At 49.1% G+C, this 115343-nt stretch carries 90 protein-coding genes and 1 tRNA gene (2 of these 91 only partly in view); 75 read left to right on the forward strand and 16 right to left on the reverse strand.

Annotated elements, in window-relative coordinates:
• The 37 genes from ACYP03_RS02440 to ACYP03_RS02620 all read left to right on the forward strand — a co-directional run.
• Nucleotides 1-14826, forward strand: the 3' portion of a protein-coding gene (locus ACYP03_RS02440) for an interleukin-like EMT inducer domain-containing protein (RefSeq protein ID WP_459778339.1). Its footprint begins 1644 nt before the window's first position; the window shows 14826 of its 16470 coding nt (coding positions 1645-16470); the start codon falls outside the window, past its left edge; the stop codon is at nucleotides 14824-14826.
• A 610-nt stretch (nucleotides 14827-15436) separates the two neighbouring features.
• Nucleotides 15437-16567 carry an SPASM domain-containing protein gene (locus ACYP03_RS02445; RefSeq protein WP_459778340.1) on the forward strand — a complete coding sequence of 377 codons (1131 nt, stop codon included), beginning with the start codon at nucleotides 15437-15439 and terminating at the stop codon, nucleotides 16565-16567.
• A 616-nt stretch (nucleotides 16568-17183) separates the two neighbouring features.
• Nucleotides 17184-18761 (forward strand): radical SAM protein, encoded by a 1578-nt coding sequence (locus tag ACYP03_RS02450; protein WP_459778341.1) that lies wholly within the window; start codon nucleotides 17184-17186, stop codon nucleotides 18759-18761.
• Between the two features lie 214 nt (nucleotides 18762-18975).
• Nucleotides 18976-19506 carry a tetratricopeptide repeat protein gene (locus tag ACYP03_RS02455; protein ID WP_248139650.1) on the forward strand — a complete coding sequence of 177 codons (531 nt, stop codon included), beginning with the start codon at nucleotides 18976-18978 and terminating at the stop codon, nucleotides 19504-19506.
• Between the two features lie 48 nt (nucleotides 19507-19554).
• On the forward strand, nucleotides 19555-20643 hold the full coding sequence (locus ACYP03_RS02460) for a tetratricopeptide repeat protein (RefSeq protein WP_459778342.1): 1089 nt from the start codon (nucleotides 19555-19557) through the stop codon (nucleotides 20641-20643).
• 1 nt (nucleotide 20644) lies between these two features.
• Nucleotides 20645-20908: a flagellar biosynthesis protein FliQ gene (fliQ, locus tag ACYP03_RS02465; protein ID WP_248139653.1), complete on the forward strand. Its 264-nt coding sequence runs from the start codon at nucleotides 20645-20647 to the stop codon at nucleotides 20906-20908.
• Complete coding sequence (locus ACYP03_RS02470; RefSeq protein ID WP_248139655.1) at nucleotides 20905-21687, forward strand: flagellar biosynthetic protein FliR; 783 nt, start codon at nucleotides 20905-20907, stop codon at nucleotides 21685-21687. The genes fliQ and ACYP03_RS02470 overlap by 4 nt, the downstream gene beginning before the upstream one ends.
• A 10-nt stretch (nucleotides 21688-21697) precedes the next feature.
• Nucleotides 21698-22747, forward strand: a complete 1050-nt coding sequence (gene flhB, locus ACYP03_RS02475) for a flagellar biosynthesis protein FlhB (RefSeq protein ID WP_459778343.1) — start codon at nucleotides 21698-21700, stop codon at nucleotides 22745-22747.
• 23 nt (nucleotides 22748-22770) lie between these two features.
• Entirely contained in the window at nucleotides 22771-24804 is a 2034-nt protein-coding gene (locus tag ACYP03_RS02480) for a flagellar biosynthesis protein FlhA (RefSeq protein WP_248139659.1), read from the forward strand.
• Nucleotides 24805-25485: a flagellar hook-basal body protein gene (locus ACYP03_RS02485; RefSeq protein ID WP_459778344.1), complete on the forward strand. Its 681-nt coding sequence runs from the start codon at nucleotides 24805-24807 to the stop codon at nucleotides 25483-25485.
• 1 nt (nucleotide 25486) lies between these two features.
• Nucleotides 25487-26251 carry a flagellar hook-basal body protein gene (locus tag ACYP03_RS02490; RefSeq protein WP_459778345.1) on the forward strand — a complete coding sequence of 255 codons (765 nt, stop codon included), beginning with the start codon at nucleotides 25487-25489 and terminating at the stop codon, nucleotides 26249-26251.
• Nucleotides 26252-26262: 11 nt separating this feature from the next.
• Entirely contained in the window at nucleotides 26263-26931 is a 669-nt protein-coding gene (gene flgA, locus ACYP03_RS02495) for a flagellar basal body P-ring formation chaperone FlgA (RefSeq protein ID WP_330959729.1), read from the forward strand.
• Nucleotides 26928-27506, forward strand: coding sequence for a flagellar basal body L-ring protein FlgH (locus ACYP03_RS02500; RefSeq protein WP_330959728.1), 579 nt, complete (start codon nucleotides 26928-26930; stop codon nucleotides 27504-27506). Before flgA ends, ACYP03_RS02500 begins: the two co-directional genes overlap by 4 nt.
• A 14-nt stretch (nucleotides 27507-27520) precedes the next feature.
• Nucleotides 27521-28639, forward strand: coding sequence for a flagellar basal body P-ring protein FlgI (flgI, locus tag ACYP03_RS02505; protein WP_459778346.1), 1119 nt, complete (start codon nucleotides 27521-27523; stop codon nucleotides 28637-28639).
• An 82-nt stretch (nucleotides 28640-28721) separates the two neighbouring features.
• Nucleotides 28722-29054, forward strand: coding sequence for a hypothetical protein (locus tag ACYP03_RS02510; RefSeq protein ID WP_459778347.1), 333 nt, complete (start codon nucleotides 28722-28724; stop codon nucleotides 29052-29054).
• The gene (locus tag ACYP03_RS02515) at nucleotides 29054-29467 is read left to right on the forward strand and encodes a hypothetical protein (protein WP_330959726.1); all 414 of its coding nucleotides are present in this window, start codon (nucleotides 29054-29056) and stop codon (nucleotides 29465-29467) included. Before ACYP03_RS02510 ends, ACYP03_RS02515 begins: the two co-directional genes overlap by 1 nt.
• A complete protein-coding gene (locus tag ACYP03_RS02520) occupies nucleotides 29467-29742 on the forward strand; it encodes a flagellar hook-basal body complex protein FliE (protein WP_459778348.1) in 276 nt (91 codons plus the stop codon). The genes ACYP03_RS02515 and ACYP03_RS02520 overlap by 1 nt, the downstream gene beginning before the upstream one ends.
• Before the next feature lie 3 nt (nucleotides 29743-29745).
• Nucleotides 29746-31122, forward strand: coding sequence for a flagellar M-ring protein FliF C-terminal domain-containing protein (locus ACYP03_RS02525; RefSeq protein ID WP_459778349.1), 1377 nt, complete (start codon nucleotides 29746-29748; stop codon nucleotides 31120-31122).
• A 76-nt stretch (nucleotides 31123-31198) separates the two neighbouring features.
• Entirely contained in the window at nucleotides 31199-31513 is a 315-nt protein-coding gene (locus tag ACYP03_RS02530) for a hypothetical protein (protein ID WP_459778350.1), read from the forward strand.
• Entirely contained in the window at nucleotides 31506-32168 is a 663-nt protein-coding gene (locus ACYP03_RS02535) for a FliH/SctL family protein (protein WP_459778351.1), read from the forward strand. Before ACYP03_RS02530 ends, ACYP03_RS02535 begins: the two co-directional genes overlap by 8 nt.
• A complete protein-coding gene (locus ACYP03_RS02540) occupies nucleotides 32155-33474 on the forward strand; it encodes a FliI/YscN family ATPase (protein WP_459778352.1) in 1320 nt (439 codons plus the stop codon). Before ACYP03_RS02535 ends, ACYP03_RS02540 begins: the two co-directional genes overlap by 14 nt.
• Nucleotide 33475: 1 nt before the next feature.
• Nucleotides 33476-33898 carry a hypothetical protein gene (locus ACYP03_RS02545; protein WP_459778353.1) on the forward strand — a complete coding sequence of 141 codons (423 nt, stop codon included), beginning with the start codon at nucleotides 33476-33478 and terminating at the stop codon, nucleotides 33896-33898.
• The gene (locus ACYP03_RS02550; protein ID WP_459778354.1) at nucleotides 33879-34835 is read left to right on the forward strand and encodes a hypothetical protein; all 957 of its coding nucleotides are present in this window, start codon (nucleotides 33879-33881) and stop codon (nucleotides 34833-34835) included. The genes ACYP03_RS02545 and ACYP03_RS02550 overlap by 20 nt, the downstream gene beginning before the upstream one ends.
• Nucleotides 34813-35244 carry a flagellar hook assembly protein FlgD gene (locus tag ACYP03_RS02555; RefSeq protein ID WP_248139687.1) on the forward strand — a complete coding sequence of 144 codons (432 nt, stop codon included), beginning with the start codon at nucleotides 34813-34815 and terminating at the stop codon, nucleotides 35242-35244. Before ACYP03_RS02550 ends, ACYP03_RS02555 begins: the two co-directional genes overlap by 23 nt.
• Before the next feature lie 16 nt (nucleotides 35245-35260).
• Nucleotides 35261-36403, forward strand: a complete 1143-nt coding sequence (locus tag ACYP03_RS02560; RefSeq protein ID WP_459778355.1) for a flagellar hook-basal body complex protein — start codon at nucleotides 35261-35263, stop codon at nucleotides 36401-36403.
• A complete protein-coding gene (locus tag ACYP03_RS02565; protein WP_459778356.1) occupies nucleotides 36403-37119 on the forward strand; it encodes a FliM/FliN family flagellar motor switch protein in 717 nt (238 codons plus the stop codon). The genes ACYP03_RS02560 and ACYP03_RS02565 overlap by 1 nt, the downstream gene beginning before the upstream one ends.
• Nucleotides 37109-37384: a FliM/FliN family flagellar motor switch protein gene (locus ACYP03_RS02570; RefSeq protein WP_459778357.1), complete on the forward strand. Its 276-nt coding sequence runs from the start codon at nucleotides 37109-37111 to the stop codon at nucleotides 37382-37384. Before ACYP03_RS02565 ends, ACYP03_RS02570 begins: the two co-directional genes overlap by 11 nt.
• A gap of 20 nt (nucleotides 37385-37404) precedes the next feature.
• Nucleotides 37405-37644, forward strand: a complete 240-nt coding sequence (locus ACYP03_RS02575) for a hypothetical protein (RefSeq protein WP_459778359.1) — start codon at nucleotides 37405-37407, stop codon at nucleotides 37642-37644.
• A 29-nt stretch (nucleotides 37645-37673) separates the two neighbouring features.
• Nucleotides 37674-38306 carry a flagellar type III secretion system pore protein FliP gene (gene fliP, locus ACYP03_RS02580; protein WP_330959716.1) on the forward strand — a complete coding sequence of 211 codons (633 nt, stop codon included), beginning with the start codon at nucleotides 37674-37676 and terminating at the stop codon, nucleotides 38304-38306.
• Nucleotides 38307-38312: 6 nt separating this feature from the next.
• Nucleotides 38313-38933 carry a sigma-70 family RNA polymerase sigma factor gene (locus ACYP03_RS02585; protein WP_459778361.1) on the forward strand — a complete coding sequence of 207 codons (621 nt, stop codon included), beginning with the start codon at nucleotides 38313-38315 and terminating at the stop codon, nucleotides 38931-38933.
• 8 nt (nucleotides 38934-38941) lie between these two features.
• Nucleotides 38942-39580 carry a tetratricopeptide repeat protein gene (locus ACYP03_RS02590; protein ID WP_459778362.1) on the forward strand — a complete coding sequence of 213 codons (639 nt, stop codon included), beginning with the start codon at nucleotides 38942-38944 and terminating at the stop codon, nucleotides 39578-39580.
• Between the two features lie 23 nt (nucleotides 39581-39603).
• Nucleotides 39604-40938, forward strand: coding sequence for a hypothetical protein (locus ACYP03_RS02595; RefSeq protein ID WP_248139700.1), 1335 nt, complete (start codon nucleotides 39604-39606; stop codon nucleotides 40936-40938).
• Nucleotides 40939-40996: 58 nt separating this feature from the next.
• Complete coding sequence (locus ACYP03_RS02600; RefSeq protein ID WP_459778363.1) at nucleotides 40997-42175, forward strand: glycosyltransferase family 2 protein; 1179 nt, start codon at nucleotides 40997-40999, stop codon at nucleotides 42173-42175.
• 474 nt (nucleotides 42176-42649) lie between these two features.
• Nucleotides 42650-43417: a DUF1266 domain-containing protein gene (locus ACYP03_RS02605; RefSeq protein ID WP_459778364.1), complete on the forward strand. Its 768-nt coding sequence runs from the start codon at nucleotides 42650-42652 to the stop codon at nucleotides 43415-43417.
• Between the two features lie 2 nt (nucleotides 43418-43419).
• Entirely contained in the window at nucleotides 43420-46278 is a 2859-nt protein-coding gene (locus tag ACYP03_RS02610) for a J domain-containing protein (RefSeq protein ID WP_459778366.1), read from the forward strand.
• Between the two features lie 331 nt (nucleotides 46279-46609).
• Nucleotides 46610-47308 (forward strand): hypothetical protein, encoded by a 699-nt coding sequence (locus ACYP03_RS02615; protein WP_459778367.1) that lies wholly within the window; start codon nucleotides 46610-46612, stop codon nucleotides 47306-47308.
• A gap of 17 nt (nucleotides 47309-47325) precedes the next feature.
• A complete protein-coding gene (locus ACYP03_RS02620) occupies nucleotides 47326-48192 on the forward strand; it encodes a hypothetical protein (RefSeq protein ID WP_459778368.1) in 867 nt (288 codons plus the stop codon).
• A 56-nt stretch (nucleotides 48193-48248) separates the two neighbouring features.
• Here the strand turns inward: ACYP03_RS02620 and ACYP03_RS02625 are convergent, their stop codons facing one another.
• Entirely contained in the window at nucleotides 48249-49928 is a 1680-nt protein-coding gene (locus ACYP03_RS02625; protein WP_459778369.1) for an Hsp70 family protein, read from the reverse strand.
• Nucleotides 49929-50201: 273 nt separating this feature from the next.
• On the opposite strand from ACYP03_RS02625, the gene ACYP03_RS02630 reads away from it, so the two are divergent.
• From ACYP03_RS02630 to ACYP03_RS02655, 6 genes are all read left to right on the forward strand, one after another.
• Nucleotides 50202-50684, forward strand: a complete 483-nt coding sequence (locus ACYP03_RS02630; RefSeq protein ID WP_248141603.1) for a MarR family transcriptional regulator — start codon at nucleotides 50202-50204, stop codon at nucleotides 50682-50684.
• Between the two features lie 6 nt (nucleotides 50685-50690).
• Nucleotides 50691-51749 carry an HlyD family secretion protein gene (locus ACYP03_RS02635; protein WP_459778370.1) on the forward strand — a complete coding sequence of 353 codons (1059 nt, stop codon included), beginning with the start codon at nucleotides 50691-50693 and terminating at the stop codon, nucleotides 51747-51749.
• An 11-nt stretch (nucleotides 51750-51760) separates the two neighbouring features.
• A complete protein-coding gene (locus tag ACYP03_RS02640) occupies nucleotides 51761-52798 on the forward strand; it encodes a DUF2955 domain-containing protein (protein WP_459778371.1) in 1038 nt (345 codons plus the stop codon).
• A 142-nt stretch (nucleotides 52799-52940) separates the two neighbouring features.
• Nucleotides 52941-53636, forward strand: a complete 696-nt coding sequence (locus ACYP03_RS02645) for a DUF4336 domain-containing protein (RefSeq protein WP_248139715.1) — start codon at nucleotides 52941-52943, stop codon at nucleotides 53634-53636.
• A gap of 25 nt (nucleotides 53637-53661) precedes the next feature.
• Complete coding sequence (locus ACYP03_RS02650) at nucleotides 53662-54231, forward strand: pyridoxamine 5'-phosphate oxidase family protein (protein WP_248139717.1); 570 nt, start codon at nucleotides 53662-53664, stop codon at nucleotides 54229-54231.
• 159 nt (nucleotides 54232-54390) lie between these two features.
• A complete protein-coding gene (locus tag ACYP03_RS02655; RefSeq protein WP_248139719.1) occupies nucleotides 54391-56007 on the forward strand; it encodes a methyl-accepting chemotaxis protein in 1617 nt (538 codons plus the stop codon).
• Between the two features lie 39 nt (nucleotides 56008-56046).
• Here the strand turns inward: ACYP03_RS02655 and ACYP03_RS02660 are convergent, their stop codons facing one another.
• Complete coding sequence (locus ACYP03_RS02660) at nucleotides 56047-57621, reverse strand: EAL domain-containing protein (protein WP_459778373.1); 1575 nt, start codon at nucleotides 57619-57621, stop codon at nucleotides 56047-56049.
• 276 nt (nucleotides 57622-57897) lie between these two features.
• Here ACYP03_RS02660 and ACYP03_RS02665 point away from each other — a divergent pair, with 276 nt between their 5' ends.
• The 4 genes from ACYP03_RS02665 (at nucleotide 57898) to ACYP03_RS02680 (ending at nucleotide 61869) form a co-directional block, all read left to right on the forward strand.
• A complete protein-coding gene (locus tag ACYP03_RS02665) occupies nucleotides 57898-59928 on the forward strand; it encodes an alpha-amylase family glycosyl hydrolase (RefSeq protein ID WP_459778374.1) in 2031 nt (676 codons plus the stop codon).
• Between the two features lie 242 nt (nucleotides 59929-60170).
• Nucleotides 60171-60677: a GNAT family N-acetyltransferase gene (locus tag ACYP03_RS02670; protein WP_330959704.1), complete on the forward strand. Its 507-nt coding sequence runs from the start codon at nucleotides 60171-60173 to the stop codon at nucleotides 60675-60677.
• 55 nt (nucleotides 60678-60732) lie between these two features.
• Nucleotides 60733-61287, forward strand: coding sequence for a GNAT family N-acetyltransferase (locus ACYP03_RS02675; RefSeq protein ID WP_459778375.1), 555 nt, complete (start codon nucleotides 60733-60735; stop codon nucleotides 61285-61287).
• 99 nt (nucleotides 61288-61386) lie between these two features.
• The gene (locus ACYP03_RS02680) at nucleotides 61387-61869 is read left to right on the forward strand and encodes an SRPBCC family protein (protein WP_459778376.1); all 483 of its coding nucleotides are present in this window, start codon (nucleotides 61387-61389) and stop codon (nucleotides 61867-61869) included.
• A gap of 74 nt (nucleotides 61870-61943) precedes the next feature.
• On the opposite strand, the gene ACYP03_RS02685 is transcribed toward ACYP03_RS02680, so the two are convergent.
• Nucleotides 61944-62960, reverse strand: a complete 1017-nt coding sequence (locus tag ACYP03_RS02685; protein ID WP_459778377.1) for an NADH:flavin oxidoreductase — start codon at nucleotides 62958-62960, stop codon at nucleotides 61944-61946.
• A 117-nt stretch (nucleotides 62961-63077) separates the two neighbouring features.
• On the opposite strand from ACYP03_RS02685, the gene ACYP03_RS02690 reads away from it, so the two are divergent.
• The 3 genes from ACYP03_RS02690 (at nucleotide 63078) to ACYP03_RS02700 (ending at nucleotide 66957) form a co-directional block, all read left to right on the forward strand.
• On the forward strand, nucleotides 63078-63953 hold the full coding sequence (locus ACYP03_RS02690; protein WP_459778378.1) for a LysR family transcriptional regulator: 876 nt from the start codon (nucleotides 63078-63080) through the stop codon (nucleotides 63951-63953).
• A 193-nt stretch (nucleotides 63954-64146) separates the two neighbouring features.
• On the forward strand, nucleotides 64147-66483 hold the full coding sequence (locus ACYP03_RS02695; protein ID WP_459778379.1) for a membrane-bound PQQ-dependent dehydrogenase, glucose/quinate/shikimate family: 2337 nt from the start codon (nucleotides 64147-64149) through the stop codon (nucleotides 66481-66483).
• Between the two features lie 6 nt (nucleotides 66484-66489).
• The gene (locus ACYP03_RS02700) at nucleotides 66490-66957 is read left to right on the forward strand and encodes a DUF1772 domain-containing protein (protein ID WP_248139732.1); all 468 of its coding nucleotides are present in this window, start codon (nucleotides 66490-66492) and stop codon (nucleotides 66955-66957) included.
• A 55-nt stretch (nucleotides 66958-67012) separates the two neighbouring features.
• Here ACYP03_RS02700 and ACYP03_RS02705 read toward each other — a convergent pair whose 3' ends face one another.
• Complete coding sequence (locus ACYP03_RS02705; RefSeq protein WP_459778380.1) at nucleotides 67013-67735, reverse strand: hypothetical protein; 723 nt, start codon at nucleotides 67733-67735, stop codon at nucleotides 67013-67015.
• Nucleotides 67736-68193: 458 nt separating this feature from the next.
• Here ACYP03_RS02705 and ACYP03_RS02710 point away from each other — a divergent pair, with 458 nt between their 5' ends.
• From ACYP03_RS02710 to ACYP03_RS02730, 5 genes are all read left to right on the forward strand, one after another.
• Nucleotides 68194-69294 carry a sensor domain-containing diguanylate cyclase gene (locus ACYP03_RS02710; protein ID WP_459778381.1) on the forward strand — a complete coding sequence of 367 codons (1101 nt, stop codon included), beginning with the start codon at nucleotides 68194-68196 and terminating at the stop codon, nucleotides 69292-69294.
• An 85-nt stretch (nucleotides 69295-69379) separates the two neighbouring features.
• Entirely contained in the window at nucleotides 69380-70321 is a 942-nt protein-coding gene (locus tag ACYP03_RS02715) for an alpha/beta hydrolase (RefSeq protein WP_459778382.1), read from the forward strand.
• Nucleotides 70322-70344: 23 nt separating this feature from the next.
• Nucleotides 70345-70779 carry a DUF2214 family protein gene (locus ACYP03_RS02720; RefSeq protein WP_248139740.1) on the forward strand — a complete coding sequence of 145 codons (435 nt, stop codon included), beginning with the start codon at nucleotides 70345-70347 and terminating at the stop codon, nucleotides 70777-70779.
• An 87-nt stretch (nucleotides 70780-70866) separates the two neighbouring features.
• Nucleotides 70867-72300, forward strand: coding sequence for an NAD-dependent succinate-semialdehyde dehydrogenase (locus ACYP03_RS02725; RefSeq protein ID WP_459778383.1), 1434 nt, complete (start codon nucleotides 70867-70869; stop codon nucleotides 72298-72300).
• A gap of 157 nt (nucleotides 72301-72457) precedes the next feature.
• Nucleotides 72458-73825 (forward strand): glutamine synthetase family protein, encoded by a 1368-nt coding sequence (locus tag ACYP03_RS02730; protein WP_459778384.1) that lies wholly within the window; start codon nucleotides 72458-72460, stop codon nucleotides 73823-73825.
• Nucleotides 73826-73889: 64 nt separating this feature from the next.
• Here the strand turns inward: ACYP03_RS02730 and ACYP03_RS02735 are convergent, their stop codons facing one another.
• Nucleotides 73890-75092 (reverse strand): MFS transporter, encoded by a 1203-nt coding sequence (locus tag ACYP03_RS02735; protein WP_459778385.1) that lies wholly within the window; start codon nucleotides 75090-75092, stop codon nucleotides 73890-73892.
• A gap of 137 nt (nucleotides 75093-75229) precedes the next feature.
• On the opposite strand from ACYP03_RS02735, the gene ACYP03_RS02740 reads away from it, so the two are divergent.
• Both ACYP03_RS02740 and ACYP03_RS02745 read left to right on the forward strand, forming a co-directional pair.
• Complete coding sequence (locus tag ACYP03_RS02740) at nucleotides 75230-75823, forward strand: TetR/AcrR family transcriptional regulator (RefSeq protein ID WP_459778386.1); 594 nt, start codon at nucleotides 75230-75232, stop codon at nucleotides 75821-75823.
• A 261-nt stretch (nucleotides 75824-76084) separates the two neighbouring features.
• Entirely contained in the window at nucleotides 76085-76696 is a 612-nt protein-coding gene (locus ACYP03_RS02745) for a TetR/AcrR family transcriptional regulator (protein WP_248139749.1), read from the forward strand.
• Between the two features lie 113 nt (nucleotides 76697-76809).
• On the opposite strand, the gene ACYP03_RS02750 is transcribed toward ACYP03_RS02745, so the two are convergent.
• The 4 genes from ACYP03_RS02750 to uraH form a co-directional block, all read right to left on the reverse strand.
• Nucleotides 76810-78180 carry an 8-oxoguanine deaminase gene (locus ACYP03_RS02750; RefSeq protein WP_459778387.1) on the reverse strand — a complete coding sequence of 457 codons (1371 nt, stop codon included), beginning with the start codon at nucleotides 78178-78180 and terminating at the stop codon, nucleotides 76810-76812.
• Between the two features lie 108 nt (nucleotides 78181-78288).
• On the reverse strand, nucleotides 78289-79683 hold the full coding sequence (locus ACYP03_RS02755) for a nucleobase:cation symporter-2 family protein (protein WP_459778389.1): 1395 nt from the start codon (nucleotides 79681-79683) through the stop codon (nucleotides 78289-78291).
• Nucleotides 79684-79834: 151 nt separating this feature from the next.
• Nucleotides 79835-81181, reverse strand: a complete 1347-nt coding sequence (locus ACYP03_RS02760) for an NCS2 family permease (RefSeq protein ID WP_248139756.1) — start codon at nucleotides 81179-81181, stop codon at nucleotides 79835-79837.
• 276 nt (nucleotides 81182-81457) lie between these two features.
• The gene (gene uraH / locus ACYP03_RS02765) at nucleotides 81458-81811 is read right to left on the reverse strand and encodes a hydroxyisourate hydrolase (protein ID WP_248139758.1); all 354 of its coding nucleotides are present in this window, start codon (nucleotides 81809-81811) and stop codon (nucleotides 81458-81460) included.
• A gap of 394 nt (nucleotides 81812-82205) precedes the next feature.
• Here uraH and puuE point away from each other — a divergent pair, with 394 nt between their 5' ends.
• The 5 genes from puuE to ACYP03_RS02790 all read left to right on the forward strand — a co-directional run bounded on the left by puuE (nucleotide 82206) and on the right by ACYP03_RS02790 (nucleotide 86952).
• A complete protein-coding gene (gene puuE / locus ACYP03_RS02770; protein ID WP_459778390.1) occupies nucleotides 82206-83129 on the forward strand; it encodes an allantoinase PuuE in 924 nt (307 codons plus the stop codon).
• Between the two features lie 2 nt (nucleotides 83130-83131).
• On the forward strand, nucleotides 83132-83647 hold the full coding sequence (uraD, locus tag ACYP03_RS02775) for a 2-oxo-4-hydroxy-4-carboxy-5-ureidoimidazoline decarboxylase (protein WP_330959862.1): 516 nt from the start codon (nucleotides 83132-83134) through the stop codon (nucleotides 83645-83647).
• A gap of 20 nt (nucleotides 83648-83667) precedes the next feature.
• Entirely contained in the window at nucleotides 83668-84213 is a 546-nt protein-coding gene (locus ACYP03_RS02780) for an ureidoglycolate lyase (RefSeq protein ID WP_459778391.1), read from the forward strand.
• Nucleotides 84214-84259: 46 nt separating this feature from the next.
• On the forward strand, nucleotides 84260-85513 hold the full coding sequence (locus ACYP03_RS02785) for a urate hydroxylase PuuD (protein WP_459778392.1): 1254 nt from the start codon (nucleotides 84260-84262) through the stop codon (nucleotides 85511-85513).
• 341 nt (nucleotides 85514-85854) lie between these two features.
• A complete protein-coding gene (locus ACYP03_RS02790) occupies nucleotides 85855-86952 on the forward strand; it encodes a type I restriction endonuclease (RefSeq protein ID WP_248139766.1) in 1098 nt (365 codons plus the stop codon).
• A gap of 48 nt (nucleotides 86953-87000) precedes the next feature.
• Here ACYP03_RS02790 and nsrR read toward each other — a convergent pair whose 3' ends face one another.
• Nucleotides 87001-87432, reverse strand: coding sequence for a nitric oxide-sensing transcriptional repressor NsrR (gene nsrR / locus ACYP03_RS02795; protein WP_459778393.1), 432 nt, complete (start codon nucleotides 87430-87432; stop codon nucleotides 87001-87003).
• Nucleotides 87433-87546: 114 nt separating this feature from the next.
• On the opposite strand from nsrR, the gene hmpA reads away from it, so the two are divergent.
• Nucleotides 87547-88719: an NO-inducible flavohemoprotein gene (hmpA, locus tag ACYP03_RS02800; RefSeq protein WP_459778394.1), complete on the forward strand. Its 1173-nt coding sequence runs from the start codon at nucleotides 87547-87549 to the stop codon at nucleotides 88717-88719.
• A 98-nt stretch (nucleotides 88720-88817) separates the two neighbouring features.
• Here hmpA and guaD read toward each other — a convergent pair whose 3' ends face one another.
• From guaD to xdhA, 4 genes are read right to left on the reverse strand one after another with little or no spacing between them, the layout of a single operon-like run.
• Nucleotides 88818-90167, reverse strand: a complete 1350-nt coding sequence (guaD, locus tag ACYP03_RS02805) for a guanine deaminase (RefSeq protein ID WP_459778395.1) — start codon at nucleotides 90165-90167, stop codon at nucleotides 88818-88820.
• A gap of 24 nt (nucleotides 90168-90191) precedes the next feature.
• Nucleotides 90192-91046 carry a xanthine dehydrogenase accessory protein XdhC gene (xdhC, locus tag ACYP03_RS02810; protein WP_459778416.1) on the reverse strand — a complete coding sequence of 285 codons (855 nt, stop codon included), beginning with the start codon at nucleotides 91044-91046 and terminating at the stop codon, nucleotides 90192-90194.
• Between the two features lie 59 nt (nucleotides 91047-91105).
• A complete protein-coding gene (xdhB, locus tag ACYP03_RS02815) occupies nucleotides 91106-93526 on the reverse strand; it encodes a xanthine dehydrogenase molybdopterin binding subunit (protein WP_459778396.1) in 2421 nt (806 codons plus the stop codon).
• The gene (gene xdhA, locus ACYP03_RS02820) at nucleotides 93519-94967 is read right to left on the reverse strand and encodes a xanthine dehydrogenase small subunit (RefSeq protein WP_459778397.1); all 1449 of its coding nucleotides are present in this window, start codon (nucleotides 94965-94967) and stop codon (nucleotides 93519-93521) included. The genes xdhB and xdhA overlap by 8 nt, the downstream gene beginning before the upstream one ends.
• Nucleotides 94968-95884: 917 nt before the next feature.
• Between xdhA and uvrY the strand changes: the two genes are divergently transcribed.
• From uvrY to ACYP03_RS02855, 7 genes are all read left to right on the forward strand, one after another.
• Nucleotides 95885-96529 (forward strand): UvrY/SirA/GacA family response regulator transcription factor, encoded by a 645-nt coding sequence (gene uvrY / locus ACYP03_RS02825; RefSeq protein ID WP_036750689.1) that lies wholly within the window; start codon nucleotides 95885-95887, stop codon nucleotides 96527-96529.
• A complete protein-coding gene (gene uvrC, locus ACYP03_RS02830; RefSeq protein ID WP_459778398.1) occupies nucleotides 96529-98364 on the forward strand; it encodes an excinuclease ABC subunit UvrC in 1836 nt (611 codons plus the stop codon). The genes uvrY and uvrC overlap by 1 nt, the downstream gene beginning before the upstream one ends.
• Nucleotides 98365-98450: 86 nt before the next feature.
• Entirely contained in the window at nucleotides 98451-99008 is a 558-nt protein-coding gene (gene pgsA, locus ACYP03_RS02835) for a CDP-diacylglycerol--glycerol-3-phosphate 3-phosphatidyltransferase (protein WP_248139773.1), read from the forward strand.
• A 550-nt stretch (nucleotides 99009-99558) separates the two neighbouring features.
• A complete protein-coding gene (locus ACYP03_RS02840; RefSeq protein ID WP_459778399.1) occupies nucleotides 99559-102444 on the forward strand; it encodes a diaminobutyrate--2-oxoglutarate transaminase family protein in 2886 nt (961 codons plus the stop codon).
• Between the two features lie 69 nt (nucleotides 102445-102513).
• On the forward strand, nucleotides 102514-103758 hold the full coding sequence (locus ACYP03_RS02845; protein ID WP_459778400.1) for a carboxynorspermidine synthase: 1245 nt from the start codon (nucleotides 102514-102516) through the stop codon (nucleotides 103756-103758).
• Between the two features lie 80 nt (nucleotides 103759-103838).
• Nucleotides 103839-104972, forward strand: a complete 1134-nt coding sequence (gene nspC / locus ACYP03_RS02850) for a carboxynorspermidine decarboxylase (protein WP_459778401.1) — start codon at nucleotides 103839-103841, stop codon at nucleotides 104970-104972.
• 199 nt (nucleotides 104973-105171) lie between these two features.
• Nucleotides 105172-105245 (forward strand) — tRNA-Cys (locus ACYP03_RS02855).
• 85 nt (nucleotides 105246-105330) lie between these two features.
• Here ACYP03_RS02855 and ACYP03_RS02860 read toward each other — a convergent pair.
• Nucleotides 105331-105948, reverse strand: a complete 618-nt coding sequence (locus ACYP03_RS02860) for a DsbA family protein (RefSeq protein ID WP_459778402.1) — start codon at nucleotides 105946-105948, stop codon at nucleotides 105331-105333.
• A 5-nt stretch (nucleotides 105949-105953) separates the two neighbouring features.
• On the reverse strand, nucleotides 105954-106820 hold the full coding sequence (locus ACYP03_RS02865) for an MBL fold metallo-hydrolase (protein ID WP_330959676.1): 867 nt from the start codon (nucleotides 106818-106820) through the stop codon (nucleotides 105954-105956).
• Nucleotides 106821-106928: 108 nt separating this feature from the next.
• On the opposite strand from ACYP03_RS02865, the gene ACYP03_RS02870 reads away from it, so the two are divergent.
• The 5 genes from ACYP03_RS02870 to ACYP03_RS02890 all read left to right on the forward strand — a co-directional run.
• The gene (locus tag ACYP03_RS02870; RefSeq protein WP_459778403.1) at nucleotides 106929-107816 is read left to right on the forward strand and encodes a LysR family transcriptional regulator; all 888 of its coding nucleotides are present in this window, start codon (nucleotides 106929-106931) and stop codon (nucleotides 107814-107816) included.
• A gap of 273 nt (nucleotides 107817-108089) precedes the next feature.
• Nucleotides 108090-109784: a bifunctional diguanylate cyclase/phosphodiesterase gene (locus ACYP03_RS02875; protein ID WP_459778404.1), complete on the forward strand. Its 1695-nt coding sequence runs from the start codon at nucleotides 108090-108092 to the stop codon at nucleotides 109782-109784.
• Nucleotides 109785-110214: 430 nt separating this feature from the next.
• Entirely contained in the window at nucleotides 110215-110550 is a 336-nt protein-coding gene (locus ACYP03_RS02880; protein WP_330959673.1) for a hypothetical protein, read from the forward strand.
• A complete protein-coding gene (locus ACYP03_RS02885; protein WP_459778405.1) occupies nucleotides 110550-112715 on the forward strand; it encodes a SpvB/TcaC N-terminal domain-containing protein in 2166 nt (721 codons plus the stop codon). The genes ACYP03_RS02880 and ACYP03_RS02885 overlap by 1 nt, the downstream gene beginning before the upstream one ends.
• Before the next feature lie 682 nt (nucleotides 112716-113397).
• Nucleotides 113398-115343: part of an RHS repeat domain-containing protein coding region (locus ACYP03_RS02890; protein ID WP_459778406.1), annotated on the forward strand (this coding region is incomplete at its 3' end). 1736 nt of the annotated region lie beyond the right edge of the window; the window shows 1946 of its 3682 annotated nt.

Here is a 115343-nt window from a genome sequence, read left to right on the forward strand (position 1 = left end):
GTTGTCGATGCCAGTAACAAGCTGATCTCGACCAAAACCTTCGATACCTATGGCAAGGATGATGCCTCGGCACAGCTTGTGGCACATCTGAAAACGCTGAAAGCGACCACTGCCGGTCTTCAGATCATTGTCACTTCCTCTGATGAATGGACAAACCGTCTCAATCAGGACGCAAAAAATGCGCTGAGTGGTCTGGGGATCAATGCGCAGACCCTGAAGCATGCAGAAACCCGCAGTGCTTTCCTGGCGATTGCTGAAGCGAAAGACGGCAAGTGGGTGACCACGCATCAGGATTACCGCCCGCGTTTCCCTGAATCCACTGTGAATTATACCCTGTCCAATGCCGAGCATGTGCGGACGACCTATGATGCTTTCGGCAATCTGATTGGCACCCAAACGCTGACCGGTGATATCAAATCGGGCCGGCTGGATGTGAAGTCAACCACTACTCAGGTTTTTGACGGATTAAATCGCATTACCAGTACCACCGATGCCGCCGGGAACACTGTGGTGACTCAGTATCTGGATGCGAACCGGCAGGTGTTGGTGACCACCGAAAATGGGGTCACGACAAGAAGAACTTTCAGCCAGCGAGGCGAACTGATCTCTGAAACCGTGAGTGCTGCCGGAGAGACGAGCCGTGAGCGTCATTACATCTACAACAAAAGCGGCCAGCTTGTGGCGACACAGGAAGCCAACGGCAGTCTCAGCGCTGTGTTTTATGATGATGCGGGACGTCAGTGGATCACGGTGTCTGCTTCAGGGCAAATCACGGAATATCAGAGGGACAGTGAAGGCCGGATTATCCGTGAAATTCAGTACGACAGCAGTGTGAACACACAAAGCTGGTTGTCAGGCGGCCAGCTGACCGTGAGTGGGAAAGAAGTTCTTGGCCTGATTGATGCCACGCGGGCGCACCGGGTGATCCGCAGTGAGTTTGATGCACTGGGCCGCCTTTCCCGCACAATTGATGCTGAGCAGCAGGTGACAGAATACATCTACGATGATCTGGACCGGCAAATTCAGGTGCGTCATTACACCGAAGGTTATGCAAGCGCTGCCCGGGTGCTGAGCAGCCAGTATGACAATTCAGGACGGCTGACGGAGCAGAAAGACGCCGACGGTTTCGTGAAACGCTTCAGTTACGATGCCTCCGGCAAGCTGATTGAAACCCGTCTTTACAAACCCCGCGGCGAGACGGTTTATCAGAACGGTCATGAAGTCGATTTAGGCAAATGGCAGGTGTACGCCAACTCTCCGGCGGGGGCGACCATGACCCCGAGATACGACGCTGCCTACGGCGGCGAAGTGATCGATCTCCGTGGTTCAGGGATGTCAAACGGCTATCGCTTGGCAAATAACAATGCGAACGAAAGCTGGAAAAATACCGATATGCGTCTGTTGAGCTGGGATATGAATTACTCCCAGGACATGACGGTTTACATCAGCCTGCAAACGGAGAAAGGACATCGTTACATCCAGTACCATACGGGGACGGGTAGCAGCAGTATCAAGAACGGCTACGCGCACCATTACATCGGCAGCATCAACAACGGGCAGTGGAATACCGTCACCCGTGATCTGGAAGCCGATCTGGCTGCGGTTGAACCGGGCAATAAAATTCTGCATGTAAACGCGTTTTTAATCCGCGGCACAGGCAGTATTGGTAAGGTTGCGCTTTCAGAAAAGGCGGCAGAAACGAGCGGGTCGGACAGTTATGATAGTTCGAATGTTTTCTATGACAGCCGCGGCCGTCAGCAGTACCTTCTGGATGAACAGGGCTTCCTGACCGAAACGCGCTATCTGGATGGCGGCAAGGAAAAGGTCACCTACCGCTACACGAATGCAGTGACCAACCGACAGGGCGGAATCGAGAGTATTCTGCAGCAGGCCGGCAGTGCGCAGCAAATTTCCCGGGACAAGTTTGATGCAGCCGGCAGACTTATTGCCAGCGTCAATCAGCATGGCATTGAGACACGCTATCAGTACGATGAAGTGACGGGTCTGCTTCGTCAGCAAATCAGCGGCGCGAATACCAAAGATAGCCGCTCTGTCTATATGGACTATAACAAGTTCGGTGAGCTGACCGGACGTGTTGCTGTCGCGGGCAGTCAGGACTGGAAAACTGCCAATGTTTCCGCGCTGATTACGGCCCGGGGCAGTCAGTCGGTTTATAACACCATGGGCTGGAAAGTCAGCGACTATCATCCATCCACCGGTAAAACGAGCTATGCATATGACAAGTCCGGGCGGCTGATTCAGCAAACCGATGCGCTGGGCAATACAAAGAGCACGGTTTACACCGCATTCGGGCAAGTGAAACAACAACTGGTGGCTGGCATTGTCAAATCTGAATTTGCCTATGATAAAGCGGGCCGGGTGCTGCGAACTGTGGATGGCGAGAAAGCCGTCACCAGTTACCTGTATAACAGGCAGGGCAAGCTGGGTTATCTGGTGAAGCAACACGTCAGTGATGCTTATTCCTCGTTTTTGTCCGGCTCGGGCAATCATATTTCCCGTGAAATCACGCAATACCGGTACGATGCGCGCGGGAATGTGGTCGAGCAGCGCGTCGCCAAAGATTATCGTGCAGGCAGCCGGATTTCCGGCGGGGATGAACTGTCGGATGTTCGTCAGCCGACAGTGCGTTATCAGGCGCAGTGGTCCCGGAAATATGATCACATGGGCCGTGTGGTGAGCGAACTGGATGGTGCAGGTCGCGAGAAAATTGTGGATTACCTCCACGGTGGTCGCGTGAAAACGGTCAAGCTTTCCGGTGCATTGCAGGAGCGCATTGAACTGGATGCGCTGGGCCGGACGTTGTCACTGGCCAATGGCAAGGGCGAGACGACGCGCTATGAGTATGACGATACCAGAAATCAGGTGACGGTAGTCTCGCCGGGCGGCATTCGTACCGTGACTGAAAAGAATGCCCATGGTGAAACAACATCGATCACCGATGCTCTGGGTCATCGCCGTCTGTTCCATTACGACCATCAGGGTCAACTGCTCCGTTCAGAGTTTATTGCCGCCGGCAGTACCACGCCTGAAATCCTCTCCCGCAAAGAATACGATGCCACCACTGGGTTGCTGAAATTCGACATCAATGCCGAAGGCACACGCACCGAGTACCGCTATAACGCGATTGGTCAGCAGTGGAAAGTGATCCGAGACGCGGACGGTGAAAAACTGTCAACGGAATACGGTTACGACAAGCAGGGTCAGCGGGTCTGGGAAAATACCGAAGATCAGCGGACCTATATCCGCTATGACAACAACGGCAGAAAAGTCCGGGTCGAGCAGGGGGGTGTGGCAACCCTCTTTACCTATGACGCCAATGGTCAGGTGCTGAAAACGGTTGAAGGGGCAGTCTCAGCCAGTGACCGGGTGCTTGAAGAGCGGGTCACCGAGTTCAGCTACGATGCAAACGGCAATCTGACCGGGAAACGAATCAAATCAGGGGCCGACTGGTCGGGTTCGGCAAGCAGCCAGACGACGTTGTATCGTTACGACGGCTCCGGGAAAGTGCTGGAAAAGGCGACCGGTATCGGTGCCACGACGCGGTATGTCTATGATGCGCTGGGCCGGGTCAGATATGAAATTAACGCGCTGAACTATGTCACCCAGTTTGACTACGACGCTGCGAACCGGGTGGTGAAAACAACGCGGTTCAGCAAAGCGGTTGCACCTCAGTCGTCCTGGACGGAAGCGAGCCTGAAAGCAGCCATTGCTGCCGATCCGGCAAAAGACAGAAGCACCGAAACCCGTTATGACAATGAAGGCCGGCTTGCCTTCGAGATCGATGAAAAAGGGTATGCGACGGGCTATTTGTATAATGCGAACGGCCAGGTAATTACGACCACTCAGTACCAGAAAACGGTGAAAGAGGCGAACTGGAACACGGCTGCTTCAGGCAACCGGATCAGTCAGTCGGTTTACGACGCCCATGGTCGTCTTCAGTATGCGATCGATGCGCAGGGGCGTATCAGTGAACGCGGTTACGATAAAGAAGGCCGTATTACCCATACCATCCGCTACAACACGGATTTCCAGCTGGCAGACCGTTCAGCCACGTCCGTAAATGCGCTGAAAACGCATTTGTCTCAGGAAGTTGAGGCGGGCCGGGTCAGCGCTGAGCTCAGTGTATATGACCAGCTGGGACGCCTCCGGTTCGCGATGGATGGCGATGGCTTCCTGGTGGAATATCAGTACAACCGCCAGTCTCAGAAGAGCCGGAAGAAAGAATATGTCGACAACTCGGCTGTCCGGAACGCGCTGAATGACATTCGAAAAGGCAGTGCGACGGCCTCCGAATATGCCGTATTCCTGCAACTTACAGAGAACCTGCAAAGCCTGGACAACGCTTCTGCGGAACTGAAAGCGAAGTTATCGGAGCTGAATCATCAGCAGGGACGGATCAGCGGCCTGATTCAGGAACTGAATACGCTTGAAGGGCAGATTGCGGCCACGAATAACGCCAACCATGACCTGGGGATCAGCATCGAGGATGCGAACCATCGGTTATCCGGCTTGCAGAACGAAGTGAAAACTGAGCTGGTACGTCATGCGAAACTGCAGGAAAAGATCGATGCGTTAGAAAGTGAAATTGCAACACATGAAGCCCGTTTAAAAGGCCAGAATGCAGCGGAAGTTGAAGCCGCGAAGAAAGCGGTCACGAATGCAGACAAGGCATTCACTGAGGCCAGCAGCCACAAAGCGCAAACTGCAGCAGCCGTACAGGCACTTGTGAAAGCCAGTGTGCTCACCACGCTTCATCCGGAATGGAAAGCCGATTACACAACCACGGGCGGCAAAATTCATGCGTCGGTTCAGAGTGATGCTGCTGGAAATTCCGCGCTGTCTCTGATTTCAGGTCACCGAAATACCCTGGACAGTGAAAAGACCTCGCTGCAGAAGCAGTATCAGGCAGCGTTAAACAGCCAGGATGCAGCAAAAGCTACACAGGCGAAAGATAAGCTGAATCAGGTCATTTCTGCGATTGAATTTCTGGATAAGCTATCGGCAGATATTCAGGCAGATATGACCGCCCGTTCAGGGGTACAGCATGCAGAACATGCAGTGAAGGCAGCGAAGCAAACCCTGTCCGAAGCGATCAAGAAACAAAACGAGACCAATGCTGCGATAAATAGCAATCCGAAGGTACCGGCCGACAACACCGGGACGGCACCTTCTCTGCCGCAAACGCCGACCGATGATGTTGTGCTTCCGCCAGCGGGCAACAGTACCACTGAAACACTCGATAAAATTGATGCGCTGAAGTCGAAGCTCCAGATCTTAACGGCGGAGATTGATGCACAGAAATCAAAAGTTGAGCTGGCGGCAGTGTCTCTGGCACAACGTGAGAAAGAATACGCTGTTGCCCGGGAGGCCTATAACAAAGCTCAGGCTGAACGTCAGGCGGCGATTAACGCAGCGAAAAAAGCAGTTGGAGACGCTCAGAAAGTCCGGGATATCGCATGGGCAGAATATCAGGCTGCCATCAAGCACCGGGATGCGAGCCTCGCCAGCCAGAATCAGAAACAACTCGCCTTTAACACGGCGAAAGCGAACTATGACAAAGCGCTTGCTGCGAAAAACTCAGCGCAATCTGCCGCGAACAGTGCCAATAGTGCGCTAACTTCTGCGAACACAAATCTTTCAGGAAAGCAGTCTGCATTGAATAAAGCGCAGTCTGATTTTAACTATCACCATGGTGAATGGTCGAAAGCAGATACGCATTATCAAAATACGGTGAAAAACCGTGATGCAGCCTCGCGTGAGCGGGAAGCTGCCCGGAAAGATTATGAACGCGCGGCTGCGGATTACACCGCCTACAGTAAGCGCAGCTGGTATACCGAAGAAAACCCGAGCGGTAAAACCAGCGCCGGACTGAACAGTCGCCGGGCGACACGCGATGCAAAATTGCGAACCTATCAGAGCAAAATCAACTCACATAATTCCTGGGTTGATCAAGCCAACAAAGCCTACAGTGCCCGTCAAGCGAAGTGGGATACCCGGGCCGGGTATCTGAACACGCTGAATGCAGCGAAGAATAACTTCAGTACTGCGACCACACAGAAAAATACTGCACAGGCCAATGCAGACAAAGCGAATGCGGCACTGGCCAATGCGTCAAAAGCACTTGATGCAGCAAAAACGCCGTTTGATAACGCCACAACGGCCCTGAATACGGCTAAAAGTACGCTTTCTGCAGCCAATACACGTTACAGCAAGGCAACTCAGACATGGAAAGCTGCGGAGGCCACGTTAACCGCGAGAAAGAAAACGCTTGAGGAAAAGATTGCAACGCCGCAGGAGCAGGTCGACCTTGCACAGGCTGCCTACGATTCAGCGATCGCAGAAAAAGCTGCTGCAACTCAGGCGCTGAAAACTGCCACAGCGTTACGTGAACAGCTTGCCGCACAGCGGACGAAGCTTGTCAGTGAGCAGGCGAAGGCGCAAGCCGGGTTTGATTCGATTCTGAGCAGTTATCAGAAGGGGCTCAGCGAACAGACGGCTGCGGAGAAAAAGCTCAATGAGGCTGAGGCGAATAAACGAAACAGAGTCTCTGAGTTAACCGCAGCTCAGAACAATCTGGCGAGTATTAACCAGGATCTGAAAGCGGCCGAAGGCCGGTATAACAAAGCCGTGCCGGAAGTCAATGCCGCGAAATCACGACTGGACAGTGCACGTCAGCATTTAAGCAATACCGATGCGGCCTACAAAAAAGCGGTTGCCGGACGTCATACCAATGAAGAAGGTCACTCATGGGGAACCTCTCTCTCGGAAATTAACAGCAAACGAGCGGCACGGGACAGTGCAGCCACTGCGGTCAAAGCCAGAGAAAATGAGTATAACGCCTGGGTCTCTCAGCGAAATGCGGCGTCGAATGACATCAGTCAGCTGAAAGTGGCAAAAGCGACAGCAGCCACTGCGATTGATACCGCGACCAGGAATTACAATGCTGTACTCGTGACAGTGAGCACTGCGCGCGATGCGCTGAACAAAGTCTCGAGCCAGTTTGAAGGAATTTCGGCGCAATATCATGCTGCGAAATCGAAACTCGATAGTGCGACTCAGTCTTACCAGCAGGCCGAAGCACAGTTTGCTCAGGCTGGCGTGCAAATTGAGGAAGCGCAGACGCGGCTGGCTGGGTCAGAAAATGCGATTGCCTCTGCCAAGCAAACGCTTGAGTTACTGTCATCCAATGCCGCCGGCGATGCGACGGTCGTTCAGTATGAAAAAGAAACGCGTTTAGCGCTGCAGGCTGCGCAGAAAGAACATACAGATGCAGTCAGCAAGCTGAATCAATTACAGACGGAAAGGGACAAAGCACTTGAGGAACAATCAGCGTTGCTCAAAACCCTCTCTGATGGCGGGAAGAACAGTGATTCGCTGATTCATGCAACGGTCGACAGCCTGGACAGTGCGAATGCAGTGAAAGCGCAGGCTGAACGGGACATGCTGGTGAACCAGCAGAAAGTGATTGATCTCAAAGGTCAGCTTGCGGCGCTGGGGGATCGGATCGAGCAGCAACGCAACGCATTAGAAAAGCAAAAACGTAACTATGATGAGAAACTGGCTGCCCATCAGCAAAGTCGCGATAAGGCCGAGCAGATTGCCAGTGATCTGAATGCAAAAAACAACCAGCGGTTCACCACAGAGCTGGAGATTATTTCCTGGGAAGAAGCGAAACGGACCGGGGCTGAAACGATCCGCGCTTCAGAGCTGAACCTGAATAGCAAAACGCAGGCTCAGTCCGGTGCATCACACGCCTATCACAGTGCGAACAGCGTCCTGAGCAGCAATCAGGCCGTGCTCAAACAGCGTCAGGCGGATCGGGATGCAACCCGGAAAGCACTGGCGAATGCGGAAGCTGAACTGAAAAAAGCGCAGACCCATAAATCGAATACAGCGACGGCAGTAAAAACGTTCCGTTCCTGGGGAGATGCGGTTTGGGTGGTAGAAGAAAACTTCCGCGATATGGATGCGATTTATCAGCATCGCTTAAACAACAAATACAGAAAGCTCTCCGAAGAACAGGGCGGTGGCAGCGTCGGTTATACGCAGGCTCAGATTGACGCTGCGTTCAGAGACCGCAAGGCCGCAGCTGACCTGATGAACGGCTTTAAGCAGCAGTTTACGTCAAATTCAGGGGCGATTTACAAAGGGCCGGACAGTAAAGCGCTCTCTGATACCGCGGTGAAGCAGCAGAGCTATTACCAGAGTCAGGTGAAGTCTCTGGCAGATAAGTTCTATGCCCAGTACAAGCACTCTCTGACGGCAAAAAACACCAATGAAGAAGGGGTTTCTTCCAACGCCTATACACAGGCGCAAATCAATGCATTTAAAGCCGAATCTGATCGCGCTGCACGCGGGCTGAAGTATGTCTCTGACGTTCGTACCAAACTGAATGATGATATTGCTGCCCGGACCCGAGTGGAAAAAGCGCAGAGTGAAGTCAACCGGCTGAAAGGAAACCTGACGACCACAGAAAGTGCGCTGGCCGCAGCAACCACCAAAGTTGATCAGGCACAAGCCGATGTGAATGCCGCATCCAGCGCGTTGAATTCTGCGAATCAAGCACTGACGGCAGCGAAGCAGAAAGTGGCCGATGCCCATCAGACAATGGATCAGGCCGAAATTCATCTCGCAAAAGCCCGGGAAAAAATGGATGGGGTTGAGAACGCCATCGTCACGATTCGCCAGCTGCTGGATGTTGCCAAATCTGATGAAGCGAAAGCGCTGGCTGCTGTCGTTGCTGCCCGAAAAGAACTGAACGTTGCACAAGGTGATCTGAACACAGCCAAAGGTGAGCTGAATACCACCGTCAGTTATCTGAACAAGGTGTATACCGACCTGGATGCTGCAACGACGCTGCATCGTAAAGTGAGTGCTTACCTGGAGCGCGCGACAACCTATAAAGACCGGGCCGGAGCGACACTTTCCGAAGCCCAGCAACTGGTTTATCTGTCGAAACAGGCTGTGGCCCGGGAGATCAATGCGGGAACGGTCAGCCATGATACGGACTACCGGTACGACGCGCGCGGGCAGCTGATTTCTGAACTGTCTGCAACTGTCAGTTATGCCGATGTGACGGCTGACGGCAAAGTGATTCAGCATATCGGGCGGCTTGAAACCCAGTATCAGTATGACAGTCTGGGCAATGTGATTGCCAGCACCACGGCTGCCGGAACCAGCATGGCCAATAGCAAGCGTTTTGTATTCAACGTCATGGGGAATCAGACGCAGGCGAAAGGTCTGGCGGGCAATGCGGTGATTTACAACGAACAGAACCTGGCATCAGTCAACATCAATGCTGAAAACGGTCGCCGGGATAAAGTCTACGACCAGTTAGGTCAGTTGCGTTTTGATGTCGATGAGCTGGGCTTTGTGACGGAATACCGCTACGACAGCTACGGCCAGAAAACAGCCCAGATCCGATACAGTAACGCATTCAGTGCGAAACGTCCTGAGGGCTCGGCCATTGCATTGTCTGAGCTGGAGAAGTTTGTTGCCGGTGGCGGCACCAGCCGTGCCATCAGCTGGAACTACGATCAGCGCGGACAGGAAATTTCGGCGACACAAAGCAGCAGCGTGAACAGCGATACTATTCGGGATGACGTGGTTTATAACGCATTCGGCGAAAAAGTTTCCACCACGCGCAGTGCGAAAAACGTATCAGTCACAACCGGACAGCACCTGTACTCGTTAACGGGTCAGCTGCTGGCGACCCGGAATGCTGAAGGGTATGTCACTGCTTATGGCTATAACGGCCTGGGGCAGCTGGTTGAACAACGTGAATTCACCAACCGCTATACCGGTGAGTGGAGCCTGAAGGCGCTTGAAGCTTGGCAGAAACAGCAGGGAAATGCACAACGGTTTGAGAGCTACGGCTATGATCACCGCGGGAACCGGACGCAGACCACGCGGCATCATGTGGTTTACCACGCCCATAACGGCAATACGGTTACTGAGAAAACCGGCAATCTGATCACAACAACGTACCACGATTATGCCGGCCGGATGTATATGACGGTGCAGGAGACAAATTCGGTTGATGCTGCCAATCATGCGACTGCGGCTAACCGTGTGCTGCATGAGTTTGATGCATTGGGCCGTCTGGTCACGACCTGGGGCAAGAAACGGGACTACGTGGTATCAAGTGTGGCGCTTGCCGTAGCTGGCGGCAGTCAGCCTGAACGTCTGTCAGCGCATCAGCGGACCGATTATCTCTACGACGCCCAGGGAAATCAGGTCAGCACGATGACTGAGGGTCGCTCGACGTTCCAGTATTTCAATCAGCAAGGCCAGCTCACCGGCCGGAAAGATGCGGAGGGGAACTACACCCAGATCCAGACCGATGCGATGAACCGTGTTGTTCAGGAAACAGTGAAGGTCTCTTCGACGGGAGGGCTCAGTTACAGTTTCGATAAAGTGACCCGTTTCAGTTATGACAAAACCGGACGTCAGACGGCGACAACCGTGAACGCCTCATCCGGCAATATTACTGAATCGGCACGGTATAACGCCTTTGGTGAAGTGACTGAAAAACGCTTCAATAACGAGGTGCAGGAAAGTTATCAATATGATGGCTTCGGTCAGGTCACCGCGGCAGAGCGCAAAGGCATCAAGACCAATTATCAATATAACTGGCTGGGGAAAGTCATTCGTGAAACGACTGGCGGCAGCCGGGTGGTAGTTCGCGATTACGACAAAATGGGCAACCTGACCAGTGAGAAAGGCGTGAGCTTTGACGGCAAGTCTCCGGTCACAACGCAGGTGCTGGATCGCTTCGGAAACGTGCTGACCCGCAACGTGAATGGCAGTGTTTATCAGTTCAAATACAACCAGAACAATCAGGTGATTGAACAGACGGGACCTGAAACGGATGTTCTGGATACCAAGGGAACGCTCACGAAGCGCAAGCCTGTTTCCAAGATTTACTACGACCTGAACGGAAACCGGATTGCCGTTCAGGATGCGAACGGAAAATGGCAGAAGAGCACCTATGATCTTGCTGGGCAGAAGCTCTCAGACATCAATGGTGCCGGCGGGGTGACGCACTATTATCACGATGCCCGTGGTGACATGGTTGGCCGGATCAACACGCTGGGCCAGGGTGAAATGTTTACCTACAACAATAATGGCCAGTTGCTGACCCGTGCCAAGCTCCGGCTGGATGATAAGTTTGCTGAAGTATATGCCAGATATTCCTATGACCAGCTCGGGCAGCGGTACAGCGAAGAATGGGTGGGCGAAACCGGGTATACCCAGTGGACACGTTTCGATCAGGCCGGTCGTGTGCTGGAAACCAAAGGCGGCGGCCAGCATCAGAAATTTACCTATGATGCATTCGGTAACAAGACCAGCGAAGCCTGGCTGGCAGGCGGTAGTGAAAAAGCCAGAAAGAGTGCGGCGTTCTCGAAAACCGGACGCTTGCTCACCGAGACTTTGCTCGACGGCAGTGTGATCAGTTACAGCTACGATGCTTTCGGTCAGGTGACACGCAAGACCGGCGGCGGTATGGATATCCGCTTTGAGTATTTCACCAACGGTTTGCTGAAAAAGCAGGTTTCCGGCACGAAGAGTGAAACCTATGTCTACGACGTAAATGGTAAAGAAACACAGCGAACCCTGACGGACGGCGATCAGCAGCTCGTGACGGTCAGTCAGTGGGACAGTCATGGCAGACTGGCGTCGATTGGGACAACGACAGCCAAAGGTTTTGGGAAGACACTTGAAAACTCAAGTGTGACTTATCAGTACGATGCTGTGGGTAACCGCCGGAAAGTGGTCAGCAAGCGGGGCACTGTGTCCGAAACCCGCTGGTATCAATACGACGGTGATAACCGCATGGTGGCGTCGCATCAGAATGCTGCCGAGACCCAGAGTTTTGCAGGGAAAGCCGGAAGTCGTCAGATTCAATACAATGCCGCAGGCCAGAAAGAAAAAGAGATTGTCTGGACGTCGGTCACGCGTGATGGCAAGAAAGCTGTCGTCAAGCAGGAAACCCTGTTTGGTTATGATGTGAATGGCCATATACAGAATATTCAGTCTTATGAATACAACGGTACGGCACGTTATCAGACCCGGTTCCTGACACAGACCAATTCGCGGACCGGACATGCGCTGGAGCAAAATGAGCTGTCGACCCGTTATGAACATACGAATGGTTTGATTCGCGCTGGTTCGGGTAAAACGGACCAGACCAAAACCACCTATGTGTACAGCGATGGACAGCTCAAGCAGCAGGATGTGGTGACGAACGGTACCGCAACACAAAGCTTGGCGTTCACGTACCATTTCTCGGGCCAGCTCGCGAAGCAACAGACCAATATGATTCGGGAAGGATTTACTGAAACGCACGTCTATGACTATCGCGGAAAAGAGAGCTTCCAGAAGATAAAAATGACTGCGAGCCGGGATCAGAAAGGCTACAAAACCGGGGTCACCGATTTCCGCTACAACTCGGCGGGTCATCTGACTCAGATCAACAGTACCAAGGATGCAAGCGAAAGGAAGATGCTGACTGGTTTTAATGGCCAGATCGCATTACAGCTGGAAGGCGGTAAACTCAGTGCTGAACTGGCGGTGGCCGGGAATGCACTGGCACGACTGACCGACAGCAAACTGGATGCGGATTTACTGAACGACAGTGCGGCTGCCACCGGTGCTCAGCCCGGCGCATACATTGTCAGAGGCAATGATACCCTGCAGCGCATTTCGCAGGCCGTTTATGGCGACAGCCGATACTGGTACCTGATTGCGGATGCCAATGGTCTGTCACCAAGCGACAAGCTGGTGGAAGGGAAATCACTGGTGATTCCAAATCAGCATACGCAGACGTTTAACGGGGCAGAAAGCTTCAAGCCATACAACGAAAGTGAAGTGTTGGGGAACGTTAATCCGGATCCGATTGCACCGCCGCCACCGAAGAAAAGCTGTAACCCGATTGCGATGATCGTGATGGTGGTGATTGCAGTTGTGGTGACGATTTATACCGCGGGTGCAGCAGCCGGTGTAATTGGTTCGATGATGAGTGCGGCGGGTACTGGTGTAGCTGGTGCAGCCACAGTCGGTGCTGCAGGGTTAGGTGTTCTGGGCGGCGCGACCGTGGCCGGCTCTGTCACCGCTGGTTTGGCTGCAGCTGCAATTGGTGGGGCTGTTGGATCCGCTGCTTCTCAGCTGGTTGGTAAAGCCATGGGGGTTGTCGATGACTTCTCCTGGAGCCAGGTTGCGTTAGGCGGACTGGCTGCTGCTGCGACAGCGGGGGTTGGACAGTATCTTTCTGGTGGTACAAATGCAGCCAATGGTGCGGCGAATGCAGGGACTGCCAGCTCGACTACAAATGCTTCGCAAGCTGCATCGGTGCCGCTTTCAACGAGAATCTCACATGGCTTAGTCCAGAGTACGGCGTCCTACGCGACCAACTATGTTGGCAGTAAAGCGCTCGGCATGGATGCATCCTTCAGCTGGAAAAGCTTTGCGGCTTCAGCCGTCGGTTCTGTCGCCAGTGTGGGGAGTGCTCAGTTCACGTCAGATCTCGGTATTCTGGGAGATACCCTGAATGGCTTTGCAGGCGCGGCTGCTTCAAATGCTATCCGGGGTAAATCATTCAGAGATAACGCCGGGCGGATGATGACGGATGCCTTTGGCAATGCGCTGGCCAATGTGGCGAGGCAGGGGGTGCAGCGTCAGGAGAGACAACGTCAGGAGCAAATAGCATCACTCGTTGATCGTATGAATGGATACCAGAAATTGCAGAGTAAAAAAGCTCATGATCAGGAGCTTTATGCACTCGCAAGGGAAATGGATGCTCATGACAGGCTGAACGCGAAGAAAGAACTTGATATTCGGTTGAATGATGCAGCAAGAGTTATGAATGCAGTTCAAGATGTGAACTTGAAGAAAGCTGCCGATATTAAGAATTATGAGGCAATTTTGGATTCCCGGATGTCGGGTGAAAAAAGTAGTGGCCGTAATCAAACTGGTTTTAATTTTATGGAAGCATCCAAGAAATTAAGACAAGAAATTGAATTAGCAAAGCAGAGTGGTCATTACCCAGAAGATGGCACACGGTTAGACGGTGTATTTGAGACGCATCAGGCTGATCAAATAGAGGTACCTTCCGTTTTGGGACATGTACTTGGAGGAGCAAGCCGATTCCAAGATGTTAGCCAGCAGGTTGGAAAAGTTATTCAGCATTCAGCTGATTTATACGACACCTATGATGCTTATGGTATAAAGTTGAACTCTTATTCGAAAAATATTTCGGATACTTCAAAAGTTGGCTGGAAATTATGGAAGGAACTGCCTGAATCAGTATCTCAAGTCAGGACAGATTTAGCGTATTCATCTATTTATGATCCAGACGGTTACGAGATGCTGCGTTCGTATGGCGAAAATGTCTCAATATCAAGATCTCAACGATTAATCAGTGAGGAATCCAGATTTTTTAAAGTTAGTAAGAATTTAGGATTTATTGGTGATTTCATTGAATTTACGACCGATAGTTATAATAACTTTGCAAAAGATGGATTTAGCTCCAGAGCTGTGATTGCAACAGGACTTGATGGCATACAAATGCTTGGTAGCGGGATGGTATCTACGGCAGCAGGTGTCACAGTTGGGGCTGGCGCAGGAGCTATTACGACAATGACAGTTGCACCCGCGGCTCCAGCAGTGACGTTGGCCACTGGCACTGCAACAGGAATTTATGTTGACTATCAATTAGATGAGTTCTACAACACTCATCGTGATGACGTCATTGATACAATAGATTCTGGTTACCATGCAGTGGCTGATTTTTTCCGATTAAAATGACACGATTGAAAGATGAATTAGCTTAAATGAGAATGCGCCTGATTGATTTCGGGCGCATCATTCAAGAATCGAGAAGGTGACGTAAAGATGATAGACTGTGAGTATGGTTTACGAATGGTTTTTAAGGCGACTGGAAGGAATAAATGACAGCAATGAGTGTTATTTTGTTTTTTATATTCTTACTTGGTATGTTGGCACTCATTTCGCTATGTGCCCTGAGTGTTTATTTAGGTTTCATGATGAAAGAAACCGACCCGGGCAGATATAAAGCAATATATACTTGTCATATCCCAACATCTGTATTTTTGTTGTTTGATTATGTCAATACAGCTGATGCTTTAGTGAAGTATCCATTGAATAAGAGATGGGTGTTTCACTGTGTGAAATTATTGATTTTAACAATTCTCATCGCTTTTTTACTGATAATGTTAAGTGTGTTCATTATTCCGAAATAATCCTTGATTCAAGGACTGTTTTATCAGTGTCTTTTTCATTGAGGTGAAATTATTACTCGAACAAAATTGAGTATAGATTCATTTTTAATTTACAAAGCCAAATTATTGTGAACAACACCGAATCTATGTCTGCATCACTTATCGCGAGACAGATCATGCACCCATTCGAAAATAAAATCGAAATAGTCGATATCACGCCAAGTGAACCATTGTTGTGTAAAACGCCTTTTCATCAGGTACTCGTCGACCCGAAGGGCGATCTGTACATCTGTTGTGGGTCGCACATTCAAAACATGACGCCGGTTGCCGGGAACCTGCTTCAGCAGGATGCACTGGACATATGGAATAATGATATCTACAAGACTTTCAGAATGTCCTTTGTGGATGGCAGTTTGAGATACTGCAATGAAAAAACCTGTTCTGCGGCAGCCAACAAAGACAATCCGGCACTTCGGAATCTGGTTCATTCTGTGGATGAAATCGAAAAAGATCCCGGCTTATTCAACAGTAATTTTTTCGACTATCTGAATGCTCCGGAAAACTTTGACGGCGCCCTGGTCAGTCCGCCGACCCGACTTTATTTAGGTATGGATCCTTCCTGCAACTTGCAGTGTCCTTCATGTCGCAATGAGTTGTACATGGAAGAGAAGGGCAGTCAGCGTTTAGATACCATTTATGGCAATTTGCGAAGTATCACGCCTGGTATCGAATTTCTGGAATTCGATGGTGCCGGTGATGTGTTCGCCAGTCGCTGGTATCAAAAATTTCTTCATCAATTTCCGGTCGATGATTTTCCGAACCTGCAAATGGTGACTTTGCGCTCGAATGGGCTCCTTTGGACAGACAAGAACTGGTATCGCATTCATCCCTATCTTCGCTCCATGGCCATTTATGCCTGCATTTCAGTGGATGCGGCCACTGCTGAAACCTATGCGACAGTACGGGGTGGCTGTTTTGAGACGCTGATGAAGAACCTGAAATTTGTTCAGCGCCTGCATCAAATTGGGGAAATTAACGAAATCACACTGGTGATGGTCTACCGAAAGAGCAATTATCAGGAAATACCGGCTTTTATTGAGTTGGGAAAATCACTCGGGGCAAGCTATCTGGTGATTCATCCTTTGCAAGCCTGGTCAGAGTCAGCCTATGTCATTGAGGGGAGCTATGACCACGAGGCAATTCATCTCCGGTCACATCCGCTACACGGCGAGTTTCAGGATTTCATCCAGAAACATGGCATCGTCAGTGGTTACAGTGAGTCTGTGTTTATTGATTTTTCCTGGTAGCGCTCATCTCTCACGGTTGACGGCTTCAGCCATCTCAGCCGTATCATTTCAATTTGTCCTGAAATTTCCCCTCTGTCTGTTTTGCAACAAGATGGTGAATTGCAATCACTGAAATTTTCTTCACGCCTGGAGATTTATTTTTATATCTGAATAAAAATAAATCAAATATACCTTTTAAATAATCATCGAGCTTTTTTTTGTGATTAATTTGCTGATAGAGTATCTTTTTGGTGTTTTTTGTATGAATTTATTTCAGCTTTAGTTTGAGTGAGCAAAATAAAAATCAACTCCGTAAAAAGCCATCACATACATTTAACTTATATTTAACCTTTGTCTGTCGTTAAATGTTTCACAGGAATATTGTATTTCTTTTGAAATTGCCTAGACAAATAATAATTTGTGATAGCAGTCTCTGTAAAATGAGAAAGTCTACTTTTTATTGCCATAAATGGAACCGAGCATGAAAACTTTTGCAAATGCGTTGCAATGAATAATGTGAACGGTGCGTATAAATCTAATTATTAATATTGTGGTGTCAAAATGCTGTCGGTATGATGCAGGCAAAGGATGTAAAGAGGTTACCTGTTGCTTAGACGTTAAGCACGGTCATAGGTGTATGGAAAGAATAGAAGTACTGGATATCACAGACAACGAAGAAAATAATCTTCGTGTCTGGTTGAATTCGCAACTCAGACAATTATGGGATGCGAATGAAACTTCTGTTTCTGCGCTGATTCGCAAGTACTTTGAGAGTGAACACCATGCGAAGCTGTATACGTTTGAACCTGCAGAAAGTTTCAGGAAACAGGAATGCTTGGTGTTTTCTGAGCATGACACCATTATTAGTGCCTGGAAGAAAACAAGTACCCGTCCTTTTATTGAATGGGCCAGAGGCAATGGACTGGATAAATTTCCCTATGTCATGAATGGCAGGGTTTTTACCGATAACACTGCGGATGTCATTCACCATCGGCTACCCTCAGATTTTATTACTTTGCGTTTGCTTCGGAATTATCCGGCGTCATTAAAAGCAATTTTGCAATGGAATGATGTGCAAAGTCTGGACGCTTTCAGTGCGCTGGAAGAAATTCAACTGTATCTGAGAAATGAGCCTGTCCTTCGTGATTGGGACTGGGTTGAAGGGGTTCAGAATCAAAATGGTGAAAACCTTTACTGTATTTCACCATTTCGTGAGCTGATTCTGGTGAATGATGGCGCTTATTTTTGTTGTAGTGCCTGGCATGGGTATCCGAGTGTCGGAGATCCAAGAGACGCAGCACTCGACACCTTATGGAATAATGAAGACGCAGCTGAATTTCGAAAATCGATTCTGGACGGGTCGTATCGATATTGTCGTCATGATGTGTGCCCAAAGCTGGTCAATCCGGAATCACAGCTGAAAACCTTTACAGAGTTACCCTCTGTGGTTCAACACGGCATCTTGAAAGAGAGCGGTTACTTAGAAAGTGGATTTGAGTTTATCAACTATGGTTTTGACCCTTCCTGCAATCTGTCTTGCCCGTCGTGTCGGCATGATGTGATTCTTGCAGAAGGGAAAGCAGCAGAAGATATCAAATTCATTGAGCGTCAGATTGAGGCAAACAGTACCGATTTGCAGGAGCTGTATATCTCCGGCGCCGGTGACGCCTTTGGATCACCGTTCTCGCGGGATTTTCTCGCGCGGATGAAAGAGGAGAATTTTCCGAGTCTGCATTCAATCTTGCTGCATTGTAATGGCCAGCTGTTTAACTCATTTATCTGGCATAAATTGCCAGATTTTGTCCGTGACAGAATCAACTATGTTGAGATTTCGATTGATGCGAGTTGTCAGGAAACTTATGAAATCAACCGGCGTGGGGGCAGTTACTCAAAACTTCTGGAGAACTTATCATTTATTCGTGAGTTAAAGCAGCGGGGTGAACTTGGTTATATTAAATTCAGCTTTGTCGTGCAGCAGAACAACTATGATGAAATGCCTGCTTTTGTTGAATTTGCCAAGAGATACCATGCAGATTGCGCATTTTTTTCACGATTGATGAACTGGGGAACGCTCTCTACAGATGAATATTTATCCCGTGATGTGGCAAATCGGTCTCATGATCATTTTCCTGATTTATTACGGGTTATCAGTGATCCGATATTTAACGATGAGATCGTAGATTTAACAAATTTGAATCATTTATTGAAAGCATAAATGAATATTGGTGTTGATTTAACGTTGTGAATACGCAAGATATTTTTCTTGGCTTGTATATTTATTGTTAAATTTATTTTCCATGAAATTGATTGTAATAATTACATCCTGTTTTGTGATAGAAGAATTCGAGGGACGTTCATCTTTTCTATAGGATCATCTTTGAAATAGTCTGAGGAAAAGACTGATTTATCTATTCGTGCGTGAGGATAATATGCTGCACTTTGAAATGTTCTCTACAGAAGAGCTTTTGGCTTTTGCTGCGCTTGATCTTGAAAATGACAACCTTTTTCAAGGCATGGAAAAGCTGAAGCATTTAAAAAATAATCAGGTTGAATCAGACGAGTTGGATTCAATGTTAGGCAGCGTTTATGCAAAGCTTCAGTTATTTCATCAAGCGGTTGAGCATTATTCTGCATTGCTGGAAAGAACACCTTCCCGCCTGCATGAAAGATTTCAGCTGGGAATGGTATACCGGGAAATGAATGAGCTGGGTAAAGCCGCAGAATGTTGGGACGGTGTGCTGGACGTTGAAGAAAACTATCCGCCTGTTCTTTTTCATAAAGCATTGTTACTCATCCTGACCGGCGAAGAGGTCCAGGCCAAATCACTGCTGCAACAATTAGTCGCGACAGCAGAAAGCGATAATTATTACGTGGAACGAGCGCTCGGTGTTTTAGAGGAAATTTCGGCTGCGTCGCAAGAGCCGACACCGGTGACCCAAAAACTTGACCAGGTTCATTGATAGTAAGTGATGACGATGTCCCTTCAGCGATTAAAAGAATTTCTTGAAATGGATCCATCCAATGCGTTGCTGGCCCTTGATTTGATTGGGGGCTTAGCGAAGCAGGGAGAGTTCCGAGCAGCGATGCAAATTGTCGAACAGACACTGGGACTGAATGATGATCATGCAGATTTGCTGAGTTGGAAGGGACACTTATGTCTGGCTTTAAATCAGTATGATGACGCCGTTCAGGCATACCATGACCTGTTCCGTCGCGGTTACGCTCAGCCGGGTTTGAAAATTAATTGTGCACTGGCCTGTTTTCAGACCGGAAAGTATGAAGCAGCTTATGAGTTGCTGGCGCAGATTCCTGAACTTGATGTGGCAAATACGCTGCTGAAAGCACGTTGCCTGGCGCATTTAGAAAATAACTCGCAGGCGATTGCAGAAACGTATCGCTTACTCACAACGTGTACGCCGGAACAACACGCTGAAGTTCACGGACTGCTGTCCTTATTGTATCTGGATGATGCGCAGTATGAACTGGCTGAAAAGCATTGCCGCACATCGTTGCAGCTGGACAACAGCCAGTGTGATGCTTTGATCACCAGCGCTAGTTTATCTCTGTACCGTCTGGAGACGGAAACGACGTTAATCATCCTGGAACCATTACTGGCAAAGCATCCGGAAATGGGACGCCTGCTGGCGATGAAGGCGCTGTCATACATGTATGCCCACCGATTCGATGCTGCGATTCAATGGTATGAAAAGGCGTGCCAAAAAATGCCAGGACATGTTGGCAGTCGGGTGAACTTAGGCTGGTGTTATTTTTCGGTGAAGGATTATGACCGTGCCGAATCCTGCTTCAAAGAAGGTCTGAAAACAGACCGGAATTTTGCTGAATGTCATGGCGGTCTGGCAATCGTGAATGCTGTCCGGGAAAAATGGTCAGTTTCACAGGAGCAACTGAAGCGGGCCCTGAAGTTAGATGCCAATTGCCCGTCTGCATTGTTTGCAAGGGCGTTATATTTTCAGGTGAAAGGGAAAACTAAAGAGGCAGACTCGATTATGTCAGGACTGATGGCGTTCAAATCAGACCTCAGCGTTGAAAATCTGTCGGAAGCGATGACAAAAATAATCCTGAGTCGTCAACCATAAAATGGACAAAGATGCTGCCAGCTACTTATTAAGTGAATTAATGCATGTGGCTTTTATTATTTGTGGTCCAATTTTGCTGGTTGCATTGGTCGTTGGATTAATCATTAGTATCTTGCAAGTGGTAACACAAATACAGGAAATGACATTAACTTTTGTGCCGAAAATGATTGCAGTCGCACTTGTGATTATGCTGATGTCGAATTGGATGCTTGGGGTATTAACGGAGTTTGCAATCAACATATTTGATTATGCGGCGAGTTTGTGACACTGAATGCTATTTTAAGTGACTGGCAATCTTATACGATTGTATTTTTTCTGATTCTTTTAAGAATTACGCCTGCTTTAGTGTTCAGGAGTATTAACCCATTGTCGATGTTACCGCCATTTATAAAAATGGTGGTCACCGTTGTGATTGGTGTGATTATTTTCACTCATACCATCGATCAAAATTTAATAATACGCGCTGTGCATTTAGAGGGTACGGCATTGGCGGTAGCGTGCCTGAACGAGTTCTTTATTGGTCTGGTTTTCTGGTTCGCCTTGGTTGTCACCTACGGTGCAATATTTACGTTTCTGAAATTGCTCGATATGCAGGTAGGTTTTAATCCGATGGGGATTTTTAACCCGGCGATGCAGGAATCGGAACCAATTCTGACCCGGGCAATTATCATCTTTATCTCATTGATGTTTTTTGTCACCAACGCGCATTACACTGTGATTGAGTTACTTGCAGCATCCATCCGGTCTTTTCCGATCCTGTCAGGTCCCGGCGAACCGCAGCTGGACATGATGATCGCGTTATTTTCATCACAGATGGTTCTGGCATTTCTCCTGGCACTGCCCGTGATGATTGCTATTTTTTGGGTTGATCTGCTTTTAGGGCTTTGTAATAAAATGATGCCTCAAATCAACATTTACTTTGTTGGTTTACCCGCAAAAACTGCTGTCGCCTTCCTGATTCTCGGAATTTCTTCCAGACATGTCAGTGAAATTACAGACAGGCTGTTTGATGGTGTCTTTTCATACTGGCTTTCGCTTTATTGAGGGCAACGGGATGGCATCAGAAGAAAAAACAGAAGAAGCAACACAGTATAAATTGCAGCAAGCGAAGCAAAAAGGGCAGGTCTCCAAGAGCATGGATGTCAATGCTTTCGCTGGCTTGCTGATTACATTGGTCACAGTTCTGTTTATTGCCAAAGAAATTGGCGTGCAGCTGATGGCGGTGATGCAAAACGTTTTCCTGATGGCGCCAGACATATCGGTACAAAGTGACAGCTGGCTGATCGGGCAGATTTTTGAATCTTATATCTATGCCACGATGCCTGTTTTGCTGTTGGCGATTTTAATTGGCGTCATTGTTAATTTCATACAAACGGGTGGGATTTTCAGCTTTCATCCGATAAAGCCGGATATCAAGAAAATCAATCCGATTCAAGGGTTTAAGAAGTTATTTTCTTTAAAGTCTTTGTTTGAGCTGGTGAAAAATCTGCTCAGGCTGTCATTGGTTTCGGTACTGGCGTATATGATTTTCTATGATGAGATATTTACATTACCGGATTCAATCAGCTATTCGTTGTCAGGCACACTGGATAAGGTCAATGCCCTGCTGATTCAAACCATTGTCTTTTTTATTCTGGCGATGGTTCCTTTTACCCTGTTCGATCTGATATTTCAGCGCTGGTCTTTTCGCAAAGAAATGCGGATGTCGAAAAAAGAGGTGAAAGATGAATATAAAAATCAGGAAGGTGATCCGGAAATCAGGTCGAAAAGGAAACAAATTCAGAAAGAATTGCGAGGAAAGCTGGGCGCACTTTCAAACGTTCCTTCAGCGGATATGGTGATCACCAACCCGACCTTTGTTGCGGTTGCACTGAAATACGATCCGAAAACAATGACCGCGCCCAAAGTCGTCTCCAAAGGGAAAGGGCAGCTTGCATATCAGATCAGGAAAACAGCCCGTCATCATCAGGTTGTGATGAAAACCAATATTCCGCTTGCTCGCGTGCTGTATCAAAAAGTGAAGATCAACGCTGAAATACCGCCAGAGTTATATGATCAGGTTGCCGAGATTTACCGCTGGTATTTAAATACTCAACATCAATAAAGTGATAAACCAAGGAACTCATCTTGTTTAAGCAATATATGCTGAAGGACTGGCATAGTAATTTATTTATCATCGGTGTTGTGTTGATTCTGATGGTGATATTTTTGCCGGTTCCGCCTGGAGTGCTGGATTTCCTTCAGATTATCAACTTCAGCGTTGCACTCTTAATTCTGTTACTGACGTTTTGTACAGATAAGCCACTCAGCTTTTCAACGTTTCCATCCATTATTCTGATTGCAACGTTGTTCCGTCTCTCACTGAACATATCTGCAACGCGTTTAATTCTGAGTGAAGGTGAAGCGGGGCACGTGATTGGCGCCATCGGTGAATTCGTGGTTGCTGGAAACTATGTGATTGGTTTTATAGTTTTCATCATTCTTGTTGTGGTTCAGTACGTTGTTGTAACCAATGGTGCGCAGCGTGTGGCGGAAGTCGCGGCCAGATTTACCCTGGACAGTATGCCCGGTAAACAGATGGCGATTGATGCCGACATGAATATGGGCCTGATTGATGAACATGAAGCCCGGGAAAGGCGCTCGAATATCGAACGGGAAGCAAACTTTTATGGGGCGATGGACGGCGCCACAAAGTTTGTCAAAGGTGATGCGATTGCCGGCATTATTATCATTCTGATCGATATTATCGGGGGAGTGTCTGTCGGGGTCGCGCAGCACGGGATGAAGTGGGGAGAAGCCCTGACGAAATATTCTCTCCTGACGGTCGGTGACGGGATTGTCACGCAAATCCCTTCTCTGATTATTGCGGTGGCCACCGGCATCATTATTACCCGGGCAGCCACAGACTATGAACTCAGCCGCGAGATTGGCCGACAGGTTTCATCACACCCCCGAACACTCATTCTGGTGACGCTGGCGCTGGTGCTGGCACTGTTTCTTGATGGCTTACCGACGATGCCGATTTTGCTTGCGATCGGGTTGTTTGGCGGTTGTGTCTGGTGGGCAATCAAGTCTAATCACGTGATTGAGGTCCACGATGCGGAATCGGAAAGCAAAGATGATCTCGTGGATTACATCAAGATTCATCCCATTGAAGTGCGTCTCGGGAAGGATCTGAAAAAGAATATTGAATCCGGCAACTGGGCACTGGATAAGCGCCTGGAAGCCCTCAAGAAACTGGTGGCGAAAGACTTCGGCTATATTCTGCCGGATATTCAGTTCAAGGCGGACAGTGAGCTGGATGCGGATCGCTATGAAATCCATATTCACGGCTCCCGCATCGGAAAAGGTCAGATTCAAAGCAATCGAATTATGGTGATCAGCGCCCCTGAGATCCTGGCGGAAATGACCGGGGAAGCTACCAAAGAGCCGGCTTATGGTTTACCGGCGCTCTGGATTGACGACACCATGCGGTCATTTGCGAAGAGCCGCTCCTGTACAGTCGTTGAGCCCGAGATGATTATTTTCACGCATATTTCAGAAGCGATTAAAAATAATCTGCAGGATGTGCTGTCCCGAAAAGACGTCGAACAAGTGTTAAACCGGTTAAAGCAGGACAATGCGTCTCTGGTCGAAGAAATTGTGCCTCAGCTCCTGAGCATTTCTGACCTGCACCGTCTGCTCAGACTCTTACTGAGCGAGAAGGTCAGCATCCGTCATATTGAACTGATTCTCGAAGCGGCGTCTGAGCATGCGAGTGCTGAAGATAAAAATATTGAAAAACTGGTTGAGAAAGTCCGGGAACGATTAGCACTTCGGCTCTGTGACCGTTATCTGGACCCCGAAGAGCATTTGAACGTAATCACCATGACGCCGCAACTGGAGTCCATGCTCAAGCGTGCAATCGGCGGCGACAGCCATGATGGTCAGATTGCTCCGGGCGAAGTTGAGTCTGTGCTTCAGCAACTGGTCCGTCAGTGTGAAAACGTGATGGAAAAAGGTCTGGAACCTGTGTTGCTGTGCTCCGGTACCCTGCGAGCGCCGCTTCGGAAAATCACCGAGCGAGTGGTGCCAAGGCTGGCGGTGATATCTGCGCAGGAAGTGAAGGGCATCAAGCTGATCCGGACCGTTGGTCAGCTCACGCATGGGGAGAGCCGTTAAATGGACAAAATTTCAGGCATCGTGATGCATTCCCTCAGCCGCGATATGAACACGGTCAATCAGATCAGTACCAATACCCAACATGTGACGACTACCGGGTTTAAAGCATTACTGGCCTCTGATGACGCGGGGAAGAACCAGACGAAAACAGCGGGGCAGATTATGAACCTGTCGCAGGGAGAGCTGAAACAGACGGGGCGTAATCTGGATTTTGCCATTCAGGGGACGGGATGGTTTGTCCTGAAGTCAGGCAAAACCGTGGTGTTGACCCGCAATGGCCAGTTTCAGCTCGACGGTGCGGGTTATGTCGTGGATAGCCGTGGGTTTCGGTTACAAAGTCAGAATGGTGATATTCAGTTCGACAGCACCAGTATTCGTGTGAATTCTGAAGGGAAAATTTCGGATCCCAGCGGGAATACTGAAGAATTAATTCTGGTACAGGTCGGCGAAATAAATCCGGAACAATATCATCAGGGACATATTATTTACGAGAAAATACCAAGGCTTGATATTGACAGTCAAAGTCAGGTTTTACAGGGATATCTGGAGCAATCCAACGTTGATTCCGCTTCAGAAGTAGTCGAGTTGATGACGGCAAAACGCCACATTCAAACCATGCAAAAAACATTAGCGGCATACGATCAGGTATTAAAGAAAACCATCAGCGAATTAGGAAAATAAGATGATTGAAGCGCTGTCCAATGCAGAAATGGCACTCAGAACTCAGCAAAAATATATCGACATGATTTCCAACAACGTTTCCAACATTAATACGCCAGGGTATAAAGCGAGTACGCCGGTTTTCAATAGTCTGCTGTCCAGCACTACATCTGTTGAAGGTGCTGAGCGTAATCTTTCGGTTGGTGGCGGTGTTGAAATAAAAGATGCGATCTTTCGATTTGTTGATGGCGAGTATAAGTACACGGCGTCGCCGCTTGATCTGGCGATTCAGGGGAATGGCTTGCTTGAGGTCGAACTGGATAATGGTGAAACCGCCTACACGCGTGTTCTGTCCTTACACAAGCTGGAAGATGGCGCACTGGCAACCGTACAAGGGCACCGTCTGGCAGCCAATATCATTGTTCCGCCTGATGTTGAAGAACTGAAAGTATCCGGCGATGGCACGGTGTTCGGAAAGATCCAAGGGGAAAGTGACATGCTTGAACTGGGCCAGCTTGAACTCACTGTTTTCGATTCATTTGAAGCATTAAAACCGGGCTCCGGCGGTGTGTGGTATCAGACGGAGGCAGCCGGAAAAAGACAGTATTTAGTCCCGGGAGAAGACGGCGCGGGCACAATTTTGCAGGGATATACCGAAATGTCGAACGTCAATATGATCGATGAAATGGTGTCTTTGATGGCTGCCCAGAGAGCGTACCAGTTAAATTCAAGAGTTATTCAGGCCAGTGATCAAATCTTAGAAACGATTAATAACTTAACCCGTTAATTGTTCCGGTTATGATTCAACAAATATTTTCTGTGAGTCTGGTTTTCATTTTATTTTCTCCCGGTGCATTTGCCGGTTTGAAAGAACCGTTGAATTATCTTTCTGATTATTTATTTACGCAAGGCTACGATAATTTCGTCATCAATAAAGCGGGCGCGCATCCGGACATTGATGATGGATATCAGTTTCAGAAGATTGAATGTCGTTTTGAAATTCATCGCTGCCGGGTCGTTGTTGAACAACCATCGGCTGAGGGGCACGTGAAAACACAGTCACTGTGGTACATCGTCAGCAGTCAGCAGTTAGGCTGGGAAGCAAAACGCAATATCAGGCAGGGAGAGGCCATCAGCGATGATGATTTCATCTGGCGTATGACAGATGCATTTTCCTGTAAGAATCAATTAGCCAAAACAGATGATATGACCCGGAAACCCGTTGCGGTGAGAAAAATAAAATCGGGTCAGGCCTTATGTGAATATGACCTGGAAAAAGGAATGGATGTTCAGAAAGGTGATTTTATCACTCTGGTCAGCCGTTCAGATTCATTCGAGATCACGTTGAAAGTCAAGGCATTATCCAAGGGAAACAGAGGGGATACGGTGAAAGTCAGAATTCCCGGTTCGGGAACGATGCTGGATGCAGCGGTGGTCTCTTCAGGAAAAGTGGAGTTAGTCAGGTGACAAAAAATCGAGACATCCGGATGCTGGTAGTCGTGCTCAGTATGGTGAGTGCCTTCCCGGCCCGGGCCATTGAATTCGACATTGATCATTACAGGGCGAGCTGGGCGGATCAACGCGCTTATAAAGTCGGGGATATTGTCACTATTTTAATTGCGGAAAATGCGAAAGCGTCATCGTCTGCCGGCATTGATGCGGATAACAGGCATAAGATTGGGGTCAGTAATGACTTCAGAGGTGAGCAATTCAATTTAGATGCCGGGCTGCGGAGTGAAATGGCAAATGACGCCAGCACTTCACGGCGGGGGAGTATCAGCGCCACGATCACGGCCAGAATCATAGGAATTGATCCCTATGGCTTGCTCAAAGTTCAGGGTTCTCAGTATGTGACGGTTAACGGAGAAGAGCAACAAATCACACTCAGTGGTTTTATTCGTCCGGATGATCTCAGCCCGCAGAATGCAATCATTTCTTCCCGGATTGAATCGGCCCAAATCGAATTGAGCGGTATTGGTGAAGTCAATGATAACCGGAAACCAAGCATATTCCGTTCTTTGTTCAGATGGCTGGGTTTTTAACCATGAAAGTTTTGATGCAAGCCGCGCTTATCGCCGCAACCTGCTTTTTTACAGTGAATGCCTTTGCGGCAGAAACCTATGTTCGTCTGAAAGACATTGCCCGCATTGAAGGTGATCGGGACAACGCTCTGATTGGCTACGGCCTGGTTGTTGGTCTGGCCGGCAGCGGCGATTCAAGGCGGAGTAAGTCGACTATCCGCAGTATTTCAAACACGCTGCGCGAGTTTGGTCTGATCGTAGCAGATGATGACATCAACAGCAGAAACGTTGCTGCGGTGATGGTAACCAGTGAGGTCGGGAGTTTTTCAGAACGCGGGGACAGGATTGATGTTGCGGTGTCTGCGATCGGGGATGCGAGAAGTCTGATCGGCGGCACACTCTTACTCACCCCTTTAGAAGCCATTGACGGGAAAACCTATGCCGTTGCTCAGGGGCAGATTTCTGTCGGGGGCTATAAGTTTGAACAGTTCGGGAATACGGAGCAAAAGAACCATCCGACCGTGGGGATCGTCCCTAAAGGCGGGACGATAGAGCGAGAGAATACGGGTTATCTGGTGAACAAAAACGGCAAAGTGGGCATTGTGTTGCGTGAAGCCGACTTTGGCACTGCAATTAACATCGCTGATGCGATCTCAACGCTCGGATATCAGGCGGAAGCCGTCCATTCCGGCAAAGTAGAGGTGAGTTTACCTGCGACGAACCGTAACGCGGTTGTTCGTGCCATCGCCAACATGGAGTCGCTGAATGTGCTGGCGTCCCAGAAAGCTCTGATTATCGTGAATGAACGAACCGGTACCATCGTTTCCGGTGGTGATGTGCAGGTGAATTCACTGACGATAGCGCACGGCAATCTGGAGCTGAGTATTCGCACGCAATACAGTGTCAGCCAGCCGCAGGATGTCATTATCGGGCGCCATATTGAAGGGAATAACAGCAAGACGGTTGTCGTACCGGATACCAATATCAGTGTGAAGGATGATAACGCCAAAGTTGCTCACTTCAGCCAGACAACCACCATATTTACCCTGGTCAGTGAACTGAGAAGACTGGGTTTATCGACGCGGGACATCATTGTGATTTTGCAGGCAGCCGATAAAGCGGGTGCGATTAATGGCAAATTAATTCTCCAATAAATATCAGTTGATATTTTACGAATGCCATAAAGAAAATAGGCCCTAGGTTAAATTCCGATGGGCATGATAAAAGGATGTTTCAATGAACTTGGATATTCTGCTTGAGGAAATATCTTCCTCGCTGAGTCGATTATCAGTCGAATCCAGAGTGAATAATTATAACCTAGTTGCTGCACGTCTAGGTGAGCAACAATATAAAGTCACTTTTTCTGAAACTTTGAATTCGGGAACAACATCGCATCGTGTTTCTAATTTTCATGGTCAAAATACAGAAATTCAGGTTGAACCGCAGGAACAATCGATTGATGACATATTGCTGAAAGCCATTGAGTTATCCAGTCAGAATAACCGGCTGGTGACTCTGATGAATGCCCGGCTGGATCTGGAACGCATGATCATCAAAGGTGGCCGTTGATGGAAAAACTGAGTGCGATTGATTTGATGTCTCTATCGATGCAAATTGAAAAGCAGAAAATGGAGACGGCAACTTACAATCTTTCCATTATCAATCAATCTTTTGGCGACCGACTTTCTGTGCAGCGTGCCCAGAAAGTGGATGTCGCAAATTTACCTTCTATTGATGAAGTGATCTCAGGCGTACGCTCGAAAGAAGTTCAGGTGAACAGTCAGGATGACGGTAACGTTGTGGGGCGGGTTGTGTCTTATGAAGGCGGAAAGCCTGTCATTCAGTATCGGTCAGACATCAAAATTGAAGCGCAAATGATTCATCTGAACGACGCCACACGGGCCTATGAGGCGAGTCTCAGGCTATTCAATATGAATAAAGAGATGTCATCGAAAATCCTTCAGATTGGGAGTAAGCGATAATGAAAGTTGAAGCAATATCGGGGGATTTACTGAAATCGCTCCAGAGTGAAGCCTTATCCGGCACTCAGCAGAATATTCAGGTGAATCAGACAAATTTTACCGATCAGCTTGCCAGTATTGATGAGCGTATTCTTGCTGTCTCAAAAGGTGAAAAAATTGAGTTGCATGAGTTGATGATTGATATCGAGCGTGCAAAGCTCAGCTTGGAATATTCAGTTGCATTGAGAGATAAACTGATCGATGCATATAAAGAAGTCACCAGAATGCAAGTGTAGAAAATGGAATTTAATCAAAGAGGAAAAGTCCTACTGGCTGTAGGCGTGGCAGTGATTTCTCTGGCTGCAATATTTGTTTATTTTTTGGTTTTGAATAAAGACTATGAACTTGTTTTTGCCGAACAGCCTCCTGAACAGCTGGCCAAAGTTGCGACAAGTCTTGAGAATGCCGGAATGAAATTTCAGTATCCGGAATCGGGACAGGGCATTTTGATCGAGAAGAGTAAACTTGCCGAAGCAAGAGTACAACTCTCGAAAGACCAGGTGTTTCAGAGTGATATTGCCGGGCTGGAAATTTTTGGTGAAGCGCAGCATGCCATGTCTGACTTTTACCAGAAAATTAATTATCAGCGCGCCATTCAGGGGGAACTGGAAAAGTCACTGCTGACGATTCAGGGCGTTTCTTCGGCTCGGGTCCACCTGGCGATTCCGCGAGAGCGAACTTTTTCACAAAATAAAACCCCGGTGAAAGCTGCAGTTACATTAACGCTTTCAGCGTCTGAACCGGTGAATCAAAGAGCGCTGGTTGCGACAGTGAAACAGCTGGTGTCGAATTCTGTAATTAATCTGGAACCGGAAAATGTCTCGGTACTGAACAGCAATGGTCTGATTCTGTCTGGCGGTGTGCCGTCACTGGATGAAAACGCTAGCTTTGGCATCAAGAAAGAGATTGAACAGGACATTGAAGCAAAAGTGATCCAGTTGCTCTCCGCTTATTTTGAGGCTTCGCAGATCGGTGTGTCTGCGTGGGCAACGGTGAACAATGACAAAATCAAAGAGTCGTCTGAGGGGCTTGAATCCGCTGAAGCACCGGTGGTGACCAAGCGGGTCACTGAAACAACCCAAGGCAGCAAAAATAAGCCGAAGTCGACCGTGCTGAATGAGGAATTCAGTTATAAGTCTGTGAAGCGGGATATTGATTATCAGCGCGGAAAACTTGAGCGTCTGACAGTCAGCGTGATGATTCCGGAGTCTGAATATTTCACGATAGACGTGTTGCAGAACCTGCTTCGTACCGCGATTGGCATCAATGAAACTCGTGGCGATCAATTGTCGGTGGCATTGATCCCGGTTGAGGCGCTTCAGCCGGAAGCCGCAGTGCAGGAGATTCGTCCTGCGCTTGAGGCATCGTCTCCGCTGAATGCTGAAACGGATGCACATAGCCAATCCCAATCTCAATCCCAGCTGGGTGCTTTACCGGATACGGAACAACCCTGGCTCTGGGGTTCTGTCGGTGCTTTCGTACTGCTGCTGATTGCATTCCAGCATGGACTGTATCGGCGTAAGTTGTCGTTAAAGCGGGATGAGGAAACGATGATTTTGAAAGATGTTTCACTATGGCTGGAGGGGCGCGAACTTGAGCAAAACACTCAACTATAGTCTGTTACTTTTAAAATCATCTCCCGGATTGCAGGCGAAAATTTTGTCCCGGCTGGATTCAGGTCAGCAGCTTCTTTTGAAAGAAAAACTGCAAAGCGTGCCTTTGGTTGGGCTGGAGAAGCTTCGCCAGATGAAAGACCAGCTGTGTGAAAAGATGGCGCCGCAATCTGCAGTCATGCAGCTTCAGCCAGTTGCAGGGTTGATCAGCCAAGATGGCCTTCAGGATGATGCTGATGCGCGAATAATCGACTTGATGATCAGCTCGGAAGTATTTGAGATTCAGACCCGACAAGAAGCATCAGCCTATCTTGAGTGTCTCGATGACACTGCGTTTCAGCTGCTGCAATCCTATCTTGATTCTGAAAATTCAAAAGAGTGTTGCGATGAGTGATTTGAATCTGTCATCCCTGCCTTTGAGTGATCGTTCAATGAAAGGCTTTATCGAAAAAAACTTTCAGTCTGAACTTGAGCAGGCTTTTCTTGCGGAAAAGCAACGCGGCTATCAGGAAGGGATTCATGAGGGGCAACGGCGTCTTGCAGACCGGGAACGTGAAATCACGGAAAAGGAAGCCGAACTCCGTCAGCAAATGGAGCAGTTTGCGCTGAGAGAGCAGGCGCTATCAAAAAAAGAGGCCATTCTGGGCCGGAACGCCAGTCACCTGACTGAAATGATGCGCAGTCTGGAAGCCGAGTTTCAGCGTCAGCGTGAGGACAACAGGGCGGATATCATTTATGTCCTCTCCAGCGTCTTTCAAAAGGTTTATCACACTGAGCAGATGCAGCACTTACTCATGGAATTAATCTCGGCTGAAATGGCTAAGCTGCCGAAACCTGTGGTGCATCTTGAAATTTCAACTGAGACCGATGCCTTGGTCCGGAAACAGGAGACGGACATTCCTGGAGGGTGTCAGTGGATTGTGGATCCTGCGCTTTCGGCTTTTGAGGCAAGAATTGTGACCGAAGCAATGTCAGTCAAAGTGTCTCCCAACCGAATCCGGCAAGTGTTCAAAAGTAATTTGATGGACCTGATTGATGAAATCGAATAAGTGGCTGCTGACTTTGCTGGATGGGACCACAGAAGCTTCGGTGGCAACTGAATATGGTCGTGTTGAATCCGTATCGGGCTGCTTTATCGAAGCGTCGCACCAGGGCTGTGTGGTGGGTGAGGAAGTCACCATCTACGCCCGGTCCCGTGTTGTCGAAGCGGAAGTCGTTTCGATTCAGGGAAATCGATGCCTGCTTGCCCCTTTAACCAGTCTGGAGGGAATTGGGGTCGGCAATGATGTTGAATACAAGAAGCAGCTGCCGTCGATTGAGCTGATGAACAACCCGTTCGGTAAAGTCTTGAATGGCTTTGGCCAGGTAATCTCAGCGCAGGAACAGGAAACGGTCAGGGAGACGACGGCTTCAAATCAGCTGATGCTTTCCACCGAACCGGCACCCGTGAGCGCAAAGGAGGCGGTGACCGCGAAAATGGAAACCGGCGCAAGAATTATTGACGATATCTTTCCGCTCGGGATGGGGCAGAAAGTCGGGATCTTTGCCGGTTCTGGCGTGGGGAAATCAACTCTGCTCAACAAGCTCTATCAGGGGATGCAGGCTGACGTTAAGATTATTGCGATGGTTGGTGAACGAAGCCGGGAGGTGGTTGATTTTTATCAGGAACAGATGTCTGCTGGTCACTGCGACGATACCATCTTAATTGCTTCGACATCGGAAGATTCTCCGAGTCTGAAAAGGCGCGCCGTGTATGTTTCGCTTGCGTACGCCAGACATTTTTGCGCGCAGGGAAAAAACGTCCTCTTTGTGCTGGATTCCATCACCAGACTTGCTCACGCACTTCGTGAAATAGGGATATCCAGAGGAGAGCTGCCCGTGGCGAGGGGCTATCCGCCCTCTGTTTTTGCTGAATTGCCTAAAATTGTCGAATTATGCGGAAACTTTAAAAATCAGGGCAGTATTACGAGCATTATGTCCGTACTCGTTGATGGTGATGATGAAAATGAGCCAGTGTCAGACTTCATGCGCGGGGTCCTTGACGGGCACTTTATCCTTGACCGCAAACTGTCAAACCATGGTTTATACCCATCAATCAATATCTTAAAAAGTCGTTCACGGGTGATGGAGAACCTGTTTTCACCGGATGAGCTGACGTTTGAAAAGAAAGTCAGATCGATCTACAGCGATTATTCAGAGGTGGATGATGTGGTCCGGACCGGGCTTTATCAGGCCGGAACAAATGATGAAATCGATAAAGTCATCGCGATGAAACGGCGATTAGATCGGGAACTCTATTGCTGGAAACATCGGATTGATGAGGAGGTAAAGCACGATGTCCTCAGATATGAATAGTGTGATTAAATTAAAAAGCATCGAGCAAAAAATAGAGGTCATGAAAGGCTGGAAAAAGATTTCAAAAATTGAAAAACGGCAAGACACACTGAAAAGAATGATGCATGAAATTGATTCGGAATATAACGATCTGAATCATCACTTTGATGTTTGTACAAATGCTGAATTAAACAATCTTGCCATTCATCATGCCTCTTATCTCTCAGCCATGCGAAAAAACCTGCAAGATGAATTTTCTCACCTGTCAGAAAAGCATCAGCATGTGACGAAAGAAGTGACGCTGGCAAACGCGCGCGTAGAAATATTTGAAGATCTGGATAAGGAAACGCGCACGCAACAGGTAGCCAGGAAAAACAGAGCACAGCTTGAATCTGAACTCATGGAAGCGACGGGCAGGAAGAAGCATGACGCAGATTCACAGTGAGAAATGCTTCAGCCAGCAGCCTTTCCGGCAATCACCAACACTCAGTCTGCAGAAGCCAGGGCATCAGTCCCGATCTTTTGGTGAGTGTTTGAACCGTCAGGCTGAGCCAGGCACGCAAAAGGAAGAAGCTCAGAACAATTCGCAGCGGGCAGCAGCAGATGTATCGTTGAAACAACAGGTCGCGGGTCTGCCCTTTCATGAAAGTGAGTCGGCTGCAGCGCATGTGGTGCTGAACCACCTTCGTGAAACCGCATTGCAGGGAAAAGGGCAGAGCACGCGGGTTGAAAATCTTTATCAGACCGGGCAGACAGAAAGCCAGATTGAAGAAGCTCTGGCGTCTGAAGATTTCAATGCGCATTCAATTGGCCGGGATATCGATGTTCTGAGTACTTTATTTCATCGTGGCGACGTAGAAATGAATACCGGGAACTTCATTCATCAACTCGTTGCAACCGGACAATTTGACACAATTCAGGTCAGTGAGAAAAACAGTGATTCTCTGTTTCCATCGATGAATGGTGAAACAGACCTGAATCGTTCAGACCATCGGGTGTCTGGGCTCAGCACCGGGTTTCAGTCTCACGCGACTGGCGGCTATTTTGAGCGGTTATCCGGAGAAACGACTGCTTCCGCTGAAAGGGTTTTCTGGCGCGGAAAAATCCAGCATTCGGCGAGACCCGCTGTTCAGAATGAATCGGTGATGGATGCGTACCAGGCCCGGAAACCCGCTTTCTCAGAAGACTTTACCAAAACCCTGTTAAAAACATTTATTGAGCCGGACAAAATCAGAGTCTGTTTTCGGGATTACGCGGGGCAGACCAATAAAGAAGCGTTGATGAAGCTCATCCAGGCATTGCATGTGCAGTCGGATGGGCCAGTCTTCCTCACCTATAACGGCGTGACTGAGGTGCATTATGGCGATACCACCCGTGGGTAGCGTAACGCAATCCCAATCTGCGACACAGCTGAATGCTGCGCTCGGACAAGACGATTTTATTAAATTGTTCATGTCTCAGTTGAAGGCACAGGATCCGTTGGAGCCGGTCAATAATCAGGACTTTCTGGCACAGATGGCCCAGTTTTCATTGCTTGAATCCAGCCGGATGGCCAATGAAGAATTAAGCCAAATCAGGCAACTGGTTGAATCGACGCAAGGCGTCGGTCTGATGGGAAAGTTTGCTGAAACACAATCAGCCAACGGCAGTATTTTAGGTGAAGTTGTTTCCGTCGGATTTACACAAAATGGCACTGTCGTCAGCCTGAAGATTAAAGATGAAAATGGTCAGGATTATTATGTCAATGACCTGCCTGTTACGAAATTAAGCCGGATTTATTCTGGCGAATAACCTCAAAGGATAGAGAATGTTTCAGTCTTTTTATAATGGCTTGTCCGGAATGCAGACAAGCTCAAAGGCGCTGGATATTGTCAGTGATAACGTCGCGAATATGCAGACGCCGGGTTTTAAAGCCAAAGATGTATTTATGACGAGCGTGAATGGTGGCGGTAAAGGATTAGGTTCTCAGGTTGCGGAATCCGGTCACCGATACACCAATGGCGAAGTCGCACAAACCGGAAATAATACGGATGTGTTTCTTGATGGCCGGGCATTATTTGTGCTCAAAGATGGCGGTAACTATTACTACACCCGGGCGGGAATGTTCACGCTCAATGACCAGGGTGTTCTGGTTGACCGGCTCTCCGGATTTGAAGTTGTCGGCATTGATGATGCCGGACGCCTGAGTCCGATTCAGGTCGGTTCAAATGATGTGATTCCTGCGGTTTCCAGTACGTCGGTCTCGATTAAAGGCGAGATTTCGACCAAAGATACCAGCGTCGAGTTAGAAAAGATCCACTACGTCGCCAGTGATGGCAGCCATCAGCAGCTCAGCGTGTCTCTTGAATATGATGAAGCTTCAGAGAGCTGGGCGGTCAGTGTGAAAGATTCAGACGGTAATGAAGTGGGGTCAGGCAGCCTGGAATTCGACCTTGGCGGGACACTGAAGGTCGGAAAAAATGAAGTGGCTGCGACGCTCGAGGATGGGCAGGCACTCAAGATTAAATTTGGGGAAGCGGGATCATTAGCCGGCGTGACGCTCCGAAATGAAAATGAAGAGTCCAGCCTCAGCCTTGATGCGGTGGATGGTTCTGGCGAGTCACCTTTTTCAGACATCAGTCTGACCAATGATGGCCGGGTGGTTCTGCAATACGGCAACGGCGAACAAAGAGAGATTGGCACCATTGGTGTCGCGAAAGTGGAAAACTATAGCCATTTTCGTGTGAAAGAGGGCCATCTTCTGGAAACGCAGGAAAAACCGGAAATCTTGCAGATTGGCCGCGGACTGGATGCAAATCTGATTGCCGGGGCCATCGAATTATCGAACGTAGATTTGGCGCAGGAGTTTGGCGATATGATGGTGATTCAGCGATCCTACCAGGCCAGCTCTCGCGTTATGAGTGTGTCGAATCAACTGATTGAACAACTTTATAACAGTACGGGAAGTTAATGAACAGTCCGCAAATTCAGCTCAATCATGATGTCATTTCAGATTATCTGCTTGCTTCGTTTCAACGGGCATTTCAAGCGTTAGGCAGTCATGCCTGTTTATCCGTAGAAAGAAGAAATCCCGCTCAAGTGAAGACGGCGGATATGTACACGTCGGGATTTCATGATCTTCCGGGTGTGGAGCTGTTCTATAACGCTGATTTTGCGTCTTTGCTGATGCGCAGAAGATTTGGCGACAAGGTAAATCCCTCAGCTCATGAAGACCCGTTTGTACGACATGTGATTCAACACTGGCTCCTCGACTGGTTTAAAAAAGAGGAACTGCTGTGGGATGCTTCAGAGCAAGATGATCAATCGGCCTGTTTTCGGTTTTGTGCTGGCGAAGCTGAAATCCTGTTGAGTTTATCTCAGTCTGTTCGGAAGCGGATTCTGACACAGAAGCTGTCACTGGATTTAAAGAAACGGCCGGATCAGCGCCAGGTTTTGTCGGCTCTTGCTGATTCTCCTGTGAAATTATCCATTGAATTACCGCAAATTACGACAACGGTTGAAAAGGTTCGCCTGTTAAAGCAGGGAGATGTTCTAAAAACGAATCGAAAAATTAATGATGGTCTGATTCTGAAGTTGGATCATCAGGTCATATCAAATCATGTTTTTGTTTCTTTTGAAAATGGTGAAGCAAGCTTAATTGTTGGGAGTGTTGCAGATGAGCGTTGAACTGAAGAAAAATATTGAATCATTTTCTGAGAAAGTGTCTTTAGATACCTTTTCCAATATAGAGGTCAGCCTTGATGTTTTAATCGGTGAAATTAAAACTGATATCGGCTCTCTGATGAATATTTCTGCCGGAGATATTCTGAAATCGGATGTGAAAATCTCAAACAAGATCGATCTGAACCTGAACGGAAATAAAATCGCTGAAGGGATTCTGGTGGAAGAAGACGGCTACTTTGCATTACAAATTGTGAGTGTCAGCGGATGATTTTCAAAGAGGTGGACTCAGTGCTCACCCCCGGATATTTCCTGCTGATTATTTTCCTGATTCTGACTCTGATTCTTGTGACCTGGTATAAAAGGAAGAATGCTCATAATGAGGGGAAATTAAATAGTAAAGTCAGGGTGTTGGAAAAGGCGTTTTTAGATAATAAGACTAAAATATTTGTGATTGAGTATGAAGGAAGTAAACATTTTATTGTTTCAAACTCAACATCTGTTTCAGTATCTCAAAAAATAGAAAGTTAATTTTTATGTTCAACGGGAACATCATTTAGATGGATATCGATCTTACGCATCCAATTGTTCAGTCATTTTTCTTATTAACTGCTTCGGCTTTTATACCTGTGCTCTTGGTATCCGCAACCTGTTTTACCAGATATGTCATCGTTATTTCTCTGTTACGAACAGCTTTGGGACTACAACAAACACCACCCAATATTGTTGTGATTTCAATTGCGCTGTTCATGAGCATTTTTACCATGGCGCCAGTGTATCAGGATGTAAAATCCGTCTCTTACGATAAGTATCTGTCTGGTGATATCACTCAGCAGGAAGCGATTGAAAAAGGGATTGACACATTTTCTGAGTTTTTGATTTCAAAGACTTCAGAGAAGGATTACTACTTTGTAAAAAGTCTGAACAGTCAGCAGGCAGAGAATGAGACATTACTGGAACTGACCACTCTGATTCCAGCTTTTATGCTGAGTGAGCTGAAGGCCGCGTTTCAATTTGCATTTGTGATTTTCTTACCTTTTCTCCTGATCGACCTCATCGTTGCAAGTGTCCTGATGGCCTTGGGTATGATCATGTTGCCGCCCATTTCCATATCACTTCCGATTAAGTTGCTCATTTTCGTTCTGATTGATGGTTGGACTTTACTGGTTGGAAGCCTGATCAGAGGCTTTTGATTTTTCATGAATGAAGTCATTGAGCTCAATACGGCACCCGAATCTGATGATGAGAAGACGAAAGATAAGCTTGTCAGCTGGGAAAATGTCACGTCTTTACTGCCCTGGTGTGACATTATCGCGAAGCAATTTGTGATGAAACATAAATATAATCACGAGATTGATTTTGATGATTACAGGAATATCGCCGTCATCGCACTTTATGATGCCTTGAGCCATTTTGATGCCAGAAAAGGTTCGTTGAAATCCTACTGTTTTACGTATATGTATCATGAAATCAACCGGTGTCTGATGAAGTCAAACAGTTATCTCTTTAAGAAAGTTAGTATTCATGCTGAAGATGTTTCCGGCACAGATATGATTGAGGAATCTCCTGGTTTTTATACTTTGTCTGCCAGGTTGAATGGTAACAGAGATGAGGGGGAACATGATGAGGCGGCAGCATTCATTTATATTGACAGATACTTCTCAGAACTCAGCCATGATAAGCAGACAGTTATCTTAGAACATTATTTTAACGCAGTTTCACTGAAAGAATTAGCGGCCCGGATGAGACGCACGCCTTCAAGAATCTCTCAAATTCATCAGAGTGCACTGAAAGAACTCAGCAAAAAGTTAAATTCATAGGATCAACGATGGATAATCAATTAAATTATCAAGAAATATTAGGGTTAGCCGTGCATGCAGTACACAATCAAGATCTCGTGACTGCACTTGAGCTTTGTAAACGAGTTGATAAAGACAATACGCCCGATCAGGCCCTGAATTTAATTCATGCCGCCATTCTGAATCAAATTGGCATGTTTTCAGCGTCTGTCGATATTTATAAAACTGTGATCTTCAATGAACCAGAAAATCAGCTGGCAAAATTTCAATTAGGAATTGCTTACTTTTGGCGAGGAGACTTCTCTGAGGCTGAAAGTCTCTGGGGCGACTTGCCTTATTTTGTGAATTTTACGGCTGCCTTGCTGGAAGCGAAGCGGAAAAACTATACCGAAGCGGTTCGATTCCTTCAGGCCTTTATGGCAGAAAATACAACGTATCCAGATTTAAACACGGATGCTTTTAATTTAGCGGAACAATTCCAGAAAATGATTTCAGATGCGCAAGCTGAGCAGTCGGCTTCTGCGGAAAGGACTTCCCGACGAGCCGATCAGACATCCGCACAGAATGAAGCCGCGTCACCTCTCAGCCATCAGGAACATTCAAAAGACGTTCCTGCCACTTCACTGAAAGATGTCAATGCACTCTTATCGATTTATAAAGATGACTAAACCAGGCGTGAGAGGGTAATTGGATGGAAACAGTACCGGTTCAGCTCAGAAAAAAATCATGTATTCATTTATGGTCAGCACCATCGGTTGATGCTGAAGCATTTCATTATCATGTCAGCGGAGAGGGTGAGTTTCTGGAAGGGAGAGCGGATCGCTACGGCATGCTGGGGTCTGGTCGCTGTGCGATTGTGAATGGCGGGCTGGTGAAAGGCGTCGGACCGACCCCTTTGGTCAATCAGGAACGGCATTTCTATTCGACTGGTGGATTGATCATTACAGATGCCGTGATCGAAGTGATTTACCTTGAAGCCATTTCGCGATTGATTCCAGATGCCATTAAACCCTTATCCGTTTCATTTACCGATCAGATGGAAGAAATCAATCTCGAGTCCGCACTGGAAGCCGGGTACGATTTAGATGAGGTGCCGCTGGAAAGGAAAATTGATCACGGTTGTCTGCTTACCAGAGAAATCCCTGTTCGGGTTGCCCATCTTTATCCGATGAATTTAACGCGTGAAGAGATACTGAACTTTTTGGTCACGCATAATCCTGAAATTGCAGATGCCAAACCGTGTTTCATCATTCAGAAATTTATCCGGAAGGTTTCAGATAATCTGGCGATTTTATTTATGAATCGTTTTTCTGTCGGGACAACGGCCATCAGTAATTTCAGTATTCATGGTGTGCCTTTTGACGTCGCTTCAAGTTCATTTTTACGTGATTTCCGAAACTGCTGGATTGCAAGCGGGAAAATTCCGGTCTGGGAAGAAAACAGGTTCATCCTGAATGAGCTGGTTGCGTATATTGTCGATTTTCTGGGCATTTTTGATATCAATCATATTGATGAAGCGGTCGAGATGATTGATGAAACTTACGATAAGCTCGACTGGATCTGGGAATCTTCTCTGAAACGTGCTTCGTTACTGATGTTTGGTTTAACGCTGGAAGAGATCGACCAGCTCGATGAGGCGTCTGCAATGCCGCTTCAGAACGCGATTCTTGCTTATCTTCAGAAAGATACGCTGGAATACGATTTATATGATGGTGATATAGCGGACTGGCGCGCGCCCAAATGGGTGGGGCTGAATTTTGAGGACGAGTTTCCTCGGTTACTGAAGGAGGGTATCCCTACTTCATTTGAGCCGCTGAATCAGGCGTTCAAAGCCTTTGATTTCGGTTTCACGGATGAACACATTCGGCGGTGTCAAAAAATCTGTGCTTCCCGTTTGCCGCTGACCAATGTGCCCACACTGGAGTTGAAACTTCGTAACCTCCGAAACGTCAGTGGTGATATCAATCTGGACGGTTACCGTGAAGTGCTGGATGAAGCACTGGCCTATCTGGATGTCATGATTTGATTTGTCAGCATCCCGCCTGATGACAATCAACAATAGATGCTGGCTTACCGAGTGAACTATGCGTGACTTTATCGAAATTCTTATCATCACCTCATCAGCGATCACCTGCCTGATGGCAATCATCCTGCTGTTGACTTATCTCATCCGGAAACCGGAGGAACTGCCATCTGAATGCTTGCCTGCTGTGACTGTGTTTGTTCCTTTTTTTAATGAGGAGCAGTCTGTGCTGATTAAAACATTAGACAAGCTGGAACAGCAGGATTACCCGAGTCGCATTCAGGTGTTGCTGATTGATGATGGTTCAACGAATGATGCCTCTGCGGCGGTGCTGTTCTGGTTAAAAACAACCCGGAAGCATCGCTACGCGTATTTGCGGCGGGAGCAAAACGGAGGGCGCAAGGGATATGCGCTGGATTATGCCCTTGAATCGGGGTTAGCCGAAGGGGAGATCTATGTGGTGGTCGACAGTGACACTTACATTGAGCCTGACGGTATTCTGGAGTTAGCCCGAAAGATCTGGAGTGATGAACGCTATGCTGCTGTTTGCGGCTACATTGTCCCGGAAAATCACCAAAGTTCGCTGCTCGCGAAATTACAGCATTATGAACATATTGGTTATTACGGCGCGATTCGCTGTGCACAGGATAAGCTTGGCATGGTGCCGGTACTGGCAGGAGCCTTTGTCGCGCACCGTGCTGAAGTCGTCAAAAAAATCGGTGGCTGGAGTGAATGGCTTGTTGAAGATATTGCCTGGTGCTGGCGGGCCATCGCACATCAATACCGAACTGGTTATGCGCCACGGGCCGTGGCGAAAACGCAGTGTCCAGTGACGCACTCCGGATTATTTAATCAGCGCAGACGCTGGGCCCGGGGTCGAGTGGAAGCATTTTCAGCAGCCTGGCATGTATCCCCGTGGTCTGGTGTTGCCTCGACCCCCTGGTTTTTAATCACCACACTTCAGTATATTTTTCCGCCGGGTTTACTGTTAATTCCTGTACTGATTTATCTGAATATTCTGTTACCACTGGTCTTGGGCTGCTTTACTTTGCTCATTTATTTGCTGCTTTATCAATGTTATGCACGGCATTACCGAAATCAGGTCACTCAGACCCATCGGGGATTGCTGTCTATCGCTTTTGCCACCATGTTGCTGGAGCTGATTGTGTGGTTTCCCAATGTCCTGGGTTATCTGGATGAACTGATGGGGAAAAAGAAAATGTGGTTAACCCGGTCGTAAACAGAAATTGAATTCGCATTGAATGACGGCGTATGTTCTTTAGCGTGAGGTAAAATACTCTGTCATGTTTAATGAACGTATCATTCAGGATTTACGGGTCACAAAGAATAAATTTTAAAATGATTTTTATCAAAGATGAGGATGTCCGTTCCTGAATACGACAAGATGATTAATTGAAGCATTTTTTGATTTGGCTGCATCGATGATGCGGCCTTTTTTATTTCTGAATCACATGATTTTTCTGGGTATCCGGCGTCGCGAATAGCTCGCTGCCTGTCTTTGAATTCGGAACGACAGATTGGTTTTCGGTTGAGCATGATGAAATTTCAGGGACACGGAGGACAGAACCTTAAACTGAATCCTTCTTTTTCTAACCAGCCTCACTTTAATTAGACCTGACCTGAAACCTTCATTGGCGCTGAATACGAATCAAGCTATTCTACTGTTCTCATTGAATATTGTCAGGGAACGGGAATGCCTTCACCCCAGTATACTTTTGATGCCAATTTGCCACATTGTCGGTGGTGGTTAGCAATTACTTCGCCACAAATCAGTTATAACCGGGAAATGTACGATTACGATATTCCCGGAATGAAGAGGACTCAGGATGGTCTTGAAGAATGGGCTCAAAGTTTTTCGAACTCCTGGAATATTGAAAGTCGTCGCGAATGGCATCAAATGATTCATCAGCTGGCCATGGCTGATGTTCATGGCAGTATCTGGAGTCATGAATTCAGCCGACGCGCATGTATGACGAATGCACAATGGCTGCGCCGGATTGACGGGGTGGAGAGCGAGGTTGCGAAGGCAGAAATGCGTTATGTGGATGTTGTCTATCGTCATGTAGGCGAAGCTGGCTTCAGGGCGTGGGATTATTGCCGGGGATCTTTTCTGACCCGGGCCGGTTATGCCGTCGGGCAGGTGACTCAGGAAGAGTTTGCTTTTCTGCTGAATTATTTGTGTCGTCAGATCCAACATCATTTTTCCAGCTGGGAACAGTACCTTCAAAGTTTTATTTTCGGGCGAAATTACTGGGAATATATGAATGATAATGATGATGATCTGGTCAATATTCCTTACCTGCTGAATAACGGTTTCAATATTGGGGTCAGTAATTTCTTTGAGACGATTGAATCGGACCCGGATATTCCCATTCCGGCATTAGCATGGCAAACGGCCTTACCGGAAATTCGGGTGCCTGAATCATTGGCGGCATTATTGAACGAAGAAAAAGAGGACTGAGCGTGAGTGTGTGGGACATCCTCGAGATAGAAGAAACGAACGATGCGCAGGCAATTAAAAAAGCCTATCGAGTAAAGCTGCGACAGCACCATCCTGAAGATGATCCGGAAGGATTTCAGCGGGTCCGTGAAGCGTATGAGAAAGCGCTGGTGTCTTTAAATCAGGCCAGAGAAAACGTTCAGGAAACGGTCCCGGAGACAGTACTGGAACTGTCGATTGAAGATGCCGCTGACACTCAGGCGGTACAGGAAGTCGGTGTGTCTGAGAGACAACCGGATCCACATCAACCGTTTGAGGAAGCGCTCCACAGACTTCTGTCAGATCCGGAACGTCGTTTTCAGCCTGAACAGTGGCTGAGCTGGATTGAACAGATTCAGATGTTGTCGATTTCTCAGCAACAGCATATCTCAGATGCAGCTGTCGACATTGTTCTGGCAAATCGCTGGTTGCCCGGCGAAGTCATTGAGTGGTTGTGGCAAGGGTTAAGCTGGCAGTTGCTGCTTACCGGCACGCAGCAGCAAAGCGAAGTCGGAGAATTTCTGAACAGCTGGCGAAAACAGGAAATGTCCGTTGACCTGTCACATCTGAGTGTTTTGTCCGGCGCTGAACAGCGTGCAGCGCTGAGTTTTCTGCGTCCTTTCCATATTGCATTGGGGTACGGGGATACGGAAGCTCTGCGGCAAGTGGTGCATCAGCCGATGCCGGCTTTGGTGCTGCCGTCAGTTCAGTATCAGGTCAGTTTACTGCAAGCTTTCCTGGCCACAAATACTTACCCTGAAACAATCACAGGCCAGATGATTGAGCGCTTGATTGCATCACCTGCTGAGAGTCTGGCAATCGAGCAATGGGAAGTCATTGGGGAAATTAGTGTCCGGCTGGGCCATGCAGAAGCAGTTGATCAGGTGACTGACCGCTTACTGACCCTGAATGCCTTTGCAGAAGTGGCAGAAATACAGTATCAGCGCACATTGGGTAATCAGAACATGCTGGCCTTATGTTATGCCTTCCTGCGGCAACAGTGGCAGCCGCTACCGCCGGTTTACTGGCGTGCGGAACGCAGGTTATTTCCGGCGCCTGAGTCAGATGTTGATCGCCGGCTTTTTGACTGGTTGTTCGGGCAGCTGACTGAATATAATCATCCGGCGTTTAATCACCGGCTTGATTTTGCCGGGCTGGACGGCTTGCCTGCACTGATGGTGAAAGCCTTTTGGGCGGGCCGATCAGGCAGTTGGGCCTGGATCGAAAGTCTCAGGAAGCAGCTCTCCACAGCGGAAACTGACGCAGATTCAACGCGGTTGGTAACGCTGACACTGCACTGGATTGAGCAAAAACTGGCCTTGCAAACGGGCTGCCTGTCGCTGCGGCAGAAACTTTCGTCTTACGAAACAGATGCATTCTTTGATGTGGAGCCTCTGACGGGTGATGAAGTCAACTCCCAGACAAAGGCAGAATGGCTGGAATGTGTCATCCGTCATCCTGTTATTCCGGACAGTTGGTTTGACCGGTTAATGGATGAGGAAATTCTGGTCCGGGAAGAGCTCTGGGAAGTGTCGTCTTATCCCATGTATGCGGACTCACTCAGCTTTTTCAGATGTGCAAATCCGGACTTCCGTTTGTCCAGTTGCTGGCAGGATAGACCTTTTGAAGGCATGTTTGAGTGGACACTGTTCTGTTTCACACACATGTCACCAGTGGGTCTGGCCAGACAGGCAATTATTGATGCATTACCAGTATTGCCTGAGTCACAACGGGACGGACCCTTTGCCAAATTACTTCCGTTTGCCGCACAACCGCAGACCTATCTGCCTGATGCGCTCCGGGCACTGGATGAACATCCGGAACAGTTTGTGTTCCGCTCCATTGTTGATGCTCAAATCACTTTGCTGACGCGGACCTGTGATCAGCCACAATTAACTGAACTGGCCAAAGCCGGAGAGGTCGCAGCCTGTTGCGCCCTGTCTCGTCTACTGGAGCGTGAGCATTTCGATGAGGCGATTGTTTACTGGAATCTTACCGCTGCGGCGCTGGACCGACACCCGCATTTTGAGGATGTGGTTGCCTGGCAGCAGCAGTCGTTGCTGCGGCTGAGAGCTGAGACAGGGCTGGAACAAGAAAGCTATCTGGTTACTGAACCAGGCTTTATGCATGCTCTGTTGACGAAAGATAAAGCGTGGTTTATCCCTCCGGCAGAGATGGCGGATTACTCTCCGGTTGATGAGGCGAAGAATTTCCACTACCCGATGTATCACTTGCTGACTCAGCTTCATCTGGGGCTGGGCGAAAAAGGGTACGATCTTTCATCGTTGAAGATGTTCTCGCATCGGCGTGAGTTACAAACGGATCTGCAACGCGAGACTACGGATGTCGCTATTGCGCATTTAGAAGCGATGTATCAGCGTCGGCTTGAACAGGATATTCAGGTGAAAGGTAAAAAAGCTGTGGCATTCAGCAAAATAAACTTGCTGTGTTTGCTGGTCGTCTTTTGTACCGCCTGGCTGTTCTCATTTCCTTCCACATTTGGTGAGCTAGGGAAGCAAGACATTTTTCACCTCAGCCATTCAGGCCGATCCTTTGCGAAACTCTTTTTTACCCCGCTTTTTGTTTATCTGTTATGGCAGATATCATCTGCAATGATTGAAAAACGGAATAAATATAAGTTTGTCCTTTATTCCGGGGCCGTGCTGTGGGTTGCTCAGAGCTCTCAATCTTTGTTTTGTGCGATTGTGACGATAGTGACGCTTTTTTCAACCACCTATGGATTAACCGATCTGCTGGCAAATGGGGGGTGGGAGAAAAGAGTTGTGAAATCCCGGATAGTAAACTTACGTAAGGTGCTTGGGTTAAAAGAGAAAAAGAGATAAACCACAGGAAAGAGGCCAAATGGCCTCTTTTTTATTTGGTGGCGGCAAATTGTAAAATAAATGTTGCATAGAACATGCGTTTGAAAAGATTGCATAGATTTTCATCAAAAACTGTCTTGATAAATAATTTCCAGATAATTCAATTGATTAGACTGAGATAATCAAGTAAATTCTGTCAGAATTTTGACGGGTGTTTCTAATGTTCCACTGCTGGGTAAGGTGTTTTTTATCAGTGGTGAGTTCAATTTTTCAACCTGGCAAATAGTTCATGTGGTGAAGATAAAAGATGTGCATAAGTGATGTACATTATTGTTCAAATAGTGGGGAAATAATGAAAACAACAGTGAAATATTTGAAAGGGATTGTCATTTTTTGTTTTGCTCTTTTTCTGTCTGCGTGTGCGGTTACGCCTCAGCCAGCTGTCCAATTGGATAAAAATCTGCTTTCAAAAGATATGAAAATTGGTGTTGTTTATATTCAGCCAGCGGACAAGCCGACAACACATATTTTTGGAGCAAGTTGTTTGCTTTGCTACGGTGTTGCTTCGGCATTAACAAGTGATCTCGATACGCATCTGGAAAGCACATTAACGAATGAAGAACTGGATAAAATCAAAGATCTGGTCCTATCTGAGTATGCATCAAATTCCAATCAGATAAAACTGGTTGATTTGGGTATGAATATTGAGGATCTGAAAGATTCAGATAAGGGGCTGGGTTATGCACAGAAAGACTTTACGAATCTTAAACAAACGATGAACCTGGATGTACTGGTTGTATTGCAGATTTCTCAGCATGGCGCATATCGTAGCTTTAGCAATTATTTCCCGAATACTGACCCTCAAGGCTATGTACGCGGTTTATTATATGCCGTTGATCTGAACACAAATGCTTATGTTCAGTATTTAGAGATTAATGAAAAAGTACAGCCGAAGGGTAATTGGGATGAACCGATGAGTTTTCCAAGTGTAACAATGTCCTATTATCAGGCTGTTGAAAATGTGAAACATAATATTCAACAAGCGATTTAAGCAAGCAAGGTTAACAAATGAGATTATATCAATTCTTCTTGACGTTAACCGCGGTTTCACTGGTGGGGTGCGGCAGTACCCCTTACCGGGATGACTATGCGAGATATACCAATCAGCTGTCGAATAGCACCATTTCAGAGTCTGAATTTCAGTTCAGTTTTGAGGATGCCACATTCGTTGATATGCGGGGCGTATACCTGCCTGATGATTCAGTGGATTCGACGCCGATGATGTACCAGGGAGGTGCTGGAGTTGTCGGGTTGCTGGCACAAGTCGGTACTCATTCCGCTATCATTCAGTCCCAAAGAACTGAAAAACTGGCTCAGGAACAGGAAAAAGCCAACCAGAAAATCTTACCGCTCATTGATGTAACCAAAGATATTCCTTTAGCAGAACTGGTTGGGGAGTATGGGACGTCTTTATTTCAAGTCGCACCGGAAATGACTCAGACGTTCAGAGTCAAGCCTATATTTTTCAGTAATACTGACATGAATAAGCTGTCTTTGAAGTCGATTGTATGGTTGCCAAATGAAGATAATACTGATGTCACGTACAAGAATCTGATTCAGGTCTATGGACCTCATTTAGATGAATCGCAACGAAATGCTATTTTAAATGGCGATCGTAAACAGTTAGCACAATTATTATCTTCTATGCTAAAGGGGACAATATACATCATTAAAAATGAGCTCAGTGGAAAGTATACTTCAGCGAAATCGAAGCAGCAGACCTTCCTGATAGAAAATGATGCTGGGGTAGAAGCCATTCGGGGTACAGTCATTGAGGAGAAATGCGGATATCAAATCATCAAGGATATTCGCTCGTGGTACATCGCGTATCCTAAGCCAGAAACGACACTTCAAAACTTTACAACGCAATGCTGAAAAAAGGGGGAATATGCCATCATATTCCCCTTTTTTGTTGGCACGTTTTCAGTGTGTTAGTGAAATCCCCACATCTTCAATTGTTGCTCGATGTTTTTTCTCACATCGTTGATGGTTGACTCATGCTGGCTTTCCAGAGCCTGTGTGAAGTGCAGAATAAGCTGTTCGACCATTTGTCTTTCATGGGCCAGTTTTTCTTCATACAGCCTGTTGAGCCTTTCTGTCAGGGCAATATTCGGCAGTTTATCCCGCGGATGTGATTTGAGCTTGGCAAGCCGCTCATGGCTGGCGCGTTTGTCGGCATCGCTCATGCCGACAGGTGTCCGATCAATCACTTTCTGGATCGTGGTGTTCGTGGACAAAATGGTGACGTCGACTTCCAGCAAGCCATTGATGTCGTAACTGAAGCGCACATCAATAGATTCGGCTCCGGCCCGGTTGGCCGGTACTTCAATCTCAAAATCACTGATGAAGATGTTTTCACGCGCCCAGAAACGTTCGCCCTGATACAGGGCAATGCGAACTTTGGTTTGCTGATCGTAGGCTGTACTGAAGCGTTCTACCCGGGATGTCGGGATGACTGTATTCCGTTCAATGATAGGGCTGAACACATCTGTCTGGCCATCCCGGTTGGCAGCAATCCCCAGACTGAAAGGGCAGACATCAGTCAGGACGATTTCTTCAACTGCTGCGTCACGCAAACGACAGGCTGCCTGGGTAGCCGCACCCATGGCGACAACCAGATCGGGATCGAGTGTATTCTGCCCGAAGCGCCCAATCAGGCGTGTCGCCAGTTGTTGCACCTGACGAAGCCGGGTTGCTCCGCCAACGAAAATCAGCTCATCAATGTCTTCTGTACTGATACGGGCATCACTCATTGCGCGACGCAATGGCTGAGATAATCTCAACAGGGTGCTTTTCCAAATCTCTTCCAGCTGAAAGGGAGTGAGGGAAATGTCCCGGTTAAATGGCTCAGCAAGACGAATGATGAAGTCCGGATCGTTTTGCTTTTTCGCTGTTTCACACACACTGACGATTTTAGCCATGTCGTACAGACTGAGATCGCTCGTGTTTGCTTTCAGCTGATCGATTACATATTCAGCGAGCTGACGGGTAAAATCTTCTCCGCCGAGCTGGTTATCACCAGCGGAGGCACGCACATCGACAAAACCATCCTGATGTTCCACAACCGTCACATCAAAGGTCCCGCCACCAAGATCGAACACCAGAAAACGACGCTCATGGGTTTCGTGCAGGCTGTATGCAAGACAGGCGGCTGTGGGTTCATTGATGAGTCTGACGGCGATCAATCCGGCCAGCTCAGCGGCCTGATGTACCTGCTTCCGTTGCTGGTCACTGAAGTAAGCCGGAACAGAAATCACCACTTCTCTGACACTTTCACCGAGGAAGGTTTCAGCATCATCTTTCAGGGATCGCAGAATTAATGAACACAGTTCAGTCGGAGTGTAACGTGCTTTGCCGAGCTGATAGGTTTTCTCTGTGCCCAGGTAGCGTTTAAAGGCTGAGGCAGTTTCCTGCGGACGTGTGATCAGGCGGGAGCGCGCCGCATCGCCAATGAGGACTTGTCCTGCTTCATCAATACTGACTACAGATGGGGTCAGATAACTTCCTAGTGCATTGGGAATGAGCTCAGGCTTTCCGTGACGCCAGACAGCAATGGCACTGTTTGTTGTGCCTAAATCAATGCCGATGGCCAGTTCATTGTTCTTAATCACACTTTCATCCACTGCTTGCCACATGAAACATGCAGAATAGCAAGAGTTCAGTTTATCGCCAATGCATTGATTTCAAAGATGTGATGCTTTGAGTAAACCGCATTTGCTTCTGAATTTCTCATCGCAGCAATGTCCTTTGCGCCACCATGAAGACGGCGGTTGCCTCAGAATGCTTGTACAAGAAATGTGTGATTGAACGCACAAATAATTTACTTAGCCTGCTAACTATATTATTATATTGCTTAGCATGCTAAGTAATTAAGGCGGTGAATGATGGTTCAGGATGTCAATATTCTTCGGGATTTGCCCGTGGCAGAGCAGTTAGGCCGGGTATCCCGGTTATGGAAAACAGTGGCGGATCGTGAGCTGGCCCCTCTGGGACTGACGTATCCTCGCTGGACAGCGTTATGGAAGCTGCAGCGGCTCGGAGACAACGTGAGCCAGAAGACGCTGGCAGAGGCGCTGGAAATTGAGCTGGCTTCACTGATGCGCACCCTGAAACATCTTGAAGATCAATCACTGGTGACCCGTCGTTGCTGCGAGACGGATAAACGGGCCCGCATTGTCAGTCTGACCGATGAAGGGCGTCTTTTGATCAGTCAGATGGAAACCCGGATTCTGCAGGTTCGGAGCAGGTTGCTCAACCATATCAATGATCAGGAGTCTCAGATGCTGAGCCTGATTCTGGAGCAGATTGCCCATAACGCGCTCGATTTTCTTAGTCAGGATACTGACCAATCATCACCGGAGAAGTAAAAGCCTATGACCCCTGATCAGAAATTTGCGCGCTGGATAAAATATGCCTGCTTTGCGTTTGTATTTGTCTTCGGCTATTTCCTGATGGCCGATCTGGCCATGCCGCTGACCCCTCAGGCGATGGCAACACGTGTTGTCACGAAAGTTGCTCCGCGTGTCAGCGGTCAGATTACCGATATTTACGTCACCAATAATCAGGCTGTACACAAAGGGGACATCCTCTTTGATATTGATCCGGCCCAATACAAACTGGCTGTTGAGCAGGCACGGCTGAAACTGGAAAAGGTAACTCAGAATAATGCTCAGCTGGATGCCTCAATTCAGGCTGCCCAGGCGAATGTGAAAGCCAACGAAGCTGTGCTGCAGCAGAAAGAGCGCGAAGCAAACCGCCTCAATACCCTTTTTCTCCGCAACGGTACGTCACGTCAGTTACGCGATGATGCGCAAAGTGCATCGTTAGCAGCAAAAGCGAATTTGGTTGCATCCGAAGCGCGTTTGCAAGAGCTGAAAGTCAGCCGTGGCGATACGGGGGCAGGTAACCTGAACATACGCGTCGCGAAGAACCAGCTTGAACAGGCTGAACTGAACTTGTCTTACACCCGGGTTGTAGCGAGACACGATGGTGTGATCACCAACCTGCAACTGGAAAAAGGTGCTTATGCGGTATCCGGAAACCCGCTGGTCGCGCTGGTTTCTGATGACGTGGATATCATCGCGGATTTCCGTGAGAAAAGTCTCCGCCATTTCTCGCACAACAGTCAGGCATTGATTGCGTTTGACAGCCAGCCCGGCCAGGTTTTTGATGCCCGTATCAGCAGCCTGGATGCAGGGGTCAGTTCGGGGCAGTTTGATGCCAATGGCCGTCTTGCCGCGCCAACACAGTCCAACCGGTGGGTACGGGATGCACAACGCATGCGCCTGCACCTCAGTGTAGACGGTGATTTCCCGGCGCAATTACCTGCAGGTGCAAGGGCGACAGTCCAGCTGGTGCCTGAAAACGGCATATTTGCCTGGTTTGCCCGGGCGCAGATTAAGTTTCTGAGTACGCTGCATTACATTTACTAACCGGAGGCGCCATGAAGTTATGGGATCACCCCATGTCGGAAAATGATTTCCGGCAATGTCTGAGAATCGCAACTGGCGCCACGGTTGGCTTCACCATCAGTAAGTTATTTGGCTGGAATTACGGCGTGTTTTTTACCGTCGTACCCATGCTGCTCCTGGGGATGGTGCCGGTGATGAGTGTGCATGCTGCCCGGCAGTTGTTTGCAGCAGCAATCGTCTGCGGGCTGGAAGTGGGAATTCTGGGCGGCCTTTTTGGCGGCCATCCCGGCATGATGACCCTGATCGCCTTTGTGCTTTTTCTTTATAAATTTGCGTGTATGTCGAAAGGTCCGCTGTTTCTTTTCGGAGCAAACAGTGTTCTTAGCCTCAGTATCATGCTGCATTTTGCCAGTTATCCGGGCGTGGATTTGAATGAACTGATCTTCGGCAACCTGCTGGCCAGCGTCCTGTCGGTCATTATTGCTTATCTGGTGACCTTTCTGATTCCGGATGCTGAACCTCGTCAGCCGCCGCCACGTCCGGCAGAACCCAAAGGGTCTCACCGGATGCGGCATGAAGCCCTGATGGGGGCCAGTATCGCAACATTATCGTTTCTGGTGTTTCAGGTTTTCGATCTCAATGATTCCATGTCTGCCCAGGCAACGACTTTGTTATTACTTTTTCCGATGCACTGGAACGGGGCTCTGGGGTATGCAAGAAAGCGGGCGATGGGCACCTTGCTCGGGGTCAGCTTTGGGGTCGCCGGTCAGCTGTTTCTTTATGACTGGGCAGATATGCTGGTGCTGATTATTCCGCTGCTATGGATTGGGGCGATGATTTTCAGCTATATGCACGTCAAAGAGTCCAGCGGCTCAGGTGCGGGCTTCGGCGGACTGACAACACTGGGTATTTTGTTTGGTCAGTATCTGACGCCCGGGAATGATTTAATATTCAGCGCCCTTTATCGTGTCAGCAGTATCTTTTTCGCGATCATCGCAACCTTACTGGTGACCTATCTGGTCCACCGCATCCTGAACAGTTTTGAAGCCACGCGATTCGAACCGGTTTAATTATTGCTCCCCATGGAGGCGATGAGTCAGTCGCCTCCAGGCTAACTATCTGTTTTTATAATCTCTTTTCAGATTTTCTGGCGATATTTATCCTGATAGTGCTATGATTCTGGGCTCATATAAATGTCGCTCAGGTGAAACCATGTACGCGCTCAACGAGTCAGTCTGGATTGCTGATGGTAAGGCTGTTCCTTTTTTCACGTTGCCTTATACGACACGAATGACTGTGGTTGTGCTGCCGGACGGCAAGCTCTGGATACACAGTCCGATTGAGCTGACGCCACAATTGATTCAGCGAGTCAGTGAATTGGGTGAGGTGGCATATCTGATTGCCCCGAATCACCTGCATCACTTGTTCATTGAACAATGGCAGCAGGCTTTTCCCGGTGCACTGACTTATGGCACTGATGAGGTGATAAAGAAACGTCAGGATCTGGTGTTTCATGCTTCGCTGAAAACAGAGCAGATGTATCCCTGGCAGCCTGAGATTCAGCACTTGTTGTTTACCGGTTCGAAAGCGATGCAGGAATGTGTGTTTTTTCACCAGGCCAGCCGCACCTTGATTCTGACGGACTTGATCGAAAACTTCCCCTCAGATGCATTCAAGCCCTGGCAACGACTGATTGCAAAAGGAGCCGGTGTGATGGCACCTCATGGCAAAACACCCCTGGATTGGCGTTTGAGTTTCGCGTTCAGTAAAGCTGAAGCCAGGCAACATCTTGAGCAGATGCTGCGTTGGGAACCTGAAGTGATTGTGTTGTCACATGGTGAAATGATTACCAGTGAAGCGACTGATTTTTTACGGCGCTCTTTTTCATGGCTGAAGCCTGTGCAGTAGTGATTGAAAACAAAAGGAAAATGGAATGGGTAAATTTTTTGAAGCGCTGACTGATAAGCACATCGATTTTATTGAGCAGCAGAAGATTTACTTTGTTGGCACGGCGGCTGAGACCGGGAGTGTCAATATTTCACCGAAGGGGTGTGACAGCCTTCGTGTGCTTGGCCCCAATCAAATTGCCTGGTTGAATTTAACCGGGAGCGGAAATGAATCTGCGGCGCATATCTTAAAGATCAGACGAATGACGATTATGTTTTGTGCCTTCGAAGGTGCGCCGCTGATTTTGCGGACCTATGGTGAGGCCAGAATGTTGCACCCGGGAGACGCAGAGTGGCCGGAATATATTGCCCTGTTTCCGGAGTATGTTGGTGCCCGGCAGATCTTTATTCAGGATATCGAGCGTGTCCAGACATCATGTGGCATGTCTGTCCCTTATTATGATTTTGTCAGTGATCGCCACCAGCTTGACGATTGGGCTGATAAGCATGGTCCGGATGGTATCAAAAGGTACTGGCGTAAAAAAAACCAGTCGAGCATTGATGGTTTCCCCACTGAGATTGTGCAGCGGGCAGCACTCGTTGAGGATGAAGATTAGTTACATAGTTACAACATTGTATGATCGTATTCGCATATACTTATTTTGCGAGATTGCTTAAGGGTATGCTTTTCTTTTTTCTTTGATTTCAGATAACAAATCTGGCGATTTTCTGAGTCACAATAGTCACTTTGTTGCTTATTACGGCAAGGTGACAGCGTGAAATTAGGGAACATCTCAATAAAAATAAAGCTACAGCTGCTTGTGGCGATTGCAGCAGGCATTATCGTCTCTGTCTGTATCTATAACCTGACATTACAACGCTCAGCGTCGTTTCAGGAGCGGCAGGATAAATTGCGGGCTCAGGTCGAAACGGCGCAGAGTATTGTTCAGTATTTTGCGGGACAAGAGAGTGTGCTGGGGAAAGAACAGGCACAGACGATGGCGAAGCAAGCCATTGAGCAGCTGCGTTATGATGGTGACAACTACTTCTGGATCACCAATCCTCGTCAGAGAGTGATCCTGCATCCTTTGAAACCTGAGCTGAACGGTGCTGATGCGTCGACCATTCGTGACGGTTCAGGAAAATTCCACTGGCAGGAAATGGCTCAGATTGCGGCCTCGGACGGACAGGGCTTCCTGGATTATACCTGGCGGTCTCCGGACGGTCGCCTGCACGATAAAATCTCTTATGTCATGTATTTCTCTGAGTGGGAGTGGATTCTGGGCTCCGGCATTCTGGTTTCAGATATTCAGGATGCGTTTTATCTCAGTCTGGCGAAAGAGGCTGGTTTTGCTGTCATTGCGATTCTTATGCTGGGTTTAGTGGGATATGTGCTGGCTCGTGATATTGTGGCCCCACTGAATGCGCTGGTGGAGAAAGTGCACGATATTGCGGATGGCAATCTGAAAGTCAGGCTCAGGAAAAACCGTAAAGATGAGCTGGGTGTGATGGGCAATGAAGTCGACCGCATGCTGGATAAATTACAGTCGGCGATCAAAGTGGCCAGTGAATCGGCGGCCCATTCCCGTGATATGGCCAGCCGGATTGCCGGGGCCAGCGAGGAAACGGCATCCAGTGTTGAATCCCAGCATCTTCAGCTGGAGCAGTTGTCTGCGGCAATGAATGAAATGTCTGCGACAATCAATGATGTCGCACAAAACGCAGAAAGTACTTCGGAAGCGACAAAAGGCGTGTCGTCGCAGGCACATGACAGCAGCATTCAGATGAAAGCGACCAGTGACAACATTCAGTCGGTGGCTGAAAACATTACGGAAGCGGACAGCCTGGTGAATCAATTGCTGAATGGCGTGAAAGAAATTCATGCGGTTGTGAACGTGATTCAGGACGTGTCTGAACAGACCAATCTGCTCGCACTGAACGCGGCCATTGAAGCGGCAAGAGCGGGTGAAATGGGTCGAGGCTTTGCGGTGGTAGCAGATGAAGTCCGAAATCTTGCCAGCCGTACCCAGCAGTCTACCTCAGAAGTGAAAGCCAGTATTGACCGCCTGACGCAGATTGCTGAGCAGTCCAGCCAGACCATGCAGTCCAGTCATCATCAGGCGGCTTCCTGTGTGGATGTTGCGCTGGAAACCCGGGCGACTTTTGACACCATGGTTGCCGATCTGAACGAAACGACAGACCGGGTTGTACTGATTGCGGCGGCAGCAGAACAGCAGGGCATTGTCGCAAATGAGATGAATGAAAACGTCAGCAGTATTCATCTGTCTGCCAATGCCATGAAAGAAGCGTCTATGAATCTGGCGCAAGAAAGTCAGGCCATGGCAGAAGCCTCAGAAGTTCTGAACCAGCATCTGGCTTACTTTAAAGTTTGATGTGACTCTCCGGCAGACAGGGGATTTTCCCCTGTCTGTTTATTCTTCAGCCAGGCAGTGCTGCTGCTTGGACTGTCGCTGTAATCTCTCGATGAAAATTTCCGGTGCCAGGGGTTTGTCGTACAGATATCCCTGAAAATACTGAATGTGACGTTTTTTCAGATACGTTTCCTGAATCCGGTTTTCAACGCCTTCGGCCACAACTTCAATGTTCAGCCGTTCTGCCAGATCAAGCACGTTGTCCACGATATGGCTTGGCACGTCGACCGAGCCAATCTGGCGTATAAAGCTTTTATCAATCTTGATGATATCGATATCGAACTGATTGATATAGCTGAGTGAAGAGTGGCCGGTACCAAAGTCATCCAGCGCTATTTGTGCGCCCAGTGCATGCAATTTTTCGAACAGCAGGGCGGCCTGCTGGATGTCCTGAACCCATTGGCGCTCGGTCAGTTCGATAATGAGTCTGACTTTGCCATTCGGGAAAGCGGATAGAAAGTGCCGGCAGTCCTCATAAAACGCCAGGCCTTTGCATTGTCCCGGGCTGATATTAATGGCCAGATGAAACCCGTCCGGCAGAAGCTGTTGATTCTGAGCAAGGTGATTCTGGATTTTGCTGAGTGCCTGTGACGTCATTTCATGAATCAACCCGGTCGTTTCAGCCAGCGGAATAAACTGGTCTGGCATGATGAAACCCTGATTCGGGTGATACCAGCGCAGCAGGACTTCCGCACCACAGATTTCGCCCTGCGGGTTAACAATCGGTTGCAGCAGTGGCTTGAAATCATCACTGGAGACCGCCCGATGTAATTCTTCCCGAAGAGAAAGTGGGCGGTTCAGGTGCTGATAAAAGAAGCTTCCGGCGGAGGCTGCGACAATCAGACTAAGTATTAACGGCAGCGAAAATGTATCTGCCAAATGGCTCAGATACATGTTTTCAGTGAGGACGGAACTAATACTGAGTCGCCCGTTGTCGGAGTTCAGCGTTATCTGTGTGCCGCTGGTCTCAGGGGAAAAAACGGTGCTGTAGGTGACGTTCTGATGATTATTCAGCGTGATCGTCAGAGGAATATGGTTGCCGATGGTGTTGAGCAGCTTTTTAATATTTTGAATATCAATACTGGCTATCGCAAAACGTTCGTCTTGCTGATGGCTGATGAAGAGAATTTTTTCATTGGGACTGAAATAATTGTGTGTTTTGAGGAATACTCTGTCTTCAACTTGAAAATAAGTTTTTTCGCTTTTTTGCAATTCCCGGTCGAACAGAGATGAACAGTAAATGTAATTATCCCGGATCAGATTCACTGAGCGAATGTTCGGTGCGAGCGTGGCAATGCGTTTTAACTGGTCTGTTGTCTGGCTGTTGCAAGGTGCTTTGAGTAAAAGCGAAGCCTGATAGGTTGTGTTCACGGCTTCATCAATGATGTTCTGAAGCAGAGACATGATAATGGCTTCTTTTTCCGCAACGATGCTTTGCAGACTGTTTCTTGCATGCAAATAAATGCCGCCAAAACTGACAGCCAAAATGAAGCATGCGAGCAATGAAGCGATCAGCGAGTACTTTACAGATGTTTTCGGCGGACTTTCATCATTTTCTTTACATGTTGTGTTCATAGGATTCAGACAAATAGAGGCTGTTGTTTTGATTTGTTTTATTATTGATTGTTATCTTTATAATTCTTGATGTAAATGTTTTGCCAAGTTAAATTTAGGTAAAAATATTCTCATTGATATTCCGGTAATTAATTGATCTCTGTCAACATCCGGTGTGCTCTATTTTTTCTCCATCCCCCCGTCTACGCCGTTGAAAAATCATTCAGGGCTGATTTATTCCGCATCCGTTTTCTCAATAATGACGTTGAATAAGAGTCACCTCACAGGGAGAGAAAAGTGAAAAGCAGAAATTTAATTCTGGGTGCACTGGCAGTGGCGTTACCCGGATTGCTGCTCGGCTGTGGCGGTTCCGGATCGGTTGAAGGGGCGGGCGCTTTGCCGGGCATTCCTTATGCCTGTCAATCCGGGACGGCATCAGAAGCCAGTCAATTGCGGATTTATCAGGTTATGGTCGAGAGTTTTGTCGATGGTGACAGTGCAGTTGGTCACGGGACCGGGTACGGTACCAGTCATCATCAGGGGGATCTGAAAGGTATTCTTGATTCTCTGGATTATATTCAGTCGCTGGGCATGAATGCCATTTGGCTGACGCCTGTGTTTGATTCCAAGCCACTCGAAGGACAGGACCATTGGGCCGACCGGCTGGATGCAACCGGCTATTATGCGACAAATTACTTCGCCATTGATCCGCGTTTTGGTTCGATGGCTCAGGCAAAGGAATTGGTCGATCAGGCGCATGCCCGGGGAATGTATGTGTTCTTTGACGGTGTTTTTGGTCATCACAAAGACAATGTCATGCCTTCTCCGACAGGAAAGAAACCCGTGGGCGGCAGTAACCCGGTGCGTTATCCAGAAAGTCTGCCGTTTTATCAGGAGGTGGCTGAGTACTGGATCAAAACCTTGAAAATTGACGGCTGGCGATTGGATCAGGCTTATCAGGTCCCGCCTGAAGCCTGGCAGATAATCAGACAAACCGTTGATGAGACTTCGCGGTCGGTGACTTATCGCAATGCTGAAGGAGAAGCCGTCCATCCGCTGGGCTATCTTGTCGCGGAAATCTGGAATAACGAGAACTACATCAATCAGACCGGTTATGGCCCTGAAGGCATGCCTGCGTTGTGTTCTGCATTCGATTTTCCGGTGCGATACCGGCTGGTGGAAACCTTTGCTGTGAATGAAAACAGTCAGGGTGGCAAAGGGGGCAACTGGCTGGCGCAGGGCATGGCATTGCACAGTCTGTATCCCAGCCATGCACAGCCAAATCTGATGCTTGGCAATCACGATCTGGTACGGTTTGGTGATTTGTTACAGCGCGGCAAAATTGCAGAGCCGGAAGATGAGGCCTACTGGCAGCGTCATAAAGCCGTGATGTCTTTCCTTGCTGCGTACAGCGGCCCGATCACGCTGTATTACGGGGATGAAATCGGAGATGAAGTGCCGGATTTCGCCGACAAAGCACCGGACAGTACCTGTGCGGTGAAGGGTTTGTGTGATGACCATGTTGCCCGCTCCAGCGCGAAAATAGAGGGACTGACGGCTGTGCTGAATGCCCGACAGTCTGACCTGAAAGCCTTTGTGGCCCGTCTGATGGCACTCCGGGCATCACATCCGGCGCTGTATGAAGGTGACAGGATCAGTGTGCTGGCGAATGAGCGGGTCTATGTTGACCGGAAAGAAAAGGGAACCGATACCCTGATTTATATGGTCAGCACGACAGAAGAGACAGCGCACTGGACACTGACAACGGGTGAACTGGGGTCGGCAGGCGAATTAACGGATCTGATGACGGGCGAGCGTTTTACACCGTCAGCGGGAAAATATGAGATCCCGCTGAACGGTTTTGAGGCACGTTTCCTGGCCGTAGAATTACCGGTTTCTCCTGTTCTGGCAAAAGTGGAAGCAGGAACAGCGCTGAAAGGAAGCGGCCGCATGGCCCGGTGTGATCTGCCGAATGCAGCCGAAACCGGCCCGGTGGATGAAACGTTGTTCGTTGTCGGGGATTTCACCGATTCGGGCTGGAAACATGTGGCCCGGCGTCAGATGAGCTACAAAGGGCAGAATCTGTATCAGGTGATCACCAGCGAACTGGCGGGCAGTTTCCGGATGCAGTACGCCAGCAAAGACTGGTCGCCGCAATATACCGCAGAGGGACTGGAACTGACGCCGGGGCAGGCAGCAGTCCTGACAACAGGCAGTTACGGGAAAGATACCTCTGCGCTGTTGCCTGCAGCCGGCCGGTATGTCTGGAGCCTTCAGTTTGATGCTCAGGGCCAGCCCGAGCAAGTCATGGTCTCTCAGTGTGACTGATTCAAAGTGACTAACTCAATGTGATTATTCTGGCAGCCCTGCAGTGAATGCTGCGGGGCTGATTCCTATTTTTTTCTGGCTTATCTTTCAGCCTCAAATGATACACGCCGACTTCCACACCATTGCCTGCGCTGAAGCAATTTCATCCCGAGTGACTGATTTTACACTTGTTTTTATGCCTTCTGTTTAATATTGTGGCCGTTTGGTTCCGAAAATGAAAATTATCAGCAGTCAGGGAAAGTATGAATATCAGACCGGTTTCCACGTCAGATGCCGAGGCATTGGTTGCGCTGTTTTATACACTGGATGAAGAAACAGCCTTTATGTTATTCGAGCCGGGTGAGCGTCAGCTGACTGTCGCGCAGCAGTCGGATCACATCAAGGCGTTTACCGGAAGCCGCCAGCAGGTGATGTTTGTGGCAGAAGCTGAGGACAATCAGATAGCTGGGTTTGTGGTGGGGATTGGTGGTCATGCCAACCGGAACCGGCATGCGATGTACTGTGTGATTGGTGTGCGTCAGACATACCAAGGGAAGGGGCTCGGGCGAAAATTACTCTGTGCACTGGAAACCTGGGCTGAAAGCCATGCATTTCATCGTCTCGAACTGACGGTGATGGCACATAACACAGTGGCACGGCAACTGTATGTGTCAGCAGGGTTTCAGGAAGAAGGCGTGAAGCGGGATTCGATGCGTGTTGAAGGTGCGTTCTTCGATGAAATCTATATGGCCAAACTCCTGAATGCGTAAAGGTAATTTTGTCAGGACGAAACAATAACAATCAGGGAATTCAATGGAGTCAAGAATGATTGAGTTACAAACACCCCGGCTGATCATCCGGCCATGGAAAGATGAAGATCTGGTTCCTTTTGCTGCGATGTCGGCAGATCCGGCTGTGATGCGTTATTTCCCGTCGACTTTGTCGGAGGAAGAAAGTCAGCAGGCCGCTCATCGTGCGCGAGCACTGATTGAAGAAAAAGGCTGGGGGTTCTGGGCTGTCGAGCTGAAAGAAACCGGGACCTTTATTGGGTTTGTCGGACTGCATTATCAGGACTCGGAGATTCCCAATGCGCCTTTTGTTGAGATTGGCTGGCGGCTTGCGTCTGAATACTGGGGCCAGGGCCTGGCTCCTGAAGCGGCGGAAAGGGCTCTGCAGTTTGCCTTTGATGATTTAAATGCCCCGGATGTCTATGCGTTTACGGCGCTTTCGAATCAGCCTTCTCAGCGTGTTATGAAAAAACTGGGGATGACGGATTGCCTGCAGAACTTTCTGCACCCGAAGTTGCCTGCTGATCATCAATTGGCGGAGCATTGTCTTTACCGGATTTCGCGCTCTGAATGGCTGGTCAGAAGCCAGTAAGCCCAGTCATGAAGTCAGGCGTGTCTGAAATATCTGTGGCACCGGTCATCGAAAATTGGACTATGGTTCATCAGCTGAATCAATCAAAAGGATATTGCCATGACGCTCGATGATATTTCGACCACTAGTACAGCAAAGGAACTTGGACTGAGTTGTGTGATTCCGGCCACACCGGAGAAAGTGTTCCGGGCCTGGACAGATCCGGAACTGGTGAAAGTCTGGTACGTCCCGGCGCCTTGGTCGGTGGCATCTGCAACGCTGGATGTCAGGCCCGGAGGACGCAGCCTGATTGTCATGCGCAGTCCGGACGGGCAGGAATTTCCGGCACAAGGCGTTTATCTGGAGGTGGTGCCGGGGAAACGTTTAGTCTTTACCGATGCCTTTGTGTCAGGTTGGGAAGTTTCTGAAAAGCCTTTTATGACGGTAACGCTGACCTTTGAACCCTGTGAGGGCGGAACCCGTTATACCGCGAGGGTTCAGCACTGGAGTGAACAAAGCCGGGCAGAACACGAAGAAATGGGGTTCCATGAAGGCTGGTCGCAATGTGCGTTGCAACTGACTGAGCTGGTCAAAACCCTGTAAGGCCAGTCATCAGGAAGCAATCAACCGGATGCCATCTCTCTCACCGAAGAAAGCCCTCCGAGGAGGGCTTTCGTTTAGGCGGTCTGAACTGTTGGTTCGCTCAGCAGCGTGGTCCGGAAATGATCCGGATCAGCCAGAAGAAAGCGTCCGACAGCTGCCAGATCGAGCCACTGGTTTGCCAGTGCTTGTTCAATATACTCCGGCGTTTCGATGCCGCCGACACCAATCACAGGGACGGTTAACTGCTGTTTCAGGTACGCGGCATCATCAACGAGATACCCTTCTCCCCTTTTGTCTTTCGGGCGTTTCCAGCCTCCGATGCCTGAAGAAACATTGATCAAGGCGACACCGGCTTCAACCAGCCATTCGCACACCTGAGCCATATCCTCCCGGGACAGACCATCCGGGTAGCCGTCCTGTCCCGGGACGCGGACCATTAAGGTCAGATCCGGGCTGAACAGCCGGATACTGGCAACGATCTCCAGCAGTATCCGGGCACGGTTACGCAGTGAGCCGCCATATTCATCATGCCGCTGGTTCGTCAGCGGTGATAACCATTGATTCAGACCATAACCATGGGCGCAGTGCAGCTCGACCAGATCAAAACCGGCGGTTTCTGCGCGTATGGCTGCTTCAATGAATGCGCGCTGCCAGTGGTCAATGTCTGCTTTCTCCATGGCGCGCGGTGCCGTGAGCTCTCTGTCGTAAGCCGGAACGGTGATGCCGGAAGGACCCATCATATCCGGGGTGACGTCCGGTGTGGTTTTACCGCCGCAATGTGTGAGTTGTAAACCGGCGACAGCACCGGTTTCTTTCAGCAGGGAAGCGAGCTGTGTCAGGCCGTGAAGACAATTGTCATCGTGCGCACCCAACTGGTGCGGTTCACTTCGGCCATCTTCAGTAACAAAGCTGTATTCGACCATCAGCAGTCCGGCGCCAGAGCGGGACAAACGTGCATAGTGGGCCAGCGTCTGTTCGGTGACTTTGCCATCCGTATTCGCTGTCTGGGAAGCCATCGGCGGTAAAACCAGTCTGTTTTTGAGGGTCAGGTTCCGGGAAACGGATAACGGCTGAAAACGTTTGAATGCCATGGCAACTCCTGTCGCGGCCAAAGTGTTGAAGAAACAGCGTCCAGTGTATGGAATGCTCATGTAGAATAAAGAAACTTGATTTCAACAAGTGTTTCCGTCTGGGAAACGGTAGCAAGCATGAAAATCGACGATCTGAAAATATTTGTGGCGGTCGCCAGCCAGACCAGCCTCCGGGAAGCGGCGCATGTCCTGTCGATGCAGCCGGGCACAGTGTCTAAAGTTATCCGGCGGATTGAAGGCTATTACAAACAGGAGCTGTTCCACCGGACAGGCAGCCAGTGGGGGTTAACGTCGGCAGGCAGACAGCTCCACCAGCGTGCGGTGGAACTGCTGGCTGTCAACGACACCATAGAAACCGAAATGGGACAACCTCAGCGGCTGCACCTGAGGTGCAGTGGTTCAGAAGTGTTGCAATCCCGCTTTCTGGGCATGATCACGCAGCCTTTGCTCTCCCGGTTTGGAGACGTGACGGTCGAAGCGTTCATGGATGAAGGTTGTGAGCGTTTACGCCGTCATCAGGTGGATGTGGCGCTGGTGAGTACGTCGGATGAACAGCCGATGGTAGCGGGGATCCAGGCGATTCATCTGGCTGACAGCCAGTTTGTGATTGCTGCGGGGACAGCACATCCGCTGGCCGAAAAAGCCGGTCAGGCAATCCCCATCACTGAAGTGATTGCGTATCCCTTTGTGATTCCGACGCGCAAAATTTATGGGGAAACCGGCAGTCAGCTGAGTACGGATGGCTGGCACGAAGAAGCCTTTGCCCGGCGGACCGGCGCCAGAGTGGATTCCGTTTCGGCCTTACTGGCGTTAATGAAGACCCAGGCATTTCTGGCTTACATGCCAGATTACGTTGCCGAGCAGAACGGGTTCCAGACGATCAGGACGACAGGATGTCCGTACCAGTGTCTTCAGCGGATCTGGCTCTGTTTCCATGAGCCGGTCAGGGCAGGCTGGATTAATACGTTGGCGAGCACCTTGTCACAGCCGTAAGACGATGTATCGTTCTGTCGTCACATCTGGTTGAATTTCAGTGCATCTTTGCGGATAGACTACGCTTTAAAAGGTTGTTGTCCTTTCAGAATCTGAGAGCAAAGCAGCCTGAAGGGCCGTCTGTGCTGACGCCGCGGAGCGCTCAGTGCACCCGCCCCGTTTTTGCTGAATCACCCGAAGAAGGAATTGGCGCATGGGGCTCGTTGCAATCCTTTATTCACTGATAGGGCTTGTGCTGCTGGGAGGCGGATTATGGTTAATCTCGCTGGGCGGCAGCTGGTATTTTGCCCTCGCCGGTGTTGTTCTGCTGCTTGTGGCGGCAAAGATCAGAACGAAACGGGCAAATGCCCAGATACTGTATGGCCTCTTTTTGCTGGGCTCGCTCATCTGGGCGTTATGGGAGTCCGGGTACGACTGGTGGCCCCTTGCCAGCCGGTTGGGTCTGCTCCTGATTCTGGGGATCCCGTTGCTGTTTTCTTTCAGGCTGATGGGGCGCTCCCGGATCAGCCGGCTGACCGGATACTGGTGGCTGGTTGCACTGGTCACCCTGGGCAGTCTTTTCAATGATGCGCATCAGCTGGAAGGAAAGCTGAATACGGCGCCGCTGGTACAAAACCCGGCACTCGGGACTTCCCCTGAAGCGGACTGGTTCAGTTATGGCCGCAGTAACTTTGGTCAGCGTTATTCACCGCTGGACCAGATCACCCCGAAAAATGTGAACCGGCTGGAGCTGGCCTGGCAGTATGAGACCGGAGATACCAAGGGGAAAGGCGATATCGGCGAGTTCACCTATGAAGCCACACCATTGAAGATTGGCAATGCCTTGTATTTCTGTACGCCCCATAACTGGCTGGTGGCACTGGATGCAGATACCGGCGAAAGACGCTGGGTGTATAACGCTAAAGTCGGTACCGAGAGCCAGAGACAGCATCAGACTTGCCGGGGTGTTTCCTATCTGCCGCCGGCACAGGGAGAGCCGACCATCATCACGGCGTCTGGCTCGAAAAAGGCAGAGACGCTGGCCAGTATGGATTGTGATGCGCAGCTGTTTCTGCCGACATCCGATGCCAAATTAATTGCGCTGGATCCGGCAACCGGCGCTCGCTGCAAAGGTTTTGCGGAAGATGGTGTGCTTGACCTCCTTCACAATATGCCGTTTCCGAAATCCGGTTATTACTACGCGACGTCTCCGCCGGTGGTTGCGAAAGGGGTTGTGGTGGTCGCAGGTGCAGTAAATGATAACTATGACATCAATTCACCGTCAGGGGTGATCCGGGCCTATGACGTTAAATCCGGAGCGCTGAAGTGGAACTGGGACGCGGCAAATCCGGCCGACACCAAACCGATCGCCAAAGACAAGCTGTATGCCACCAGTTCTCCGAACAGCTGGTCGATTGCCAGTGCTGATGAAAGCCTGGGGCTGATTTACCTTCCGATGGGGAACCGTACCCCGGATCAATTGGGGATGTACCGGACTCCGGATGAAGAAAAATACGCGACTTCTGTGGTTGCGCTGAACCTGGAGACAGGTAAGCCGGTGTGGGTTCAGCAGTTCGTCCATCATGATTTGTGGGACATGGATACACCGGCACAACCCAGCCTGGTGGATATTCAGACCAGTCAGGGATTGCTCCCGGGGCTGGTTGTGCCTACAAAGCAAGGGGATGTTTATGTCCTGAACCGGGCGACGGGCGAGCCAATCTATCCAATTACTGAAGTCCCTGCGCCCCAGGGAACCATTGCGGGTGACTTTGCCTCGCCGACACAGCCTGCATCAGCGCTGACGTTCAGTCCGCCGCCGCTGGAAGAAAAAGAGATGTGGGGTGCGACTGTGCTCGATCAGTTGTATTGCCGGATTCAGTTCCGAATCTTGCGCTATGAAGGCCGTTATACACCGCCGTCGGAACAGGGCACCATAGTTTTTCCCGGTAATTTTGGCGTATTCAACTGGGGGGGAATTGCCGTGGATCCGGAACGGCAGGTGATGTTCGGTATGCCATTGTATCTGGCATTTACTTCGACGCTCATTCCGAAAAGTACCGGGAACCTGGGAGAAGTGAATGTCGGGGAACATGGGGTGAATGCAAATGAAGGTGCGGAATATGCGGTTGAACTGAAGCCGTTCCTGTCGCCGTTGGGTATCCCCTGCCAGCAACCGCCCTGGGGCTATGTCGCCGGTGCGGATTTAACTCAGGGGAAAGTGATTTATCAGCATAAGAACGGAACGATTCAGGATCTGACCCCTTTGCCGTTGCCTGTGAAAATGGGGGTACCGGGTATCGGCGGCCCGGTGATTACTAAAGGCGGGGTTGTCTTTATGGCGGCCGCGGTCGATAACTACCTGCGGGCATACGACCTCAGTGACGGAGAGGAACTCTGGAAAGCGCGTCTTCCTGCCGGCGGACAGGCGACACCGATGACTTATCTGAATAGTCAGGGGGAACAAATGGTGCTGATTGTCGCTGGTGGCCATGGTTCGATTGGCACCAAGCTTGGCGATTTTGTTCTGGCATTTCAGCTGAAGGACTGAACACTGATGTCGGCAGAAGTGGGAATGACATTGGCTGAACTGTCGGGCGCCTTAGCAGCGTTCAGCGGCAGTCTGTTTTGTGGCGCGGCTTGCTATATCAGCCTTGTGGAACATCCGGCCCGAATGGAATGCGGTACGGCACTGGCCGCGACGGAATTTCCGTCCAGTTACCGGCGTGCGGCGAAGATGCAGGTCAGTCTGGCATTGTGTTCAACGCTGGCGGCCGTCACGGCCGCAGCAGCAGGGGCTTCATTGTTGTGGCTGTTGGGTGGTGCATTCATTTTTGCGGTCATTCCATTTACCTTTCTGATGATGATGCCCATCAACAGGCAACTCCGTTCTTCAGCGCTGAACAAAGACGCCGCGTCAACCTACGTCTTACTGGACCATTGGGGAAAACTGCATGGCATGCGGGCAGCTATGAGTGTGCTGGCTTGTCTGGTGTATTTTGTGCTGCTGATATTACAGGCATAAACCTGCCATGATGATTCAGGCTCCGGAAACCTCCGGAGCCATCTGCTTGAGGTTCTTAACCTGTGGTGACAATTTCCCAGTTCCCATTTTGAAGTCTGCAAGCCGTCCCCATGGCCTGCATGGTTTTATTTTGCATGGCTTTGTTCTGCTTCGTTCTGTCCTGGGCGGGAGTGTTGTAGATGGTACGGGCTTGTCCGGTGGCGGCAGGTCCGGCCCCGTGACTTACCGTGACTTCCTGTACAAACTCCCGGCAATAACGACCGCTGGTACTGGTGCCTTCCCGGGTCACCGTCACGGCGCCGGAAGCGTTGCCATCCTGCCACTGAACTGAGTTGCCAACAGATACGGTCGTGGCCTGAATCTGTGCCTGTTCAAGCCGTCTCTGCTGCGTTTCACTGAGCTGATCCAGCAGCGCAAAATGAATGGCAGTGAAGGCGAGCCATTTCGTGGCTTCCTGGTCGGTTCTGTACTGACCGTAGCCCGGGTACCAGTTGCCGTACGGGCGGGTGACCCGAATGTTGCTGACCACCCGGTAGCGATTGGCAGGAATCACAATCTGTTTCTGATTCTTACGGGCAAGGTACGCATCCACATTCATTGTGCGACGGCTGTCCATGATTCCTGAGCGCAGTTCTTCCCGGTCAATGCGGCCGGTCTTTTTCTCAACGGGGACCTGAGGATTGTAAATGGGCTGTTGTGTACTCAGAAGTGCCAGTTTGCTGCTGGACACAGGGAGAACACTGTTCGCCTGGCTGCCTGCTGCGATGGTGAGCAGCAAAACAGGCCATAGGACGGCAGGCCTTAGTACGGATAGCGAGCCCGGGCGCCTGCAAAATAAGAGTTGAGACATGGTCGGGTACTCCATATCAAAAAGCGTTGAATCGATTTGTCCTTTTCAATCAATGTGCTCCATGCTGTCCTCAGTATAGGCAGCAGGCTGATTCGGCAGGGTCAATCCTGCGTTCTGGTCTGACATTCGAGACAAAGTTCAGTCCGTGAGTCAAAGGTAAAGCCGTCAAAAACGTGAAGCGCTCAGACGGGACGCTTGTTTTTTATATCCGGCCTCAGGAGCGTGATCGCTTTAGATATTCCGGGAAATCATAGGTTATTTCTTTTTGTGCAAGGGGTTACATAGGCTATCTTTTAAAATTGACAAGCGGGAGTTGCACTGAAATTAAGTCAATTCCTTTTCAGGGCCGATGAGCCATTTGCGCTGGAATACAGACAAGGGAATGTATGCATACTGATTATTCTGAAAGTGAAAATGTCATTCGTCGCTTGCATGAAATCACTCAGGCATACGACAAAGGCTTCGATTATCAGATTGAAATGTTACTCAGGCTGGGTCTGGAGCGTTTTAATCTGGATATCGGCATCCTGGCAAGAATTGAAGGAGATACGTATTACATCGAAAACTGTGTCTGCCCTGATCATATGCCGCTCAAGCGGGGAGACACCTTTGAATTCGGAATGACTTACTGTGCGGTCACCTGCGAAGCGGAAGGTGTGGTTGCCATCGAGCATGTGGGTCAGAGCGACATTCTGGGCAGCCACCCGGCATATCGTCAGTTTGGTCTTGAATCCTACATCGCGATTCCAATTCATATGGGAAAAATGACCTGGGGAACACTGAATTTTTCCAGTCCCGGACCTTACCCGCGGCAGTTTCAGGACAAAGACATTGATGCGCTGCAGCTGATGGCAAGCTGGATAGAAGTCGAGCTGGTTCGCCTGAAGCAGGAAAAGCAGCTGCGGGAGCTCAATCTCAAGCTGAAAGAAATGGCTTCTGTGGATCCTCAGACGCAGCTCATGAACCGTGCAGTGTTTATGGATCTGGTTTCCCGCTCAATGAGTCAGTTAAGACGGTATCAGACCGAAACGGAATCGGCCATGTTACTGATCGATATCGATAATTTTCGTTCTCTGAATGACAGTTATGGTCACCAGCTTGGGGATCAGGTACTGACCGCATTTGCCGAAGTGCTGAGCCGTGGGCTGAGGAGTTATGATGCTGTGGCCCGGTATGGCGGCGATGAATTTATCATCTGGCTTGGCGAAACAGACCGGGAAGGGATCCGGGTGGTGTGCGATCGGCTGATGTCAGGGATGGCGCAGTTAAAGCTGATCGACGAAAAAATCTCAATCAGTATCGGGGTTTGTCATCTGAAAACCCGTCCATTTGGTATGGGCGATATGGCAGAGTTTATTGAGCCGGAGCAAATTATCGATGTGATGATTTCGCAGGCGGATCAGGCGCTGTGTCGTGCCAAGGCAAACGGAAGAGCCAGGTATGAGTTTTATTCGGATGAACCGGTTTATCAGGACACACTCAGCTGACATGAGTTTCAGAAAGAAATTCAAAATAGGTTGAGAAAGGGACTCAGAATGAGTTTGAGTCAGGGAACAGGACGCAGAAGTGAAGATGGATTTGAATCAGACATTGCGGCTGTGGCTAAACACCTACCACCAGGCGTTGACACAGTTGACGGAATCGGGCTTTGTACCCTCTGCTGAGGCTGTCAGAGAAGGGCTGGCGACACTGACATCAACGTTTGTCACGCAAGCACCAGATGTTGCTGAGGTGCTGAATACAAGTGTCGATGGGGAGGCCGGGGATATTCCGGTCAGAATTTATCATCCGGCCCCTCAATCAGCGTTGCCGGTGATTCTTTTTCTGCATGGCGGCGGCCATATGGCCGGCAGTGTCGCCGTGTATGACCGGATATGCCGGAAACTGGCAGCCGTGACGCAGCATCTTGTGATTGCCGTGGATTACCGGCTGGCTCCCGAACATCCTTACCCTGCCGGACTGACCGATGCCCGGAAAGTGCTCACTCAGGTGTGGCGATTACTGGATAAACATCATCAGCAATATTTCCCGATGTTGTCATTGGTCGGGGATTCCGCCGGAGGCGCTATGGCCGCGACGCTCAGCGCCGACTTTCAAAACAGCGATATTGTTGTCACGAATCAGGTGCTGATTTATCCCAGTCTGGATTACACCATGAGCCTGCCGTCTGTGGCTGAAAATGGTCAGGGACTGTTTTTGCAACAGGAGAAAATGCACTGGTACTTTGACCATTATTTCCAGCATCAGGAAAACAGACAGACGGCTTCTCCGTTATGGATGCCGGTAACCCCGGGCATGCCCCGGACGCTGGTCATTACGGCGCAGTATTGCCCGTTGCGTGATGAAGGCATTGCTTATGTGCAAAAACTGTCATCCGCTGGTGTTGAGGCGCAACACTTTCATTTAGATGACATGATTCACGCTTATCTTAATCTGGAAAATATGGTGCCTGAACAATGTGCTGCAACCTATCGTCAGATTGCAGCTTTCCTCAATAGCCGGGACGATCAGTAATTCAGGCGAATGAAGGACAGACTATGCTCGAAATTGTAATCCGCTATTGCCATTTTCTTGGCATTTTTGTGTTGTTTGCCGTGCTGGTGGCTGAGCACCTGCTGATCAAACGCCGGATGACAGCCGAAGAGATGCATCGGCTCGCCAGATTGGATGCGCTTTATGGCGTGTCTGCCGTGGTGGTGCTGCTGGCTGGACTGGGACTGTGGTTTCTGGTAGGTAAGCCCGCATCGTTCTACAGTGCCAATCCGGTCTTTCATGCCAAGCTGACGTTGTTTGTGATTGTGGCTGGGCTGTCTGTTTTCCCGACCGTCTTTTTTCTGAAACACCGCCGGACCACCCGCGAAAGTGTGCCTGTGCCTCCCATCATTCTGATCGCGATTCGGCTGGAGATACTTCTGCTGCTGGTTATCCCGTTCCTTGCTGTGCTGATGGCGCGCGGGGTGGGGCTGGGATAACGGGGTGACCCGTTGTCCTCGTACGCTGCGACATTGCCGCTATCGTCTAAGCTGAAAAGCAATCACAGGCGATTATCGGGGGCAATGATGGAATCGATCAAAAACAAACAGCTCATCACTGTGCTTTGTGAACCGGGTGAAGGCACTTTAGCGGTTCATAATCCGGCGACAGGACAGTTACTGGGCCATATTCCCACGCAAAGTGAAGCTGAGATCCAACAGGCGATTGCAAAGAGTCACCTCGCACAACAGCAATGGCGACAGAAAACGGCGAAAGAACGGGCCGTTCTGCTGCATCGCTGGTTCACGCTGATCATGGATAACCAGGATGATCTGGCGACACTGATGACTCTGGAACAGGGGAAACCCCGCAAAGAAGCCGCAGGGGAGGTGGCTTATGGTGCGTCTTTCATCGAATGGTTCGCGGAAGAAGCCAAACGAACTTATGGAGAAACCGTTCCGTCTCCTTTTGCTGACCGGCGCATTCTCACGATTCGTCAGCCCGTCGGCGTGGCCTGTGTGATCACACCCTGGAATTTCCCCATCGCCATGCTGACCCGAAAAGCGGGTCCGGCATTGGCAGCCGGATGCACAGTGGTTGCCAAACCTGCCAGTCAGACCCCTCTGTGTGCCTACGCAGTGGCGGAGCTGGCTTATGAAGCGGGGATCCCTCGTGACGTCTTACAACTGGTGACGCATTCATCAGCACGGACGGTAGGGGATTTATTCTGTGCCAGCCCGTTGGTGCGCAAAATTTCATTCACGGGTTCGACTCAGGTGGGACGCCAACTGATGGCGCAATGCGCTGATTCGGTCAAACGTCTTTCACTCGAACTTGGCGGCAACGCGCCTTTCATAGTTTTTGATGATGCAGATATCGATAAAGCGGTTCAGGGGGCTGTTGCATCAAAATACCGCAATGCCGGACAAACCTGTGTCTGTGCCAACCGGCTCTTTGCACAGCGCGGTATTTATGAGGAATTCGTCACCAAGCTGGCAAAAGCGGTGCAAAAGCTGAACGTCGGAAACGGGCTGGACGACGACGTTGCAATTGGCCCCGTGATTGACGACAGCGCCAAAGCCAAAATCAACCGTCTGATGCACGATGCAATCAGTCATGGCGCGAGATTGGTGACCGGCGGTGAGGACAGAGAAGGATTGTTTGTTTCCCCTGCGGTGCTGGCCGATGTTCGTCCGGAGATGGCGATTGCGCAGGAAGAGGTATTTGGACCGATTGCCCCCGTGATTGCTTTTGATGATGAAGCAGCCTTGTTTACTCAGGCCAATGACACGATTTTCGGGCTGGCGGCGTATTTTTACAGCCGTGACATCGGCCGGATCTGGCGCGTGGCCGAGGCATTGGAATATGGCATGGTGGGGATCAACGAAGGGATAATTTCCACCGAAGTGGCCCCTTTCGGCGGTGTGAAACAGTCAGGTTTTGGCCGCGAAGGGGGTCGTCAGGGGATTGAGGAGTATATGGATATTAAGTATCTCTGCATGGGCGGCTTGGATTCCTGAGCGCCCGATATACTTGTAATTTAGAGGGCTGCTGAAAATCACATCAATCTCAGTACGTTGCAAATTGACATCTAAGCTTAATAAAAGCAGGGGATGAGTTTGGGGCGGTTCAAAGCCTTTGTTGCCCTCAGGATGGGCCCGGTGAGTGAGGTTGATGATGGAAGCACGAGCAGTAAAGACTGTGGCAGATGCCATGGCGATTGTCGAAGAGCGCGGTTTGAGTCACGTGAAAGTCGGACTGTTTGATATCGATGGCATCATGCGTGGCAAGTATATGTCCAAAGCCAAATTTTTCTCGTCCCTTGAAAAAGGGTTTTCATTCTGCGACGTGGTATTAGGCTGGGATGTCAAAGATCAGCTTTACGACAACACCCGTTTTACCGGATGGCATACAGGATACCCGGATGCCCCGGTCCGCATTTTGCCTCATACCTGCCGCGATGTGGTGGATGAAGCCGGTATGCTGTTATTTATTGCTGAGTTTGCCGACAAGGCAGAAGCCGTCTGCCCGCGAGGGGTGTTACGCAAAGTGCTGACCAAAGCCGATGCGCTTGGTTATGATGTGCAGGCTGCCCTGGAGTATGAGTTTTTTCTGTTTCGTGAAACGCCCCATTCGGCCCGGGAAAAAGGCTTCCGCAATTTACAAACCGTCACACCGGACTGGTTCGGGTACTCGATGATCCGCAATTCAGTTTACAGCGAGCTGTACCACGACATTCTGGGCATGGGACAGACCATGGATTTCCCCATCGAAGGTATTCATTCCGAAACCGGCCCCGGTGTGATTGAGGCCGCCATCGCTGTGGACCAGGCAGAAGCCGCGGCGGATAAAGCGGCACTGTTCAAAACCTATATGAAGGTACTGGCTCAGCGGCGGGATCTGCTGGCGACCTTTATGGCCAAATGGTCGATGGACTATCCCGGTCAGAGCGGGCACATGCATATTTCTCTTCATCATAAAGGCGGGAATTCAGCGTTTTACGACACCAAAGCCAGGCATGGGATGAGCAAAATCCAGCGCCAGTTTCTGGCCGGTCAGCAGCGGTTGATGCCGGAATTTCTCTGCATGATTGCGCCAACCATCAACAGCTATACCCGAATGGTGCCCGGCTTCTGGGCGCCGACCCATGCCACCTGGGGAATTGAGAACAGGACCACGGCTTTACGGGTGATTCCGGGATCGGAAAAGACACAACGGATCGAGTATCGTTTGGGCGCAGCAGATGCGAATCCCTATCTGGCCCTGGCAGCCGCGATTGGTTCCGGTCTGTGCGGCATTATCAATGAATGGGAACCGCTCGAAGCGGTCACGGGGAATGCTTACGACCAAGCTCAACCTGCTGAACTGGCATTACCCGCGACGCTTTGGGAAGCGGCGCAGCGATTCAAAGCTTCAGATGCCGCACGAACCCTTTTGGGGGATGCCTTTGTGGAGCACTTTGCTGCCAGCCGTGAGTGGGAAGAACGTGAGTTCAGAAAGCAGGTCACCGACTGGGAACTGAGCCGGTACTTTGAAATTATCTGAGCATGGACTGAACATAGACCGGGTATGAACAGACAGAGGCTCTCTGCCAGAGAGCCTCAGGAAATTATGCCGTAACGGACTGTGATTTGACTTCAGGGCGAAGGAAGCGGGAACACAACAGGGCAATCAGAAAGACGGCCAGTCCGGCACTGATGGTGACTGCAAATCCGGCATGAATGCCGTATGCATCGATCATCCAGCCAACCACGGCAGCGCCGGCAGCAATGCCAATTCCCAGTCCGGTAATCATCCAGGTAAATCCTTCTGTCAGCTGATTTTCAGGGACAATTCTCTCCACGAGCCCCATGGTGATGATCATGGTAGGCGCAAAGAAAACACCAGCAATAAAGACAGACATCGCCAGGGTGGTGGTGCCGGTCACCAGCATCAGCGGAAGGGTCGTCAGTGCAGTGGCCAGAGCGGCAAGCAGCAGTTGCTTCCTTAATTCGAGCTGGAGTTTCAGGGTGCCAAAGAGCAGACCGGAAAGGCACGAACCAGCAGCATAGGCTGACAGGACGTAGCTGGCGGCGACAGGTTCACCCTGTTGTTCGGCAAATGCCACACTGATGACGTCAACCGTACCGACAATGGTTCCCAGGGCCAGCAGTGTCAGCATCAGCATTTTCATGGGGAGCGGTTTCAGCGCGGAATCACGGCGGTCATCTGTCATGACCTGAACGGGCGGCTCTGTCTGGGTTTGTCGTACGAAGAGTGTCACTCCGATCCCCAACAATACTGCGGCAGTGAACGGTCCGGCTTCGGGAGCCACGGAAACGCACAGTCCGACGGCGAGAGGCGGGCCGATGATAAAACAGACTTCATCCATGACAGATTCAAATGAGTACGCCGTATGAAGTCTTTCGTCCCCTTTGTAAATTGCCGTCCAGCGTGCACGAATCATGGCAGGCATGCTGGGCATAAATCCCGCCAGTGCCGCAAACAGGAAATAGCTCCAGATTGGTCCCTCATACCGAATGCAGACAAGCAGCAGGATCATGGCGATCACACTCAGTCCTGCCGCATAGGGCAGTATTTTACGTTGTCCGTATCGGTCTACGGCCCTGGAAATCTGAGGCGCGACAATGGCCATTGTGAGCGTAAATGTGGCGGCAACCGCGCCCGCCAGCCAGTAAGAACCAGAAAGTTGAGACAGCATCGTGATGATGCCAATCCCGGCCATAGAGGTCGGCATCCGGGCGATCAGCCCGGGCAATGTAAACGCCAGTGTGCCGGGCGTACTGAATAATGATTGATAGGGGTTCGCCATGAAGATCTCCATCGAAAGAAATTACGATTGCTGAAACGAATATGCCATCTCTGCATACGGGGCGTATGTGAATCTAATTGACATACATAATGTATGTCAATTATAAAATGCAATCAGTTTGATATTTGAGGTAAGCCATGGCACGGCAATCGAGAAACGAAATGATGGAAAAAACCCGGCTCAGCCTGATTGAGGTGGCCCGGAAGCAGTTTGGCAGTGCGGGATTTGCCGATACGGTGATGGATGAACTGACAGGGGAAGCCGGGCTGACACGGGGAGCGCTCTATCATCATTTTGGCAGCAAGAAAGGGCTGTTTCTGGCTGTCTATCAGCAGGTTGATCGGGATATGGATGAACGGCTGAGAGCCGTTGCATTGAGTGCACCGGACGACTGGTCGGCACTGACAGGTCGCTGTCAGGCTTATCTGAAAATGGCCACTGAACCGGACATTCAGCGGATCATCCTGCGTGATGCGACGTCTGTGCTCGACAGCGAAGTCATTCAGGCTGTCCAGCTGAACTGTGTGACTGCACTGGCGACTTTACTGAAAAAGCTGATGGAAGCACAAATGGTGTCGGAAACCTCACCGGTAATGCTTGCCCGGATGCTCAATGGCGCACTGACGGATGCAGCTTTATCGATCGCAAGAAGCAAAGATACGGCCAGTGCTCTGGCAGAGGCATCAGAGACACTGGATGTGCTGCTCACCGGCTTACGGGTTCACCCCTGATGCTGCAGGCTGGTAGTGGGTCATGATGTTTCCGTTGATTCCGTTGAGATGATGCTTTCGTTGAAAAACAATGCAAGGTAAATCTTCAGTTTGAGGGCAATCTCTCATTGTGACGCTGTCACTAATCGGTGTGGGGAATTCTGTCTTTTTCGCATCTGAAAACATGGATGAAATCAGGTAAATACCAAAGGCACACTTTGATTCGCGGGTCAGTTCGACTAGTATGAGGCGGTGCATCGGTCGGAGGGACGAAACAAGGTTATGTCACGTATTCGAGAAAAAAATCAGGAAGTTATTATCAAGTTTGCCGGACGCCTGTTCGCTGAGCAGGGCTTTGCGGCAACCAAGGTTGCGGATATCGCCAAACTGGCTGAAGTACCGAAGCCCAATGTGTATTACTACTTCAAGACCAAAGAAAACTTATATCGCGCGGTCCTGGAAAGTGTGACCCAACCTTTACTGGAAGCCTCGAAGCCGATCGAGGACCTGGATGATCCGGCGCAGGCGCTGACATCTTACATTCATACCAAACTCCGGATTTCCCGTGACCATCCGTTTGCATCGAAAGTGTTTGCCAACGAAGTGATGTCGGGCGCGCCGTTTTTGCCTGAGGATATCCGTGATGAGCTGCTGGCACAGTCCAGAATGATTATTGCCAAACTGGAACGCTGGATTGAAAAGGGTGTGATGGCCCGGGTTTCTCCACAGCACCTGATGTTCACCATCTGGGCTTCCACGCAGACCTATGCGGATTTCAGCTGGCAGATTTGTAATGTGCTTGAGAAGGAAGCGCTGGACGATCAGGATTTTGCAGACGCTGCAGCGTTTCTGACTCAGTTGGTGATTCAGGGCTGTCAGATCAAATCCGCCTGAGGAAGGTTGAGCCGGTTCAATAAAAAAGCGCTTCCGCCCAACGAGGTAAGAGCGAAAGCGCTTGGGTTTTAATCCTGAACAGAATGTTGTATTTCCAGTTGCTTATTAATTCATTAATGATGTTGCTGGAATCGAGCCACCAGTTGTTTGGCTGCTGCCTGATGCCGGTTCAGCAGTGCAGGTAAATCGACGCCAATAACCATGCCGTCATGGACTCGCCATTGACCTGCAACCATGACTCTGTCGGCCTGATGCGCACCACATAAGATCAGTGCGGCCAGCGGGTCATGGGCACCCGAGAAACGAATCTCGTCCAGACGGAACATCGCAATATCCGCCTGCTTGCCGACAGCCAGAGTTCCGAAATCCTCCCGTCCCATTGCACGAGCCGAGCCCGAGGTTGCCCAGCGTAACGCATCAAAATGGGTGACATCGGCTGAACCGTAGCGCAGCCGCTGAATGTAAAGTCCCATCCGGATTTCGTTCACCAGATTCGAACCATCGTTTGATGCTGAACCGTCGACACCCAGACCGACTTTCACACCGGCTGCTTCCAGTTCTTTGTTCCGGCAAATCCCGGAGGCCAGCATCATGTTTGACGACGGGCAATGGCAGATCCCGACTTTGGCCTGACCCAGACGACGGATTTCTTCTTCATTGAAATGAATACCGTGCGCCAGCCAGGTCCGGTGATTCAGCCAGCCGGTCTCTTCGAGATAATCGACCGGGCGAAGGCCAAAACGCTCCAGACAGAAGTTTTCTTCATCAATGGTTTCACACAGATGGGTGTGCACCATGACATTTTCCTGTTCAGCCAGCCGGGCCGTTTCCTTCATCAGATCTGTGGTGACAGAGAACGGCGAACACGGGGCCAGCGCAATCTGCGTCATGGCACCGTCACCACGCTGGTGGTACTGACGAATCAGACGCAGACTGTCGTCCAGAATGGTCTCTTCGGTCTGAATGGTATGACGTGGCGGCAGACCGCCCTCATCTTCGCCCAGGCTCATGGAACCCCGGGTGAAAATCGAGCGGATACCCAGTTTCCGTGCTGTTTCGACCTGAATATCAATGGCGTGTTCGAGTCCGTGCGGGATCAGATAGTGATGATCGGATGCAGTGGTGCAGCCGGACATCATGAGCTCAACCAGTGCCAGCTCTGTGGCAACCTGCATCATTTCTTCATCTAATCCTGCCCAGACCGGATACAGGGTTTTGAGCCAGTGGAACAGCTCTTTGTTCAGTGCATCCGGATAGGCCCGGGTCAGGGTCTGGTAGAAATGATGGTGCGCATTGACCAGACCCGGTGTGATCACATGCTCGCTGGCATCAATGACCTGATCCGGAGTCTGGCTGGGTTGTGCACCGAGGGGAACCAGCTCAATGACCTGACTGCCCCGAATGACCACGCCACCGCGGGCATCCGTTTCAGTCTCTGAGCCTGTGTAAATGGCTAAAGGGTTTTTCAGCCAAATGGTTTCCATTTTGATTTCCTTAGCCTTCTCTGCCGTTTCCGAGGAGAAGGTCTGATGGGGTGGACCTGGTGTCAGCCAGGTCCGGGGTTGATGAAAGTATTGGGATTTACTCTCTGTTCAGGATTGTTTGACGGTTTCTATGGCCTGCTTCTTTTCAGCGGACTCTGCATGCTGAATATGTGAATCGGCCAGGGCGTCTTCTTCTGTCTCTTCCTCGATTTTATCGCTCAGTGCAGATTCAGGCAGGATTTGGTTCAGCAGTACGGTAATGATGGTGCCTGTGGTGATACCGGAGTGGAACAGGCTCTGCAAATCATGCGGAAGATGCTGGATCAGACGAGGCTCAATGGTGACAGCAAGGCCAGATGCCAGACCGACACAAATCACCAGGGCATTGCGTTTGGTATCTGCAGCTTTGATCAGCATACGGATACCGGCATAGGCAATCATGCCGAACATGATGAAGCCAACACCGCCCAGGACAGGTTTAGGAATGGTCACCGCCACAGCAGCCAGTTTCGGGAACAGACCGCCGAGAATCAGTAAAGCGCCTGTCGCTGCGACAACATAACGACTGGCAACCCCTGTGATGCCGACAATACCGACGTTCTGGCTGAAAGATGCCAGTGGCATGGCCGTCAGGAATGACGCCAGTGTACTGCCCAGACCATCGCCCAGCAGGCCGCGTTTCAGGTCGTTACCCGACAGTTTGACTTTACAGTTGTTCGCCAGCGCCATGAAGTCGCCGGTCGCTTCTGCAATCACCACGATATAAACCAGGCTCATACTGACAATCGCAGACAGGCTGAAGCTCATGCCGTATTCCATGATAGCCGGGCGGCCAATCCACTCTGCGCGCGCAATCTGGTTCAGATCAACCATGCCCATTGACAGTGCAACCAGATAACCGCCTGCCAGACCGATGACAATGGCAGAAGCAGCGACGGCGCCACGGCAATAAATGGAGACAACAATAACGATGGCTAATGAAATGAAGGCCAGAAACAGTTTTGGTATGGTGGCGAACTGTTCGCTGGAGGTTGGGGCATCACCGACCCAGTTCATGGCAACCGGCAGAATGGTCAGGCCAATCAGGGTCACGACGACGCCACTGACCACATTCGGGAACAGCTTGCGAATTTTATCCATGAAGAAGCTGGCGGCGACGACGACGAATGAGCCAACCAGTGCGGCACCCATGATCGCGCCCACGCCGCCGTTATTCCCGATGTTGATGGCGACGCCCAGGAAACCGAAGCTGGAGCCCATCACGACAGGGAGACGGATGCCGACCGGGCCGACCCCGAGACATTGCACAATGGTCACAACGCCGGATGCCAGCAAGGCTGCGTTGATCAGGGTAACGATTTCATCAATGGGCAGGCCGATGGAACTGCCGACAATCAGGGGAACAGCAACAATCCCGCCGATGGAGGCAAGCATGTGCTGAATCGCGAGGAGCAGGGTAATGCTGTGTGGTGGTCTCTGGTTGAGCGTATAGAGAAGTTTCATCGTTATTTCTCCACAATTCATCCGATGAATTGGCTGCGTAGGGTTAATGTTGTGTTTACGTCTTTTGGTTTTTAAAGGGTGCAGGGACCTGCTCCTGTAGCGTTACAGAAGTGGTGTGCACCAAAATCATTGTTTATTTATGTTTTTAGAATCAGAGATACACCAGCTTGGCCACAAAGATTGCAGTCAGGATGTACATGCTGATGGAGACATCTTTGGTTCTGCCGGTCGCAACTTTCAGCACAGTGAAAGTGATAAAGCCCAGCGCGATACCATTTGCGATAGAAAATGTCAGCGGCATCATCAGTGCGGTGATTGCTGCGGGTGCTGCATCGGTGAAGTCATTCCATTTCACATGCTGCATACTTCCCATCATGACAAAGGCCACGTAAATCAGCGCACCGGCGGTGGCATAAGAAGGGATCATCCCGGCCAGAGGCGAGAAGAAAATTGCGGCAACAAACAGCAGTCCGATCACAATGGCGGACAGGCCCGTGCGGCCGCCAGCAGCAACACCTGCGGCACTCTCGACGTAACTGGTGACCGGCGGACAACCGACACAGGCACCGGCCACACTGGCGATACTGTCAGCTTTCAGCGCCTTGCTCAGACCTTCGATTCTGCCGGTTTCCTTGTTTCTCAGATGAGCGCGTTCAGCCACACCCATCAGGGTTCCCGCAGTATCAAACATGTTGACGAACAGGAAGGCCAGGATCACGCTGATCATTGAAATGTTCAGGGCACCGGTGATGTCCATGGCAAACAGGGTTGGTGCAAGACTTGGCGGCATAGCAATCACACCGTTGTACTGAACCAGTCCCAGCATGAAACCAACCAGAGTGACACTGAACATCCCGATGAGCACGGCACCAAAGATATTGCGTTCACTCAGAACCGCGATAATCAGAAAGCAGATCGCAGCCAGTAATGCCTGTGGCTGGGTAAAGTCTCCCAGGCTGACCAGTGTGGCCGGATTGTCCACGATGATCCCTGCGGTTTTCAGACCAATCAGGCCCAGAAACAGACCGACACCGGCCGTCATGGCGAAACGAAGGCTTTCGGGAATACTGTCGATGATCCATTCGCGGACTTTATAGAAACTCATCGCGACGAAGAGTACACCGGAAATAAACACGGCCCCCAGGGCGACCTGCCAGCTGTAGCCCATTTCTCCCACCACGGTGAAAGAGAAAAAAGCGTTCAGACCCATACCCGGTGCCAGACCAACAGGCCAGTTGGCGAACAGGCCCATCAGCAGTGTACCTATGGCAGCACCAATACAGGTGGCGACGAAGACAGCTTCAGCATCCATGCCTGAGGCCGACATGATTTGTGGGTTAACGAAAATGATGTAAGCCATGGTGGCAAAGGTTGTAATCCCACCGACGATCTCATTTCTCACGCTGGTGCCGTGAGCGCTGAGTTTAAACAGACGCTCTAACAATGAAGCTGAACCGGCTTCAGAACGGCTGAGCGTTTCTGTTTTCGAATTGTTCATGACGACGCTTCCTTTTTGTGCCTGGACGTCTGTGTGCTGGCTATTATTGGTGTATCCAACTTCGCAGACGAATCAGGGCTTTCCCTCTATCTCCAGGCCATCACTTGCTGAAATCCTTCCGGCCTGCTCGCTGCCGGAGACTGCATGGTTTCTGAAGTGATTAATACTTAGCCTGCACTTTTGTATACAATCTTCAAACTCTCTTGCGTCACTCCCGAACCTGCATCTGACCTCAGGCCCGAGAGTAATTGGTTGCTACTTTTGCACGGTTTTGGATCAGCTGCCCCGATATGTGGAGAAGCTGTAAGGGGATACCAGTAACGGGACGTGATAGTGGCTGCTGGTATCGGCAATTCCGAAACGGATGACAACATCATCCAGGAAAGGGACCGAAGCCAGTTCAATACCTTGCTGTCTGAAGTAGTGTGCCGTCTCGAAAATCAGCTGATATTTGCCGGCGGTGAAGTCTTCGCCTTCCAGCAAAGGCTGATCGGTTCGACCATCCGAGTTGGTATGCGTGGTTTTTACCAAAACAAAATCTGTGCCTTCCTGACGGAACAGAGACACTTTGATTTCTGCTCCGGGTAAGCCTGAGGCTGTATCAAGCACGTGAGTAGTCAGTTTTCCCATGGATAACCTCGCGCGTTGCGCTCCTTTAGTTGTACGAATATGGATGCTTTGTTGCATAGCATATTCTATGCCTTTCTGTGTGATCCGATATCAGTTCGCCACATTGTATTTAACTATGTACACAACTTTATCGATTAGTAAAGGGCTGTGTAACTGAAATGTTAACCCGGATGATAGGCGCGCTAAGCCCTTGTTGGCTATGGGAACTCGATAAGATATTGATATTTAAGAAACCAATGATTGGATCACAACTGCTTAACTTTTTTTGATTGTTCACAAAAAATGTTAGGTACATTTTATTTACAAAAAATCTGGATATTGTATACAATCGCTGTTATAAATTGATTATCAGATGGTCATAGCGTTGACCAATTAGGATCAAAAGGAGTCATGTGTGAGTAATGAGTATCCACGCAATCTGATCGGCTATGGTGCAGTACCGCCGCACCCTCGTTGGCCAAATGACGCTCGCGTCGCTGTCTCTTTTGTTCTCAACTATGAAGAAGGTGGAGAACGTTGCATTCTTCATGGCGATAGTGAGTCGGAAGCATTTTTATCTGAAATCCCAGCGGCGCAGCCTTTTCCGGGTCAGCGTCATATCAGCATGGAATCCATTTATGAATACGGCAGCCGCGCAGGTGTCTGGCGTATCCTGCGTCTGTTTAAGCAATACGATATCCCGCTGACCATTTTTGGTGTCGCGATGGCACTGGAGCGTCACCCGGATGTGGCGAAAGCTTTTGTTGAGGCAGGCCATGAAATCTGCAGTCACGGGTACCGCTGGATTGATTATCAGAACGTGGATGAGTCTGAAGAACGTGATCATATGATGAAAGCCATCGAGATCATCCAAAACCTGACAGGCGAGCGTCCGTATGGCTGGTACACAGGCCGTACCGGTCCGAATACGCGTCGTCTGGTCGCGGAAGAAGGCGGATTCCTGTATGACTCGGACGCCTACGATGATGATCTGCCTTACTGGCATGAAGAAGGCCCGAAACCTCAGCTGGTTATTCCTTACACGCTGGATGTCAATGACATGCGCTTTGCGACCGTGCAGGGCTTCAATGCCGGTGATCAGTTCTTCAACTATTTAAAAGATACTTTTGACACCCTGTATGAAGAGGGCGCGACTGCACCCAAGATGATGTCTGTGGGTCTGCATTGCCGGTTGATTGGCCGTCCGGGACGGATCGCAGCGTTGCGCCGTTTTCTGGAATATGTGAACCAGCATGACAAAGTCTGGCTGTGCCGCCGCGTTGATATTGCCAAGCACTGGCACGAGCATCACCCGCACCCAAGTATGAAGGAGTTTTAATGATGGCACGTTTTACGTCTTGCCAACCGAGCCAAATGACCAGGGATGAGTTTGTCGCTCAATTTGCTGATGTTTATGAGCACAGCCCATGGGTGGCGGAAAAAGTTTATGACAATGGCATCAGCGAGGCAGATGATGAAATCGCCACGCTCCATGCCCGGATGGCTGATACTTTGTTATCGGCCAGTCATGCAGAACAACTGGCACTGATCAACGCGCACCCGGATTTAGCCGGACGTGCTGCGGTGAATGGCGAGCTGACGGCGGCATCAACCGCGGAACAGGCAGGCGCAGGGATAGATCAGTGTTCACCTGAAGAATTCGAAAAATTCAATCGTTACAACGACAGCTACAAAGCACGATTTCAATTTCCCTTCATCATGGCAGTGAAAGGGGCCAATCGTTATCAAATCCTTGAATCCTTTGAGGAGCGATTAGGTCATGATATTGAGGCTGAGTTCAATAAGGCGCTCGAAGAGATCAATAAGATCGCTTTGTTCCGTCTGCAGACCATGTAACCAGGACAGGAATAGAAAGGATGAGTACACCAGTAAGACCACTGACGATTGAGCCGTTAACGCGCGAAGCATTTGCCCCTTTCGGAGATGTCATTGATAAAGAAGTCAGCGACTACTTTATGATCAACAATGGTTCGACCCGACGGTACCATGCCATGGCGAATGTGGATGTCGCGACTGAAGGCGGTTCAGCAATCATCAGTATCTTTGAAGCCCAGCCTCTGAGCTATCCGCTGCGGATCGCCATGATGGAGCGGCACCCGCTGGGTTCTCAGGCTTTCATTCCTTTACTGGGTCATCCGTACCTGATCGTGGTGGCCCCGAAAGGGGATACACCAGACCCCGCTCAGCTTAAGGCGTTTTACAGTAATGGACGTCAGGGCGTGAATTATGGAAAAGGGGTCTGGCACCACCCGGTGCTGGCGCTGCACGAAAACGACCAGTTTCTGGTGGTTGACCGTGCCGGACCCGGCAATAACTGCGATGAAGTGCACTTCTCTGACGATGTCCGAATCGAATTATCACTGAGCAGTTTGGAGCAGGAAGCATCAACCGTCGTACTTTGATAAGCCAGAGGCAATCAAAGAACGCATAACATAACTGGAGTTCGTTATGGATCCACATATGACGGAATGGCTGAATCTGGTAATTCGCTGGGTTCACATGATTGTAGGTATCGCATGGATTGGTGCCTCATTCTACTTTATCTGGCTGGAAAACAACCTGAACCGGGTGAACCCGAAAACCGGCTTATCCGGTGATCTCTGGGCCATTCATGGCGGCGGGATTTACCACCTGGAAAAATACAAACTGGCGCCACCCAGCATGCCGGAAAATCTGCACTGGTTTAAGTGGGAAGCTTATTTCACCTGGATCACCGGTATTTTGCTGCTGTGTGTCGTGTATTACCTCAATGCCGATATCTATCTGGTCGCACCGGGTTCCGGTCTGGGCTCAACGGCTTCCGTTGCGCTGGGCGTGGGCGCACTGGCTGCAGGCTGGATCATCTATAACCTGCTGTGTGATTCAGCGCTGGGTAAAACACCGGTCCTGCTGGCAATCCTTCTGTTCTTTGGACTGGTTGGGGCTGCGTATGGTCTGAGCCAAGTCTTCAGTGGCCGGGGTGCTTATATTCACGTTGGCGCCATCATCGGGACCATCATGGTCGGGAACGTATTCTTCGTCATCATGCCGGCTCAGCGCGGTCTGGTGAAAGCTATTGAAGAAAACCGCGAACCTGATCCGGTGCTGCCTGCGAAAGGTTTGCTGCGCTCGCGTCACAACAACTACCTGACGCTGCCTGTATTGTTCATCATGATCAGTAACCATTTCCCGAGCACCTATGGCTCTGAATATAACTGGTTGATTCTGGCAGGTCTGGCGGTATTCAGTATTCTGGTTCGCCATTACTTCAACACCCGTCATGGTGGTCAGAAGTTTGCCTGGACATTGCCGCTGGCGGCACTGGGCATGGTTGCACTGGCATTTGTGACATCTCCATACGCCAGCAGAATGGGTGAGACATCTGCTCCTGCGGCGCACGTTGAGTCTACAGCGGTGCAGGGTGAAGCGGGTCAAACCGCAGCAGCACAACCACAAAACAGTGGTGTGTCTTTTGCCCAGGTGAACAATGTGATTCAGGAGCGCTGTGCAGTCTGCCATTCTGCGCACCCGACTCATGCAGCGTTTAAAACAGCGCCTGCAGGTGTGATTCTGGATACACCGGAAGAAATTAAAGTCAATGCACCACGTATTGTTGCTCAGGCGGTTCAGACGAAAGTCATGCCGCTGGGTAACCTGACTCAGATGACTGATGACGAACGTAAGCTTATCGGTGCCTGGGTCAAACAGGGCGCGCAACTCTAGCGCCCTGTGGGGTGAAAATCCCTGCGTTATAGTCCGTTAGGCCTGAAATATCCGGTGCTGCTGTCGACCAATCTGCAGTACCGGGTAAGTAAGGTAATAATCTCCTTTACATATCAATCCATAATATGTGACCAGCCCCATACGTCTTGTATCGGGGCTTTTTTTTTGTTTCTGATAAATGTCTGAGAAAGATGGGTATTTTTAATTGACTGACGGATAAGCAAGAGGCATTGATTTCCGGGAATTTTTTGATAACAGGATCACTATTCGAACCTCTTTTCTATGTGTATTGGGATGAGTGCACCTATGTTTCGAACGAAGCATTAAAAAAGGAGTTGGTCATGGATTTTATCGAAAGATTGCAGACGCTAGCGAAAAAGGTTGAGCAGTTTGCCGGGACACTTGCAACAGAAGAGGCGACGAAAACAGCGCTGGTCATGCCTTTTTTACATTCAGTTTTAGGCTACGATGTTTTTAATCCGCAAGAAGTGATTCCCGAATTTACGGCAGATACGGCAACGAAAAAAGGCGAGAAAGTTGATTATGCACTGATGAAAGATGGTGAGGTGCAGATATTGATTGAGTGTAAAAAGTTCGGTGATGAATTATCGACGAAACATGCGGGGCAGCTTTTTCGTTATTTTTCAGTGACAAATGCCAGAATTGCCATTTTAACCAATGGTGTGAAATATCAGTTTTTTACTGATTTGGATGCACCCAACAAGATGGATGAAAAGCCTTTCCTGACTTTAGATCTTGAAAATCTGGATGAGCATTTAGTGCCAGAGGTTAAGAAGCTCACGAAAACTTCTTTTGACGTTGATTCTGTGGTGGATGCCGCAGGGGAACTGAAATATACAAGCCAGATTAAGAAAGTTTTGGGTGATCAGTTTAACCATCCAGAGGAAGATTTCGTTAAATTCTTCACTTCTAAAGTTTATGACGGGGTTCAGACACCGAAAGTAAAAGCCCAGTTTATGGAATTAACGCAAAAAGCGTTGAAGCAGTTTTTAAATGACAGCATTAATGCGCGTTTACAATCTGCGATGGGTTCTGAATCAAAATTGTCTCAGATTGAATCAGTTTCTTTATTAAATGATGATGAAGCTGAAAAAGAAGGAGATTCAAAAATTATCACGACAGAAGAAGAAATTGAAGGATTCAATGTCGTGAAAGCGATTCTTCGCCAAAAACTGGATGTCTCACGTATACACTCGCGTGATACACAAAGTTATTTTGGCGTGCTTCTTGATGACAATAATCGTAAGCCACTCTGTCGGTTACACTTTAATGCAAAGCAGAAGTATTTGGGTGTGATTGGCGAGGATAAGAAAGAGACTCGCTATCCGATAGATTGTGTCGATGATCTCTTCAATCATACGGAACTTCTGCTTTCAGTGGCCGAACGTTACATGCAACCCGAACCATCCGCCTCATAGCGCAGTGTCCATTAACACATGCCCCATCTGTTTTGAAAATGGGGCAGTTTAATCCTGTGGCCTCATCAGCAATATCAGCAGTTCATTGTTTTCTGTCAGCATATCCGCAATCGTGCATTCGTCGAGCTGTGCCAGAAAGGCCTCTTTTGCTTTGGCCAGATAGTTTTTCAGACGGCAGGCTGGGGTAATGTGACAAAACTCCGGCGCACAGTTCACCACCTGCAGCGGTTCCAGATCCCGTACCACTTGCCCAATCACAATCTGATCCGCCGGTTTCGCCAGACAGATCCCGCCATTTTTGCCGCGGACGGTTTTCACATAACCGAGCTGGCCCAGTTTATTGATGATTTTCACCATATGATTTTTCGACACGGCGAAAGTTTCACTGACATGGTTGATGCTAGTGAGTTCCCCGTCTGGCAAGGCGCCAAGCAGGATCAAGGCACGGAGGCCGTAGTCAGTAAAGTTAGTCAGTTGCACGGATTTTCCCCTTGTGGAGCAGTGTTCAGTGTAATTCCTTTATTGACTGAAAGATATATTTCAGATACAACTTTAAAACATGCATTACAGATACATGTTTTAAAGGAAGTCATTATGCTCAGTCAGAACACCATTGATATCGTGAAATCCACTGCACAATTACTGGCCGAAACGGGTCCGAAACTCACTGCTCATTTTTATGAGCGGATGTTCCGTCATCATCCTCAGCTGAAAGATATTTTTAACCTGACCCATCAGGACAGCGGCCGCCAACGCGAAGCTCTGTTCAACGCGGTTTATGGTTATGCCGCGAATATCGACAATCTGGAAGTCCTGCTGCCTGTGGTTGAAAAAATTGCGCAGAAACATGCCAGCTTCAATATTACAGCCGAACAATACGCGATTGTTGGTGAACACTTACTGGGCACGATTGACGAAATGTTCTCGCCGGGCCAGGCTGTACTGGATGCCTGGGCGGAGGCTTACGGTGTACTGGCAAAAGTCTTTATTGACCGTGAAGAAGCGATTTACCAGGAGAGTGAAGGTAAAACCGGCGGCTGGCGTGGTACCCGGGAATTCGAACTGGTGGCAAAAACACCAGAGAGTGATGTGATTACCAGCTTCGTCTTCATGCCGACCGATGACCAGCCGGTCGCGGCATATCAACCCGGTCAGTATATTGGCATCTACTTAAAGCCTGAGAGCTTTGAGTATCAGGAAATCCGTCAGTACAGCCTCTCATCAGCCCCGAATGCGCAAACCTATCGAATTTCCGTCAAGCGGGAAGCACGGGGCACCGTGTCTAACTATTTGCACCAGCACTTAAAAGTGGGCGATAAAGTCCGGCTGGCGGCACCGTCGGGTGATTTTTACTTCCGTTCTGACGCTTCACAGCCGGTTGCACTGATTTCGGCCGGTGTCGGCCTGACGCCAATGCTGGCGATGCTGGAGAGTGTTCAGGAGAGTCATCAGGCGCCTGTGCACTGGTTACATGCAGCGGAAAACCATCACCAGCACGCGTTGGGTGCGCACGTTCAGAGCATCGCAGACAAGTCGGAACAGGTTACCAGCCACGTGTGGTATCGCGAACCACAGGGGAAAGATGCAGATTTTGAAGGACTGATGGATCTCAGCCAGTTAACAGACACAATTGACTGGCAGAATACGGTTTTCTACTTCTGCGGTCCGGTGCCGTTTATGCAGCATATTGCGAAGCAGCTTCAGGAAAAGGGCGTGTCTGAGTCGCAGATTCATTATGAGTGCTTCGGACCGCATAAGGTGCTGTAAGGTTAAGTCCGACTGATAAAAAACGCCCGTCCTCGGCGGTATAACAAACGTGAATACCGAGGGCGGGCAAGGATAGACGCATTGTGGAGACGCGAGTTTTAACTCGCTTTTTTCTTGGTTACCATTTCTGGTTCGGTTGTCCCTTCTGAATCATAGGCTTTCTCGCCATAGACGAAGGTTTTGCTGACAGTCCGGTCATCGCCCAGACTCATCAGAACAAAGAGTTGCTCTTCCAGGGTTTTGGCCTGTTGCATCCGGAAAGACATTAACGGGGTTGCGTGCAAATCCAGCACCACGAAATCGGCTTCTTTCCCCGGTTGCAGGTTGCCGATTTTTTCGTCCAAATACAGCGCTTTCGCACCGCCCAGTGTTGCCAGATACAGTGATTTGAACGGATGCAGCTTCTGCTGCTGTAATTGCAGCACTTTGTAGCCCTCGCTCATCGTCTGAAGCAGAGAGAAACTGGTGCCGGCACCGACATCGGTTCCCATCCCGACACGCACGCCATGCTGTTCCATTTTCGGCAGGTTAAATAAACCGGAGCCCAGGAACAGGTTTGATGTCGGACAGAACGAAATGGCTGAACCGGTTTCGGCCAGACGCTGACATTCACAGTCGGTCAGGTGAATCCCGTGCGCAAAAACGGCACGTTCTTTCAGCAGCTTGTAATGGTCGTAAACATCGAGGTAGGTGTCACGATCCGGGAACAGCTCCAGTACCCATTCAATCTCTTTCTTGTTCTCAGACAGGTGCGTGTGCATGTACACATCCGGATATTCTTCCAGCAGTTTGCCGACAGTCGCCAGCTGTTCATCGGTGCTGGTTGGCGCAAAACGGGGGGTGACCGCATACAGAAGACGATCTTTCTTGTGCCATTTTTCGATCAGGGCTTTGGAATCCTGATAACCTGACTCCGGGGTGTCGGTCAGGTAATCCGGCGCGTTTCTGTCCATCAGCACTTTACCTGCGATCATCCGCAGTTTGCGTTTTTCAGCTTCCTCAAAAAATACATCCACAGATTCTTTATGCACGGTGCCGAACACCAGCGCCGTTGTGGTCCCGTTGCTTGCCAGTTCATCAAAGAAGATATTGGCAACCTGACGGGCATAAACCGGATTCTTGAACTTGAGTTCTTCCGGGAACGTGTAGTTTTCCAGCCAGTCCAGCAACTGCTCTCCATAAGAGGCAATCATGCCGGTTTGCGGGTAGTGAATGTGTGTATCAATGAAACCGGCGGTGATCAGTTTGTGTTCGTACTGCGTCACTTGCAGGGTGGACGGTTGGCGTGCCAGCACTTCTTCGGCCTGGCCGATATCCAGAATATGGCCGTTTTCCACGACCAGAACACCGTCTTCAAAAAATTCAAAACTGTTTTCAAGCCCGACGTCATGGGGATCGGCAATGCTGTGTAAAATCGCTGAGCGATAAGCTGTGCGTTGTGTTGTCATTTAAATTTCCTTCATTTACCGCTTTCAGGCGACTTGATGATCGACACTGTCGTCAGACGCTGTGGCAGCAGCGTCGTGCTCACTGGCTTCTCGCTTGTCGGCGATTGGCATGCCCTGATAGTGGGCGATCAGTTCCCCGGCAACCGACACCGCAATTTCTGCGGGGTGCTTGCCTTTGACGGCATCAATCCCAATCGGGCAGACCATACGACGAATGGTTTCATCGTCGTAGCCGCGCTGAGACAGGCGATAATCAAACTTCTTCCTTTTGGTCAGTGACCCTATCATGCCAAAGTAAGCGATATCATTTCTGTTGAGGATTTCTCTCGCCAGCTCAAAATCGAGCTGATGGTTGTGGGTCATCACCAGGTAATAGCTGTTGTTCGGCATATCGCGGATCTCACCGACCGGATCATCCGAGACCAGTTTGGTCACGCCAAGTGGCAGCTCAGCAGGGAACTCACTGTCTCGCTGATCAATCCAGGTCACGCGGAAAGGCAATGTACTGACAATATGGATTAAGGCTTTGGCGACATGGCCTGCACCAAAAAGCACCAGATGATGCTGTTGCTGACCAATCGGCTCTAAGCTGAGTGTCGCCATGCCGCCGCAGCACTGGCCCAGCCGCGCACCCAGATTGAAATGCTCGACCCGGGGATGTTTGTCTCCGGTGAGAAGCATTTCCCGTGCCAGCTTGATGGCTTTGTGCTCCAGATTACCACCACCAATGGTGGCGATGATTTCATTCCGGGTGACCAGCATTTTTGTGCCGGCATCACGGGGTACGGAACCCCGGTCGGCCAGCACTGTGACCATCACACAAGGCTCGCCACGTTGATCCAGTTCAGCCAGAGCATGAATCCAGTTGTCTTTAAACATCGCGCTTTCCTCATCTGGCGGGCCGACCCGACCCGCCATTTATACTACTTCCCTGCGGATTACTGGGCTTGTTCAGGGGCCGTCGTTTCTTCTTCCTGTTTCCTGCGGCTCAGGAAAGGCTGAGACTGCGATGGCTGCACTTCATTAATGGCCCAGAGAACGCGCTCTGGTGTTGCCGGGGTGTCCAGCTTCACTAAGGCACCAGGCTCAGCAACTGAGCGGATGGCATCTTTGATGGCACTCCAGACAGACATGCCCAGCATGAATGGCGGTTCACCCACAGCTTTCGAATTGAAAACGGTATCTTCCGGATTGCTGCGGTTTTCCAGCAGTTGAGTGCGGAAATCAATTGGCATATCCGCAATCGCCGGGATTTTGTAGCTCGCCGGACCGTTGGTCATCAACCGTCCCTGTTCGTTCCAGATCAGTTCCTCTGTGGTCAGCCAGCCCACACCCTGAATGAAGCCGCCTTCAACCTGACCGATATCAATGGCCGGGTTCAGCGAAGCACCCACATCGTGCAGGATGTCCGCACGCAGGATTTTGTACTCACCGGTCAGCGTATCCAGCACTATTTCGGCACAGGCAGCGCCGTATGCGTAGTAATAGAATGGACGGCCGCGGGCTTTCTCGTGATCGTAGTAAATCTTCGGCGTACGGTAGAAACCGGTGCTCGACAGAGAAACCTGATTGAAGTAAGCCTGCTGGATCAGATCCTCGAAGCTCAGCAATGCTTCTCGGATCTGGACCAGACCGTTTTTAAAAACCACGTCTTCCGGTGTGACTTTAAAGTGACTGCATGCGAAGTCGATCAAACGCTGTTTGATGGTCAGTGCCGCATTCTGAGCCGCTTTACCGTTCAGGTCTGCACCAGACGATGCAGCGGTTGGTGACGTATTCGGTACCTTATCGGTGTTGGTCGCCGTAATCTGAATCCGGTCGATATCCACCTGAAAGACTTCCGCAACCACCTGAGCCACTTTGGTGTTCAGGCCCTGACCCATTTCAGTACCACCGTGGTTCAGGTGAATACTGCCGTCGGTGTAGATGTGGATCAGTGCACCGGCCTGGTTCAGGAAGGTCGCAGTAAACGAAATCCCGAATTTCACTGGTGTCAGCGCCAGACCTTTTTTCAGAATCGGACTGGTTTTGTTGAACTCGGCGATGGCTTTCCGGCGTACCTGATAGTCACTGCTGGCTTCCAGTTGATCCGTAATTTCGTGGATGAAGTTATCTTCCACAGTCTGATAGTAGTGGGTGACATTCCGGTCTTCATGGCCGTAGTAGTTCTCTTTACGGACATCCAGCGGATCCTTGCCCAGATACTGGGCGATTTCATCCATGATGTGTTCAATGGTCATCATGCCCTGAGGACCACCGAAGCCACGGTACGCGGTGTTCGATGCAATATTGGTTTTGCAGCGGTGACCGGTGACGGTGGCATCGCCCAGATAGTAGGCGTTGTCGGAGTGGAACATGGCACGGTCGACAATCGAATTTGACAGGTCAGGGGAGTAGCCGCAGTTCCCTGACACGCTGATATCAATGCCGTGAATACGACCGTTGTCGTCAAAACCGACTTTGTACTGGTTGTAGAACGGGTGGCGTTTCCCCGTCATGGTCATGTCTTCCATGCGTGGCAGACGCATTTTGGTTGGACGACCGGTCAGATGTGCGATCACCGCGGCCAGACACGCAGGACTTGCCGCCTGTGTTTCTTTCCCGCCGAAGCCGCCCCCCATGCGACGCATGTCAATCACGACTTTATGCATCGGCACGCCCAGCACTTCCGCGACCAGTTTTTGAACTTCGGTCGGGTTCTGGGTCGAGGTATAGACGATCATGCCGCCATCTTCCGTGGGCATGACGGAGCTGACCTGAGTTTCCAGGTAGAAGTGCTCCTGACCCCCGATGTGCAGGTCGCCTTCCAGGATGTGTTTGGCTGACGCCAGCGCACTTTCGGAATCACCCCGTTTGTGCTGGTGGCTGTCTGAGACAAAGTGTTTTTTCGCCAGCGCTTCTTCGACATCCAGTACAGCTTCCAGCGGTTCGTATTCGATGATGGCAGCTTGTGCCGCTTTACGGGCGGTTTCCATGTCATCTGCAGCCACCGCAATCACGGGCTGGCCATAGAACTCAACGACACCGTCAGCCAGCAGCGGATCGCCCGGCAGTACGGCACCGATGTCCAGTTGCCCCGGAACATCTTTACTGGTGATGGCAATGGCGACGCCTTCAAAGGCATAACACGGACTGACATCCAGTTTCGTGATTTTCGCGTGGGCGTAAGTACTGGTGCGCGCGTAGACATGCAGCTGATTCGGAAATTCCAGCCGGTCATCAATGTAAACGGCTTCACCGGTGACCTGTTTGGCGGCGCTGTCATGTTTCACGCTTCTCCCAACGCCTGTCGTGAGATCCTGCGCGAATTTCGCCACCATTTCATCGTGACTCAATGGGTTATGGTGATGATTAGACATAAGCAGTTACCCTTGTTTCAATTTGGCCGTTGGACTGTTGTTCGAGGTAGAAACGGTGCAGCATATTGGCTGCCGTTAATGCACGATATTCCTTACTGGCCCGGAAATCTGACAGTGGTTCGAAGTCATGATGCAGCGCAGCCATCGCGGCTTTAACCGTGTCGAGATTCCATGGCTGGCCGATTAATGCTGTTTCACAGTTCGATGCACGTTTTGGCACCGCGGCCATCCCGCCGAAGGCGATACGTGCGTCTGCCACTTTACCGTCGTCACTCAGAGAGAGCGTGAAGGCACCACAGACTGCTGAAATATCATCATCCAGACGTTTCGACAGTTTGTAAGCACGGAACTCGCTGCCAATCACTGGCTTAGGAACGATAATCTTCTCAATAAACTCGGACGGCTGCTGAGCTGTGACTTTATAGCTGATGAAGTAATCTTCCAGGGGCAGTGTGCGGCGCTCATTGCCGCGGCGAAGGACGATTTGCGCATTCAGTGCGATCAACAGCGGCGGGCTGTCACCAATCGGTGACGCGTTAGCAATATTGCCGCCCAGCGTGCCCTGGTTCCGGACCTGCAACGAAGCAAAACGATGCAGCAGTTCTCCAAAATCCGGATAGTACTTTTTCAGTGTGGCATAGCAGTCGGAAATCGGCAGATTGGCACCGATTTCAATGCTGCTTTCAGTTTCAGCCAGCACTTTCATGTCACTGACCTGGCCCACATTGATCAGTTTGCTGATCGGGCGATGGAACTGAGTGACTTCCAGTGCCAGATCCGTGCCTCCGGCGACCATACGCGCGTCCGGATGCGTCAGCAGCAGGTTTGCCAGCTCATCGCTCGATGTTGGTGAAAAGCCATACTGGCCTTCATGTTTCAGCGTGGCATTTGACAGGCTGATTTTTGACAGTTTATCGATGGTTTGTTTTTCCAGCTCGGCGAACTGGTCCATCAGCTGTGCTTCCTGGCTGAGTGACAACGCGGCATCCACAATCGGACGGTAGCCGGTACAGCGGCACAGGTTACCGGCAAGCGCTTCCATCACGTCTTCTTTGTCGGCCGCCGGTTTGTTTTTGCTCAGCGCAAACATCGACATAATAAAGCCCGGCGTACAGTAACCACACTGAGAGCCGTGATATTCCACCATCGCCTGCTGCACAGGGTGGAGCTGCTTATCTGCGGATTGCAGATCTTCGACGGTAATTAACTGTTTACCGTGCAGAGATGAGACAAAAGTCAGGCAGGAATTGACGGAACGGTATTGCAGCTTACCGTCAACAAGTTCGCCAAGCACCACGGTGCAGGCGCCGCAATCTCCAGAGCCGCAACCTTCCTTGGTGCCTGTTTTCTGAACATGGGTACGCAGGTAATTCAGTACCGTCATGTTCGGGGAGAGATGCTCTTCTTCCCGAACGTCCTGGTTTAACAAAAACGTAATCAAGTGACCTCCTCACAGGCTCATGATCTGACCTATAAGTCAATTCTGGATATACTTGACTCCTTAGTCAACTTTTGATGTTAACACCTTGTGACGTTTTGTTTTTCTTGAAATCAGGTCTTAATCTATATAAATCAATTGATTGTGTGTTTTTTAAACGATTGTTTTGATTCTTGTGTGCAAAATTTGTTTCTAAATATTGTCTTTCTGGTTACATCATGATGTTTTGATATTGTTGTTATCAATAAAACAGTCAGAATCTCTATAAATATTAGCCTCAGTTGGTGGAAAATGTTGCTGTGAATGTTTGAGATGTAGTTGGTGTTCAAGTTTTAATTGATTGATTTATAAAGGTTTGTTTCGGTTCGTGACAGGATCATAAATAAAGTAGATACTCTGTGATCTGAAAAGCTTTTTTGCGGGTGCAGGCCATTGCTGCCAAAGTGGCTGAGCTAAACTGAAGTTTAGAAGTACAGGTCTGAAATAATGCCCTTTAGACATCAGTTGTAAGCGATTTATGCTTGGTGTGTCATATGGTGGGTCAGTCGCTCTCGTGGGTTTCTTTGGCTTTTGCTAAGACCACAGTGTCAGAATGGATAATTTATCAAGCAATGATAAACATGATGAATGAATATGGGAGTGGCATTTTTTTATTTTGTAGATTATAACAGCTTGGTAATACTGAATAATATTCTGCACTGCTTCATATGTAACTGTCCCGGTAAATTTTTGACTTAACAGGTTAAAAGCGGAAGTTTCCTGATGTAATTGTGGCCGATGGCATTGAGTGAAACTTGTACTCAAACACATAAACACTTTGTCGGGAGATTCCAAGTTCAGGCAAAATTGGGTACTATCAGCAAAAGTTATCCCGCCAATTCCGGCAGGGTGCAGAGCCAAATCATAATTGGAGATACAGCTTGATTAATGTATTCCTTGTAGATGATCACGAACTGGTTCGCACAGGGATCCGACGTCTTCTGGAAGATGTCCGTGGTATTAAAGTGGTAGGGGAAGCCATCAGTGGTGAAGACGCCGTAAAATGGTGTCGAAATGAACATGCCGACATTATCCTCATGGATATGAACATGCCTGGCATTGGTGGGCTGGAAGCGACACGCAAAATTCTTCGATTCAATCCTGATGTGAAGATTATTGTTCTGACTGTCCATACCGAAAACCCGTTCCCGACTAAAGTGATGCAGGCCGGAGCTTGTGGTTATCTGACCAAAGGTGCAGGTGCCGATGAGATGGTGAATGCCATCCGTACGGTGAACAGCGGCCAGCGTTATATTTCGCCGGAAATTGCGCAGCAAATGGCTTTGAGTCAATTTGCTTCAAACTCGGAGAATCCGTTTAAGGATCTGTCTGAGCGCGAGTTACAAATCATGATGATGATCACCAAGGGTCAGAAGGTGACTGAAATTTCAGAGCAATTAAATCTGAGCCCGAAAACAGTGAACAGTTACCGCTACCGCTTATTTAATAAGCTGGATATCAGTGGTGATGTTGAACTGACTCATCTCGCAATTCGTCATGGAATGCTTGACACAGAGACGTTGTAGTGTCCGACACTTTTGATGCAAAAAGCTTTCTGAAAACAGTAACAAACCAACCTGGCGTATATCGGATGTACGACCAGGCTGGGGAAGTGATATATGTGGGGAAAGCGAAAGACCTGAAAAAACGGTTGTCGAGTTACTTTCGTGTTCAGGTTTCCAGCGAAAAAACACGCGCGCTGGTCCGTAATATCTGCAAGATTGACGTCACGGTGACGCACACCGAAACCGAAGCACTGATCCTCGAGCACAATTACATCAAGCAGTATTTGCCAAAATACAATGTATTGCTGCGAGATGATAAATCTTACCCTTATATTTTCCTGAGCGGTCAACATCATCCCAGATTGTCTGTTCATCGCGGAGCGAAAAAGCGTAAAGGGGAATATTTCGGACCTTACCCGGATTCTGGCGCTGTCCGCCAAAGCCTTCATCTTCTTCAGAAAGTTTTCCCGATTCGTCAGTGTGAAGACTCGGTTTATGCTAACCGCAGCCGACCTTGCCTGATGTACCAGATTGGTCGTTGTCTGGGGCCTTGTGTGAAAGGTCTGGTCAGCGATGAAGAATACGCAGAGCAGGTCAACTTTGTACGCTTGTTTCTGCAAGGGAAAGATCGCCAGGTGATTACTGCACTGGTCGAGAAAATGGAAGTGGCAAGTTCACAATTGGCGTTTGAGAAGGCTGCGCGGTACCGGGATCAGATTCAGGCATTGCGCCGTGTGCAGGAACAGCAGTTTGTCAGCCAGGACAGCGAAGACGATCTTGATGTCATTGGTATTGCCCAGGATAAAGGCATCGCCTGTATTCATGCGCTGTTCATCCGGCAGGGTAAAGTACTGGGCAGCAGAAGCTATTTTCCCCGGATGCCGGCGGATACGGATATCACAGAGGTGATCACCAGTTTTATCAGTCAGTACTATTTCAATCAGGCAGAGGGCAGAGTGATTCCTTCTGTGATCTTACTGGGTGAATCTCTGGGCGATGAGCAGGCCAGCATGTCTGCTGCACTTTCGGAAGTGGCAGGACGCAAAGTTGAACTGCGTTCACAGGCCCGGAGTTATCGTGCCCGTTACCTGAAACTGGCACAGACAAACGCGCTGACCGCGTTAACCAGTCAGCTCAATCATAAAATGACAGTGCATCAGCGTGTCACAGAACTGCGTGAAACCTTGGGACTGGATTCACTTTCCCGGATGGAATGTTTTGACATTAGCCATACCATGGGAGAAAAAACAGTGGCTTCCTGCGTGGTGTTCAATCAGGAAGGTCCGGTCAAACAAGAATACCGGCGATTCAACATTACCGGCATCACGGGCGGGGATGATTATGCGGCCATGGGGCAGGCACTGAATCGTCGTTATGGCAAGCAGCTGGATCCGGATAAAATCCCAGATATTATTTTTATCGACGGTGGTAAAGGGCAGCTGTCCCGGGCGCATGATGTTGTCAGTCCTTTGACCGGCGACTGGCCGAAACGTCCTTTGCTGGTCGGGGTTGCTAAGGGAACAACACGCAAACCGGGACTGGAAACGCTGTTACTGGTAACGGGAGAAGAGTTTTCTTTACCCAGTGATTCACCTGCACTGCATCTGATTCAGCACATCCGCGATGAAAGCCATGACCATGCTATCAGTGGTCACAGAGCGCAGCGGGGCAAAGTGCGCAAACGCAGTACACTTGAAGATATCGAGGGTATCGGACCGAAGCGCCGTCAGTCGTTGCTGAAATACATGGGGGGACTGCAGGAGCTGAAACGCGCAAGCAGGGAAGAAATAGAAAAAGTGCCGGGAATCAGCCGATCTCTGGCGGAAAAAATTTATGACGCATTGCAACACAGCTAGCTTTGCGGCACCCTTAGAGTCTGTTTACCAGAGAGAAGGCTGTCGATGGTAAACAGGCTTATTCCGATAACATAAGAACGAACAGTATGCGCTTAACAATTCCAAATATCCTGAGCTTTGTCAGGCTGGTGCTCATCCCATTTTTCGTGATTACCTTTTACCTGCCTTACGAATGGTCACCCTTTGCAACGGCTCTTATTTTTACAATCGCCGGGATTACCGACTGGTTTGACGGTTATCTGGCCCGTAAACTGAACCAGACTTCCCGTTTCGGCGCATTTATTGATCCGGTTGCAGACAAGGTGATGGTTGCAACTGCTTTGGTGCTGGTGACAGAAAATTATCATTCCGTCTGGGTGTCGATTCCGGCAATGACGATGATTGGCCGGGAGATCATCATTTCAGCACTGCGGGAATGGATGGCTGAACTGGGTAAACGCTCCAGCATCTCTGTGTCCTGGGTGGGCAAGGTGAAGACGGCCGCGCAGATGTTCGCTTTGGTTATGCTGTTATGGCACCCCAACTCATTCCTTGAAACAATCGGCTTTGTTGCCCTCTACATTGCAACGATTTTGACTTACTGGTCGATGTACTTGTACTTGAAAGCAGCAAAAGGTGATTTGCTCCATCCTGACAATATGTGACAGAACAATCACCTGGATTTGACACAAAAGCGGCCCCGGCCGCTTTTGTTTTGTTTGAAAATGTAAGATGAGAATGAATTTTTTTAATCAATCATAAATTCTGCTTGGCAATGAAAAGCCCAGTATGTTATTTTTCGCGCAATCTCAGGGGGAAACATATCTGAGACACATCCGTCACCATGAATTCAGGCTGATTGCATGTTGACGATCCGTAGGTACTGCCGGCGATTGGCGCTGTCAGTAGAAGGGCATTAATCATGCTGTCTTGCGCAGTTGAGCAAGCGCATCAATTAAGGAACCCAACTGTGAATATTTTAACGTCTCTGACCCGAATCAGCTTTGTCTTACCCAATTGCAGTATTATTACTGAACCTTGATCGTCCGATCACCTTGTCTCAGCTGCCTGCTATTAATGAACAGCAATCTTCATTGCTGTGCTGATTAGTTGCGCGCTGTGTTACGCGTTCCCGGTAAGTCTTTGACTTATCAATGTCTTTTATACTCAAAAGTACCACCTTAGGTGGACTTCACTATTTTGGATTAAATACCAATGAGTAATGTGTTTGATTTAGACGATGTCAAGCATGCGTCCAATGTTCCTGTTGTTCATGACATTTATGACCTGACCCCGGATGAGCTGCTGCTCAGTCAGGAGCATTATGAGTCTGAAGTGCGTTCGTACCCACGTCGCCTGCCACTTGCAATTAAAAAGGCAACAGGTCTATTGGTTGAAGACAGCCGAGGTCAGGTCTATCTGGACTGCCTGGCCGGTGCAGGTACGCTGGTTCTGGGTTATAACCACCCTGAGATTAACCAGGCAATTATTGATCAGTTGAATGCGGGGATTCCGTATCAGACGCTGGATATCACAACACCAGTGAAAGACAAGTTCATCAAAGAAGTGATGAACTTCCTGCCGGATGAGTTCGCAGCCAATGCGCGGATTCAGTTCTGTGGCCCTTCTGGTGCTGATGCCGTTGAAGCCGCGATTAAGCTGGCTAAACAAACCACAGGCCGTAACGTGATGATGGCTTTCCATGGTGCATACCACGGAATGACCAACGGCACGATGGCGATGATGGGTAACCTGAACACCAAAGCTCGCCGTCAGGGTCTGATGGCAGACGTTCACTTTGCACCATTCCCTTACAGCCTGCGCTGTCCGTTTGGTATGGGTGGCGATGAAGGTGCCAAACAAACTCTGCGCTATCTGGAGCGTATGCTGCATGATGACGAAAGCGGCGTGCAGAAACCAGCGGCCATTATTGTTGAGCCGGTCCAGGGCGAAGGTGGTGTGATTCCTGCGCCAGCATTCTGGCTGCGCGAACTGCGCCGAATCACTAAAGAACATGGCATATTACTGATTTTCGATGAAATTCAGTGTGGTATCGGTAAAACCGGTTACAATTTTGCCTTTGAAGAATCTGGTATTACACCAGATATCCTGTGCTTGTCTAAAGCAGTCGGTGGCGGTCTGCCAATGTCTCTGCTGATTTTCGATAAGTCTGTAGATACCTGGCGTCCGGGTGAGCATACCGGTACTTTCCGTGGTAACCAGCTGGCGATGGCGACAGGTGCCAAAGCTCTGGAAATTATTCAGCGTGACAACCTGGTTGAGCACGCACGCGTTGCCGGTCAGTACCTGCGTGAAGGTCTTGAGCGCATTGCGTCTTACGTTGATTGCATCGGCGAAGTTCGTGGCAAAGGTCTGATGCTGGGTCTTGAGATTGTCAAGGCAGGCAAGAAAAACAAATTCGGCGAGCCGGAAGCAGATCCGCAACTGACGCTGCAAATTCAGCGTGCTGCGCTGGAGCGCGGTCTGATTATCGAGAAAGGCGGCCGTCAGGGTTCTGTACTGCGTTTCCTGCCACCATTGATCATTACTTTTGAGCAAATTGACTTCGCACTGGATGCACTGAGCAAAGCGATCATCGCGACTGCAGGTCCTGCGAAAGTGGTTGAAGCCTCTGCAGCCAGCGACGCTGACAAGTGGCGTTCATTCTTTATCCACACTGGCGAAGGTGGTGCGGATCAGTTTGAAGCGGCTCTGAACCAGACAACGAAAGTGCTGAAGCAAGTCTTCGAAAGCACAACAGCACCATACTCAGGTATGGAGCCACAGGTTCTGAAAAACCTGATTAACAATATTGAACTGACTGATCAGCAACTGCCTCTTGAAGCGGTGATTGATCAGGCGGGTGAGCTGATTGCCAAGAACTCAATCATGGTTCAGCACCCGAACTGCATTGCGCACCTGCACACGCCACCACTGGTTCCTGCGGTTGCAGCAGAAGCCTTTATCGCGGCGCTGAATCAGTCGATGGATTCATGGGATCAGTCGACGGCGGCAACTTTCGTTGAACAGAAAGTCGTCGACTGGCTGTGCGGCGTATACGGTTACAGCAAAGATGCGGATGGTGTTTTCACCAGCGGCGGGACACAAAGTAACCTGATGGGCCTGTTGCTGGCACGTGACTGGTTTGCAGATAATCAGTCGGGTCACAACATCCAGAAGCAAGGTCTGCCTGAGTATGCCGGTAAGATGCGTATTTTGTGCTCGAAGAAATCTCACTTCACCGTACAGAAGTCTGCGTCTCTGATGGGACTGGGTGAGCATGCGGTGGAAACCGTAGACACGCATCCGGACGGCACCATCAAACTGGCTTCGCTGGTGACACGTATTGATGAACTGAAACGTGACGGCCTGATGCCATTCGCGGTTGTGGGTACTGCTGGTACCACAGACCACGGTGCGATTGATGATCTGGACGGTCTGGCAGATATCGCGGCGCAGCACAGCATGTGGCTGCATGTTGACGGTGCTTACGGCGGTGCGCTGATTCTGAGCCGTCACAAAACGCGTCTGCACGGCATTGAGCGTGCGGATTCGATCAGTGTGGACTTCCACAAACTGTTCTATCAGCCAATCAGCTGTGGCGCAGTGATCATCAAAGACAAGAGTAACTTCAAGTATCTGCTGCATCATGCAGATTACCTGAACCGTGAAGACGACGTAGTACCAAACCTGGTCGACAAGTCGATTGCAACTACGAAGCGTTTTGATGCTTTGAAAGTGCTGATGACCATGCAAGCTGTGGGTACACAGGCACTGGGTGCAATGTATGATCACCTGTTGGGACAGACGCAACAGGTTGCCGATCTGGTGAACCAGTCTGAAGAGTTCGAGCTGCTGGCTGATCCTGCCTTGTCGACGGTACTGTTCCGCTATGCTGGTGCGAAAGATGCGGATCTGGACCAGTTGAACAAAAAACTGCGTTTTGAGGCACTGGTGAAAGGTGTTGCAGTCTTGGGTGAAACGGTTGTTGATGGCAAAATCGCACTCAAATTAACGATTCTCAATCCATGCCTGACCATGGCGGACTTTGAGAATCTGCTGAATGACGTTAACCAGCTTGCTTGTTCACTGGTTGACTGATCTACGTGGCTTGCCTCAGTGGGGCTGGGGCAAGCCAATGATTTATCTGAAGAAGACGGAATTATTGAAATGGCAATTTTACAAATCGGTGCTGGGGGTGTTGGCTGGGTTATTGCCCATAAAGCTGCTCAAAACAATGATGTGTTAGGTGATATTACTATCGCTTCGCGTACTGTGAACAAGTGCGAACAGATCATTGAATCCATCAAGGGTCGCAACAACATGAAAGATTCAAGCAAGAAGCTTGAAGCGCGTTCTGTGGATGCGGACGATGTCGATGCCCTTGTGGCACTGATCAAAGAGGTTCAGCCCGATCTGGTGATTAACGCTGGTCCTCCTTGGGTGAACGTTGCAATCATGGAAGCCTGTTATCAGGCCAAAGTGTCATATCTTGATACCTCAGTTGCGGTAGACCTGTGCAGCGAAGGCCAGCAGGTGCCGGAAGCCTATGACCCTCAGTGGGCTTTCCGTGAGAAATTCAAAGAAGCAGGTATCACAGGTATTCTGGGCGCCGGTTTTGATCCGGGTGTTGTCAGCGTTTTTGCTGCGTATGCAGTGAAGCATCTGTTCGATGAGATTGACTCTATCGATGTGATGGATGTCAACGCGGGTGACCACGGTAAGAAATTTGCGACCAACTTCGATCCTGAAACCAATATGCTGGAAATTCAGGGCGACTCCTTTTACTGGGAAGAAGGTGAGTGGAAACAAGTGCCATGCCACACCCGGATGATGGAATTCGATTTCCCGCTGGTGGGCAGCCACAAAGTTTACTCCATGGCACACGATGAAGTGCGTTCCATGAAAGAGTTCATCCCGGCGAAACGCATTGAATTCTGGATGGGCTTTGGTGACCGTTACCTGAACTACTTTAACTGTATGCGCGACATCGGTCTGCTGAGTCCGGATCCGGTGACGCTGGGTGACGGTACTGTCGTTGAGCCATTGAAAGTGCTGAAAGCACTGCTGCCGGATCCAACGACGCTGGCACCGGGCTACACAGGTAAAACCTGTATCGGTACCTGGGTTCAGGGCACGAAATCCGGCGAACCACGCAGCGTGTTCATCTATAACAACGCTGATCACGAAGTGGCTTACAAAGATGTTGAGCATCAGGCAATTGCTTACACCACGGGTGTACCTGCAATTACAGCTGTGCTGCAGTATTTCCGCGGACAGTGGGCGGATGCGGGCGTCTTCAACATGGAGCAGCTGAATCCGGACCCATTCCTGGAAACGATGCCTGAAATCGGTCTGGACTGGCATGTTCAGGAACTTGATCCTCGTCAGCCACAAATCAACATCCTGAAATAATCACGGTTGTGAATTTCATTTGATGAGTATTAAGCCGGTGTCGGAAACGACATCGGCTTCTTTAAATAGAAGTGAAGATTATGCAGCATCCGGAATTGAAAACACCGTATTTCATGATTGATGAGACCAAACTGATCCGCAATCTTGAAATCGCAAAAAACCTGAAAGAACTGTCTGGCGCTAAGCTGGTGCTGGCTCTGAAATGTTTCTCTACCTGGGGTGTGTTTGACATCATCAAGCCGTACCTGGACGGCACGACCAGCAGCGGTCCGTTTGAAGTGAGGCTGGGTTACGACACCTTCGGTGGTGAAACGCATGCGTATAGCGTGGGTTACAGCGAAGATGACGTGAAAGAAGTGGCGGATATCTGCGACAAAATGATCTTTAACTCGCAGAATCAACTGGCTGCCTACCGCCATCTGGTGGAAGGTAAAGCTGAGCTGGGTCTGCGTCTGAACCCGGGTGTGAGCTATGCAGGTCAGGATCTGGCGGATCCGGCTCGTCAGTTCTCACGTCTTGGTGTTCAGTTTGATCACATTAACCCTGACGTATTCAGTAACCTTGATGGCGTGATGTTCCACATGAACTGTGAGAACAAAGATGTTGACGCCTTCATCCGTCTGCTGGATGCAATTTCTGAGCAGTTTGGTCCTTACCTGGATCAACTGAAATGGGTGAGTCTGGGCGGTGGCGTATTCTTCACCTGGCCGGGCTACGATGTCGAGAAACTGGCGGCTGCCCTGAAAGCGTTTTCTGAGAAACATGACGTTCAGCTGTATCTGGAGCCGGGCGAAGCCATCATCACACAAACCACCGATCTGGTCGTGACTGTGGTCGATATCGTTGAAAATGAGCTGAAAACTGCGATTGTTGACAGTGCGACTGAAGCACACCGTCTGGATACGCTGATTTATAATGAGCCGGCAACTATCCGCGGCGCCAGCGAGCAGGGTGATCACCGTTATGTGATTGGCAGCTGTTCATGCCTGGCCGGTGATCAGTTCTGTGTGACTCAGTTTGATCAGCCGCTGGAAATTGGCCAGCGTCTGCACATCATGGACAGTGCCGGGTACACCATGGTGAAACTGAACTGGTTCAATGGCCTGAAAATGCCGTCGATTTATTGCCAGCGTGCCAATGGCGAGGTTCAGAAGCTGAATGAATTCGGTTACGAAGACTTCAAACGTTCACTGTCTCAGTGGTCAGTCGCGTAATTTCCGATATATGTAAAGTTGGGGCTGGTCGATGACCGGCCCTTATTTTATCTGCGTCAAATCAAGTTTGGTGTACATTTTGACTGGTTGAGTGAAAATTTAATCAACTGAAATGAAAGTGACAATTTTTGTTTGACTCAAATCTGAAAATCAGTAAATTAGCACCCGTACCGCAGCACATGAAGCGGTCTCACAAAATGGCGCGTTGGCAGAGTGGCTATGCAGCGGATTGCAAATCCGTGGACCTCGGTTCGACTCCGGGACGCGCCTCCATATTTCACCAGAGTGATGCGTTCGCTTTGGTTCTGCGAGTCAGACAAAAAGCCAGCTTTCAAAGCTGGCTTTTTTTGATCCTGACTTACCGTGAAAGCTGATTCCAAAACATCTCCCAAGCTTTCAGATTGCCAAAGTAAGATTGTACCGGAACACTGATCCATTGGCCGTCAATTTCAACAGTCATCGACGGATAGCCGCGCAAATGCTGTTTCATCATCAGGCTGGTGGTGCTGGCAATTTCTGGTTGTTCATCTGTCTGAGCAAATATCTCGTTCCAGGTGTCCGCAGGGATCCCCATGTCAGCAGCCAGAGAATTTAATGCTTCAACGCTGTGTACAGTTTTTCCCTGCTGGTAATGGGCCAGCTGAATACGTTTGAGCATCTCTGTGGCTGAGTATCCGCTCTGTGCAGCCGCAAGAATGGCACGAATAGGCAGCATGGAATCAAGCACGACGCTGTCAGCATCACGCATCTTCGCCTGATAGGCTGCGCCAAATTCAACCCCGCTCATCGAATGAATTTTCTGATCACTTTCCAGAAAATGCTGGCGGGTTTCCGGACTCAGCTCCCGGCTGTCGAAGAGGCCGCCGGGGTGCAGGTTCAGCTGAATGTCATCACGCTGTACCAGATGGTCAATCAGGGGGCTGGCGCCGAAGCACCAACCGCAGAGAGGATCGAAAAAGTAATGAACTTTGGTCATTGCGCTTACCATTTCATTTCTCCCATGTGAACCTGAGCACCGATACTCAGCGCCATCGGCAGACCGGCATCCGGATAACGTTTTTCCATTTTGCTGATCACCTGCTGACTGTTGTCACTGGCTTTCACAGTTTGCTGGAATGCCTTGAGGTAATTCAGGGAAAACTGGATGTTTTCAGCGGTCATCGGCGTACCGGCTTTCATATGACCCGGAATGACCGTCTGAGGCTTCAGAGCCTTCATGGATTCCAGCTGTTGTGTCCAGGCGGATTGCTCAGTCTGAGATTGAGCGTCTGCCATCCACAGGTGAACATTGCCATATACCGCAACATTTCCGAGTACTGTTTTACTGGACGGGATCCACAGATAAGGACGGTGTGCCAGTGCACCAGAGGTGTCACGAATTTCAACGGTTTCGCCATCAACAGTCAGCGTGGTTTTCTCATAAGCCTCAGGCAGCAGGGTTTTAACCGGTGCGTTCTCACCCATTTTGGGTGTCCAGAATGCCAGTTTGCCTGCCATTTTCTCTTTGATGACTTCACGGACTGCAGGTGTGGTGATCAGACGCGCTTCAGGAAACTGTGCTTTCAGAACCTGAGCACCAAAGTAGTAATCCGGGTCAGCCTGGCTGATGAAAATGGTTTTCAGCGTTTTACCGCTGTCCAGCACCATCGCAGCAATTCGCATGGCATCGGCACGGGTAAAACCCGTATCAACCAGCAGGGCATCATGCTCACCGTAAACCAGCGTGGCATTCACATGGAAGCTGTTGCCGTCGGCATTGTAAACCTGAGTCGATAGCGGCGCTGCTTCAGCCAGAGTTGCAGTTGAAAGGGCTACGAGAGATGCTGCCATTAAAAAAGTCTTTTTCATTGTTTGCTCCAGATAATGTCATTGGGAATGGCAAGCATCATAGCGACCTCATTCGATTGGATATAGAATCAATCTTCAACAACATTGTTTCTTAAATCGGACAAATGAATGGACAGACTGACCGCAGCGAAAGTGTTTATTGATGTCGCGACCACAGAAAGCTTTACTGCAACGGCAGAACGGCTGGATATGTCCCGTTCGATGGTGACCCGTTATATCGCCACGATGGAGGCATGGATGAAAACCCGGTTGTTGCAGCGCACGACACGTAAAGTGGCGCTGACCACAGCCGGACAGCTTTGCCTGAAAGAAATGAAGCACTGGGTTGAGCAGGCCGAGCAGATCGCCGTGACGCTTCAGCCCACTGACAGTCTTTCGGGGCATATCCGGCTGACAACCAGTATGTCCTTTGGCCATGCGCAAATGGCAACAGCGCTACAGGCATTTTTGGTGAAACATCCTGAGGTTTCTGTTGAAGTCGATGTCCGGGATCAGACAACAGACTTAATTGCAGAACGCTTTGATCTGGCAATCCGGATTGCGATGGCACCGGATCCTTCTTTAATTGGTAAACCCATTGCACGGTGTGACTCCGTGCTGGTCGCTTCGCCGGAATATCTGGCCAGTGCTCCGGCCATCCTTTCGCCTGGTGATCTGTCACAGCAGCAATGTCTCGGCAATCGTAGTTTCGAGCAGCATGTCTGGCATTTAACAAAAGACGGGATGACTGAGTCTGTTGAGGTCCAGTGCCGGTTTGTGTCAAACGAAGCGACGGTGCTGAAATCAGCCGCGCTTGCAGGCGCTGGAGTGAGTATGCAGCCAGCCTACCTGGTCGCCGATGAGCTCGCAGAGGGGCGTCTGAACGCGGTGCTGAGTGATTGGGCGCCTAAGTCCATGTCGATTTATGCTTTGTATCCATCGCGAGAATATTTGCTCCCTGCAGTCAGGGGACTGATTGACCATCTGGCGCAGTTTTTTGAAGGGATCAAGTGGTGAACAGAGGCTCTTTTCTGAAGGTGATGTAAATAAAATTGAACAAAATCATAGACACAGACGCTGAATCCTGATGATTGATGAGAAAGTATAAGTCATATGTTCCGTGAAATTTTGTGTCAATAGCTTCATACATTGGCTTATGAGAAAAAACCAATTTTTATCACTGTTTTGATTGCTAAAGCACATATTCGCTTTGTTGATATGTTTATTGGATATCGCCATGTGGTATATTATGCGCTCACTTTTTCATCGGGTCAGTGAGCTGGGTACGGCGTGAAAACAGGTATTGTCGACATCAATTTATTAGCTGTAAATCAGGATCTATTATTAGAAATTTTTGATGCGGGCAGTGAAGGCCTGTGGGAAATGACCCCGGGAAACGTTGTGAAATTCTATAACACGCGTTTCTACGAAAAATTTGACGTGACTTTAAATGGCTCCCCGCTTCATGAGTGGCTGGCGATTATTCACCCTGATGATGTTGAACAATTCAAAAAGAATGTGAATCAGCAGGTGACGGAGAAAATCAGTCATGTGTCTTCTCAATATCGTATCCGGAATCGGCAGAATGAGTATCGATGGATTGAAGCCATCGGTGTATTGAAGACGAACGAACAGGGTGAACTGCAATATCTGGTTGGTTCACACAAAGATATCACTGAGAAAAAACTGCACGATGAAAAACTCTATCAACTGGCTTACCATGATTCGCTGACCGGCTTAGGGAATCGGCGCCAATTGGTTGAACAGTTGAAAACGATGCAGACGAATGAAGTCTCGTGCGCCATTGTTACTTTCGGACTGACGAAGTTTTGTCAGTTTGTCGAAGTTTTTGGCTTTCAGGCCGCCAATCGTTTAATACAGTTGTGTGCTGAGACAATTGCTGAAGTCTTTACAGAGACGAATCTGATCTATCGGACGTATTCTGATGAATTTGTAGTCATGCTGAAGGGCAACCTTGAGAAAGATTTTCTGTGCAAGACAATTAATAAAGTCATCACCTTGTTTGATCAGCGCTTCCGCACTGTACATCATATGGCAATTCAAAAATTAAATGCCGGTGTTTATCAATTGCCGGATGACCCCTTTGTTGCTGAAGATGAAGAATCGGTTTTGTACAAATCCATGTTGATTATGCGATATGGCCAGGAGCGTGACTCACGGATTGCATTTTATGCGGATGATGAACAGCGGGCCATTGAGCGACACCTTTTTCTGGAAACCGGTATCGAGAAATCAATTCAGGACAACGAGTTCTATTTGATGTTCCAGCCCATTGTTTGCGCATCGACTGGGAAAATCATGAGTGTCGAGTCCTTACTACGCTGGAATAGTGCTTCACACGGTGAAATTAATCCGGGTGAATTTATCGGGATTGCTGAAGCAAATCAGGAAATCATTCCGCTTGGCTATCATGTACTGCATCTGGCCTGTTCTTATATTGCTCAGTATCGTAAAGAGCATCAGCATGACATCAAGGTGTCGGTGAATATTTCTGTGATTCAATTAATGCAGGCCGACTTTGTTCAGCAGTTTTTGTCGATTGTGGAACAGTATCAGTTGTCCCCGGGAGATCTGAGTGTTGAAGTGACTGAATCGGCAGTTTTGGAAACCAACATGTTTGCTGTCGAGCAGCTGCTGACTCTCAATAAACTGGGCTTTTCAATTTCATTAGATGATTTTGGCTCAGGTTATTCTTCTTTAAATACCTTCTTTTCTATTCCTTTTACTCAACTCAAGCTGGACCGGTGCATTGTGAATAAAATGGCGGAAGATTCGTCTGTCTATTCCTATGTCAAATTCCTGGTCGCTATGTGTCGTGAGAAGGGGATCACAGTCGTTGCTGAAGGCATCGAAGAGCATGCCCAGGCAGAATTAGTCAGAGAAGCTGGTGTTGATTTCATGCAAGGCTATCATTTCTATCGTCCCATGGTCGGGGAAAAGCTGCTTGATTTGAGAAGAAACTGATACTGTTTTTTCCGTCCACTACTTATTTTGCTTTACTCCTCTCATCATTGACTTCATACACATCTGTTTAGCTTCACCTCAGCAAGCTGAACAGATGTTGTGTCTATGTTGAAATTTAGGTGCTTGAGCTGCTGGTCTGCTTCACCTTTCAGAAATACTAAAATCATGAGCTGTGTAAATCCGATTTTTTCCTAACCGGAAGACATGATGATCATGTTTAACAATGATACCAACTACTTTTTATTCTATATGTCATGTCGAAATATATTGAGCTATTTACCATCTGTGAGTTGCGAATAACCATATTAGACAATGAATATTAGAATATTCTGGTTAAAACCTTTCTATTCCATTATCCTCTTCATTTTTGGAACTAATATCTTGTTCGCCAAAAAATTGGCGGTATTTTTTGCCCAAATCACATATTCATATGAAAAAAATAATCAGTGTTACATTCTCTGTCGTCCTAATGCTGGTCGTTGGCAACTATTTTCTCTGGCAGATGGAGAAGACAACAGATGCTGCAACTAAGCAGCAGACTGAAGTCAGTTTCTCTGAGCAAGGATTGGTCAGCGAAGATTATACGGTTGATAAGCTCAATTCTCAGGTCAGTGTAAAGCAGTTAAGAAAGCTTGTTCTCCAGGATGAACAAATCATGCTGCAAGAAGAGCAGACCTCAACTCCGCAAGAAAAAGATGATTATGATCTCAATCAACTGAATGAAGAAATTTCCTCATTACAACAATATTTGAATAAGGAAGAATAATGCGTCAGTTCATGTTGGCTTTTCTCACGCTATTTACCTCTGTTTCATACGCCACGACGGTCGGAACTTTACCCGGTGAGCTTTTGGTGGATTCAGGTGCGGCGATGTATCAAATTCCGTTGCAATTGCCCGAAGGGCGCGGTGGAAACACGCCCCAGCTGACGATTTCTTATAGCAGCCAAGGAGCAGGATACAGTTCGTTAGGCCCTGGCTTTTCCTTATCTGGATTAAGTGTGATTACGCGATGCGGTTCAACCTTTGGCACGGATGGTTTTGCGCGTTCCCCGAATTATACATATGAGGATAATTTCTGTCTGGACGGCTCACGCCTGATATCCGTGTCTGGTCAGCGGGGACGGAGTGGATCGCGTTATCAAACGGAAATTGATCAGTACAGTCAGATCACGCTTGTTGGAGATACATTAGGTAGCAGCAGTAAATTTGTCGTCAAAACTAAGTCTGGTGATGTATTAACCTATACAAATGACGCTGAAAAATCTGCCTGGTTACTGACTGAATCCACCGATACGAATAACAAAAATATCATTCAGTACAGATATACTGCGAACAATCTGATTCACAAAATTACTTATGATGTCTTCAGTATTGATTTTGCTTATCAGAATCTCACAAGTTCTGTCCAAAATGGTGTGCTTGCGAAAGTTAATGGCAAAGTTAAGAGTCAATATGAAAAACTGAATAAAGTCACTGTCTCAGTTAATGGGAAGCTGAAAAACTATTATCAATTGACATACACTGGCGATGATTTTAAAACAAACACACCCGCACGTCTCACAGCAGTTCAATACTGTAATCGTAATAGTGAGTGTTTGCCGAAAACGAGTTTTCACTGGAAAAACAATACTGCATTCCGCTTAAATGAATCAATAGCAATCACAATGCAGAGATGGTCATCTAATGGATTATCAGAAGGTGCCTGGGTCGATGTGGATGCAGATAAAAAGCTCGATTACTGTCAGAAGTTTTACCGAAGTACAACTGATGACCCATTTGGTTTTCATGCCAAGCAGCTTATATGTAATCTGGGTAACGGCAAAACATTGGCTCATCCGTTTAAGTATAAAGATGCGAGTGAAAGCTGGTGGTTGGATGTTAATAATGATGGTAAAACAGAATACTGCCAACTTGAAAAAAATAATTTGCATTGTCTAAATCTGTCTGCAAATGGTCTTGATCATTTTTCAATGTACATAGGAAATTGGGGAACGGATCGGGAAAGACGTTGGTGGCTTGATCTGAATGGTGACAGTAGAGTTGATTTTTGTCGTAGTGATGGCAGTTTACTTCGTTGCAGTATCAATAAAGATGGACGATCCTTCTACGAGAAAAATTTCAATATTTCAAACTGGGGTGACATCAAAAGAACCTGGTGGAGTGATGTTGATGGGAATGGCTTTCAGGATTATTGTCGTTCTGTAAGTGATGCTGGTCATGGCGGTACACTAAGATGTGATCTCTTTAATGGTGATAGAATTTTCGCCACAAAAGATTTTCATATCGATGACTGGGGCTATGATGATCGTCGTTGGTGGACGGATGTTAATGGTGATGGTGCCAGTGATTATTGCCGTGCCGTAGGCGATAAATCAGGCGCAAATAGCAGAATGCGTTGCTCGCTGGGCTCAGTTGGTAAAGTGAGTGAGCTAAAGACTGGTTTTGAAGTATCGGGTGTTGACTGGGGTTATAGCGATAAGCGTTGGTGGGTAGACTTCAATAAAGATGGTAAGCCTGACTACTGTCGAGCTGTCGGTGACAAGCATAATACTTACATGCGCTGCTCAACGATGGGTGGTAAAAATATCTGGGTAGATTATACATTCAGCGTTGATGATTGGGGCTATAAAGATCATCACTGGCTTCGGGATACGAATAGTAATGGTAACGTTGAATATTGTCGCCATGTGGGTGATAAAAATAATGGCTATATTCGGTGTAGCGAAAATACAACGATTAAACCATCACCGAACTTATTTTCAGGTGTAAATAATGGTTTGGGTCATCACTCATCTGTTTCTTTTACAACCTTATTTGATAGCCGTGTCTATCATAAAGACGCGTTATATCCTGGTGATAATCGTAAACTTAATAATAAGTTTCCAAAAACTGAATGCTTACGGTCCAATGCATGTTGTGCAACAGCTTAAATCCGAAAATGGAGCTGGCACAAATATATTTAACACTTATGATTTCACCTATGGCTCTGCAAGTTATGATTTGCTCGGTCATGGTTTCTCCGGATTTAAGTGGATACAACAGAAAGAGAAGAATAATGACCAACTCACTCGTGTTCGTGAAACCTATTACAATACTGAATTTCCATTCAATGGTACGGTCAAAGAAAGCCGTGAATATTATGGGAATAAATCTGTATTATTGAATAAAAGTCAAACTGAGTTTGAGAGTTCGGTTGCTCTGACTGCATCACATTACGATCAGCAGATTGCCGAGACAGTTAGCCTCAGCCCGTTATTTGGCAAAGTTGAAATTTTGTCGGCTGCTGAAACGAATCGATATGAATTGCATCAGGTGAACGGAAAGAGTTACTTGAAAGCACCGGATAAATTTATTCCAATTCATGGCGAAGCTTTCATTCCGATCGTTATTCCGTCAAATGAGTACTATGAATTTAATAAAACCGGCGCCTATTCATATGATCAAAATGGTAATCCAAAACATTTAGCAACTGTTCGAAGTTTGTCCTCGGCAGAAATTAATTCAATTAAGCCTCATATTAAAGGGCGTTCAAATTCAATCTATGAGATTTCTAAGGCGGGCACTGTATCAAATGGTAATCAGTACCAAATCTTAACGAGAACAGCGAACAGAGTGACGACGGCTCGTGTTTACCAAGTTGAACAGAAAAAAACGACGGAACAGAGTTATGATCTGAGCGGCCAGCTCGTTTCTACTGTGGTCACTGAGAATAATGACATCGATAAATTTGGTAATGTGGGTACTGTGACAGTGTCGACCATAGCAAAGAACCCGGTGACGCTGGCACAGGAAACGTTCACGAAACAAACGTATAGTGTTTATCAAAACGATACCACGAAATGGCTCTTAGGCCGTTTGATGTCATCTGAAGTGACGCATACAGCGCCACAAGGCGTTGAAGTCCGAAAGGCGTCGTTTGAGTATGATGCGGCAACCGGGTTGTTGGTGAAAGAAGTTTCTGCGGCCGGAAGCCCGTTTGCACTGACGAAGCTATATCACCGGAATGATGAAGGTGTGGTGGAATCAACGCAAGTGAACGGGTATGCCGGCAGGGAGGGGATTTCTCAGCGCACATCTCAGGTGAAGACGGTTTACGCCGGTGATATTGTGACGGTTGTGAATACCAATACGCTGGGCCAGTCGTCGATTCAAACGATTGATCGCTACAACGATCTTGTCACCGTGAAAGACAGCAATGGATTAGTTGCATCGACACAGTACGATAGTTTTGGTCGTGAAGTGAAGACGGAGGCCTTGAAAGGCACGGCTTCTCAGCGCAATTCAACCATTGATTACCTTCCAGCGAGCCATGCTCAGTGCAGCTCGCTCAAACCAAACAATCAGACTGTTTACTGTGTGGTGACTAAAACTGATGGTGGTGGTGAAGCGAAGCAATTTTTTGATCAGTTTCAACGTGAATGGCGGTCGGCAACGCTGGCTGTGGGAGGAAAACGCTGGATCCTAAAAGATACCTTTTACAACACCAAAAATCAGATTGTGAAAGTCAGCCGCCCTTATTATCAGGGCGATACACCACAATATTCGAATACGACCTATGATGCGTTGGGCCGTCTTCACTCTGTCTCGGAGCCGGGTCCTGCCGGGAAAGGGGATGTGTACGCCTCTTATGCTTATGCGCCGATGACGGTGACTGAAACGGATGCACTTGGCCGGAAGAAAACAACCTTTACCAATGCGATAGGATGGGTGATCCGGGTCGATCAACCGCTCTCTGCCAGCGTCATCAATGAATACACACCGACAGGTAAGCTAGCCAAAGCGACGGGTGCTGGTGGTGCTGTCATTACCAATACCTATGATGACCTCGGGAATAAAACATCCACTCAGGATCCTGATTTAGGCTTCTGGCGCTATGAATACGATGCGTTCGGAAATCTGCTGAAACAAACGGATGCCAAAGGGCAAAGCGTTGCCATGCAATATGACGCGCTGAACCGGATGGTGAAGCGGATCGACGAAAAGCGGATTGTTGAAAATCAGCAACCGAAAAGTGTGTTGACTGAAAGTAAATGGTATTACGACAGTCATGGCGGGGAAACCTGGCAGGGGGCGCTGATTCGTTCAGAGTCACCGGGTTACTTAAAGAAACTGAGTTATACGAGCCTTGGTCAGCTGCACAGAGAGGAAATCTTGACTGCTGATCATACGTTCACACGTGAGTTTGCGTATGACAAGTTTGGCCGGGTTGTGAAGGATGTCCGCCCGAATAACTTCACACTTGAACATGAATATGACGCCATCACTGGTGTGATGACTGGTGTTTCTGGTGCGCCAAGTCAGTTCAAGCTGGACTTTAGTCCCACAGAATACAAACAGGTGATTCAACCGCTGCTGGCGGAGGCACTGGCGAAAGCATCTGATTATGTTCATAAGTCGAAAGAGCTGCAACATCAGGCGGTGACTTACAGCCAACGCCGTGAGGAATATGAGTGGCTGCTGGATCAGGTGAAGAATATCAGTGGCGGGACTTCGGATATCTCTAGTCAGGTCAGTCATAAAACGCTGTCGGTATACCGGGATGCACAAGGTGATCTGTA

It is taken from the genome of Photobacterium sp. R1 (genome assembly GCF_054600795.1).

Coding starts and splice junctions, on each gene's coding strand:
- ACYP03_RS02680 (WP_459778376.1), top strand. CDS start 61,387: ATGACGCTCGATGATATTTCGACCACTAGTACAGCAAAGGAACTTGGA.
- ACYP03_RS02740 (WP_459778386.1), top strand. CDS start 75,230: ATGGCACGGCAATCGAGAAACGAAATGATGGAAAAAACCCGGCTCAGC.
- ACYP03_RS02535 (WP_459778351.1), top strand. CDS start 31,506: ATGAGTGATTTGAATCTGTCATCCCTGCCTTTGAGTGATCGTTCAATG.
- guaD (WP_459778395.1), bottom strand. CDS start 90,167: ATGACAACACAACGCACAGCTTATCGCTCAGCGATTTTACACAGCATT.
- ACYP03_RS02485 (WP_459778344.1), top strand. CDS start 24,805: ATGGACAAAATTTCAGGCATCGTGATGCATTCCCTCAGCCGCGATATG.
- ACYP03_RS02585 (WP_459778361.1), top strand. CDS start 38,313: ATGAATGAAGTCATTGAGCTCAATACGGCACCCGAATCTGATGATGAG.
- ACYP03_RS02600 (WP_459778363.1), top strand. CDS start 40,997: ATGCGTGACTTTATCGAAATTCTTATCATCACCTCATCAGCGATCACC.
- ACYP03_RS02590 (WP_459778362.1), top strand. CDS start 38,942: ATGGATAATCAATTAAATTATCAAGAAATATTAGGGTTAGCCGTGCAT.
- uraH (WP_248139758.1), bottom strand. CDS start 81,811: ATGGGAAAACTGACTACTCACGTGCTTGATACAGCCTCAGGCTTACCC.
- ACYP03_RS02760 (WP_248139756.1), bottom strand. CDS start 81,181: ATGAACAATTCGAAAACAGAAACGCTCAGCCGTTCTGAAGCCGGTTCA.
- ACYP03_RS02695 (WP_459778379.1), top strand. CDS start 64,147: ATGGGGCTCGTTGCAATCCTTTATTCACTGATAGGGCTTGTGCTGCTG.
- ACYP03_RS02790 (WP_248139766.1), top strand. CDS start 85,855: ATGGATTTTATCGAAAGATTGCAGACGCTAGCGAAAAAGGTTGAGCAG.
- ACYP03_RS02735 (WP_459778385.1), bottom strand. CDS start 75,092: ATGGCGAACCCCTATCAATCATTATTCAGTACGCCCGGCACACTGGCG.
- ACYP03_RS02615 (WP_459778367.1), top strand. CDS start 46,610: ATGAAAACAACAGTGAAATATTTGAAAGGGATTGTCATTTTTTGTTTT.
- ACYP03_RS02460 (WP_459778342.1), top strand. CDS start 19,555: ATGGATCCATCCAATGCGTTGCTGGCCCTTGATTTGATTGGGGGCTTA.
- ACYP03_RS02660 (WP_459778373.1), bottom strand. CDS start 57,621: ATGAACACAACATGTAAAGAAAATGATGAAAGTCCGCCGAAAACATCT.
- ACYP03_RS02685 (WP_459778377.1), bottom strand. CDS start 62,960: ATGGCATTCAAACGTTTTCAGCCGTTATCCGTTTCCCGGAACCTGACC.
- ACYP03_RS02690 (WP_459778378.1), top strand. CDS start 63,078: ATGAAAATCGACGATCTGAAAATATTTGTGGCGGTCGCCAGCCAGACC.
- ACYP03_RS02540 (WP_459778352.1), top strand. CDS start 32,155: ATGAAATCGAATAAGTGGCTGCTGACTTTGCTGGATGGGACCACAGAA.
- xdhB (WP_459778396.1), bottom strand. CDS start 93,526: ATGTCTAATCATCACCATAACCCATTGAGTCACGATGAAATGGTGGCG.
- ACYP03_RS02525 (WP_459778349.1), top strand. CDS start 29,746: ATGGAATTTAATCAAAGAGGAAAAGTCCTACTGGCTGTAGGCGTGGCA.
- ACYP03_RS02560 (WP_459778355.1), top strand. CDS start 35,261: ATGTTTCAGTCTTTTTATAATGGCTTGTCCGGAATGCAGACAAGCTCA.
- ACYP03_RS02840 (WP_459778399.1), top strand. CDS start 99,559: ATGAGTAATGTGTTTGATTTAGACGATGTCAAGCATGCGTCCAATGTT.
- ACYP03_RS02870 (WP_459778403.1), top strand. CDS start 106,929: ATGGACAGACTGACCGCAGCGAAAGTGTTTATTGATGTCGCGACCACA.
- ACYP03_RS02845 (WP_459778400.1), top strand. CDS start 102,514: ATGGCAATTTTACAAATCGGTGCTGGGGGTGTTGGCTGGGTTATTGCC.
- ACYP03_RS02885 (WP_459778405.1), top strand. CDS start 110,550: ATGCGTCAGTTCATGTTGGCTTTTCTCACGCTATTTACCTCTGTTTCA.
- ACYP03_RS02490 (WP_459778345.1), top strand. CDS start 25,487: ATGATTGAAGCGCTGTCCAATGCAGAAATGGCACTCAGAACTCAGCAA.
- fliQ (WP_248139653.1), top strand. CDS start 20,645: ATGGACAAAGATGCTGCCAGCTACTTATTAAGTGAATTAATGCATGTG.
- ACYP03_RS02675 (WP_459778375.1), top strand. CDS start 60,733: ATGATTGAGTTACAAACACCCCGGCTGATCATCCGGCCATGGAAAGAT.
- xdhC (WP_459778416.1), bottom strand. CDS start 91,046: ATGTTTAAAGACAACTGGATTCATGCTCTGGCTGAACTGGATCAACGT.
- ACYP03_RS02725 (WP_459778383.1), top strand. CDS start 70,867: ATGGAATCGATCAAAAACAAACAGCTCATCACTGTGCTTTGTGAACCG.
- ACYP03_RS02865 (WP_330959676.1), bottom strand. CDS start 106,820: ATGAAAAAGACTTTTTTAATGGCAGCATCTCTCGTAGCCCTTTCAACT.
- ACYP03_RS02620 (WP_459778368.1), top strand. CDS start 47,326: ATGAGATTATATCAATTCTTCTTGACGTTAACCGCGGTTTCACTGGTG.
- ACYP03_RS02860 (WP_459778402.1), bottom strand. CDS start 105,948: ATGACCAAAGTTCATTACTTTTTCGATCCTCTCTGCGGTTGGTGCTTC.
- ACYP03_RS02605 (WP_459778364.1), top strand. CDS start 42,650: ATGCCTTCACCCCAGTATACTTTTGATGCCAATTTGCCACATTGTCGG.
- ACYP03_RS02730 (WP_459778384.1), top strand. CDS start 72,458: ATGGAAGCACGAGCAGTAAAGACTGTGGCAGATGCCATGGCGATTGTC.
- ACYP03_RS02445 (WP_459778340.1), top strand. CDS start 15,437: ATGCACCCATTCGAAAATAAAATCGAAATAGTCGATATCACGCCAAGT.
- ACYP03_RS02635 (WP_459778370.1), top strand. CDS start 50,691: ATGACCCCTGATCAGAAATTTGCGCGCTGGATAAAATATGCCTGCTTT.
- ACYP03_RS02645 (WP_248139715.1), top strand. CDS start 52,941: ATGTACGCGCTCAACGAGTCAGTCTGGATTGCTGATGGTAAGGCTGTT.
- ACYP03_RS02510 (WP_459778347.1), top strand. CDS start 28,722: ATGAACTTGGATATTCTGCTTGAGGAAATATCTTCCTCGCTGAGTCGA.
- ACYP03_RS02750 (WP_459778387.1), bottom strand. CDS start 78,180: ATGGAAACCATTTGGCTGAAAAACCCTTTAGCCATTTACACAGGCTCA.
- ACYP03_RS02785 (WP_459778392.1), top strand. CDS start 84,260: ATGGATCCACATATGACGGAATGGCTGAATCTGGTAATTCGCTGGGTT.
- ACYP03_RS02570 (WP_459778357.1), top strand. CDS start 37,109: ATGAGCGTTGAACTGAAGAAAAATATTGAATCATTTTCTGAGAAAGTG.
- ACYP03_RS02555 (WP_248139687.1), top strand. CDS start 34,813: ATGGCGATACCACCCGTGGGTAGCGTAACGCAATCCCAATCTGCGACA.
- ACYP03_RS02640 (WP_459778371.1), top strand. CDS start 51,761: ATGAAGTTATGGGATCACCCCATGTCGGAAAATGATTTCCGGCAATGT.
- ACYP03_RS02780 (WP_459778391.1), top strand. CDS start 83,668: ATGAGTACACCAGTAAGACCACTGACGATTGAGCCGTTAACGCGCGAA.
- fliP (WP_330959716.1), top strand. CDS start 37,674: ATGGATATCGATCTTACGCATCCAATTGTTCAGTCATTTTTCTTATTA.
- flhB (WP_459778343.1), top strand. CDS start 21,698: ATGGCATCAGAAGAAAAAACAGAAGAAGCAACACAGTATAAATTGCAG.
- ACYP03_RS02715 (WP_459778382.1), top strand. CDS start 69,380: ATGGATTTGAATCAGACATTGCGGCTGTGGCTAAACACCTACCACCAG.
- ACYP03_RS02670 (WP_330959704.1), top strand. CDS start 60,171: ATGAATATCAGACCGGTTTCCACGTCAGATGCCGAGGCATTGGTTGCG.
- ACYP03_RS02565 (WP_459778356.1), top strand. CDS start 36,403: ATGAACAGTCCGCAAATTCAGCTCAATCATGATGTCATTTCAGATTAT.
- pgsA (WP_248139773.1), top strand. CDS start 98,451: ATGCGCTTAACAATTCCAAATATCCTGAGCTTTGTCAGGCTGGTGCTC.
- ACYP03_RS02880 (WP_330959673.1), top strand. CDS start 110,215: ATGAAAAAAATAATCAGTGTTACATTCTCTGTCGTCCTAATGCTGGTC.
- ACYP03_RS02450 (WP_459778341.1), top strand. CDS start 17,184: ATGGAAAGAATAGAAGTACTGGATATCACAGACAACGAAGAAAATAAT.
- ACYP03_RS02455 (WP_248139650.1), top strand. CDS start 18,976: ATGCTGCACTTTGAAATGTTCTCTACAGAAGAGCTTTTGGCTTTTGCT.
- ACYP03_RS02755 (WP_459778389.1), bottom strand. CDS start 79,683: ATGAAACTTCTCTATACGCTCAACCAGAGACCACCACACAGCATTACC.
- ACYP03_RS02515 (WP_330959726.1), top strand. CDS start 29,054: ATGGAAAAACTGAGTGCGATTGATTTGATGTCTCTATCGATGCAAATT.
- flgA (WP_330959729.1), top strand. CDS start 26,263: ATGATTCAACAAATATTTTCTGTGAGTCTGGTTTTCATTTTATTTTCT.
- nspC (WP_459778401.1), top strand. CDS start 103,839: ATGCAGCATCCGGAATTGAAAACACCGTATTTCATGATTGATGAGACC.
- ACYP03_RS02650 (WP_248139717.1), top strand. CDS start 53,662: ATGGGTAAATTTTTTGAAGCGCTGACTGATAAGCACATCGATTTTATT.
- ACYP03_RS02745 (WP_248139749.1), top strand. CDS start 76,085: ATGTCACGTATTCGAGAAAAAAATCAGGAAGTTATTATCAAGTTTGCC.
- uraD (WP_330959862.1), top strand. CDS start 83,132: ATGGCACGTTTTACGTCTTGCCAACCGAGCCAAATGACCAGGGATGAG.
- ACYP03_RS02700 (WP_248139732.1), top strand. CDS start 66,490: ATGTCGGCAGAAGTGGGAATGACATTGGCTGAACTGTCGGGCGCCTTA.
- ACYP03_RS02710 (WP_459778381.1), top strand. CDS start 68,194: ATGCATACTGATTATTCTGAAAGTGAAAATGTCATTCGTCGCTTGCAT.
- ACYP03_RS02720 (WP_248139740.1), top strand. CDS start 70,345: ATGCTCGAAATTGTAATCCGCTATTGCCATTTTCTTGGCATTTTTGTG.
- flgI (WP_459778346.1), top strand. CDS start 27,521: ATGCAAGCCGCGCTTATCGCCGCAACCTGCTTTTTTACAGTGAATGCC.
- ACYP03_RS02520 (WP_459778348.1), top strand. CDS start 29,467: ATGAAAGTTGAAGCAATATCGGGGGATTTACTGAAATCGCTCCAGAGT.
- hmpA (WP_459778394.1), top strand. CDS start 87,547: ATGCTCAGTCAGAACACCATTGATATCGTGAAATCCACTGCACAATTA.
- ACYP03_RS02595 (WP_248139700.1), top strand. CDS start 39,604: ATGGAAACAGTACCGGTTCAGCTCAGAAAAAAATCATGTATTCATTTA.
- ACYP03_RS02630 (WP_248141603.1), top strand. CDS start 50,202: ATGGTTCAGGATGTCAATATTCTTCGGGATTTGCCCGTGGCAGAGCAG.
- ACYP03_RS02550 (WP_459778354.1), top strand. CDS start 33,879: ATGACGCAGATTCACAGTGAGAAATGCTTCAGCCAGCAGCCTTTCCGG.